Below are 115,343 nucleotides of genomic sequence, written 5' to 3' on the forward strand. Positions count from 1 at the left end.
TGGTTACTTGAAAAACGTAGTCATGGAAGACGTTTAGTCCAATTAAAAACACCGCAATCCATACAGACTGATTGCGGTGCAGGCAGGTTGTCGTCTTATTTCTTTTCTTTTCCCCTGGCTTCTTCCAGATAATTGTACAATGTGAATTTTGAGATATCCAGAAGCTCGCAGACAGTCTGGCCGGATTTCTGAATCATGAACACACCGCGTTCATCCAGAAACCGCAGGAGCTTGATCTTGGCTTCTTTGTTCATCTTGTCCGGCGGCATACCGATCTGGGCAAGGCCTTCGGCGATGAGGCTGTCCATCAGGCCGTGAATGGAAGTGACGGGCCTGTCGAATTCGTCGTCACTGGCAAGGCGGTTGGTTTCAAAATATTTGTTATCGGACATGCCTTTGATGGCGTTTTCCAGCGCGACCAGATCTGTGATATCCTGGTTGATGCACATGGAACTGTTGAGAATGCCGTCCTCATCGAAGAAATTGACCGTAGAGGAGCGCACCATGCGCCCGTCGGCGGTGTGGGTAATATAGCGGACCTTTTCCATGGCGTGGGTCTCCCGCTTCATGTAGCGCAGGAAGGACTGGGTCGGCCCGTCTCCAATACGACGCCCCGTTACGTGGCCGTTCACGATGTATACGATGGTGTGGTCGATATCGCCCGAAAAGTCGTGGACGACGACTTCTGTGTTGGGGCCAAATTGTGCGGCGATCAAATCGGCTACCTGCTTTAGCTGCTTTTCATTCTTTATCATGTATCGTCTCCTGATTTCCCCCTTAGACCGTAAGGGCACTTTCCAAAAATAACATCTCCATTATATCAAGTTTTGATTCGCATTGCAACTATATATCAAACAAAAAGTTATATTATCAAAATAAAAATTTGAGAGCAAAAACGGCTTAATTCTGTGCACACTTGCTGTTTCGCACATAACAGTGCAAAAGTATTCAAACAAAAAGTTTTTGATTCTAAAAAAGAATTTGACCAGGGACGGCAAAAGTGATATTCTTTAACTAGATAATAGTTGTAAAAATGGGAGGGCACGCAAATGGTATTTAGAAATTTTGAGGAGCTGGAGGGTTCGTTTCACGCATCCTCGAAAAAGACCGTCGTCGTAGCAGCCGCACAGGATAAATCCGCCCTGACTGCAGTCAACGCATGCCGCAAAGACGGTTTGATCGACGCAATCCTCGTAGGTGACGAAGCACTGATCAGAGAAGAAATCAAACACTTCCACGGAGAAATGGACGACGCACCTATTGTCCACGCTGAAACTTTGGAAGAGGCGGCAAAGAAAGCCTGCCTCTGCGTCCGTGACGGCCAGGCGGATTTTATTCTAAAAGGAAAGATAGACACAGGGATTCTGCTCAAGGCCGCTGTTGCGGAGGAGAACGGGCTTCGCACAGGAAAATTGATGAGCCACCTGGCGTTCTTGAAAATCCCCAATTACCACAAGATCATCGTGCTGACGGACAGCGGCATGGTGCTGTATCCGACATTGGAACAGAAAAGAGAAATCATCGAAAATGCGGTGGAGAACCTGCGGAACATGGGTTATGACGAGCCGAAGGTGGGCATTCTGGCCGCCGTGGAGAAGGTCAATCCCAAGCAGCCGGAGACGGTGGATGCTGCAGAACTGACAGAGATGTACAGGCGCGGCGAAATCAAGGACTGCATCGTGGAAGGACCTTTGTCTTACGATATTTTGATGAGCAGAGAATCGGCTCATAAGAAAGGCTTTGACAGCGAACTGGTGGGAAATGCGGATATCCTGGTCGTACCGAACATGCCTTGCGGCAACATCCTGGGCAAAGCGCTGCTGTTCTCTGCCGAGGCAGATATGGCGGGGCTGATCGTGGGGGCAAAAGCGCCTATCGCATTGACCTCCAGAGGCGCAACAGAAAAAGAAAAACGTCAGTCCCTGCTTTTGGCGGCGGCCTGTGCGAAAGGAGCGAAATAACATGGCAGAATATATCTTAGTAATCAATCCTGGTTCTACCTCCACGAAGGTTGCAATCTACGATGGAGAAAAAGCGCTTGATGTCACCTCCATCGACCATCCGGCAGAAGATCTGAAAGGGTTTAAGGAAATCAACGATCAGCTGGACTTTCGTAAGGCTGCAGTGCTGGATTATCTGAAAGAGCAGAATTTGACACTTACTGATCTGGCGGCCATTGCTGCAAGAGGCGGTATCGTGGGGCAGCTTGACAGCGGCGCTTATCTGATAGACGAAGTCTTTGCAGAAGCTTCCCGAACTTCTACGATTCCCCATCCGGCCAATCTCTCTCCGATCATCGCCTATGAGTTGGCAGAGCAGGCTGGAACAGGCATTCACGGATATGTCTACGATGCGGTCTGCGGGTGCGGTGTGCCCGATCCGATTTTTACCTATACAGGCGTGCCGGAGATTAAGAAGCCCTTCCTAACCCACGTGCTCAACAGCCGTGCGGTCAGCATCGAACAGGCGAGGAGAGACGGCGTCAATCTGGAAGATACGACTTACATCGTCTGCCACCTGGGCGGCGGCGTTACCTCTAATCTGATCAAAGGCGGCAAGGTTGTGGAATTTGTCGGTGACGACGAAGGCGGATTTTCCCCTGAACGTTCCGGCGGTGTGCCGTGCAGAGAACTGGTCAAATTCTGTTTTCGGAGTGGCTTGACAGAAAAAGAAGTGCAGAAGAAGCTGAAAGGGCAGGGTGGCCTCATCGCGTATCTGGGCGTCAATGATCTCAGAGAGGCTGAGAAATTAGCGGAATCGGATCCGCAGGCAAAAACTATCATCGACGCCATGATCATGCAGCTCTCGACGGATATCGGTTCGCTTGCCCCGATCGTCTGTGGCAAGGTGGACAAAATCATCCTGACCGGCGGCATGGCGCACTCTGATTATCTGACGAAAGAGATGAAAAAGCGAGTAGCTTTTATCGCTCCCGTCAAAGTGATCCCGGGCACTTTCGAAATGGAAGCCCTGGCGAAAGGCATTCACAGAGTCATCACAGGCCAGGAAAAAGCGCATATATTAGAGTGATAATTGTTTTTTCATTTATCGCAGTTGAACCAGAGCTGACGCTAAAGACGCGGCTCTGGTTTTTTGTCATGACGGGCATGTTTTTCTTGGGTATCCGCATGGCAAATGCATGAAGTCCTAAAATATCCCCTCCCCTTCGCTTTAAATCCGGCAAAAGTGCCTGAAACGAGCAATTTTAGGTGCATTTATGGCAGATTTCAGCTTTCAGCAGTCTCTTCCGGGAACAAAATAGCTCAAATTTGACTAAATAAAGCTTAAAAACATCTTTTTATACAGAAGATGCCTACTATATATGATTCCGGTCCATTCGCTTTTTTTACTTTTTATGGTTAATCAGCCAAAAACAGGCTTATATTTCTCAAAAAAGTGCCTGAATTGACCAAAAAACAAGCATTTATGGCGGATTACTCGGTTCAGGTACATTTATCTTATCTTTTATTCAAGCGCTTGCCGTATGGGTACCAGCCGTCGCCTTGACTGAGGCTGCGCCAGGTGCTATATTGAGAGGAGCACTAGGAGGTGACACCATGCAGTTACAGCAATTGGAATATTTCGTCAAAGTAGCAGAACTGGGCAGTCTGAACAAAGCGGCAGAGGTGTTTTATGTGACACAGCCGGCGCTGAGCAAGGCGATTCAGAACCTGGAGCAGGAAATTGGCGCTGAAGTGCTGCGCAGAACCAACAAAGGAGTGTCCATGACCGAAGACGGAAAAAAGCTCTACGAATATGCCAAGGTCATCCTGTCACATGTGGATTTAATTAGAGATATCAAGGGCAAAGATGCACTGCAGACTTTGGCAGTGGCATCCTATCCACTGATTTCCATGTCACGTATCATCGCCGACTTCTATAACCGTCAATCGGACCGGAACGTGACTATCAGACTGAAAGAGGACAGGCTGATGCAGGTCATTGATCACGTGTACGAGGGGAGGGATGAAATCGGTTTTTTGCTGATCAATAACTCCCAGCTGCGGGAAGTAAAGAACACGCTGAAATTTAAGGGATTGTCATTAGAAATCCTCGGACACGACACCTGGTATGCAAATGTGGGCGAACATAGTCCCTTGTACGACAAAGAACTGGTCACCATGGAGGAGCTGATTCAGTATCCTATCGTCAGGCTTCATGACGACCACTATTCCAATCTAACCAATTATCTGCGCATTGATGGGATTTTGCTCCGGGACAGCCGGAAACACATTTATGTCAGCGATAATGCCGGACTAGTAAACGTGATGCGTCATACAGACGCTTACCGCTTCGGACCGGGTCTGAGCAACCGGGACTTTGCGGATCTCGGCATCAGAAGTATTCCAATCCGAAACTGTGATGTAGATGTGGTGGTGGGCTGGATTAAAAAGAAGTCAGCCGCGTTGAGCTTTATTGGGGAAGAATTTGTACATCTTCTGGAGGAGTGGACAGAGACAGAACTTGAAAGAAAATAGAAAATGAGATGCTGCCGGGTGCAGATGGTGATCGATACCATTTGTACCCGGTTTTTGATTTATGATTCGACTTGCAGATGAGCGGGGGATTGGCTGGAGGCTGTGACAGATTCCGTTTGCTATAAAAATAAGTTATTACTCAGGTCGGAAAAAAGTGAATTATACAAGTTGATAGAAAATTGATAAAATTCAATTAAACAATGACGAGGCGCCCAAAGTCATGTAAAGGAAAGGATCGATACGATATGAAAGAAATTTTTATAAAGATCAATGAATACATCGAGCAGCACCGCCGGGAGATGATTGACTTATGGGAGGAACTTGTGAACATCGACAGCGGTACTGACAATGCTGCCGGTGTCATGGAAGTCTGTACCCTCTTGCGGAAACGGATGAGTGCCGCGGACATGCAGACGAAGGTCATCGAGAGCGGGCCGGCGGGGCCGGTTTTGGTCGGCGAATGGAATAAGGAAGCGGATACTGCACCCATCGTCCTCATCGGCCACATGGATACTGTTTTTTCTGACGGCACAGCAAGAGAAAATCCGTTCCGTATTGACGAGGAAGGCCATGCCCACGGACCAGGTGTACTGGACATGAAGGCAGGACTGGTCATTGCAATCTATGCAGTCAAAGCGCTGCAGGCTGTGGGCTACGACAAGCATCCTATAAAGTGCATATTTGCCGGAGATGAAGAAAAAATCCATTCGCTGTCCAACGCCAAAGTGATTCTGACAGAGGAGATAAAAGGCGCGGCAGCAGCTTTTAACTTTGAAACTGGCTATATGGATGACGGTCTGGTAGTAGGCAGAAAAGGCGGCGGAATGGCGGTTTTGACGGTACACGGCGTGGCAGCCCACTCTGGTATTGCACCTGAAAAAGGGAGAAGTGCGATCCTGGAGATGTCTCACAAGATCGTGGAGCTGGAAGGCAAAAATGATCTGGAGCGGGGAAAGCTCATCAACTGCGGCGAAATCACTGGAGGTACCAATTCTAACACTATCCCGGGAGAGTGCCAGGTGGTCATCGCCTTCCGCTTCCCATCAGTAGCAATACGTGATGAAATCGTTGCAGATATTCAGGCAGCAGCCGACTGGACCCATGTGGAAGGGACGGAGGCAAAGGCTGAGGTCAAAGCGATGATGGAGTGCATGGAAAGCACAGGCAGCGTATTGGAACTGTTTGAGCATGTAAAGCGAACGGCGCAGGAATGCGGATATGGAGACGTCCACGCCTTTACCGTAGGCGGTGTATCTGATTCAGGAATCGCTGTAACAGAAGGCGTACCGGCGGTCTGTGCCATGGGCGTCAAGGGAGAGGGAAATCATACGGCAAAGGAATTTGCTGTCGTAGATTCCCTGTTCAGCAGGACGCTTTTGGCAGCCAGCTCGATTTATACCCTATAAGGAGGAAAGAACAATGGAAGAGAAAAAAGATAAAATAAAGATTGGAATCGGCGCATGGATTGCTTTAATTTTCTTTATCATCATATTATCCGGTGTATTCAGAACCAGCGATACACCACTGAAAATACTGGATTTGACCAACTTAACAGGAACATTTGGACTGATCGGCGATACAGAGAGCAATTTTATGGGAAGCGGGGGAAGCGGCGCCAAAGATGGTTTCATGGCAGGCCTCAATCTGCTGCCAGGCATCATGCTCTTTTGCGGGCTGCTGGGCGTCTTTGAACAGATGAAAGCCTTTGACGCTTCAGAAGTCGTGTTCAGACCGATTCTAAAGCCCCTTCTCGGCATTCCCGGAAGATGCGGCGTCGCTTTTGTCAGCAGCTTTAACGGCTCAGACGTGGCGGCCATCATGACCCGGGACCTCTACGAGGCAGGAGATATCACCGATGACCAGAGAACGATATTTGTATCTTATCAATACGCGGCTTCCGCCTGCATCACCAATACCATCAACTGTGGTGCGCCGATTATCGCTTTTTGTCCCATCGCCCTTGGAGTCATCATCGTCATCGAGTTTGTCTGCAAGCTGATCGGAGCCAACCTGGTTCGTTTGATTCTAAGACTGTCTAACAAGAAGAAAGGAGCGTAAGTCATGAGCGAGAATAAACAATTAACAAAAAAACCGTCCATCATCAGCACGTTCTTAGGGGGCTGCTACAGGGGATTCGAAGTAGGCATCAAAAATATCGTTCCAGCCATGATTTTAGGATATACTTTGGTTTATATCTTACAAGCCACCGGCGTCATGGATTTGCTGGGAAGCGTGCTGTCGCCAGTCATGGGCGTCTTCGGGCTGCCGGGGGAAGCTGTCGCCGTGCTGATTTCAGCCTTCTTTGCCAAAGCGGCAGGCTGCGGCACAGCAGCGACTATGTATGCCAGCGGCATTCTCACCATGGGTCAGGCGACCATGCTGTTTCCAGCCTGTATCCTCATGGGAACCCTCATTGGTCACTATGCCAGAATCGTGCTGGTAGCCGATGCTGATAAGAAATGGCACGGGCTACTCCTCGCCGTACCTCTTTTTGACGCAGTGATTTCACTGTTTATGATGAAAATCATTTTGACCTTTATGGGTATCGAATAGGAGGGATGGACAATGTCAAAACAAATCGCCCTGATCATGCAGCGGGCAGGCATGATTCTCATCGTGACCGTGATGCTGCTGGATCAATTTGTCTTTCAGATTGAAGAGGCTTTTCTTCTGACCTGCGCCATCATTTCGGCGGTACTTCTGGCCGTCTCCATCACCAGGTTAAAATACATAGAAGTAAAGAAAGAATGCCGTCAAGCCGGAAAGTAGACGACAAAACAGAGTATAGGATGCCTCCATATGCTCTGTTTTTATATATAATTCTTGACATACCGCCTACCGTTATATAGAATTTGTTTTAAGCTAGATTAGGAGGTACAGTATTTGAAGAAGTATGCGCTGTTTTTAGTCCTTTTGGCAGGGGTTTCCTGGGGGGCGATAGGGGTCTTCGTCAAAGCGCTCAATAACTATGGAGTTGATTCCATGCAGATTGTAGAAGCGAAGACGATAACCTCTATTTGCGCCATGGGTTTGATTATATTGTTCAGGGACAAAAGGATGTTTCAGTTCAAACTGAAACATAGCTGGACCTTTATTGGTGCTGGTATGGCGGGAGTCATTCTTTCTAATCAACTCTATTATATCACGATAAAAACCACCTCCCTCTCTGTTGCCGCCGTGCTGTTATATACGTCGCTAATTTTTATCATGCTTTTTTCTGCTGTGCTGTTTCAGGAAAAGATCACGAAGATAAAAGTGTTGTCTTTCGTTATGGCGTTCACCGGATGCATGCTGGTCAGCGGGATCTTTGAAAACTCTGCAGTGCTCAATTTTCAAGGAATGGCAATCGGTCTCTGCTCAGGAGTAGGATACGCGCTTTATACTATCTTTTCCAGATATGCCATCAACTATGGTTATCCGTCTTTGACGATACAATTTTATACGTTTGTTATAGCGGCAGTTGTCGGCGTCTTTTTTACAGATTTTGGACAAATAAAAGAAGCGATGGAAGCAGACTGCATTCCAGTCGTCTTGGCTATTTTAGGCGCCGGCTTACTATCTACGACGATACCGAGTCTGGCGTACACAGCGGGCATGCGGTACATGGACAACGGAAAAGCCTCCATTATGGTGTCCATTGACCCAGTAGTCGCAATACTGATTGGCATTGTTTTTTTCAGCGAAAAACCGACCGTCATCTCCGCTCTGGGTATGATCATTTCCATCGGAGCAGTCGTGCAGATCAATAGAACCCAAATCGAGGCTGCCAAACAATCCTGAATTCTTCGTGCGCATGTTAAATTACTAAGATACATAAAGATATTCTGAGGCTTTCATCTGATACTATGTTAGAATGTTTACAATGAATCAAACGGCAGGGAGGAAATCTATGATGACGGGAAAAAACAGGTATGCGGGGGCAATCTTCATTGCGCTTTTCAGTGAGATTTTATTTGGATTGAGCTTTATCTTCATCAAAATGTGCGTCTCTTCAATTTCTATCTTTACCCTGCTGTCCTGGCGCGGCTTGACGGCTTTTGCGGCCATGACGGTTTGTGCGCTTCTGGGCATCATAAAGATTGACTTGAAAGGGAAAAACCTGCGTCCGCTGCTGCTGCTCAGCTTTTTTCAGCCTATCTCCTATTTTGTGATGGAAACCTTGGGCATCCGTCTGACCACAGCCTCAGAAAGCGGCACCATTTTAGCCTGCGTTCCCATCGTGACCATGATTTTCAGCACCATTTTCCTCAAGGACAAACCGACCAAAAGACAAGTCTTTTTTATGATGATGTCCGTAACGGGAGCAGTGATTATCGGCCTATTGGGAGGCTTTCAGGCATCCAGCAATGTGCTGGGGTATCTGTTTATTGTTGGCGCCATGTGCAGTGAGAGCGCTTACGCCATCACCTCGCAGAAGCTGAAAGGCTTTAACAGCGCAGAAAAAACTTATGCCATGGTTGCCAGTGGTGCCGTCGTCTTTACTGGCTGTGCCCTGGTGGAGCATACGATCAAAGGAACCCTGGCCTATTACTTAACGCTGCCTTTTACAGATACCAACTTTTTGATCTGTATTCTCTATCTGAGCTTGGGCTGCAGTGTCGTCGCTTTTTTCTGCGCTAATTATTCCATTTCTATCATCGGTGCGACACGCAGAGCGGCCTTCGCTGGACTAGCCACTGTGACCGCTATTATCGGCGGTGTCTTCTACTTGGGCGAATCCTTTTCAATCGTGCAGGTTATGGCCGCAGTTCTGATACTGGTTGGCGCTTACGGTGTAAATATGAAAAGGAAGTAAGCGTTTTAATTGAAATGTTTTTTGCACGACTAGAAACTGCCATCTCTGCAAATAATAGTAGAGATTTTAGAAGAAAAGGCGGTTTTAATTATGTGGCTTACCATTGCCGTTATCTCGACGCTGTTCATCGGTGTCTCAACTATATTATCCAAAATCGGCATCAAAGATGCGGATGCCTATGTAACTGGCGCAGTGACGAATTCCGTATTATTGTTGGCTTTCGTCGGCACTGCGCTGTTCACCGGTAAATTTGACCAGATTTCAGATATGGGTATGTGGACTTGGATTTCTATTGCCGCCTCTGGCGCAGTGCTATCAATTTCTTGGGTCTTCTACTTTCTCGGCCTCAAAGGCGGCAGCGTCAGCGTATTTCTGGCAATTCAAAGCTTGACTATCGTAGTTTCTATGGTTCTCTGCGCTGTTTTCATCAAAGAAAAAATTACTTTATTCATGATAATCGGAACAGTAATGATTATCACGGGAACGCTGTTAATGATGGACAGAGAAGAACTTTCGGCGTTAAAAAACAAAAAAATATGGCAAAGTGATCAGAGATGGATTCTCTTTGCGGCCATATCCGCTGTCCTAGCCTCTGTCTCTTACGTCATCGTCAAAGCGGACAAAGCGCCTATTGATACGAATGTCACGTCAACTTTTCGTTATATTATTGTGGTTGTGCTCCTCTGGATTATCTTCTTTTCAAAGAAAAAACAGAGCAGTTTCAAAGAAATTGCGCCAAAATGCTGGCTGTTTATCTTATTGGGCGCGGCAGCGTCAGGCGCCGGACATGTTTTAGTTTACAAAGCGCTGTTTCTCGGCAAAGCGGCAGTCATCATGACCATTTACCGCATGGGTATGGTCATATCCATTATTTTGTCGAGGATTTTCCTGCACGAAAAACTGCAGAAAAAAGGCTGGTTCGGCTTTGCACTTTTGGTGGCAGGCGTCGTGCTCTTTGCAGTGGGAAGATAAAAGTATGCAGCGATGAAGTGGATAGGATGAATGTTGTTGTTTTTGTACAGAAAAAGAGAAGTGCCGATTACTATCGTGCACTTCTTTTTTCTTTGTTATTGATAGACATCGCTGCTATTTTGGTAGCATAATCGTAAGGCTTTATACATTGCTGGCGTCGTTTAATTCGAATAAATTGCCTTCTGGATCTCGGAAATAGGTGCAGCGCATACCCCAGCTTTCAATATACTGTGGCTCACCGAGAAACAGTACGCCCGCCTCCTTCAGCCGCAGATAGTCGCCATCCAAGTCTTTTGTAGGAATGACTGCGGCGATTGTGTCGGGCTGCATCCTGGTATTTGGCTGCTCATACCCCTGAAACATCGGCATGGCGTTTCCTGCAAAAATAGCGAAGCAGGGCGACGCTTCACTGCTGACCGCGAAGGAAGTGTAAGGACCGTTCCGATCACCCCAAACTGCAGTCAATCCAATTTTCTCTGTGTAAAAATCAAAGCATTCTCCATAATCTTTCCGCACCAAAATACGAATCGTCGTTTCATCAAATTTCATCTCCATCAATTCCTTTCTGTGTTGCTTAAATTTCTGACTCTATTATAGATTTAAAATTTTGCAATTTCACTGTAAAAATCGGACATCTTATTTCGATATTCTTGTGGCGTAATACCACATACCATCCTAAAGTCCTTTACAAAGTGAGAAACATCATAATAACCTAGTTTCTCACAGATGCGGGCTAACGTATTGGTGCTTTCGTTCAGAAGCTGAATTGATTTGTTGATTCTCACCAACCGTGAGAAGGATTTCATACTCATGCCGAGATATAGATTAAAGAGTCTGTTCAGGTGGCGCGAACTATAGAACGCCTGATTTGACAGTTCTGTCGAAGTTATGATGCCTTCCGTTTGAATGATTGTCTTGACGGTTAGGGAAAGCTCTTCCGGATATTGAAACCGAATACTAGCAACCAGGAATTTCTCAAGAGCTGGCAATAATTCATCCACAGATGAGGTATTAGTGAAAATACGCCGTATTGTCTGATCGAGTAAATCATCTACGGATGAGAACGGCAGAATTTTATCTGTCAGTTCCTTCTGACTAATGTTAGAAAATGGATAGAATCCCGCTGGCTGGAATTCAATAATAAATATGGCGCTGCATGTATTGGCAATATCGCCTACTCTCTGCGGTTTTGTAGTTGGACCAAATAAGAAGCTATGGAGGCCGCTGGTATCTTTAAACAGCACAAGCGTGACACTGCCGTGGGGCATAATGGTATAATTGTCTGAAATACCAGCCTCCCTTGGGAAGGAGATGGTAAAATTAGATAGGAAATTTCTGAGCGGTTCACAAGGTAATAAATAGACGAAACCCTCTCCTTCAATGAGTTTTGTCCTGGATTCAGATATGTCTTTTAGACTTTTTCTGCTGATCATATTCTCTTTTCCTTCAGGATCATAAAAAAGTTGATAATTGTACTTGTCATTCCGCTACTATCTGTGGTAAAATGTATGAGCGAAATGATTTGTTAGCTCAGCTGGGAGAGCGTCTGGGTGACAACCAGAAGGTCGGCGGTTCGAGCCCGCCACAGATCACCACATAGAGTTGAAAACGCAAGACTTTGAGTAAATTCAGTCTTGCGTTTTCTGTTTTTGAAACAGAAACGATCGCTGCGCATCTCCTTCTATCGCCATCTTTGCAGCAGTCTGCCCGTGAATCATGGTCGTATCAAAGAGTGGAATGTCCGTATGCGCCTGCTGCATCAGCAGACCGATTTCTGTGCAGCCAAGAATGACGCCTTCCGCACCCTGTCTTGTCAGGTTATCTGCGATTTGGTAGAACCGCTTTGACGATTCTTCGCGCACGAAACCGAAGCCGGTTTCGTCATAGAGGACATGGTCGATGAATTTCCGCTCTTCAAGGGTCGGAATCATCACCGATAGGCCCTGTTCCGCCAGACGACCTCTGTAAAAATCCTCTTCCATGGTGATACGTGTTCCCATAAGACCGATTTTTTTAATGCCTTTTTCTAAAATCGCCTCTGCGGTGGCGTCTGCAATATGCAGCAGAGGTGTTTTGACTTTACTCTGTAAATAAGGGGCGTGTTTGTGCATGGTATTGGAGCAGATGATATAGAAGTCACAGCCTGCAGCTTCGAGCTGCTTTGCTCCTTCGAGCAGTACCTTTTCCTGCTCATCTTTTCTGGTCACGAAGACCTCCTGTAAATTTACGTTGGCTAAAACCATCTTGGCACAATTGTATTCGCCTAAAGCCTCTGCAATAAAGTTATTGATGTATTCGTACATCTGAAGAGAAGAATGCCAGGACAGACCGCCGATCATTCCGATTGTTTTCATATCACACCTCCGATTACCTATTTTGTTCAGTTTACCCTAGAGAAGAACGCTTGTCAAATGTCGAAGATTGCCAGTTTGAGTCGCTTTTCATTGTCATCTTTAGCAATAAATGGTATGATGAACAGGGAGGTGGGATGGATGAAATTACATAATTCACGTAGGTTATGGGCAGTGCTCGTTATTTTCTTTTTATTTGCCTGCCTTTCAGCTTTCGTAGTGGTACGGATTAACGACTCGCAGCGGGCCAGCAACCTCGAGCACGGACGATACCTGTTAGAAAGTGAAGCCAATAAATTACAATATTCCATAGATTCCAGGCTCCTCAAGCTAGAGATTTTGGAGATGATGGTAATTGAAAAGAAAGGCATGATTCATGACTTTGAAAATACTGCAAAGCGACTCTATGATAGCGATTCCTCTATTCGCAGCATACAGATGGCCCCAAAGGGAGTTGTGAAATATGTCTATCCAGTAAAAGGAAATGAAGAGGCCTTTGGCAACTTGTTCACTGATCCCGGCCGGAAGGAAGAGGCTGAATATGCCAAAGATACTGGAAATATGACGATAGCAGGACCCTTTGAGCTGTATCAGGGAGGTATGGGAGTGGTGGTAAGACGTCCTATTTTTCTGACGCAGAATAACCAGAAATCGTTTTGGGGATTCGCCATTGCCGTAATGGACGTACCGGAGATCTTTGATAAAGCAGGTCTGCAAGAACTGAAGAAAGAAGGATATCTGTATCAGATTTCACGCATAATGGAGGACGGCAGCAAGCAGCTTATTGCTGGCAGCAAAAAAATTACGGCTGAAGATGCAATTGAAATTGGAGTGGATGTGCCGGGCGGGAAATGGAAATTGGCAATCTGCCCAACTGAAGGGTGGATTTCTAATCATTCTCTGGCCATCAAAGCCGTAGTCGCCCTGCTTATCGATATTCTGGCTGCATTGCTGGCCTTTTACTTTGTCACATCAGAGAGACAAAAAAAGGGCTTGGATCTGCTTGCCAACACAGATCCTATGACGAGATTATATAATGAACGTTATCTGACTTCCAAACTGAAGACGCTGATTCATAGGGAAACGCCTTTTGGCCTGTATTATTTGGACTTAAACAAATTTAAAGTAGTTAACGATTCCTATGGTCATGATGTAGGCGATAAACTGCTGATTGCAGTAGCAGAGCGCATTCAAGACAGTATTCGGGATGAGGACTATGCCTGCCGTATCGGAGGTGACGAGTTTGCCGTAATTATCTCCGCAGATTATGAAGACGCAGAGTATGACAGACTGCGCAAAAGCATCAAGAAGGCCGTAGAAGCGCCGTTTGCCGTAGATGAAATCCATCTATATCCAACCGTCAGCTGTGGTTATGCCAGATATCCTCATGATGAGCAGAGTATGGATAGATTGATTAAAATTGCAGACCAGAGAATGTATCGTGAAAAAATGGCCAGCAATAAAGATTGGTGACCAGGCGGAGAGGTTATCAGAGAAAGTTTTCTGCAAAAAAACCAATCTGCTATATCAGACCGTTTGCTGACCGCAGCAGACGGTTTCTTCAAATCAGTGTGTATATTATTACAACAATAATGAAGATGTTGACCGGCTCTGCAGGAAGATTAACCGGCAGTCGGGGTGGGGCCTTCTGCATATCGCAGAAGGCCCCACCCCGACGCGGCTTTACATAAACTTCCTTAAGTATCAAATTTTCAGCATAGAACTGTATAGAGCAAATGGGCGCTGATGCCTGCAAAGAGACCGCCGATAGTATGACAGAGGATGGCGTGCCCGGTCAGATTTCTAAAATGAATGGAATCCATCATGGCTACATGGGTACTCAGATAGCCGCTCCAGCACATGCACATCGCAGTGAAGACAGCAATATCGTTGCCTGTGGCCAGGCCTCCTTCAACCAGCTTTGGCACCAGGCCGATGGCCGCTCCTGCTGCTCCCAGAGCCGTAATCGGAACTGAAATTCCTTCAGCAGAAGTGAAACCGAATAGAGGCGAGAGAATGAATTCCGCTTTTTCTGCCAGCCAGGGCAGAAATCCGATGCCCTCATAAGCTGCGCCAGTAAAAGTGCCGTCGTCAGAAGGACCGTTGGTCAGCATCATGACCACAGTACAGATGATGAGTACGCCGGGGATGATAGAGGCGCCCATGACGACGCCGTTCTTACCGCCTTCCAGCATGGACTCTATAAATCGGCCGCCTACGCTGCCGATTCTGATGACGCGCTCGTCGAGGGAGATACCGCCGCCGATATTTTTTGTCGTGGCGGGAGCTTCTGTCCCATAGAGTTTTTTCGTCTTCAGAAGCATCAGACGCGCACTGATGACGCTGCCGATAATGGCTCCCAGGTTGCCGATCAGGGCTGCCGTCACAAAACTGCCGCCAGAGGGTGTTTTGATGCCGATCATGAAGGTAGTGATAATCATTCCCATGCCGAAAGCTGTACCGATGTTGGTCAGGGCAGGCAGCTGGTACTTCTTGAAATACCGTTTAAAGTTGTCGTCTCCGGCTAAGGTTAGAATCGCCGGGTTATCCGACAGATAAGTAGTGACGACGCCGACCACACTTGCGCCTGGCAGACCGTAAAGCGGCTTCATCAGAGGGGAAAGAATTTTGTTGATGGCGGCTACGACGCCGAATTCCATGAGCAGGCCGCTGACCGCACCGGCCAAAACCGCAATCGCCATGATGTAAAATACGGTATTGATCAAAAGGTCGTAAGCTGTGTTCATCAGCGTATTGACCATGTTGACAGCACCCATCTTCCCTCCGATGGTGCCAAAGATCAGAGCAAAGATACCGAGGAAAATCAAAGCTTCCAGACTCAGTGCCTTTTTCGTAAGGGGACCGCTTTTTTCCTGCGTTGATCCAGATGCAGAATGAGCAGTAGTATTGATAGGGATACCTGTAGTTACCTTTTCCATAAAATCGACCTTTCCATGTTTTGATAGAATCATTGTAGCACCGTAAGTGGCATGAGAAAAGCGAAAGTTTCTCATAACATATATGAGAAAACCAGATTGATAGAGAATGAAACGCGGCGCCACTGCCCTGCAGACAGAAACTGCGTTCTCTTGCATGACAGTTCTCTTGGATGATTAGTCCAAAGAAACTGATCACCGTAAGGAACTGGACATTTTATTCCATTGCAGCTAAAATAAGAGTTAGAAGATACAATCTGGAGGTGAATGTATGAGACCATACGAAAGATTTCTGAATTATGTCATGTTTGACACCATGTCCCTTGAAGGCCAAACCACCGTGCCCAGCACACCGGGACAACGCACGCTGGCGGAGGCCCTAGTCAGTGAACTGAGGGGATTTGGCATTGAAGACGTGCGCCTTGACGACAAAGGGTACATCTACGGCAGCGTGCCGTCCAACATTGAGAAAGAAGTGCCGGTCATCGGCTTTATTGCTCATGTGGATACCTCCGATGCCCATCCGTCCCCGTCAAAAGCGCCCCGCATTATCGAAAACTATGACGGCAGCCAGATTGAGTTGGCGCCTGGCGTCCTGCTAGATTCTGCCAATGACAGCAATCTGCAGAACGCCATCGGCTGTGACATCATCGTCACGGACGGAACCACCTTGTTGGGCGGCGACGACAAGGCCGGCGTAGCCGAAATCATCACTGCACTGGAATATATGGCTGAGCACCAGGATTTTAAACACGGAAAAATCGCATTTTCCTTTACACCGGATGAGGAAATCGGCACCAGCCAGGACAATTTCGATGTCCCTGCATTTGGCGCGGACTTCGCCTATACGGTGGATGGCGCAGACTTTGGCGACATAGAATATGAGAATTTCTACGGCGCCTCTCTGACAGTGGACATCAAAGGTGTTTCAACACACCCAGGTGAAGCAAAAGACAAAATGAAAAATGCCTCTCTGATCGCTATGGAATTTGACGCTTTGCTGCCGCCTTGGGAACGGCCGGAGCACACCCAGGACTATGAAGGGTTTTATCACCTGATGCACATCAGCGGCGACTGCGGGCATTGTCAGATGAACTACATCATCAGAGAGCATGATTACGAGAAATACCAGCAGCGAAAAACAATGGCTCTGCAAGGGGCAGAGATACTTAATCAGAGATATGGAGAAGGCACTGTCAGTGCCGAAGTCAAAGACGGATATCGAAACATGGCAGAGATGGTGCGCCCGCACATGCATCTGATCGACTTTGCAAAGGAGGCCATCGCTCAATGCGGCGTAACCCCTCGCGTTCCAGCTATTCGCGGTGGGACAGACGGTTCGGAGCTTTCTTACAAAGGTGTGCCTTGTCCCAACCTGGGAACCGGGTCCTTTAACCATCATTCTCTGACAGAAGTGGCCAACATCGACCATATGGATCAGTGTACAGAGGTGATTCTAAAAATCATCAGCCGGTATGCGGAATTTGAAGCATAAAGAAGCGGCGTATGAAATCACGTCTTCAGTCGTAAACATAAGTTGTTAAAAGACGACAGCTTCACATGGAAACTGTCGTCTTTTTTGGTTAGGTCGTATTACCTTCCTTTAAAATAAATTCTAAAACCTCAGTAATTTTTTGCTGTTCTTCTTCGCTGAACCGATGAAATACTCTTAGCAGTTCTTCCTCGCGGAGTTTTGCTTCAACGCCGATATCTATGTCATCCCGACTGGCGTTTAGAATGGAGTCGACCGAGACGTGAAACAGCTTTGAATAGTAAAAGAGAACGCGGAGATTTAGTTTGGTACGGTTATTTTCGATATTGCTGATAAAAGCGACGGTGCAGCCCAGGTCTGCGGCTACCTGCTCCTGCGTAAAAGAATGCTCTCTGCGCAGTCTCTTCATCTCCTTTCCAATCTTATAAAAGTCCAGTTCCTCCATAATTTCACCTCCTGCTTTGGAATATACTTATAAATATATTTTAATATAACAAATAGTAGAAAACAATTGGCGCAGTTAGTGTATTACTATATACTTATAAGTATAATTTGTTGCGATCTGGTTTATACAAGCATTGTGCAGAGCGGTGACGAATGGAATACTTAGCAAAAAAAGAGGCGGTTAAAAGAATTGACATACGTTTTTTTCATCCGTATAATGAATTGAGCAGAAAGGCAAGTAGTAAGAGGGAAGGCTTATGAGCCGCGGATGAGCATTTTTCTGCAAACGAGTGGACTTTAGCGCCATGTGAAGCGAAAGGAAAATATGAATGAACAAGAAAAAGAAATTACAAGCAATATATCTGATGATACCGTTTGCAATCGCCGTCATCACCTGTCTCATTGTCAATTATGCAGTGGATCAGCAGTTTACCTGGTCTCTTCTTGTGACAGGCAGCTGTGTTTACGCCTATCTGGCTTTGTTTGCGCTGCTATTGGGCGGCAAACAACGTCTGCTGTGGACCTATGCGGTAATTTGTGTCTTCATTGTGCCCTATCTCTATCTGATAGAATGGACAGCGAATCTGTATTTGCCAGATCCAATCTTTTGGGTGCTTAAATTGGGAGTGCCTCTCAGTGTTATCTGGCTTGTTGCCTGTGGACTGATCGCTTTGATTCGCAGAATAACCCGTGCCAACTTCTGGCTGATCGCAGGCCTCAGCATAGTGGCCTTTTATATATCAGAAAGGCTGACCAATTCCATGGTGGATGGCTTTGTCGGCAGCAACGAATCCTGGCAATTATCCGAACATTTTCCACTCATCTATCTAGGGCCGGCAGCGATCCTGATTTTTGTCGGTTTGACTCTTGCGATGATACGACATACGAAAAAAGCCGCAAGGTGAGGTCGGATTGAACAGTGAAAGAACAGAAGGGTTCTTCTTGTCTTTGAGGCAATGAGAGGCGCGAAGAGATTCGCGCTTTTTTGACGCTCACTTAAGCGTCATTTTTCTGCCGCAAGCCATTGCCAAGAACTTGATGCTGACCGCTTCGTCTGCTGGCGCTTTCCGCAAAGACTGCGCCGCCGATAATCAGGATACCTCCTAATATCTGCATGAGAGAGAGGCTTTCTCCCAGCAGGATTACGGAAAAGATGACTGCGGACAGCGGTTCTAAGTAACCGCAGATTGAGACCGTACCTACGGACAGTTTCTGAATCGATGAAAAATATAAATAACAGCCGACACCCGTATTTACGATGCCGATCATCAAAATCGGCAGCAGATTTTCCGCAATGGAGCCGAAGTGGACTCCCTGTTTCGCCAGCGTGAATAGGAACACCGTCAAGAAACTGGCGCCCAGCTGGTACATTGCGTTTTCAAGCCCCGTGATGCTGCGGGCTTTTTTGCTGGAGATGACCAGAACGGCATAGAAAACGGCTGATAAAATGGCATAGAACAGACCTTTGGTGAGACCGCTTTCGGAAGCTGCGCTGCCGTTAATTAAGAGCATGCCTGCCAGCACGATAACCATGCCGATTATTTTAACTGCGGACAGTTTCTCGTGGAAGATGAAGGGGGACAGCGCCATGACGATGACGGGACCACAATAGTAGATCAGCGTCGAAATGCCAACACCCACCCGTACATAAGCCTCGAACAAGACCAGCCAGCAGGCGCCCATGGCTGCACCGGAGAGCAGGAGATAGAGGAAGTGTTTTCTGTTGGCGGGTATCTGAGGACGGCCTTTGGTAATTACAAAGAGCAGCAGCAGAAATGCGCTGCCGATCAGTGTTCGGAAAAAGACAATTTCATTGCTGGCTAAAAGGATGTGGCTGGCAACGAAACCGTTGGATCCGAAAAGCAGCAGGGCGACGAGATATTTTAAAAACGCGGAGTTCATTTTCATCAGATTAAGTCCTTTCTCTTGCTTCTGGCATTTTTTTAGTGTATCATTCTCTATAAGATTACAAAAGTGAATTTTTCTCATGAACATAATAACAAAAATGGATGGAAAATGGATACAAATTTACAGAAATATATGGCCTTTTTAAAAACCGTTGAATATGGAAGCTTTACTAAAGCAGCAGAAGTGCTGCACTACTCGCAGTCAGGCATCAGCCGCATGATCAGCGACCTGGAGAAAGAGTGGAACTTATCAGTTTTGGAGCGGGGGCGAAGCGGCGTCAGGCTTACCTCTGATGGGGTAAAAATGCTGCCTTTCGTGCAGAACGTGTGCAGAGAGTACCAAAATCTGCAGGACCAAGTTGATCAGCTGCAGGGGCTGGAATCAGGACTGATTCGCATCGGTACCATTTCCAGCATCGCCACGCACTGGCTGCCGTCAGTAATCAAGGCGTTCCAGAAAGATTATCCCAATATCGAGTATGAATTGCTGTCGGGAGACTACGGCGAGATTGAGGAGTGGCTCCTTGCGGGAAGGGTGGACTGCGGTTTTCTTTTGCTGCCGGCTTCTGCAGAACTGGAAATCACCCCCCTGAAGCGGGATGAGATGATGGTGATTATGCCGCAGAATCATCCCCTGGCAGATTGCGAATCCTTTCCAATCAAAGCGTTGGAAGAAGAACCTTTTATGCTTTTGGAACGGGGAGAAAAGTCTCAGGTGTCTGAACTTTTGCGGCAGAGAGGTCTGCACCCCAAGGTGCGTTTTATCACTTTGGACGATTACGCGATCATGTCCATGGTAGAGAGCGGTCTGGGCATCAGCATTCTCCCTAACTTGATCTTACAGCGGACGCCCTATCACATTGTAAAAAAATCCCTGGAGGAGCCCGCTTACAGGGATCTGGGGCTGGCCATGCGAGACAGCAAATCGGCCTCTGCTGCTGTGAAGCGATTTTTGACATACGTATTGAAGGAGACAAATCATGGAATCATTGAAAGAATTATATAGAATCGGAAGGGGGCCGTCCAGCTCCCACACCATAGCGCCGACCAAGGCGGCGGAACTCTTTGCGGAAGAGAATCCTGCAGCCGCCCGATTTAAGGTTACTCTCTACGGTTCCCTATCGAAAACTGGCAGAGGCCACATGACTGACACGGCGATTCTCGACGTCCTGGGACATGAGAAGTGCGAAATCGTCTTCAGTGACAAACCTGATGAAGAACTGCCTCATCCTAACACCATGGTCTTTGAGGCTTTTGCCGTTGACGGCGGTGCAATGGCGCTGATGGAGGTCTACAGCGTAGGTGGCGGCCGCATCGTCATCAAAGGCCGTCCCGCTGAGAAGGCGCGAGACGTTTACAAACTGTCTACTTTTGGAGAAATCAAAGCATATTGTGAGCAGAACCACATGCGAATCTGTGACTATGTTTACGAGACGGAAGGGGAGTCAATCAAAGAATATCTGACTGCAATCTGGCAGCGGATGAAGCAGACCATTGAGGCAGGCCTTGCAGCAGAGGGAATCCTCCAGGGAGGGCTGGAAGTGCAACGGAAAGCCCGCTATCTGTATCGCCAAAACCACATTGACGAGAGCCCGCAGACCCGGGAGAATCGTTTGGTCTGCGCATTTGCCTATGCTGTCAGTGAAGAAAATGCCGACGGCGGCATCATCGTCACGGCGCCCACTTGCGGCGCCAGCGGCGTTTTGCCAGCCACCTTGTACTACATGCAGCAGCATCGCAGACTGCCGGATGAAAAAATCATCGATGCTTTGGCTACAGCTGGCATCATCGGCAATCTGATCAAAACAAACGCATCGATCAGCGGCGCAGAGTGCGGCTGCCAGGCCGAGGTAGGCAGCGCCTGTTCTATGGCAGCGGCAGGACTGGCAGAGCTTTTTGCCATGGAGATCGATCAGATTGAATATGCGGCTGAAGTAGCAATGGAGCATCATCTGGGCTTGACCTGCGACCCCATCAGCGGCCTGGTGCAGATTCCCTGTATCGAAAGAAATGCGGTGGCAGCCATGCGGGCGATTAACGCTTTGAGTCTGGCTAACTTTTTGACCCATACCAGGAAGATTTCCTTTGATGTGGTAATAAAGACCATGTACGAGACAGGCCGGGACCTGTTCAGTAAATACAGAGAAACCAGCGAAGGCGGTTTGGCAAAGACTTATTTTGAGTGAAAATAAACGAGCCGCAGTTTGGGCGTCTGCGGCCCGTTCAATCACCGTAACTGATATCTTGCGATGAAATTGGATACTTAACCCGCCTCCTTTCCCCTTTTGCTGTGGTGATGTCTTCATTGTACCACCATCAACCAGATCTGTCCTAGACAGAACCTTACAGTTAACTTGCATTTTTGAAAGGAACGAGAATCATGTCACGTAAAGAACATATACTGAGCCATTATTCAAGAGAAATTGCTGAAATCAAGGCGGCCAGTCTCTATAAAGAAGAACTGCCCATCACCTCTATGCAGGGGCGGGCGGTGACTTTGGCGGACGGCAGAAAGCTGCTGAATATGTGCGCCAACAATTATCTCGGACTGTGCGACCATCCGCGGCTGATCAAGGCGGCAAAAGATACTTACGATGCCAAGGGTTACGGCATGTCCTCTGTGAGATTTATCTGCGGTACCCAGGATATTCACAAAGAACTGGAGCAGAAAATCAGTCAATTCTTTGGCATGGAGGATGCGATTCTCTACGCTTCTTGTTTTGATGCCAACGGCGGCCTCTTTGAGACGATTCTGACCGAAGACGACGCTGTCATCAGCGATGAACTGAACCACGCGTCTATCATCGACGGTGTGCGGCTTTGCAAGGCAAAACGCTACCGTTATAAGAACAACGACATGGCGGACCTGGAACAGCAGCTGATTGCGGCGGAGCAGGCAGGCGCCAGAATCAAGCTGATTGCCACCGACGGTGTCTTTTCCATGGACGGCATTATCGCCAACCTGGCGGGAATCTGCGATCTGGCAGACAAGCATGACGCCCTCGTCATGGTGGATGACAGCCACGCCGCTGGCTTTGTCGGCGAAACCGGCAGGGGGACACCCGAATACTGCGGCGTCAAGGGGCGCATCGATATTCTGACAGGTACGCTGGGCAAAGCCCTGGGCGGCGCCTCCGGCGGTTATACGGCCGCACGCAGAGAAATCGTAGAACTTCTCCGCCAGAGGAGTAGGCCGTACCTCTTTTCCAACACCTTGGCCCCGTCCATCGCGGGAGCCAGCCTGGAAGTATTCAAAATGCTGGAAGAAAGTACACAGCTTCGCGATCATCTGGAGAAAATCACTGCTTACTACCGCCAGGCATTGACGGCGGCGGGATTTGATCTTATTGAAGGAAGCCATCCAATCGTGCCGGTGATGCTCTACGATGAGGAATTAGCTGTAGAATATGCAAATCGTATGGTGGAGAAGGGCGTCTACGTGGTTGCTTTCTCCTATCCTGTCGTGCCGAAAGGGAAAGCGAGAATCCGTACTCAGGTATGTGCCAGTCATACGAAAGACGATATTGATTTTATCGTAAACGCCCTGATAGAGACCCGCGCGGAAATCGGCAGATGATGACGACAGGCATATTCCTTTTAAAATGGAATGGAGTGTCGCACAAGATAATCTGCAAAATCGTCGTATTTTTCTGCTGCATTGAGATAAGCCGCATAGGCGTGATACAGTGCAGCAGTTTTTCTGATGAAAGGCTCTTCGTCGATTGAAAGCTTGCGGCAGATTTCTGCGAATTCCGCCAGATCCTGGATCATGGCAGGCAGAGCGGATGGTTCCGCAAAATCCATACCGTTTAGGATGCCGTAAGGCACTTCGTGAATAGAGAACGCAAAATACCGTCTCAAGAGGAAGTATTTGTGCTGCAGAGCCGCTTGATTTTGCGGCTCGCGGTTTAAAATCATATCGGCCAGTTGGTACGGATTATAGCGATGTCCCGTCTCCGCACAAAAGATTTCAACAAAATCCTCCGCAGTTCCAATTTCAAAGGCAGGTTTCGCCTGACTGTTTTCAAATAAAAAGCGGAGGCCGTCGATGTTTCCTTTTTCCATATCGGCGAGGACAGCGGGTACTATCACTTTTGTGCAGAATGGCTTTCCCAGTGGTAAAGCGGCGTGGGCTTTCTGGAAGGCATATAATTCTGCAATACTGACAATATCGTCACAGGGCTGATGCAGCCAGTTCATCAGAGCCTGATGCCGTTCTTTGCGCTGTTTTTTGCCAAGCGGTTTATCTGGGAACTGAGTGCAGATTGCCAGATATTCCTGCAAGATGGGCTGTTGTGTCTGGTAACTCGTCATAATTGAAAGATTTTCTCCTCACAGTATCTACAATCATTATATGGTTTCTTTTCCTTACCGTCAACAGCGGAGGGATACGACAATTATGGTAGTCTAAATGCGTAAGAATGTGGTAAAATAGAGTTATGAAAGAAGGTGTTTATTTGAAGAATAAGAATACATCCAAGTTCATCAGCTCGCTGATCTATGCGGCTCTGGGTTTGGTTTTGATCGTATATCCTACTCTGATCGGAGAGACGATTTGTTGGATGCTGGCGGGGGCCGCAGCGGCCATGGGTGCGGTCAACCTGATCGGCTATGCCATGAGTAAGGGAGACGCACCATCAGACGAAAGCTCTGACGGGCTGGCGACAGGCATCGTCCTGCTTCTCTTGGCGGTGTTCATCGTCATCAAATCGGAATTCGTCATCTCCATCATTCCTTTTGTCCTCGGATTTATGATTACCGTCAAAGGCGTCGTCGGCGTGCAGAGTGCCATCAATCTGAAACGATTCGGTTATGGCAGCTTTAAGGGGAGCCTCATCGCTGCTGTTCTGGTCATGGCCTTCGGCATCGTCATGATGATGAATCCATTCTCCACGGTAAAAGTTCTCTTCACCATGATCGGCATCGGACTGCTGGTCAGCGGTGTCGTCGATATCGCAGCGAATATCATGATGACCAGGGAAATGAAGAAGTTCAAGGATGACTGAGAACGAGTGCAGATCAAGAGAGCCGTATCACCATCAAAAGTTGCTCTTGCTAGGAACTTAAAAATAGCATATACTGGTAACAAATGAATTGCTATCATTAGACAGGGGGACAACGTATGGAAGAAAAGCTATCTGATAAGATTTATGCTGAAATCCGCAATGGCATCATTGACGGGGAGTATTCTGCCAGAGACTTCCTCAGCGAAGCGCAGGTTGCGAAGAAGTATGGGGTCAGCAAGGCACCGGTCAAGGAAGCGCTGCACATTTTGGCGGATCAGGGTTATCTGATCAGCTATCCGAGGCGGGGTTATATGATTAACACCTATTCTGATGAAGAGCTGGACAAGATACAAGAAATCCGCAAGACCTTGGAAGCGCTCTGCGTCCGTCTTGCTATCGCCAAAGCAAGCGACGAGGAACTTGAAGAGCTGCGCTTTTATCGGGATGGAGAGACGCGCGCCCTGGACCCGAGAGAGACTGTCAATTTCAAGTTTCACATCGGACTCGCCAGGCTGTCGGGGAATGAATTTTTGGTGGATACTCTGATTCCACTGGTTATCAAGGCGTCGATGAACAAAATTAACTGTGAAGCAGATATCGACAATTTTGATAAGATTATTGATGCCATGCTGGCTCGCGATGAGGCGAAGGCGTTGCAGTATTTGGACGAGGATATCCGGTACCTCAAGCGGAAGTAATCATCATCCTATGCGCAGACATAAGAAAGAAAAAGAAGTGAAAATGGGACTGTACCAAAGCATAAGGCTGAGGTACAGTTTTTTAGTATTAGTTGTCAGAAAATTTGCGAAGAATAACGAAAAACGTTGACAACTGATATCATCAGTGCTAATATCAAACAAACGATTATAGTGTTATCAGTGATGATATCAGAGAATTAAGAAGGAGAATTTGAACTTATGGAAACAAAAGAAAAAAAGAAAATTGGTTTGATCGGAGCATTGCTGATGGGTATCGGCTGTATTGTCGGCTCCGGCATCTTTGGAACCCTGCCTACAGTCATAGCGGAATATGGTTCCGGCGTCATCTGGGCTCTGCTGGGAGCTGCTTTTGTCGTGGTACTGCGCTCCTTGTCCTTGATGTACACCAGCGCAGCCATCCCATCCAGTGCAGCACAGTTTATGTGGGCGGCCAAGCTGATGCATCCTTATGCCGGCGTATTCGTATCTCTATCATCAATTCTGATGCCGACCATGGTATCTCTGTTCGGCACGCTGTTCGCCATGTATTTTACGCCGCTCTTCCCGAGCCTTTCTATCAGCAATACGGCAGCGGCAGTGGGGTTGTTGGTGGTATTTGCCGTCATCGCATGGTTTGGAAACAAGACGGCAGTTTCGGTCAGCAATATCATGGTTGCCCTTTTGATGATTGCAATTTTCTTGTACATCGTGCTCGGCCTGCCAAATCTGGATGCGGATAATGTCACCTTTGGAGAAATCATCAAACCTGGAATCGGTATCAGCAGTCTGGCAGCAGCAATCGGCGTATTGACTTCCTCCCTCTCGGGTGCAAGTTCTGTATCACAGATTGCCGATGATGTGAAAAATCCAGGAAAAACTGTTCCTTTTGCCTTGGTTTTGTGCCCGGTAATCGTTGCTGTCGTCTATATCCTCATGGCGGTAGTCACCATCGGCGTGGTTCCATCGGCAGAAGTAGAGTCCCTGTCGCAGGTGGCGTCTCACTTTATGTCGCCGGCGCTGCTGACCTTCTTCATTATCGGGGGACCTATCTGCGGTATCATCACATCGCTGGTTCCTGTCGCTCTTGCCTGTGTGGCGCTGTTTGAATTCTCTGCACGTGAAAAGGTGTACCCGGCAATTCTGGCGAAAAGAAATAAACATGGCGTTGCATATTGGAGTCTGTTCATTGTCATGGCAATCGCCATCGGGATCTGCGCCACTGGCGCTACCTTCGGCGTAGTAATGACTGTGTTCTCCTTTTGCAACACCATATCCGAACTGCCGAACACGGTATCACCTTTATTTGCATATAAAAAGTATCCGAAGTGCTGTGAAAACTCCAGCGTGAAGATGGGCGTGCAGGTCGCCCGGTGTCTGGCGATTCTCACCTGCATCATCTGTCTCTATCTCAGCGTGCAGATGGCCCTGACTTTGGACTTCAAGACGGTAGCGCTGATTCTGGCAGTCTATGTAATTGGATACATATATTTCTTTATCCGCGCAAAGTACCTGAAGAACAAAGGTGAAGATTTGATGGAAGAACTGAGACAGCCTTATGCACCTTGGGAAGAAAAAGAAGCTTCCTATCAATAAGAAATAAATGAAGAGGAGTATCATGATTGATTTTAGTAAGACGATAACTGACTTCCGGTCCCATGTCCCTGGCATTAGGGATTGGGCATATTTCGAGACGGGCAGCACCGGGCTTGTCCCGGACTTTGTCTATGAAGGCGTTCGCAGGTATATGGACGACAGATATTACAAAGGCGGAGATTCTCTGTGGGCATATGAAGATGAGACGGTGAGCACCCTGTTCATGCATCAGCGTTCCAAGGAAGCCCTCGCAGAGATGGTCCACTGCAAGCCGTCAGAAATCGCGTTTGGATTGAGTTCTACGCAGCTGTTCACTTTGGTCACGGAAGGCATCGATTATGCAGAAGACGATAACATCGTTACTGTACGGAAAGGCTGGATCGGCAGCCGTTTTGCCTGGCAGAAACGAGAGGCGGAAGGTCTGGAAATTCGATATGTTGAACCGGAGGACGGCAGGATGACGGCAGAGCGGATTGCAGCTCGCTGTGATGAACATACCCGCGCTGTTTCTGTCAATTTGGTAGAAAGCAATACGGGATATCGGCTCGACATGGATGCTCTGGGGCGGTTCTGTGCTGAAAAGAATATTTTGCTCTACGTCGATGGTGTGCAGGCGCTGGGTGCCCTGGAGGTAAATGTGGAGAAGTGGAATGTCGACTTTCTCGTAGGCAACGATTACAAGTGGATGATGAATTTCTGCGGTACGGGCTATGCTTACATTAGTCCAAAGGTACAGAAGCGCATTCGTCACTGGGGGGCAGGCTGGATGTCGGATACAGACCGTTTCAATACCGCAAAGGATCGCCTGGATTTGAGAGCTGACGCAGGCCGTTTTGAAATCGGTCACCAGCATAACGATGGGATTTACGGACTGGGTCTTGTAGCCATGCAGAACAACCGCCTGGGGCTTTCCAACATCGAAAGCTATGTCTGCGGCCTGGCGGACTATTTCTGCAGCAGGGTGGAGGAGACGGAGGGGATTCGGCTCAGTTACGATTTCCCCAGGAAAAACCGCTGCCAGATCGTGGTTGTGAAACTGGAAAAGAGCCTGCAGGTGTCGGAAAAAGACTTTGAAGCGGCAAAGGTCTGCGCCCCGATTGGTTCCCCGGACGAAAACGGGGAGAGAGAAATGCGGATCAGCCTTCACTATTACAATAACCGAGAAGATATAGACCGCTTCTTTGCGGTTCTGAAGAAAGGAGTCTGAAGATGAATGAGATTGAAAAAAATCTTGAGAATTTAGGAATTACATTGGATGCAGGACCGGAGCCGATGGCGAACTATGTAAGCGTACAGAAGGCAGGGGATATCTGGTTTTTCTCTGGTGCAGGTCCTTTTGAAAACGGAAAACCAGCAGTGTTTGGCAGGCTGGGTGAAAATATGACAACTGAGGAAGGCTATGACGCTGCAAGGCTGGCTGGTATCAATCTTCTGGCCATCTTAAAGAGGGAGCTGGGCGGCGATTGGAATCGCCTGGAGCAGATTATAAAAATCCAGGGATTTGTCAATAGTGCATCGGACTACTTTGAACAGCCTGCCGTTATCAACGGTGTGTCCGACCTGCTTGTAGAGGTATTGGGCGACAGAGGACGTCATGCTCGTACAGCGGTGGGCGCCAACGTACTGCCATTCCGCATTCCGCTGGAAGTGGAAATGATTATCAAAGTGAAATATTAACGCGGTTTGTCAATAGCAGTATGCACCGCCTGTGCCATGTTTTGATTAGAAATCACTAGGAAATTGCGTGAATGGCATGATGGAAGGAGAGGACTCATAGTGCGACTAAATTTAGTTGTAATGTGAGTCCTCTTATGTTATGCTAAAACAAAGGAGGACGTATACGTGGGAAAAAAGGAAAGCTAATCGAGAGGCTTCGGAAACCAAAAGACTTTACCTTTGCTGAAGCAGAGACTTTACTAGGGCTTTTAACATATAGGCGTTCTAATATGGGGAAGACCAGCGGTTCAAGAGTACGTTTTATTAGTAACAACCATGCTGCGATTTTATTACATAAGCCTCATGGGCGGAAAGAACTGCTAGAGTATCAAGTCAAGCAGCTGTTAGAAATTTTGGAGCAGGAGGATTTGTTATGAAGAACACGATGGAATATAAAGGCTATATAGGAAGTGTGGAATTCTCGGAAAAAGATAATCTCTTTTTTGGGAAAGTTATGGGAATCCGTCCTTTGCTATCCTATGAAGGCACGACTGCACAAGAATTGGTTGCAGACTTTCATGAAGCTGTAGATGACTACCTTGCGTTATGCAGAGAAGAAGGCACGGAACCGGAGACTGCATACAAAGGCAGTTTCAATGTGAGGATTTCTCCGGAACTTCATAAACAGGCGGTTATTTATGCCCAAGGGAGTCAGAAATCCTTAAACAGTTTTGTTGAGGAGGCCATAGCCGCTTATGTGGCAAAGAGAGAAATTTAATACAGGATATATGGCAGGTACTGATGGCATTGCAACTTACGATAGCCGTCTGCCTTCAGAGCGTGCATTTTAGATCAGAGAAAGAGGTATGACATGAAAAAGAAAAAATTAGGTTTAGGATCCATATCCCTGTTGCTTGTCATTGTGGCTGTCCTATGGAGTTACAACATTTCTGGTTACTGTTTAGGAGATCAGGTTCTCCATGCTCTTAACCTGTCTGCCTGGTCCAATGAAGCGGCAACACCTGACCAGACACTTTCCATAGTGCCTTTTGGACATCAGGCACAAGGTGTGCATTACACCGTATTCTATGCACTGATTCTGCTTGTACCGGCGTTTCTGCTTGCCATAAAGAACAAAGACCATCTGTTCGCCAAAGTTGGAAAGTGGACCTCGCTGATTCTCACTTTGCTGCTGCTGATCAGCCCGCTGTTTATGATTCTTTAATCATAGATTGCAGAGAAAGGAACTCGATATGTACGAAAGAATGCTCGATAAGCAAAATGAACCGACCATAGCCGAAATGACGGCGTATTGCGGTGAGAACGGAGAACTGTTTGCTTTGTTGAATGAATGGCTGGCCCAGACATATGGCACTGTGCAGAAACCCACTTTTCCCTATGGCAATCATTATGGATGGGGAATCGCCCACAGAAAAAAACAAAAATTGATGTGCAACATCTTCGCTGAGAAAAACGCTTTTACGGTGATGATGAGATTGTCAGAAAAACAGTTTCAATCGGTCTATGAACAGGTGCAGGCATATACGAGAGAATATATCGACAATCAGTACGCCTGTGGCGACGGCGGCTGGATTCATTATCGGATCACGTGCAGGGAGCATTTCGATGATATTCAGAAGCTGTTAGCTGTCAAATGTTCATAATACCAAAGATGATATAGGAGGATATCTATGATAGAGATCAGGAACGAAGAGGAACGCGACTATAAGAAGGTGGAGGAAGTCACTAGGGCGGCTTTTTGGAATTTGTATGTTCCTGGATGCGATGAACACTATTTGACCCACATCATGCGGTCTCATGAAGATTTTATACGAGATCTTGATTTTGTCATAGAAGTCGATGGCGAAATCGTCGGAAACATCATGTATACCAAAGCAAAACTCATAGATGAGAGTGGGGAAGAGAAAGACATCCTCACCTTTGGACCGGTCTGTATTTTGCCGGAGTATCAGAGAGCGGGATACGGAAAAAAAATCATCGAACATTCCTTTGATAAGGCGGCTGCTCTCGGCTTTGATGTGATCGTGATCTTCGGAAATCCTGGCAACTATGTAAGCCGCGGCTTTAAGAGCTGCAAAAAGTACAACATTTGTGTGTCGGATGGAGGATATCCGGCGGCTATGCTGGTAAAAGAACTGAAACCCGGCGCTTTGGATGGACGCAAGTGGATTTACCATCAGAGTGCTGTATACGAGATAGATCAAGAGGAAGCACGGCGATTTGATGACAGCCTGGAAAAATGGGAGAAGAAACACCTGCCATGCCAGGAAGAATTTTATATCCTCAGCCATGCCATCCTCCAGTAAGGTAAAAAATAGAAAACGAAAAGGCGCGCCTTGCTTTCCGGGAATACCCCGCATGCCATGGGCAGCGCCTTTTCTATTGAATGCTACTTTGTAATCGGTGCGGTCTGCTCAGCCAGCCATTCTGCGATCTCTTTACTGACCAGCGGCGTCAGCGTCTCCTGAACCTTTTTATGGTAGTTGTTGAGATATTCCAGTTCCTCGTCAGTGAGGCGGTCCGGCAAAATCGCTTCCCGATCAAATGGACAGAGGGTGATGGTTTCAAAGGCGTACGACGCATCTGACAGCTCCACGCAGAGCAGTTCGTTTTCCAGCCTGATGCCATATTCCCCTTCGATGTAGACGCCCGGCTCGTCGGATGTGATCATGCCGGGATAGAGGGGACATCTGGTTCCCTTCGGGCTGATGATCTGCGGCCCCTCATGGCAGCTGAGGATGTGGCCGACGCCGTGTCCTGTGCCGTGATTGTAATCCAGTCCCATATCCTTCAGCGGTTTCCTGGCGATTTCGTCCAGTTGTGCGCCAGTGGTGCCTGCGCTGAACTTTGCCATAGCCAGGTCGATATTGCAGCGCAGGACGGCGGTGTAATGCGCTTTCATCACATCGGTAATTGGCCCCAGCGCTATAGTTCTGGTGATATCGGTGGTACCATCCTCATATTGGCCCCCGGAGTCTACCAAAAGGAATCCCTCCGGACGCAGTTCCTTATCGGTTTCTGGAGTAGGATCGTAGTGGATGATGGCACCGTTTCCTGCATAACCGGAAATGGTACCGAAGCTCAAGTCGAACCAGCCTTTCTGCGAACGTCTGCAGTTTTCCAGGTAATCGGCGGCGGAAATTTCGGACATCGGGACTCTGCCGATGGTTTTTTTCAGCCAGTAAAGGAAATTGACCATGGCCACGCCGTCTTTGATATGAGCGTTTTTTGTAGCCGCAATTTCTACCGGATTCTTCAAAGCCTTCATCAGCTCCGCAGGATCGCTGTCGCTGATGATCTCCACAGAGTCAGGGATGGCGGCGGTGATGGCGTAGCTTGCGATTTCTTCATCCAGCAGAATCCTGCCCTTCTGCAATTTCCTCAAATCTTCGAAGATTTGCAGGTATGGGAAAAATTCTATGCCGTCAATGGCGAGGTCTGCTGAATCGTCCAGCACGTAGAGACTGGCGCGCTCCTGCTCGATCAGAGCAAAGGAGAAGAAGACCGGCGTATTGGCCACGTCGTTTCCACGAAGATTGAAAAGCCAGGCGATTTCTTCCATCTTGGTAATCAGATGATAGTCAGCGCCTTTTTCGGCCATGTAGCGGCGGACTCTGGAGAGCTTTGAAGAGGCTGACTCACCGGTGACGGACTCCGGAATTGCATAAATCTCAGAGCCGTCCAGGGTGGGGCGGTCAGTCCAGATCTCGCCGACGAGATCGATGTCCCAGCGTACCTTGAACTTTTCTGCCAGTTGGCGGCCCATTTCGCAGTCTACCACTCTGCCGTCAAAGCCGAGGCAGTCCTCCCTTGTCAATGTAGCCTCCAGGTATTCTGAGATGGTCGGAACATCAGGCTGCCCCATCTTCATGAGGTCGATACCGGTGCCCTCGAGCTGCTTTGCAGCCTGCAGGAAATAGCGGCCGTCTGTCCACAGCCAGGCCTCACCCATGGTGATGATCAGGGTTCCGGCGGATCCTGAGAAGCCGGATATATATTTTCTGCATTTAAAATAATCGTTGACGTATTCTGAACCGTGGTAGTCCGTCGTCGGAATCAGATAGGCGTCGATTTGGTTCTGCTGCATTTTCTGACGCAGATTGATGAGCTGCTGTCTCATAAGTTTTCCTCACTTTCTATTTAAACAAACTCTTTGGTACTTTTTTGTCGATGACATAGGCGACGATGCCGATCATGATGCCGCTGGCGATTCCCGAAAACATCAATATCGGAAAATAGAGAAACATTTTCAGGTTAGAGACGACCAGGGCAGCTACGAGGAGCTGACCCATGTTGTGGGCCACACCGCCAGCCATGCTCACGCCTATCATGCTGAACAGATTGGTCTTCTTGAGCAGCCACATGACGCAAAGACTGAGAAATCCTCCCGCCAGAGAGTAGAGGGCTCCGAAAACCCCGCTGAAAAGCAGGCCGGAAATGAGAATGCGCAAGGCATTGATGGCAAAGGCATATCTGAAGTTCATCTCGTAGAGGGCGATGATGACCACCAGGTTGGCGATGCCCAGTTTGACGCCGGGAATTCCTGCGTTGAAAGGGATGATCGCTTCTACATAGGAGAATATCAGCGCCAGGCAGGCAAACATGGATGAAATTGCCAATCGTTTTGTCCTCTGTGAATTCTTGCTAATTTGAGATTGCATCGAAGTCCTCCTCTCCGCCGGTGATTTCCACCATCACTTTGTTTGGCAGACAGACGATGCTCTGATTGGTCCTGCTGATCTTCCCGTCTTTGACGCAGACCTGGTTGCGGCAGTCAGAATAAGACATTTGCACAGTTTCGTCTTTTATGGTAATCTTATTGAGGCGGCCCCTTTGCCGGATTTCTACGGTCTGATTCTCGACCAGGCTGTAGGTGCCGTAAAGCTTGCCGTCTACAGTGACGACGACTTTCTGGCCCTGCGTTCCCGATGCGAGAGACCACCAGGACAGGCCCAGGCCGATCAAAATCAAAAGAACAAACAAAGCGATATCCGCTTTTTTGATGATTTTAAACATGAAATACTCCTATTATGAGGTGCATATGAAAAAATTTCTTACACTATTATTGACCATTTCTATGGTAACAACGCTTATTATATCACAGACCGCCTGTGCGGGAAAGACTGAGAAGGTTGAAAAAGACAGCTACTATATGGACACCATGTGTCGAATCAGTATCTATGACATGAAAGACATGGACGAGGAAAAGGCAGAATCCGCCATTGATGCAGCCTTTGCTCTCTGCGCAGAGTACGAGTCTCTGATCAGCGTCACTCGAGAAGGCTCTGACATCTATAAGATCAACCACGCCAAAGGCGCGCCAGTGACCTGCGACCCCCGCACGATAGAGGTGATCAAAAAAGGAATTGAATACGGTGAACTGTCTGATGGCAAGTTCGACATCACCATCGGACAGGTGACAGACCTTTGGGACTTCCATGCGGAAGAGCCCGAGCTGCCATCTGCATCAAAAATCAAAGCAGCTTTGGCAGCGGTGGATTATCATCAGATCAAAATTGACGGCAATACGGTGACCATGGAAAACCCTGCCGGAGAGATCAACCTGGGCGGCGTAGGCAAAGGCTATGTGGGAGACAAAGTCGCAGAGTTGCTGCAGGAAAGAGGCGTTACCAGCGCAGTCATCAATTTGGGCGGCAACATCATCGCTATCGGTGACAAAGATGGAGAGGATTTCAAAATCGGCATCACCAAGCCGTTTTCAGAACGGGACGAATTGATCGGATCTATGACAGTCAAAAATGCCACTGTCGTCACTTCCGGCACTTACGAAAGGTCCTTTGAAATAGACGGGAAGACTTATCACCACATTTTGGATGTAAACAGCGGCTATCCCGTGGACACCGACGTGGTCAGCGTGTCGCTTGTTTCCGGACTCGGACGTTCTGGCGACTGCGATGCCATGTCGACCATCTGTCTGATATTGGGCGTCAAAGAAGGCGTCAAGTTCATCGAGAAAGTCGATGGCGTGGAGGCTGTATTCGTGGACCAAGACGGCAAGATCACGAAGACCCGCGGCATGGACACCTTTACGGAGGAATAGCGCATCAAAAATGTAGCAAATCCGGAAAACTTCGCATCAAAAATGTTAAAAATTCAAAACGCAGATGTTAACGGGATGATTCCTGCGCAGATGCGTTTTTTCTTTTTTTGAAAATCCTGTGTGATGTACTTTTGAAAATGTCTATAATCTCCTGCGATGCAATTGCTGGGCGGAGCGTATACGGTATAGGGGTATGCTCCGGGCATTCTGTACAATAAAGTTAGGCTTTTTGACGCTGTTCAGAAAGTTTGGCATAACACTGCAGCAATATCAGACACCATATCTCTATATATGCCCTGAGGCCGGCGAAGAATTGCTGCAGAATCCATGAATTTGCTGCGTCAGGTTACTTTTTTGGAGTTTGAAGGGCCTTTGCAGCGGAGAAATGGATAGGAAAAGTAACCGAAATCAGAGATACCCCCCTGTTGAGGTGTTTTGACAATGATTCGGTTACGCGGGAATGCGCGGATATGCCCAAAAAGCATAAGGTTATCGTAACAGGAGGTCATCCAGGGGCATTTTCGCTTCGCTTACTTAAGTTATTATCATTTTTGAAGCAGACTCTTTTTTATTTTTTTCACAAACCCCTTGACAACAGTTTTCTAATGGGTTATATTTAAGACGTAGTCTAGTTTGTTACTTGACTAACTAACTAGCGAAGAGGTGATAACATTGAACATCAATCCAAATACAGACAAACCGATCTTCATTCAGATTGCGGAACAGTTAGAGGATTCCATCTTTACCGGCGTATTTCCAGAAGAGACGAAGATCCCTTCCACCAACGAGATATCAGCGCTGTTGAACATCAATCCCCATACGGTGCTGAAGGGGATGAACATGCTGGTAGAGGAAGAAATCATTTATAAGAAAAGAGGGCTGGGAATGTATGTAAAGACCGGTGCAGTGGAGAAAATACAGAAGAAGAGACAGGGGCAGTTTTATAATCAATACGTTGCTGCGCTCATTGAAGAGGCGCGCAAGCTGCAGATGTCTAAAGAGGACATCATTACGTTGATAGAAAGGGGTTATGAAGATGAATGCAATTGAAATTAAAAATGTGAGTAAACGATATAAAGACGTCACGGCGCTTGACGACGTTTCCCTCTCCTTTGAATATGGCAAGATTTATGGATTCCTGGGCAGAAATGGAGCGGGAAAATCCACACTGATCAATATCATGGCAAACAGAATCTTTGCTGATCAGGGAGAAATTTCCATCGATGGCCTTCAGGGAAAGGAAAACATGGAGATACACGAGAAGCTGTACTGTATGAGTGAAACGGATCTTTATGATTCCGGACTCAGAGTCAGAGAACTCTTCAAATGGTCGGCACGGTTTTATGACAGCTTTGACTTGAAGAAAGCCTATGAAATCGCAGAAAAGTTCAATCTGAATACAAACAAGAAACTAAAGACCTTATCCAAGGGCTATCAGTCCATCTTCAAGCTGACCGTCGCCCTCTCCTTAGACGTTCCCTATGTGGTCTTTGACGAGCCAGTGCTGGGGCTGGATGCGAATCACCGGGAGCTGTTCTATGACTTGCTGCTGGAGGATTACGAGGCAAACCAACGAACTATCATCATTGCGACCCACCTCATCGAAGAAGTGGCAAACATCATCGAAGAGGTGGTGGTCATAGACCAGGGCAAGATTTTACTGCAGGAGACTACGGAAGCCCTGATGGATAAGGGATACTGTGTTTCCGGTATCGCCGAGGAAGTGGACGGATACTGTGAAGGGAAAAATGTCATCGGCTATGACGAACTGGGGAACTTGAAACTGGCATATGTCCTTGGAGAGAGGGAAGAACTGCCGTCGGGCAGCAATTTGCAGCTTTCCAACATGAATCTGCAGAAATTATTTGTTAAGTTGACAGAGAAAGGCGGGAATGAACAATGAAGAAATTAGGTACGGTGATACGATACGAATGTGTGACTTCGTTCAAGTATATCTGGGTGTTTTACATCTGCGTATTCGCAGCCATTTCGGTTATTTCCGCCATCATTTACATCAGTACAGGCGATATGGAAAAAATCGGAACAAACGGGCTGGAGCTCAATTCCATGATTTATGTGGGAATTCTAGGGGTTTTTGGCTTCAAAGAGGACTTCAAAATGCTGATTCAGAATGGCTTTACCCGAAAATACATTTTTCTGGCAACACTTTCGTTGTTTGTTTTTACTTCGGCCATTATGGCTGCAGTCGATACCATCGTAGGAAATGCGCTTCACGCTGTGGCCAGTGGGTATTTTTCACTCTTCGGCGGGCTGTATGGATATGAGCACTCCTTCTTTCTGAACTGGCTGTGGTTGTTCCTAGCCTATATGCTCGTCTGCTGCCTGCTGTATCTGTCAATTTTGATCATCAACAAAATTGGCAAAGTGGCATCCATCTATCTGGCAATCGGCCTGGGTCTGACAGTCGTTCTGATCATCCCGGCTCTGCTGAAATTTGTTCTGCCGGAAGACTTTGCCGAGGCTGCCATTACGTTTGCCGTTAAGGCAATCGGCTTTGTGGCTGAGGATGCAATCAACTTTCTTTATCCTATCATGAGTCTGCTTCTCATAGCCGGAATTTTGAGCATAGGCTCCTATCTGATTATACGCAGGACGGAATTAAAAGTGTGACATTCTGTTCTTGACTCTCCCCTTAGGGCAAGGTGTATTCTGAACAGGAGAAGGAAAGGAGACGGTGATGCTGTCTATCGGTGAGTTTTCAAAGATCTGTCAGGTGTCTGCCAAGACGCTTCGCTATTATGACGAAATCGGACTGCTGCGCCCGGAGGAAATCAATCCGGAAAACGGCTATCGGTATTACAGAGTCGAACAATTGGAGAGAATGCTGTTTATCAACCGCTTGAAGTCGTATCATTTTTCTTTGGAGGAAATCAAGCGGATACTGGGATCTGATGAGGCGGAGGCTGAGATGCTTTGTCAGATTCTCAGCAAAAAGAAAAGTGAGATGGAAAAACAAATGCGGCAATTTCAAAACACTTTGGACCAGTTGGGAGATGATATCGACAGATTACAAGAAGGCAAATCCATAATGAATTATATGGACGAAATCGACGTAGGGCTTGCCGATGTACCGCTGATGAATCTGCTGTCCATGCGCAGGCTGGTCAGAGACTATGAATTCGCAGACGCCTATGGAACATACTTTGGCAGGCTGTTTCGAAAAATCGCCGACCAGCAGTTGACGATGACGGCACCGCCAATGGTCTTGTTTCACAGCAGTGCGTTTATGCCAGAGGGCATGGATACGGAATTTGCAGTTCCCATAGAGGAATGTGTAAAAGGAACGAGAGATTTCCAGCCGGGACTATGTCTGAAGACCATCCTGCACGGATCCTATCGCCAATTGCCTTCTGTATACGCAAGACAGTGCCAGTGGGCAGAAAATCACGGATATGAAGGCAGTGACGCCCTCTACGAAGTCTACGTGACAGATCCTTCTCAGGTCTCAGAGGAAAGTGAACTGATTACGGAAATCTATTTTCCAATCAGAAAGAAAAGAGGAGGATCTTATGAATCAAGAGAAACAGAGAGAACTGGAAGCGATGATCGAGAGTGAATACAGTCATATTGCAGGTCTGACTGTGCAGAAGGGCGGCAGGCTGCTATATGAACATTACTTCAATGGCTGTACGGAGCAGAGCCGCCTACACGTCTATTCCGTGACCAAAAGCATCGTGTCCATACTGATTGGTATCGCTATAGACAAGGGGTATATCAAAAGCGTCCAGCAGAAGGTATTGGACTTTTTTCCGGATTACAGAGTGAAGAAAGGGGAGAAAACCATTGCGGACGTGACTTTGGAACATCTGCTGACGATGACCGCCCCTTATCAATATGAGGAGGCGCCATATATCGATTACTTCACCAGCAGCGACTTCGTGACATTTTCTTTGGATTTGCTGGGCGGTACCAATCAGATCGGAACCTTCAGATATGCCGGCCTCATCGGACCGGATATTCTGTCAGGGATTCTGGTCAAAGCCACCGGCCAGTCCGTCCTCGACTTTGCGAAGGAAAACCTGTTTTCGCCGCTGGGGATGACGGTGGAGCAGCCGGTCGCGTTCAGCAGCCAGGAGGAGCAGATGGCCTTTAATACGCGCTCAGATATCAGCGGCTGGGTCTGTGATGAGGCGGGGACCAATACCGCTGGCTGGGGGCTAACCCTTTCTGCCAGAGATATGGTAAAGATCGGCCAGTTGTACCTGGACGGCGGCGTCTGGGAAGGAAAGCAGATCGTATCCAAAGAGTGGATCGACCAGAGCACCAGAGAACACAGCCGCTGGCAGGAGATGAATCTGCCATACGGTTATCTGTGGTGGGTGAACGACGGCGGATTTTCGGCCATGGGCGACGGCGGCAATGCGATCTATGTTAACGCAGAGAAAGGGCTGGTTATCTCCATCGCCGCATTCTTGCAACCGGAGGCAAAAGACAGTATCGAGCTGATTCAAAGATATATTGAACCTTTATGCTGACCATAGGCGGATCATCTCTTCGATAGAACTTTCCAATTCGTCCAGAGGAATCTGATTATAATAAAAGATCAAAGCGGCGGTATCCTGGTCGGTCAGGCTGGCGGCGGGCAGGACGTTGAGTCCGATGATCTTCGCCATGGCGGAAAGCTGACCGGGGTCTTTGCGAGTCCGCACTTTGAGGATGATGTTGATGCCCGAGTTGGTATTGGTGGGCGTGGTAAATCCTTTTCCGTATTTTGAGAAAGCTGCCAGGGCCGTCTGCAGCTTCTGGGAATAGAGGTTGCGCAGTTTTTTGATGTTGGTATAGTACAGCCCGTCTTCCATGAAAAGCGCCAGCGTCAGCTGCTCTGTCTTTGAGCAGGTCTGCGTATAGTCGCTTTTGATAGCATCGAAGATTTCTACCATTTCCTTAGGCAAAACCATGTAGCTGATTTTGATAGCAGGAAAGAGGGTGGACGAGAAGGACCCCAGATAGACGACGCGGGCGTTCTTGTCCAGTCCCTGCAGGGCGGGGACTGGTTTGCCAAAATAGCGCAGTTCACTGTCGTAATCGTCCTCCAGAATAAAGCTGTCGTTTTCATCTGCCCATTCGAGGAGGCGGTATCTCTTGCCGATGGGCATGACGGAACCCGTGGGAAATTGATTAGAGGGACTGACGTAGACTGCCGCCGGAATGTTGGTCGGCAGTTTTTCAATCATGATGCCGTCAGAGACGACGGGAATCTTCGTAATGCTCATACCGTGGTCGCGAAAGATGTTCTGTACTGGCAGGTAACCGGGATCTTCTGTCGCCACATGACCGATATTCATCTTGCGCATGATACGGCAAAGATGAGAGGTCAGCTGCTGGGTACCGGCGCCGATGACGATTTGGTCGGGGGCGGCGATGACACCGCGGGACGTATAAACGTATTTGGAAACCTCAAAGCGAAGGGCCGCTTCGCCTTGGGGGTCACTCTCAAATAAAAGCAAATGGGAATATTCATTGAGCACTCGCGACATACATTTCTTCCACTTATTGAAATCAAAGCAGGATAAATCGTATTTGTAGGCCGAATCCTCAAAGGTGTAGGTCGTAAAGTCATAGCTGATATTTGTATGGGCCTTTTCATCAGAAAAGTGCCCTGCGATACTGGCGACATAATAGCCGGACTGCGGCTTGCTGGTCACATAGCCTTCTACCAGTAATTGATTGTAGGCTAGTTCTGTCGTGGTAATACTGATGGATAGATCCCTGGACAAACGCCGCAGAGACGGCAGCTTCTCTCCTGCGTTCATATTGCCGCAGTTGATTTCATCCTTCAGATACCGGTATAACTGTATGTAGAGTGGTGTAGAACTATTGTGATTAAACTGTAGTGTAATCGGCTTCATTTCAGCAAAAACCTCCAAACTGTTCATATGAAAATAATTAAATTTGCATATTTAATTATTTACACTTTAATGCTATTATAATACTGCGATAGAAAATGTCAACAGATAGAATATGAAACAGGTGAGAATAATGATCAGAAATGAAAACGATAATAAGATAACAGCCATCGTGATGACTGGACTGATGATGTGTTTGATTATGGTAGCGACCATGTTCATCAAACTGCCTATTCCATTTACCCAAGGGTACGTGCATTTGGGCGATTCCATGATTTTCCTCTCCATTCTGGTGCTGGGAAAGAAGAACGGCAGTATCGCGGCTGGCGTGGGTTCTGCCATGGGAGACATCATCGGCGGCTATGCCTTCTGGGCGCCGTGGACTTTAGTTATCAAATTCCTCATGGCCTTCCTCATGGGCGCCTTTGTTGAACATATGGAGAAAAAGGGCAGGAACAATACAGGCAGCTTTGGCATATCAGCCATGGAAATCGTCGGTATGGTCATTGCCGGCATCGAAATGGTAGTCGGTTATTACATTGCGTCTGCAGTGATGTACGGCAATTTGCTGGTACCTGTTCCAAGCATTCCGTGGAACGTCGGTCAGTTCGCCGTGGGTATGGTCATTGCAAGTATCATCGCATCAGCGCTGTGTAAGACGCCGGCAAAGAAATATTTTGCCATCAAATAAGAACAGAATTTCAAGCGAGAGAATGAGAATTCTCTCGTTTTTTTATGTGTTTCATGATATCATATATGAATAGAATTGCAGGAGAGTGGGTTAATATGAAGAGAAAGAGAGTTTTTGCTGTTTTCTTAGCCGTTGTTGTTTTATTAAGCCTCACCGTGACGGCCTTTGGTGGCAACAGTGACGAGGATCATAAAAGCGTGAAAGTCGCCTTTGTTGAGCAAGAAGGGCTGATGGAAAAAGACGAAGACGGCAATTTGAGCGGATATTCATATGATTACATCATGAAGATGGCGCAGTATGCCAACTGGGATGTGGAATTCGTATTCCCTACAACGGACAGTTTAGATGGGGCCATCGTGGAGATGATGGATAAGGTAGAAAAAGGCCAGGTGGATATGATCAGCGGATTGGTCTATAACGAGGCATTGGCGGACATGTACGCGTATCCGGAGAAAGGTTACGGGTACGCTTTTACGACTTTGCTTGCCAGTAAGACCAATACTGCTATCAACGGGGACAATTTGGCTTTGCGCAAAAACTTGAAAGTCGCTGTGATGGATATGGCGGATACCAGAAATGAAGAGTTAGACGCCTTCTGCAAATCCAACAACATCGAGTATACTGAGGTTAAATGTAAGTCAGCAGAAGCACAATTGGAAGCTATTAAAAATGGAAAAGCAGACGTCATGGTATCTTTGAGCCTCTTACCGCTGGCCGGAACCAAAGTCATAGCCAGCTTTGCCGACAGACCCTTTTATTTCGCCTGCTCAAAAGATTATTCGCAGCTTTGTCGTGAGATAGATAAGGCGATAGAGTCTATCGAGTACGTTGAGCCGGATTACCGGAAAGATCTGCATGACAAGTATTTTTCTGACAAAGAGGGAGAATGCGCATTCAGTACCGCCTCTCAGACGTACATTGAGAAAAAAAAGAAACTGAAGGTTTTGGTGCCCGATGAGGTTAAACCGCTGCAGTCACAAGAACCCAGCGGCACCTATAAAGGCATTTTTGTCTCCTTTATGAAGCGCCTGACGGAGGCGACCGGCCTAAAAGTTGAGCTGTGCAGCCTGCCCAAAGGAATGACGCTGAAGGAGGCCATGGCCTCGGGAAAATACGATATGACGTTGGCTGTACCAGAAGACTACAAGTGGGCAGATGAAAACGGATTGATTTTCTCCGTGCCGCTTCTAACCAGTGATAAGGTACTGTATTATAACAAGTCGGCCGATATCTCCGACCTGTCTAAGCTTACACAGTGTAAAACAGGAGATTTAGAAAAGGAGATGAAACGAGTGGAAAAAGGAGATGCAGATTACGGCTATGGTTCTTCCCTGGTTGTCAATTACAATATCTCTAACCACGCATATCAGGAAATAGCCACCCTGCCGGTTTCTGAAGAAAAAAGCAACTATGTCTGTTCCTTCAGCAAGGATGCCTCGCGCGAATTGATTGCCGTCGTAAACGAGGTGATTGAAAATGTGGATTCGGCCACGATGAATTCCTATCTGTTAGAATCGTCGCAAATCGGCAATCAGGCGCTGCTGTCCTCCTGGATTCGTAAGAATCCTGTTCGGGCCATGGGCATCGTCGCCGCCTTTGTCGTGCTTGTCATCAGTCTCATCGCAGTGGTGCTTCTCAATCGCCGTAAAAGAGCAGAAAACTTGAAGCTGCAGAAGGCCAACAATGCAAAGAGTGAGTTCTTATCAAAGATGAGTCATGAGATGAGAACACCGCTCAATGCAATTATGGGAGTGACAGCCCTGGCAGAAGATGAGGTGAACAACCCCCAGGAGATAAGAGAACATCTGAAGTCCATCGATGCCTCCAGCGGTTATCTTCTCAGGCTGATCAACGACGTACTGGATATGGCAAAGATTGAGAGCGGGGAATTTACACTTAAGCCATCCCCCTATAAGTATGAAGACTTTGAACGAACGATCAGGGTGATGATGGAGCCCCTCTGCAAGCAGAAGGAGATTGCCTTCATCTGCAACTATGAACTGGACGGAGCGGATATCTTAGTTGATAAGATCAGATTCGATCAGGTTTTTATCAATCTGCTGACTAATGCGGTCAAATTTACGCCTGCAGGTGGTCGGGTAGAGTTTTCTATACGGGCGGTAAACAACGGCTCAGGATTTTTAGATTCGACCTTTGTTGTCAAAGACTCAGGTATCGGTATGCGAGAGGAGTTTCTCAAAAGCGTCTTTGAACCATTTGCCCAAGAGCGCAATGACGGAGCGGGGGGAGGAACCGGCCTGGGTCTGGCGATTGCAAAGAGCATCGTTGATATGATGGACGGCGTTTTTACCATTGAAAGCAAACAAGACGTCGGCACGACAATTACCATCAGGCTGCTGCTGAAGATGGCGCCTGAAAAAGATATCGCGGAACAGCCGGCAGAAGAGAACAGAGAAAAATCTCTAGCAGGGAAAAAGGTTCTTTTGGTGGAGGATAACGATATGAACCGGGAGATTGCCAAAAAGCTTCTCTTGAAAAAAGACCTTCAAGTTTTCTGTGCCGTAAATGGGAAAGAAGCAGTTGACCAGTTTGCAGACAGCCAGGAGGGCTACTTCGACGGTATTTTAATGGATATTCGGATGCCGGTAATGGACGGTCTGACGGCAACCGGCAATATCCGCGCTATGACTAGAGCAGATGCGAAACATATTCCAATTATAGCCATGACTGCGGACGCCTTTGAGGAAGATATAGAGAAGGCAAAGGCTGCAGGGATTACCAGCTATCTCGCAAAGCCGGTCAACGTCAAGCTGCTCTACGAAACTTTAGAAAATTTGCTGTAACCCATTGCCGTATACTACATATAGTGATATAATGATTTGCGTGACAATATATAATGTGTAGGAGGAAAAAATGGCAATAGAAGAAATAAGCAAAAATGCCCTTACGGTACTAGAGAAAAGATACCTGGGCAAAGACGAAAACGGCAACGTTCTCGAGAGCGTTGAGGACATGTTCCGCAGAGTTTCAGATACAATCGCAGCAGTAGATGCGAATTACGATACCAGTACAAATACGAGAGCGCAAAGCGACGAATTTTACGAGCTGATGACAGACCTCAAATTCCTGCCCAATTCACCGACCTTGATGAATGCAGGCAGGGCTTTAGGACAGCTTTCAGCTTGTTTTGTACTGCCTGTAGAAGACAGTATGGAGGGCATTTTTGATTCTGTCAAAAATGCGGCGTTGATTCACAAATCAGGCGGCGGAACGGGCTTCTCTTTTTCCAGGCTTCGCCAAAGCGGTTCGGCAGTCAGATCCACCGGCGGCGTTGCCAGCGGCCCCGTCAGCTTCATGAAAGTGTTTAACGCCGCTACAGAGGCGGTCAAGCAGGGCGGCACCAGAAGGGGCGCCAACATGGGTGTGCTTCGCATCGATCATCCGGATATTTTAGACTTTATCAACTGCAAAGCCAACAACAGCGAAATCACCAACTTTAATATCAGCGTCGGCATTACCGAGGCTTTTATGGAAGCTGTGGAAAAGCAGAGCGATTACGATTTGATCGATCCGAAGACCAAACAGGCCGTAGGCCATCTCAGCGCGGAGAAAGTCTTTGATATGATTGTCGACCACGCCTGGAGAAATGGAGAGCCGGGCATCATCTTCTTAGACAGGCTCAATCGCGATAACGTAACACCAAGTCAAGGTGAGATTGAAAGTACCAATCCTTGCGGCGAGCAGCCACTGCTGCCATACGAGAGCTGCAATCTGGGCTCCATAAACCTGGTCAAAATGCTTCGCAAGACTCTGACTGGTTACGAACTGGATTTCCGCCTGCTGGGCGAAACCGTAGAAAAGGCCGTGCATTTTCTCGATAATGTCATAGATGCGAATAACTATCCTTTAGAGAAGATTTCTGAAACAACCAGGGCTTCCAGAAAAATCGGACTGGGCGTCATGGGTTGGGCGGATGCACTTCTCATGCAGGGGATTCCATATAATTCTGACGAAGCTGTAGAACTGGCGGAGCGCGTGATGCGCTACATCAACAATACCGGTCATGCTGCAAGTGCCAGATTAGCAGAGAAGAGAGGCACCTTCCCATTATTTTCAGTCAGCACACTCAAGGACGGACCAGCCATGAGAAATGCGACCGTTTCAACGATTGCACCGACAGGCACCCTTTCTATCATTGGCGGGTGCTCTTCTGGTGTGGAGCCGGTGTTCGCGTACGCTTTTATTCGCAATATTATGGACGGTACAGAGATGATCGAGGTCAACCCTGTACTGATGGCAAAGTTGAAAGAACTGGGACTTTATAATGACGACGTTTTGAAGAAGATCGCTTCAGAGGGAACGATTGCTCACTGCGAAGAGATTCCTGAAGAAGTACGCCGCGTCTTCGTGTGCTCTCATGATATTAAACCGATCGACCACATCAAGATGCAGGCTGCTTTCCAAAAATATACGGACAATGCCGTTTCAAAGACTGTCAACTTCCCGAAGGAAGCGACGAGAAACGAGGTCAGAGACGTCTACCTGCTAGCGTATAAAGAAGGCTGCAAAGGTGTGACCATTTACCGCGACGGCAGCCGTGAAGAGCAGGTGCTCAATATCGGTAAGGTGAACCGTGAAGGCGCGCCGATTCAAAGCGTACATCAAAGCCCTTCCAGTTGCCCAACCTGCGATGAAATCGATTTTGGACATATTGAACCGCGTCCTCGCCCCGACATCACACGTGGATTTACTGAGAAGATGAAAATCGGCTGCGGCAGTCTGTATGTAACGACTAACTATGATGAGAATGGAATCTGTGAAGTGTTCACCAGCACGGGTAAGGCAGGCGGCTGCCCAAGCCAGAGTGAAGCGACGGCAAGACTGGTGTCCGTGGCTCTGCGCAGCGGAATTTCCATCAACGAAGTCTATGACCAGCTGAAAGGAATCAGATGTCCGTCCACGATTAGACAGCAGGGTATGAGCTGCACATCCTGCCCGGACGCCATCGCCAAAGTGGTAATGAAAGTTTCTAAGCTGATTGAAGAGCAGCCGAAAGAAAGGGCAGGCTATGAGATGCCGACGGAGACGCCTGTTCCTCAGAGACATCCCATCGTACCAGCCACCGCAAATGAGATTCACGCCTGCCCGGAATGCGGAAGTGTCGTTGAACATGAAGGCGGCTGTGTCATCTGCCGCAACTGTGGATTTTCCAAGTGTGGCTAAACTTGAACGATAGAATAGGATTTGCACCGGCTCAGGCCGGTGCATTTTTTTCTGCGCCCTGCGAGCATTTGCCACGCAGTTACGCAGAATTGGGCGAATTGGGCAAAACGGTTACGCATGCGAACAGGGCAGAGCGGCATTTGCATAACGGAGGCCGGGCAGCAGAGGGGCAGTTACGCAGAATTGGGTGAATCCGGCAAAACGGTTACGCAAGCCAGCCGGGCAGAGCGACATCTGCATAACGGAGGCCGGGCTGCAGAGGGGCAGTTACGCAGAATTGGGCGAATCCGGCAAAACGGTTACGCATGCGAACAGGGCAGAGCGGCATTTGCATAACGGAGGCCGGGCAGCAGAGGGGCAGTTACGCAGAATTGGGCGAATCCGGCAAAACGGTTATGCAAGCCAGCCGGGCAGAGCGGCATCTGCATAACGGAGGCCGGGCAGCAGAGGGGCAGTTACGCAGAATTGGGTGAATCCGGCAAAACGGTTACGCATGCGAACAGAGCAGAGCGGCATTTGCATAACGGAGGCCGGGCAGCAGAGGGGCAGTTACGCAGAATTGGGTGAATCCGGCAAAACGGTTACGCATGCGAACAGAGCAGAGCGGCATTTGCATAACGGAGGCCAGGCTGCAGAGAGGACGGCGGGTAGAAAACAGGTTTGGAATGAAAAAAGTTGGCGAATTTGTTTGACCATCCGAAATTCGAAAGCTATAATAAGAGGCAAACAGATAGGAGACGCCATGCTGAGAAGATATGTGGAACAGATTTTAAATTTATATAATTATATCGATGGAATTCTGGTGGTAGATGCCAAGGGAATCATCGAGTATTTTGTCACCTACAGGCCAGACGTCAATAATTTGAAAGAGAAGGACCTGATTGGCAGGCATGTTCTGGAGATTTATCCGAATCTGACGGAGGAAAGCAGCAGCCTGCTCAGGGTACTGAAAACAGGCAAGCCTATTTCCAATGAATATCAGGCCCTGTCTACGTATAATGGGCAGAGTATTAATGCCATCAACACCACCATGCCTATCAAAGCCGGTGACAGAATCATCGGAGCTGTGGATGTCTCTCGGTATATGGACTCGGCCTATGAACGACAGGATATCACCCTTGAGCTGAAGGATAAATCCGAAGAGAAAGCGTTATATACAGTGGACGACATTATCACTTCGTCACAGCAGATGGAGCTGATTAAAGAGCGCATTTGTATGATTGCCGATACCGATTCCTCGGTATTGATCGTTGGTGCTACAGGTACAGGCAAAGAACTGGTGGCGCAATCCATTCACACCAGCAGTTGCCGCAGAAAAAAACGCTTCGTATCACAGAATTGTGCGGCCATCCCGGCTAATCTGCTGGAAAGCATCCTCTTCGGCACGGTCAAAGGCAGTTATACCGGAGCGGAGAACAGGCCGGGCATCTTTGAAATTGCCAACGGCGGTACCATTTTTCTCGATGAAATCAATTCCATGGAGATCAGTGTCCAGGCAAAGATCCTCAAGGCGATCGAGGAAAAGAAAATCACTAGGATCGGAGGCGTAGCCCCAATCCCCATCGACGTGAAAATCGTCTCTGCCATCAACGAGAACCCCATCGACTGTATGGAGGCCGGCAAGCTGAGAGAAGACTTGTTCTACCGTCTCAGTGTAGTGCAGCTGACCCTGCCTCTGCTGAAGGAACGACGCAACGACTTGTTTTTTTTGGTCAACCATTTTATCGGAGAATACAACGAGAAAATGCACCGCAGCATTATCGGCATCGACGAGACGGTGGAAGAGATTTTCCGCAGCTACGATTGGCCGGGCAATGTCAGAGAGCTGAAAAACGTCATCGAAGGCGCTTTCAACGTCACCTCCTCTGGTTTTATTCAGAAAAAAGATCTGCCGGAATATCTGCTCAATGCCATGGAACGGAGCCAGTGCGGCGCCATAAACGGACATTGTATCGACCTAGATCATCCTGCATTTTCTCTGAACAAAACTATGGAAGAGTTTGAAAAGGATTTGATTCGCCGTGCGCTGAGCGGAAGCAGGAACTTGTCGGCGGCCGCAAGGAAAATGAAAATTTCTAAACAGACTTTGAGCTACAAGATGAGTAAATATAATTTGGAGTAAAATGACAAGTTTTTATGACAAAGGAGTAAAAATTTTTTGACTCCTAAAATGCGCAATGTATGAAACCGCTGAAAAAGCGGTTTTTCTTTTTGGCACGACTTTTGCTCTTTATAATGGCAGAGTAAAAGTTTGGAGGCGATAGAAATGAATGAAGAAAAAAAGAAGCTGGACATCGACGCGATTCCGGGAGAACGGTGGTTTCCCAAGGAAACCACTTTTGAAGAGGATATGAATCAATATTGGGGAGACTGGGGCGTTTCGTCTGAGGTGGATACGCTGAAAGCAGTTCTGCTGAGACGGCCGGGCAAGGAGGTAGAACACTTTGACGCTGCGGAATACCGCTTTGCAGACGTACCTGTAGATGTGGAGCTGATGCGCAGGCAGCACGACGCTGTGGCACGGATCTACAAGGAGCACGGGGTAAAGGTATACTATGTGGAGGAACAGAGGGAGGACAGGCCCAACGCCGTATTCTGCCGGGATCTGATGTTCATGACACCGGAAGGCGCCATCATCACCAGACCGGGCATGGCAGCGAGAAGAGGCGAAGAACGGTATATCGCAAAGGCGCTGGCAGACCTGGGGGTGCCCATCGTAAGAACCATCAACGGCGACGGCATGTTTGAAGGCGCCAACGCCATGTGGGTAGACCGCAAAACGGTAGTCCTTTCCACAGGCAGCCGATGCAACCGCAGTGGTTATGAACAGGTGGAGACCGAGCTGCGCCGCATGGGTGTTACAGAAGTCATTCACATGCAGCAGCCCTACAGCAACATTCACATCGACGGCCTGATGAATGCGGCCAGCAATGACGTGGTCATGGTTCACGCATCCCAGGTGCCTTATGACGTGTTAGATGTGCTGAAGAGGAAAGGTTATAAGGTTCTGGAAGCGCCGTCTACGACGGAGGTGAGAGAAACCTTCGGCTGTAACTTCGTGGCACTTTCGCCGGGGTTGGTTTTGATGCCGGAGGGGAATCCCCGCTGTCAGGCTCTTCTCGAAGAAAACGGCATCAAAGTGCTGACGGTAGACGTTTCGGAAATCATGAAAGGCAGAGGCGCGCTGCACTGCATCACCGCATTTTTGAAGAGAGGTTAGAAGGATGGAAAAAAGAAGAGACATTGACGCGATTCCAGGCGAAAAATGGTTTCCTAAGGAATCATCCATCATCGACGATATGAAGGATCTCTGGGGAGACTGGGGCGTTTGCTCAGAAGTGGATACGCTGAAGGCGGTATTGATGCGCAGGCCGGGGAAAGAGATCGAACACTTTGACTGGCAGGCAGCAAGGTTTAAGGAAGCGATCGATCCTGTGCGCTTTCGGGCACAGCACGATGCCTTGGCGGACATCTACCGTGCTCACGGCGTCAGGGTCCACTACATAGAGGAACAGCGGGAGGACAAACCCAACGCCCTATTCTGCAGAGACTTAGCTTTGATGACGCCGGAGGGAGCCATTGTGACCAGACCGGCTATGGAGGCGCGCCGCGGAGAAGAACGTTATGCGGCAAAAGCGCTGGCTGACTTGGGGGTTCCCATCATCCGCACCATCTGCGGTGATGCCACCTTTGAAGGCGCCATGGTCATGTGGGTAGATCGCAGAACCGCAATTCTGGCCTCCGGGGTCAGAACCAACCGCAGCGGATATGAGATGGTCGAATACGAACTCCGCCGCATGGGTGTTACAGAAATCCTGCACATGCAGGTGCCTTACGGCCACGCCCACATCGACGGCAACCTCAACTTTGCCAGCCAAGATGTAGCTATGATACACGCATCGCAGGTACCTTATGACGTGTGTGATGCCCTGAAGAAAAAGGGAATCAAGCTCCTTGAATGCCCGTCGCAGACAGAGGCGAAACAGTCCTTTGCCATCAACTTCGTGGCACTGGCACCGGGTAGGATCGTCATGCCGGCAGGAAATCCGCGCAGCCAGGAACTGCTCGAACAGAATGGAATAGAGGTTATACCGGTAGAATTTGATGAAGTGATGAAAGGGTTCGGTGCCATTCACTGCTGCACCGCATTCCTGAAGAGAGGATAAGGTGGAAACTATGGATTTTGGTATATTATCAATACTGCCTCCATTACTTGCAATTGTACTTGCATTTATTACAAAGAACGTTTTGTTATCACTGATTGCGGCGGTATTTGTCGGAGCGACTATGATCGCCGGTAATCCCATTGTGGGATTTGTAGATATCTTCGGCAATTATATGATTCCCAAGATTGCTGACCCGTGGAATGCAGGTGTCATCGCCATGACCTTATTTGTGGGCTGCTTCTCCGTCATGCTGGAACGAGGCGGCGGCGCATGGGCGTTTGGTCAGGCAGTCAAAGATAAGATCACGACGAGAAAGCAGGGACAGATTGCAGGCTGGATTGGAGGATTGATGATTTTCTTCAGCGACTCCTCTAACTCCGTTATCGTAGGACCGATTTTGCGGGCCGTTACAGACAGGCTGAAAATCTCCAGGGAGAAGCTGGCTTACATCTGCGACTCGACGGCATCGTCGGTACCCCTGCTTCTGCCTATCACTGGCTGGGGCGCGCTGGTTATGGGAATTTACAAGGAAAGTCTGCCTGCTGGTACAAACCTGGTTGACGTGTTTGTCAAATCCGTTCCTTTTAATCTGTACACCATTACCATTATTTTGATGGTGCTGGTCGTTGCGGTGACAGGCTGGGATTTCGGACCGATGAGAAAGGCTGAAATCAGAGCGAGAAAGCTTGGCAAGCTGACTGCCGATGATGCCCATATTAAAAAATCGGAAACATTTCAATTGAAAGAAGGAGCACATCCTACAGCCTGGGGTTTGATTGTTCCTCTGATCGTCCTGATTGGCAGTCTCTTTGCCACTATGTACTATACTGGACCGAAGGGTGAGGGCTTTATGAACACCATCACCAACAGCGATACGATGCTCAGTCTGACGGTAGCTTTTTTCTCTGCAGCACTGGTAGGCGTATTGATTGCCATGAAGAATAAAGTCCTCACCTTTAAAGAGGGGTATCAGGTATTCATTGACGGATTTCAACAGATGATTGAAGCGATCTTGATTCTGATCTTTGCATGGTGCATCGGGGGCGTGACTTCTGACGTAGGAGCAGCGGACTACATTGTAGAGGCGACAAGAGGCTTTATGACACCGGGCATCATGTTCATATCCTTGTTTATAACAGCATGTATCACATCTTTTGCAACGGGTTCCAGTTGGGGTTCTTTCGCCATTTTCCTGCCAATTGCCATTCCGCTGGCACTGGCCAATGACGTTTCTATTTACCCGGCAATTGGAGCCAGCTTGGCAGGCAGCTTGTTCGGCGATCATTGTTCACCGATCAGTGATTCGACGATTTTGGCATCCCTGGGAGCATCCTGTGATCATCTCGCCCATGTGAGAACGCAGTTGCCGTATGCGGTGTTAGCGGCTTTAGCTTCGATTGCTGGATTTGTCACAGCGGCAATCACTATGAACGGCTTTATATCGCTGGCGGTAAGCATCGTCTGCATGGTGCTGTTCCTTTACATCATGAACCGTGTGGACAAAGGGAGACATCCGGAAAGCGAGACGACAGAATAGCGATTATTCTTGCAATGGACATCTGGAAATGGTATCATTTCTATATAACTTAAAAAGGGAGCTCATAGTAATGGGCTGAGAGGAGGCTGATACTGCCTCGACCTGCAACCTGATTTGGATAATGCCAACGTAGGGAAATATTTGCGGAACAGAAACTGTCAATGAACCTATGCGGCGATTGGCAGTTTTTTGCGTGTAAGCGTGTTTGGACGTGAGGATTCCCCGCGCAGATACTAAGACTTACAGCAGACTGCGGCATTTGACAAAGAACACTGAAAAGGAGAAATGAAAATGAGACAGTATGCAACACAGATGGAAGCGGCCCGCAGAGGCATTGTTACGCCGGAGCTTAGGATAGTGGCAGAAAAGGAGCGGATGAGTGCAGAGGAACTGCTGCCTCTGGTCGCCTCAGGTCAGGTAGCAATCTGCGCCAATCGGCTTCACGAATGCATCAATCCAGAGGGTGTCGGTTCTATGCTGCAGACTAAGATTAACGTCAATCTGGGCGTATCACGGGACTGCAAGGATATGGACGTGGAACTGTCAAAGGTCATGGCGGCAGTGGATATGGGTGCCCACGCCATCATGGATCTTTCCTCCCACGGAGATACCATTCCTTTCCGCCGCAAGCTAACTTCGCAGTGTCCTGCCATAATCGGCACCGTTCCGGTTTACGATTCGGTCATTCACTATCAGAGAGACCTTGATACTTTGACTGCAAAGGACTTTATTGATGTAATCAGGCTTCATGCAGAGGATGGCGTCGATTTCGTCACGCTGCACTGCGGCATTACCCGCAAGACGATTGAACAGATCAAGACGCACAAGCGGAAGATGAACATCGTTTCACGCGGAGGTTCGCTGGTCTTCGCCTGGATGACCATGACAGGAAAGGAGAATCCCTTTTACGAATACTTCGATGAAATTCTCGATATCTGCCGTGAATACGATGTAACCATATCTTTAGGGGATGCGTGCCGTCCCGGCTGCCTGGCCGACGGCAGCGATGTCTGCCAGATCGAGGAACTGGTGCGCCTGGGTGAATTGACGAAGCGAGCCTGGGAAAAGGATGTCCAGGTCATGGTCGAGGGGCCGGGACACATGCCTATGGACCAAATTGCTGCTAACATGAAATTGCAGCAGACGATCTGCAGCGGCGCGCCCTTTTATGTGCTGGGGCCGATTGTCACTGATATCGCTCCCGGTTATGACCACATTACGGCGGCTATCGGCGGAGCCATTGCTGCGGCAGCAGGCGCAGCCTTTCTCTGCTATGTGACGCCGGCAGAACACTTGGCGCTGCCAAATGTGGAGGACGTGAAGCAGGGCATTATGGCCGCAAAGATCGCCGCCCATGCAGGGGACATCGCCAAAGGGGTCCGCGGCGCACGAGAGATGGACGACCGCATGGCAGACGCCCGCAGAGAGCTGGACTGGGAAGCGCAGTGGGCGTGCGCCATGGACCCTGAGACGGCAAAGCGAATCCGTCAGGAGCGCAAGCCGGAACACGACGATACCTGCTCCATGTGCGGCAAGTTCTGCGCTGTGCGCAGCATGAACAAAGCTTTGGCAGGAGAGCATATCGACATACTGTAGACACTGCTGCTGACGATGAGGAACCTGACTGCTGGCCAGTTACTGGGTTCGTTCAAGCGGACCATTGACGGAGGGAAATTGATTCGCTGCGATTTCCGCTCCGTTTTTTGTGCCTTGATTTTACGTATGCGTAAAGTATGGCACTCCCCACCATGGCATCAGCCGCAGACGGCTGTATACGGAGAAACTACCATAAAATGTAAAAATGATTGACAAATAACTGTTAAAAATGTAAAATAAATACATACAGGAGAAGGCGGAATGAGACCGCAGGGGTAATCGCTGCTTTGGGAACAAAAGCTGGTTTTATTCCGAATCACGTTGTGCTTGCATCGAAAAAAGGGTAGAATAAAGAAACAGCATAGCGTAGCAAAGCATTGCATTGCCTTTTCGTACCAGCCTGCGCCGTGGCAGGACCTATGCTATAAAAATCAGGAGGAAAACGATGAAGAAGATGATGAGCTGTCAGGAGGCAGCCTGGCGTTGGGGGATTTCTGACCGACGGGTATCCAAACTCTGTGCAGAGGGACGTATTCCGGGTGCATACAAAGAAGACCGCAGATGGCTGCTGCCGGAGGACGCACAAAGACCTTCTGATTTACGTATCAAGGATTCTTTCTGCCTAAGAAAGCCGACTTTGGCTTACAGAGCCAAACGGCCGCTGCCCATCGGTGTATCAGATTATTGTAGAGCCACGATGAATTATTACTACATCGATAAGACCCTGATGATTAAGAATGTGCTCGATGAACTGCCTGCAATATCCTTGTTTACCCGGCCGCGCCGCTTTGGCAAAACCCTGAATATGGATATGCTTCGCGTGTTTTTTGAAAACACAGGGGAAGACACCTCCGTCTACTTCAGGGACAAGAAAATCTGGCGGTGTGGAGAGAAATACAGACGCCATCAGGGCAGATACCCAGTGATTTTTTTTACCTTTAAAGATATCAAGTTTGCCACCTGGAAGGAATGCCTCGAGATCATCGGATTGCTCTTTCAAAGAGAGTTCGGCAGACATATGGAACTTCTTGAGAGCGACCGCTGCAGTGACTTTGAAAAGGCGTATTTCCGAAAGATTCTTGCCCTAGAAGCAGGCAGCGCAGAACTGACCCAGGCGTTGTCCCGGCTCTCTAAGATGCTGGACGATCACTACGGCGTCGCACCGATTTTAATCATAGACGAATACGATACGCCTGTACAGCAGGGTCATGTGAGGGGGTATTACGATCAGGTAGTGACCTTTATGCGAAACTTCTTCTCAGATGGCCTCAAGGATAACACGCATCTCTCTTACGGCTTCCTGACTGGTATATTGCGCGTGGCAAAGGAGAGCATCTTCAGCGGCCTCAATAATCTCAACGTGAATTCCATCCTCGAGGAACGATACGGCGAATATTTCGGTTTTACGCCGGATGAAGTCAGAGAGATGTGCAGATATTATGGCGTGCTGGAGAAATATGCAGAAGTCTGTGAGTGGTACGACGGCTATCGCTTTGGGAACAGCGAGATCTTCAATCCATGGTCTGTGATCAATTACTTTAATCGAAAATGTGAGCCGCAGGCGTTCTGGCTTTCCACCAGCAGTAATGATATCATCGGAGAGGTATTGGAGGCTGCTACGCCGGAAATACGTGCTAAATTGGCGGAACTGATGCTGGACGGGACGGTTTTGACCACGGTAGACATCGGTGTCATCTATCCGCAGATGAAAAAGAATCCGGCTTCGGTCTACAGCTTTCTGCTGATGACAGGATATCTGAAAATCGTAAAAAAGGAGCAGCAGTACAACGGCGCATATATATACCGTGTTGCGCTTCCCAACAAAGAAATCAAGCTTGCATATAACACAGAGATTCTCGCTGTGATGGAGGAGATTGTCTCATACGGTGTAGTCTCTGCCATACAGGAGGCCCTGTATATGGGGAATGGCAGTCTGCTTCAAGAAGAACTATCGCAGCTTTTGATGCGGACTGTGAGCTTTTACGATACGGCATCAGAGAGCTTTTATCACGGTCTGCTCTTGGGATTGTGCGCAGTGCTTGCAGGATACTATTTTATCAGTTCCAACAGGGAATCCGGGATTGGCCGTTATGATATCCAGTTGATGCCGCGGAAAAAAGGTATGCCGGGCATTCTCATAGAACTGAAAATCGCTCCGCAGGGCAGCAGTGAAGAACAGCTTCAAAAATTGGCCGACAAAGCTCTCCGTCAAATAAAAAGCTGCAGCTATGAAACGGAGCTGCAGCGGCAGGGTGTCGATAAAATTATTAGATACGGCGCGGCTTTTTGCGGAAAACAGGTGCAAGTAAAGGTAGAAGAATCTTAGGGCGAAAGTTGCTCTGTTAGACCAGCCCGTTGTTTACCAAAAACTTGGCGGCGTTAACCTCATCTTTCAGAATGCGGCGAGCGTATTTTGAAAGAAAAATACTGTCGCTGCTTTTGGCGCGCAGACTGTCAGCAATGAACAAGGTTACCGTTCTGCGGTTGGCAATCTTGAGAATCTCTTTCATTTTGCCTAAAGAGGCAAGGGACTTCAGCGAGGATAGAGACATGTCGATATCCAGATCCATATCGTCATTGGCGGAGATAACCGCCTGTTCTAACGCCTCGAGAAAACCGTTCTTCCGATATAAGATCAACGGGTCCAGATTAAAAATCTTTGCCGCTACGTCTGCCTGTTTCAGAGTGCGCTTATCGAATTCATTTTTTGCGAAAGTATAATAGCCGCCATCATATATTTCAAATGTTTTCATGGCATCCAGATAACCGATGCGGAGAATTCTCTTCGTATTTGTGTGATCAAAGACGAGAAAATCTCCTAGATCCCATTTGCTTTTAATAAAGGTCAGATTTGGCACTTCCTCTAATTCTTCCGGCCTGAAACGTCCGATGGCATCCAGATAGACAGCGATAACCTCTGTAGCGCCTTTCTCCAGCGCCATGGAAACCGGAAGATTATCCTCATATCCTCCATCGATAAAGTCCTTCCCGTTGATTTGATGCGTGTGGACTGCCGGGAAAGCCGATGCGCTGGCAGTGATATAATCGTAAAGCTTACCTCTTGGGATATCTTCTTTCCATACATAGTAGGGTTTCATGGCAGGAAATTCGACGGTCAGCAATCCGTATTCGATGGGGGAATCACGGACCACGTCTTCATCGATATATTCTCGCATCATTTTCTGCATTCCCGTCGATCCAGCGCCTCGGTTGACGACAAATTCTTTTGCAAAGTCCTGAATTTGAGCGTCTGCATCTACGTCAAAAACCATGTCGGTCGCCATTTCCCTCCAAAGATTTGTTGTCTTCACCACGTCGCCTTGGACGACCATGGCGCCATTGATGGCACCAACCGAAACACCGACCACAATATCTATTTTAATACCTAATTCGGAAAGCGCCTGCCAAACTCCACATTGATAAGCGCCGCGGGATCCTCCCCCGCTTAAAACTAATGCAATTTTTCTTTCATTCATATACACAATCCCCCTTTATTTATGGTATACTATGATATTATACCACGACAGTTCCAATAAAAATAGAATTGAATGTCGTGATTCAATGGTTTCTACCCTGCGACAACATATTGCTCAGCAATATTCCTACGCTCGCACAGTTCACTCCGCTGTCCGTTCTGCCTAGCCAAGCAAGCTTGGGGCAGAAAGGCAACGTCGTAAGAACGAGAAACCATTATACCATGTGCATTCCTTTAAGAAAATAATCGAAGCACATGATTCAATGAACGCTTCTTTGCAGCGAAGCTATAAGATATTTGCGTTCATTATACCCTGAAAGGGAGGTAAATAACAAGATGGATGACAGATTAAAAAAAGTAATTGATGAAAGCGAAAACATCGTTTTTTTTGGCGGCGCCGGTGTATCTACAGAGAGTAATATACCTGATTTTCGTTCCGAAAGCGGGCTCTACCACGCACAGCAGAAGTATGGCAATTCACCAGAAACCATGCTGTCACACACATTTTATAAGAATAATACAGAGATGTTTTTCAAATATTATAAGGAGAACCTCATTTATCCAGAAGCCCAGCCCAACGATGCACATAAAGCGCTGGCTAAATTGGAGCAAACGGGCAAGCTGAAAGCGGTGATTACACAGAATATCGATGGTCTTCACCAAAAAGCTGGCAGTGTGAACGTGTACGAACTTCACGGCAGCGTGTTGCGGAATTTTTGTGAACGATGCGGCAAATCCTACGATGTAGATTATATTATGGACGAAGCCCATTGCAAACACGGCATTCCGCACTGTGAGTGCGGTGGTATCATCAAGCCGGACGTGGTTCTCTACGAAGAGATGCTAAACGAGAACTGTATCCAGGGTGCGGTAGATGCGATTTCAAAGGCAGATACCATGATTATTGGAGGCACTTCCTTAGTAGTTTATCCAGCAGCAGGCCTGATTAATTACTTTCAAGGTAAAAACTTAGTTCTCATCAATAAGACGCAGACGCCTTATGACGGCAAGGCCAGCCTGGTGATCTATGATTCCATCGGAAAGGTTATGAGATTAGAATGAATATTTTAGTAGTAAATGATGACGGGATAAATGCACCGGGAATTCAGGCATTGGTACGAGCTTTGTCGGAAGCTGCGGATGTTTACGTCTGTGCGCCTGACGGGCAGCGGAGCGCCAAGAGTCACTCTGTGACCTTAGGGCAGCCAGTGACCATACAACCCGTGAATTTTCCTTATGCAAAAGAGGCCTATCAAACCAGCGGATCCCCCGCAGACTGCACCAAAATCGGACTGCAGTTTTTTGAAGAGGCTGGTATCAAAATTGACATGGTCTATTCTGGTATTAATATGGGCAGCAACCTGGGACGGGATACTTTATATTCCGGAACCGTGGGGGCTGCAGCAGAAGCGGCTCTCAGTGGATATCATGCAGTGGCAGTTTCCGCGGATGATCACCAAGCGACACACTTTGACGTTGCTGGTCAACTGGCGGTAGACGTCATGGATAAGGTCTACGGAAAGATGGACCCCCATACTGTAATTAGTATCAACGTGCCAGATCTGCCAAAAGAAGAAATCAAAGGTGTTAAATTTGTTCCCTTGGGACAGAGATATTATGATGATAAATTTCATCTGATTGAAGACAATAAATACGAATTATCAGGACAGCCTGCTGATTTTAAAGACCAGGCAGAGGAGTTCGATGTTACGGCGGTGGCCAACCACTATGCTACGATTACGCCGCTGCAATTTGATTTTACGGATTACGAGAATTTAGAAACAGTTAAGAAATGGGGCTTTAATATATGAACATTTTCAAACATTGTTTTGAAGAATTGACAGAGAAAGATGCAGAAGTACTGAAAGAATATTTCCACGGATTCGATTATCGCGGGGCAGGTTATACCTTCCTGGCCAATTATATTTGGCGGAATACCCACTGCTTGTGCTGGGAGGTTATCGGCGATTATCTGTGTATGGCAGGCGCGGACTGTATGATTGGCGATCCCAACGCTATTATCTCCATGCCGCTTACGAAAAATGGCGTTTACGAACCAGAGAAACTGCGTGAAACCATTTTGGAAGCAAAACGCAGATTTGATGACAGAAAAATCAAATTTCTTATTGAATTAGTACCGGGACATATGGTACAATTCTTGGAAAGCGCTTTTCCCGGTGAGATGATATTTGAACATGACAGGGATTCTGACGAGTACGTTTATCGGAAGGATAAGATGATTACCCTTAGCGGAAGGGCGCTCCACAAAAAGAAAAATCATCTGAACTATTTTTTGAAAAACTATCAATACGAGACGAAACCGCTCACTACAGAGATGACTGAGGAAGTTATAGATTTTGTCGTGCAGATGCGTGAGGGCAGAGATTATGATGCGGACGAGATGGAAAGTCTTCGTATGGAAGAAGAAGCCATTCGTGAAATTATGAAATTTGTGGACAGAAGCGAGGTGTATTCCACAGCGATTTTGATTGACGGCAAGCTGCAGGCCTTTGGCATTGGAGAAAGATTGAGCGAGGATACTGCAGTTGAACATTTTGAAAAAGCCAATGACGATTTCAGAGGACTTTACCAGGCGATCTGCAGCGAATTCTGCAAAAACCTACCGGAAGAAATCGTTTATTTAAATAGAGAAGAGGACATGGGGCTTGAGAATTTGAGACATGCTAAGGAAGCGCTGAAGCCGGACCACATGGAAGAAAAATATTCGGGTTGCTTTTTGTAAGTGGATATAGTAGAATAGTATGTGAAGAATTTAACAAATATATAATTATTGTCAATCAGCCAAAATAATGGCTTGTTAAATAAAGGAGGTACATATAAATGAAAGAGGTAGTAATCGTAAGCGCAGCCAGAACACCAATCGGAAGCTTTGGGGGATCACTGAAAGGCGTTTCAGCAAGAACTTTGGGTGCAATCGCTATTAAAGCGGCAGTTGAAAGAGCTGGAATCAAACCAGAGATGGTTGATGAGGTAATCATGGGCTGCGTATTACAGGGCGGATTAGGCCAGAACGTTTCAAGACAGATGTCTCTTGATGCTGGTTTGCCAAACGAAGTTCCTACAATGACAATAAACAAGGTTTGCGGTTCTGGACTTAGAGCTGTTGAACTGGCTGCACAGATCATCAAAGCTGGCGATGCTGATATCGTAATCGCTGGTGGTGCTGAGAACATGTCTGCATCTTCTTACGCTATGCCTGCAGCAAGATGGGGCGCAAGAATGAACAACACACAGATGGTAGACATGATGGTAAACGATGGACTTTGGGATGCATTTAACAACTACCACATGGGTATGACTGCTGAGAACATTGTTGAACAGTGGGGTCTGACAAGAGAAGAATTAGATGAGTTTGCACTTGCTTCACAGCAGAAGGCTGAAGCTGCAATCAAAGCTGGCAAATTCAAAGATGAAATCGTTCCGGTTGAAATTCCACAGAGAAAAGGCGATCCAATCGTATTTGATACTGATGAACACCCTAAGTTCGGTTCCACAATTGAAAAGCTTGCGAAGCTGAAACCTGCTTTCAAGAGAGACGGCGGAATTGTTACTGCAGCTAACGCTTCTGGTATCAATGATGCTGGTGCGGCTCTAGTAGTAATGTCCAAAGAAAAGGCTGACGAGTTAGGACTGAAGCCTCTTTGCTCAATTAAAGCATATGCATCTGCAGGTGTTGACCCTAAGATCATGGGTATCGGACCTGTACCTTCTTCACAGAAAGCATTAGAAAAGGCTGGACTTAAGATCGAGGACATGGACTTAATCGAAGCAAATGAAGCTTTCGCAGCACAGTCTGTAGCAGTAGGTAAGGACCTTGGCATCGACCCAGAAAAGCTCAACGTAAACGGTGGCGCAATCGCGCTTGGACACCCGATCGGAGCTTCCGGAGCTAGAATCCTCATCACTCTGATTTACGAGATGCAGAAGAGAGCAGACGCAAAATATGGTCTGGCTGCATTATGTATCGGCGGCGGTATGGGAACTGCTATGGTTGTTGAAAAATAAGATAAAATGAATTAAAAGAAAGACCCGTTTCATTTGATGCGGGTCTTTTTATGGTACTGTAAATTATCGTGTGAGTACTGAACCGAAAAATAAGAGCACTCTGGCTAAGAATAATGATATGCTACCTGAAAGTGCTCTTTTTGATTGAGTCCATCCCTTGTATTATTTTGTCAGAGAATTAGAAAAACTGTTGTCGTACAACAAATATGACTTGACAACAAGCACAAATGGTGGCATAATGATAAAAAAATAACTATTGAATGGAACGCAAACAGAGAGCGGAGATCTCAGACAAGAGGTAAGCAGATGAAACATGCGATTACGGTAGATTTTGGCAGTACCTTTACTAAAATTGTTGTGATAGATTTAGAAGAGAGAGAAATATTGCTGAGTGACAGGGTCGCTTCCAGTGTGGGAACTGATGCGGCAATTGGTTTGAACCGTTGTTTCCAGCTGGCAGAGACAGTGATCGGTCATGAAGCATTTGAAAAAGCAGTAAAATTAGCCTCGTCCAGTGCAGCTGGCGGTCTGCGGATGTCTGTGATTGGTCTGACTAATTCGCTGAGTACCCTGGCCGGAAAATCAGCAGCTCTTGGCGCCGGTGGAAAAATCATTGCGAATTACAGCGGTCTTATGACGGGAGAAAAGGTGAAAGACCTGGAAGGAAGTAAAACGGAGATTGTTCTTCTATGTGGCGGCTACGAGCGAGGGAATACTTCGATGGTATGGAAAAATACGCAGATGCTGGCTCATTCGAGCGTACAAGTGCCCATCATTTATTCTGGCAATTCTGCTCTCGGCAAAGATGTCCGAAAGACCCTGACGGCACACGGAAAACAATGTTTCACTGTAGAAAACATCATCCCCGAGTTAGGGGCGCTCAACGTAGAACCGACCCAGAATGTCATCAGAAATTTGTTCTTAGAACGTATCACTGATATGAAGGGATTTCGGAACGTAAAACGAGCGTTTGACAATCAATTTGTTCCTACACCTGTGGCGGTTTTGACGGCCGGAGAATTGTTGAACAAAGGGACTGACAGCTGTCAGGGCTTGGGACCGTTGATGATTGTAGATGTGGGCGGCGCGACTACAGATGTTTACTCTTTCAACGAAAACAAAAGTTATGAAGGCGCGAAGCTGGTAGGTCTTGCAGAACCCTTTGGAAAACGGACAGTGGAGGGTGATTTGGGAATGAGGGAAACTTCCAGCGGTGTGATGAAAGAAAATGATGTAGATGCCGTAATCAGTGCGTTGGCAATTACAGAAGATCAACTTCGAGAAGCCGTTGACAATCGAACGCAGAATACAGATTTTCTGCCGGATAATGAATTAGAAAAGCACATAGATGATATGATTGCAAAAGCTGCGGTATATGCAGCAAGCAGGCGGCATACAGGAAAAGTGATGCCCTCCTACAACAAGTCGTGTCAGAATATTCAGGTAGGTAAAAATATATCTGAGGTATCAAAGGTCATCGGTACAGGCGGAATTCTGGTACATAATCCTAATCCTTCAGAAATTTTGAAGGCGGTAGAGAGGGACAGCGCAGACAAGGGCATCCTACTGCCTGAGGCCATTGAACCTTATTTGGACACAGAATATGTTCTATTTGCAGCAGGTCTGCTAAAGGAAATAGATGAAGATGCAGCAATTGAAATAATGATGAAAAGCATAAGACGATGTTAGTCAATGCGGGAGGTTAACATGGAATTGAAGTTTAAGTGGAAGTTTAATATTAAAGACTTGCCTGACATGGGGACGTTAAATCATGAGATCGACGGGATTGCAAAGAATGTGACCATCGGCAGGACTCTGTTCATGGAAAAGTTCGGAGTTTCTTCCGAACGGGAATACAAGGAACGGATGATGAAAGAGAAGAAGGTCATGAAGCACTCAGCCGTCGGCCTGAATTCCTGGCAGGCACAGGAAGAGGGGCTGGAAAAGATTTACGACGAGCTGACGAAATCCGGTTCTTATATCGACCGTTATGGCGCCTGTCTGGACTGGGTCATGGGCGTGCCGGAAGAACATCGCAGCAAGATACAGCCGGGATCAGGGCTGATTTTGAAAAACGAGGATGAATGGGCGCGTCTCGGTCAGGTGGTGCCTGTCCAGCCTCATCTGGGCGACCACATCATCGGTTCACTGAATTCACTGCAGAATACGATGCTGGGGCTGAAGGCCGGTGTTACGACTATTGGAAACATCTCACACTACTATACATACGAATACCCCGGTTTAGATATGGAGGAGTATCGGACCATAGACATGGTCAAGGCGATCGGTCTGATGGCAAGATTAAGTGATCAGGGTACCATCATCCACTCGAACCTCGACGATGGTTTCGGCGCACAGTTCCATGACCTGGCGAACTTAGTGGGATATGCAAAGCTGGAAAGATATATCTGTGAAGACCTCTTAGGCGCTAGGGTAGGTCATTGCTTCGGCAATCTGTTTAACGATCCTATGATCAGGATTATCTTTAACAGTGCAATGGGTAAGATTAATACTTACCATACTCCTGGTTCGATGATTTATGGGAATACCATTGATTTCTCTTATAATATGCCGAAGAACTACGGCGCGGTAACTTCATATGCCATGGCAGATGCAATCGGCCAGATGATCTGTCCAAGCGGTCACGCGATTACGCCGATTCCTGTGACAGAAGCCATCAGGGTTCCTGCCATAGACGAGATCATCGATGCCCACAATACTGTAGATATGGCCATTGAATCGGCTAAATATTATAAGGATTACGTTGACGTGCAGCGAGTGGAAGCGGAGGCCGATATACTGGTCGCTTGCGGCAATATCTTCTTTGAGCGAGTTCTCAACGGACTGGACGAACAAAACATCGATATCACCCACCCGGGCGAAGTGCTGGCAGCCCTCAAGGCCATCGGCGTTACACAGCTGGAGACCAACTTTGGCGTAGGCAGGAAAGATGCGGAGGCCATGAGAGGCAGAATTCCTGTCAGACCGACGTCTATTGTAAAGGAAATTGACCGGCAGCAGACCACTATCATTAACGGGATCGACGGATTGGATAAACAGCCGTTAAAGGGGGTCAATGTCATCGTCGCTTCGACAGACGTTCACGAATTCGGCAAAGAGATCAGCAAAACCGTGCTGCAGAAAGCTGGAGCAGAGGTGTTCGATCTCGGCACAAATGTAGCAATTGCAGAACTGGGCGATACAGTCATTGAAACAGAAAGCCGTGCAGTATTAATTAGTACCTATAATGGAATTGCTTTCAGCTTTGGCGAAGAAATGGTCAAGACGTTCAGGAACCTGGGTATCAACGTACCGATCGTCATGGGCGGCAGATTAAACGAGCCAATGGATGGCAGTGACTTACCTGTTGACGTTGCAGACCGATTGGCAGCTATGGGAATTAATGTCGATAATGACATTGATAAAATCGTTGATTATTTAGTTAAAGTTTTAGATCTTTAACTGATTAATTATAATAGGGGACGGGATTAGACGCATCAACTATATTTTTATGTCTCGATGGTAAGAGGCAGAGAGGAGTGAATTATGTCAGGAATTACAATCGCGCTGCTGCTGATTTATGCAGTATTATTTGGCGGGGGAAGTGTTCTTCTTATTTTACAATCTATGAGAAAGAAGAAAAGCCCTGCAGGCGGTGATCAAAAAACTGTAAAAAATCAAGATGGATTTGGATCCAGGCTTGGATTTATCCTATCTACAGTCGGTTTAGCTGTAGGTGTCGGTGCAATGTGGAGGTTCCCTATGATGTGTGCGCAATGGGGAGGCGGCGCATTTGTACTCGCATTCGTAGTTATTTGTATTGTAATCGTGATACCCGCCGGATGGGCAGAAATCTCTTTCGGCAGAAAGTTCAAAAAGGGACCTGTCGGTGCGCTCAACGCAGTCGCTGGCAAAACTGGTAAAGGTCTCGGTTACATCATGGGTGGTACTTCTTTAGGTTTATTTGCATATTATCCCGCAATAATGGCAATTATTCTATGCTATATTTTTAAGTCTTTTGGTGGAATTGATTATGCACAGAATGCACAGGCAGTCTACGATGCTACCAACGACAACAGGCCGGTAATCTATATCCTTGTTGTGGCAGTGATTCTTCTGGTGGCATTTGTCAGTTTACGAGGCATTCAGAAGGGTATTGAGAAAATCTGTAAGATTCTCCTTCCACTGCTGTTCCTCATTTTGATTGCGATTACGATTCGTATCTGTCTGATTCCGGGAATTGCAGAAGGTATTGAATTCTACATCAGACCTGACTGGGCACAATTGGCAAACCCACAGATGTGGGCGGCAGCCGCTGGAATGGCTCTCTTCGCAGTAGGGCTTGGACCTGCATGCCTGTTGGCATATGGCAGATATGTGGACGATGATATGGATATTGCTACAGATTTTATCACTGTAAATGTAGTCCAGCTGACCATCTGCCTGATTTCTGGTTTTGTCGTCATACCGGCAGTCGTCGCTTTTGGATTAGATCCATTTATCGGAAAAGGATTGCTGTTTGTTTCACTGCCGACTGTATTTGCAACAATTCCAGGCGGCAGCATCTTCTTGATCCTGTTCTTTATCGCTCTGATGTTTGCTGGAATTTCATCATCGCTGAATCAGGTTGAGATTCCTGTCCAGGCTTTGATGGACGAAGAAGGTTTTGGCATGAGCAGAAAGAAAGCCGTATTGACCTGTGTCGTCATCGCAGTGCTGATTGCAATTCCATGTGTTTGGAATGACGCTTTCTTCGCTGTATTCGATAATGTCATCGGCAACATCATGTACACCTTTGACGCGGCAGCGCTTGCCATCGTATTAGCTTGGAAGGTTGGGGCAAAGACTGTCAGGGAAGAATGGTATCTTCCGACATCGGCTGTCAAATGGGGCAGACCAATTGACTATATGTATAAATACGTTGCGGTTATCTGTCTGGTATACTTTACGATTACCGCGGTAATTTCATTATTCTAAAGCAAACGATTGATTGGGCTGGTATGCGGACGCACGCAAATCAGCCCGTTCTGTTAAAAGGAGGAAACTGTTATGAGATTTACAGGAAAAGTAGTCATTATCACGGGCTCTGGAGCAGGTATCGGCCAGGCTGCCGCTGTGGCTTTTGCTAGGGAAGGCGCCAAAGTCGTAGTAAATTCCGTCACGGAAAAAAGTGGTGCAGAAACCCTGGCTCTCGTTGAAAAACAGGGAGGAGAAGGCATTTATGTGCAGGGAGACGTTTCAAAGTCAGAAGATGTAAAGAAAATTGTCGCAGCCACCATCGGCCGCTTTGGCACAGTTGACGTTCTGGTAAACGTTGCGGGGATTGTCATTGCAGGACGTGCGGACAACACTAGAGAAGAGGACTGGGATAAAATGATGGACGTCAATGCGAAGGGCACTTTTATGATGATTCGCGAGGTTTTGCCATGTATGCTGGAAAAACATCACGGTTCCATTGTCAATATCGCATCAATTGCGGCACAAAAAGGATTGAAGGATCGTTTTGCCTACTCTGCATCGAAAGGCGCTGTTCTTTCCATGAGCCATTCCCTTGCGGCAGAGTATGTGGACCAGGGGATTCGCTGCAATGTGGTATGCCCGGGAACGATTTTGACGCCGTCCCTGCAGTATCGCATCGATCACGCAGAAAATCCTGAAGCTATGAAAGCTGACTTCTTTGCCCGCCAGCCGATTGGGCGATTAGGCAAGCCGGAAGAAGTGGCAGAGGCGATTCTCTTTGCTGCTGACGACGCAGCAGGTTTTATGACTTCCGCGGTGGTTTCCATCAACGGAGGTATGATTATTTAGAGGTGGGCAGACAAAGCGCACGGCAAACGCATGAAAACATTTGCGTGCGCCTTCATTTTCATTTTTTGAGCTGTTACTTGCACTTTTTTTGATTATAGTAAACCAATCCGCCCTCATTTTTGAATTTAGACGATCTACTTGCGTGCGAGAGAAAAATCTGACTGGTTTCAAAGGCATTTACCCTTTTATCCATCAGGTTCCAGTCAATATCATTCCATATAATTCCTTATATGGCAATTTCTATAGTATGAATCCCATGTTTGCAAAGGGGGTAGCGCAAGTAAACTTAAAAAAAACAAGAATGAAGGCGGAAATATGGACATGGGCAGTGTTTTGTGCCATCATGCCCTGCTTTTTTAGAAATGAAGGCGTGTCAATTTATTTCATGCGTTTGCCGTAAGACAAAGCGTGGTTCCGCTTTATTTATTATGCAGGAAATATCGATGAAATCGATATTGACGGAATATCAAAGAAAGTACCCTGCGAAGAGTCACCCCTTGCGGGCGACATGTGGAAATAGGAATCGCAGGTTCCGTCATTTCCACTTTTTTTATAACTTGCTGTATGGTATAATAAACGTACAATCCTCTCAACTTCGTTGCAAGGAAACATTCATTGAATCATGACGTTTGATTCTATATTCAAAGGAAACGTCATGGTATAATAGTTCCAGAATCAAACGGCGTTGCCGAGAGGTAGGAACTATTGAATCATGTGCCTCGATTCTATTTTTAGAGGAATGCACATGGTATAATGAACGTACGATCCTCTCAACTTCGTTGCAAGGAAACGTTCATTGAATCATGACGTTTGATTCTATATTCAAAGGAATCGTCATGGTATAATAGTTCCAGAATCAAACGGCGTTGCCTTTCTGCCCCAAGCTTGCTTGGCTAGGCAGAACGGACAGCGGAGTGAACTGTGCGAGCGTAGGAATATTGCGAAGCAATATGTTGCCGAGAGACAGGAACTATTGAACCATAGAATTTTATTGAAAAATGGAGAATTACATGGAGAACGACAAGCTATTAGATAAACTGGTAATCAATGAGATTAAAACACAATCTGACTATCTGGCTGACAAAATAAAGAATATGATTGTATCAAGGGAGTTTCATGACGGGTTTGTTTTTCCAAATGAGAACGAATTCTGTAAAAAACTGAATGTGAGCCGCAGCACCTTGCGGGAAGCATATAAGATTCTCGATACACAAGGGTTTATACACCGGACCAAGCACGGAACCTACGTAAAGTGCAGAGACGATATTGCCAAGCAGGGAGACTTTGCTGCCAGTTTGGAGTTGGCGGACAACCATGAAATGGTAGAGTTCGTCTGTGCTTTAGAACCCGAAGCGGTTTTTCTCGCCGCCCAAAAAGTGGATGAAGAAGGTCTGGTCAAACTGGAAGAACTCATGATTGCCTGCGAAGAGGCAATGGGTAACTCAAAGAATCTGGTGGATATGAATTATCAGTTTCACGCCTGCATCAGAGAATTGGCAAAGAATAACCTGATCACCAGTGCCCTGACCGCATACTATGATATTTTCAATCATCAGATCATTGAGGACATCTATGCCGTTGGCACGGATACAGAGGCATTTAAGAAAGAGTCCCTAGTACAGCACAGAGAACTGTTTGAAGCGCTGAAGAATCATGAAGCTGAAAAAGCAAAGAGCCTGGCATACAATCATCTGCTGGACTCCATGAATTTCCAATTGAAAACGAGCGGAAAATAGGAACTTATAACAAATGAAAACCCGCGCCTGGTGACTGGCTGAAGTCTCAGGGGCGGGTTTTCGCATCTTTAACTATATAAGGAATTATACGCTTCTCTGAACGGTTCTTTCGATGATATTGTCCTGTATTTCTGCGCTAAGATCGACGAAGTATGCGGAGTATCCCGCTACACGGACTAGGATATGCCTGTAGTTATCCGGATCTTTTTGCGCCGCGCGCAGGGTCTCGTCGTCTACCACGTTGATCTGGATGTGATATCCGTTCTGGGCGAAGTGGGCGCGGAATACGGTTTCGATGATGTCGATGCCTTTTTCCCCAGCAACGATGGCTGGATCGAAGCGCTGATTCAATAACAGGCCGCTTTGCGGCACCAGCTCGTCGCAAGCGCTTAAGGAGTTCACCACTGCAGTAGGCCCGTTGACATCACAGCCCAGGGAAGGCGACGCATTGTCTGCCAGAGCCTCACCTGCCAGTCTGCCGTCAGGGGTTGCGCCGATCAGCTTGCCCAGTTCGATGTTGTAAGCCTGGGTAGCGACCAATGTAGTATATGGGCCGCCGTGAGCATCGTGATACTGCTGGAAGGAATCGTCGATGAATCCGATGAGCCAGCCGGCATACTTGTCAACCTCTTCGATGTTGTTGCCGAACTTCGGCGCTTTGTTGATCAAAAGCTGGCGCAGATCTTCGCGACCCTCAAAGTTGGTATCCAGCAGGTCGATCAGCTCACCCATAGTCAGGTAATGCTTCTTGAAGACGCACTCATCGATGGCAGCCAGGGAATCCACGATATTGGCGATGCCGGAGATGGCGATGGCCGAATAATGGTGATTGGAGCCTTTCTGCTGTAACAGCTTTCCCTTCTCAATGCAGCCTACGGAGAAACAGGAGCCGATCAAAGTCGGCAGCGCATAAGCGTGGGCCGCCAGGGTTCGGTTGCACAGTGTGACAAATTCTCTCAGGAAGAAGTTATGCTGCTCTGCATAGGCATCCATGACATCTTCTATGCAAGTGAACTCTCTTGGATCGCCGGTTACCGGTCCCAGCTGCGTCTTTGTCACAGGGTCACAGCCGTTATGGAGGGCGATTTCGAAGATTTTGATCGGGTTGAAATACCCCGGATTGCTCTGAAAGTCTGTCTTGCCCAGAACGTGCGGCTCGATGCAGCCGCAGATGCCCCAGTTACGCGCTTCCTTCAAGGTGAAGCCTAAGCCCAGAAGGTAGGTGATTGCCGTGGTGTCGTTGTAGAAGGCCGGGTGGCTGCCGCCTTCTCTCGCTACGTCGATGGCCAGCCGGAAGGTCTCCTCGTCGATATTCGGATGCCAGCGGAAAGAAATGCAAGGCTCGTCGGTCTGCAGGTCTTTCATGCTGCGTAAGAATACGCGGGTCAGTTCATTACAGCCGTCCTTGCCGTTAGGCAGGACGCCGCCCAACATGATGTGCATCCACAGAGGGCAGCCCGGATCGGCGATGGACTCCTTCTCTGTCCTGATATTCCAAAGTTCGCAGATTTTGAGCTTGAATTCTAAGATGATATCCTTGAAATATTCTTCACTGGCGCCTTTGGCAGCCTCCTTTTCGTAGAACGGATACATGTACTGGTCGTAACGTCCCAGGGTGTGGTCGCCGCCTGCCACTTCTAACACCTGGGACAAGTGGTTGAACCATACTAGCTGATTGGCTTGCAGGAAGGTCTTCGGCGCAAATTCCGGAACCACTCTGCAGTTTTCTGCCATGGTCAAAAGCTCAGCTTTCCGCGTCTCGTCGAGGCACTGTGCTGCCATGTTTTCTGCCATATCCGCATAGCGGTGAGCAAAGCTGATGATCGCTTCCATGGTGATGATCATGGCCTGCCATGCAATTCTCTGCTCCATGTCGTAGACATCGTCTACATTGTGCGCGGCCAGCTTTTCCTTGCACTGGTCGATGTAGTAGCGGTAACCGTGCTTCACCAGGTCTTCGTAATTAGGCGAATGATTCATGGTGGATTGGTTGGAAATACCGTGGGTGCAGATACCCACGTCGATCATCTTTCTCGTCAAATCTTCTGTCTGTGCTCTGGCAAAATCTCCAAAGGCGTGGCCTTTCCAAATCTTAGCGATCTTCCGCAGTTCATCCTTTTCACCAGGAAGAAATTCCAGACGATCAGAAGGTCTGGTGTCCAGGGTTTCCAAATCGTCGTATAACCAGGCAGTTACATCGGGATGGAGAGGAACAGCTTGCCAGCGGGAACCCAGGTGGCCTGCCAGCTGCTCACCGTCTGGATCGATAAAGATCTTCTTGTTCTCCAGAAAATACTGAAAGGCCTGTGCCCTCCGAAGAATATAGTTTTCCATGGACGGCTGGCTGTAAAATTCGGTCATCAACCTGGCGCGGTCCAGGCAGATGGTCGGTTGGGTGTTGCGCACTTTGTCGCTCATTGCCGCGATTCTCTCTGACATCATAACAATATCTCCTTTTTATTTTTTTTAGTATAAAAACACTGCTTGCCAGATGGTTTTAATATCTGACCCGCCAGTTTCACCAACTGAATGATTTGCTCCTCTGCAGGCGGCTCGGTGCCGCCCAGGGCATAAGGTCTGCCCAGAGAGGCGTATTTTCCGCTGCCCAGGTTGTGATAAGGCAGCAGCTCGTACTCTTTGACCGCCGGAATGTCTTTGATCAATGTGGCGATGCCGATGATGTTCTCTTGTGAGTCATTGTATCCTGGTACCACAGGCGTTCGCACGGTGATGGGAATGTCGTGGTTTGAAATCAAGTTAAGATTCTTTATGATTTCCTCGTTGCCTGCGCCGGTCAGCTGTTGATGGGCCGCAGAATCAATGTGCTTGAGGTCGAAGAATATGTGGTCTATATAAGGAAGCGCCGTTTTGAACGCCTCGTAATCACCAAAACCGCAGGTCTCTATGGCCGTGTTGATTCTGAACCGTTTGCATTTCTCTGTGATTGCGGTCAGAAATTCCGGATGGGTCAAAGGTTCGCCACCTGAAAAGGTTACGCCGCCGCCATACAATTCGTAGTAAAGCCGATCCTTGTAAATCTCTTTGAAAACGGCATCCGCATCCATCTCCCTGCCCACCAGCTCTTTGGATTCGGCATAGCAGACATCCACACATCTGAGACAGTTTCTGCATTGACTGCGGTCGATGACAAAATCGCCGTCAACCAGAGAAATCGCTGCCTCTGGGCAGACCCTCTGACAGGTGCCGCAGTGAATGCATTTTCTGGGGATTTCCATAATCTCCTCTTGATAGGATTGCGACTCTGGATTGGCACACCAAAGGCAGTGTAGAGGACAGCCTTTGAGAAATACCAGTGTGCGCAGTCCGTTTCCATCGTGAATGGAACATTTTTGTATATTGAATATCAAAACAGTTCTCCCTTTCTTTTCATGTTGCTGCACACAAAATACTACAGCAAGAAACGTGCCACGGTTCGGATAATTGATTTTGATTCGTTTTACTGTGGTTTTTGTAAAATGTTGATCAGAATTGAGACAAAGGCAGAGTCAGTCGTCTCAAATATAAGACGCGATTAAAATGCAAGTAAGTGGTATCAAGAAATAAGCATGATGAGAGTGTTTAAAATGTGAGACAGAATTGCGAGTAAAATCTCAAAAATGATACATAAAATGACACAATTTTGAGATGAATCCAGGTGATATGTCGCATTTTTCAGTCAATTTTGCGGAAAATTGCTCCATGGCATGATACTTGCTCTAATGATAAACGACATCGGCATATCGCATCTATTACGATATGAGCAGATTAGAAACTAAAAGTGAGGAGGTTGATAAAGTAAAACAGAAGTTTTGATATATCAAATACTCTCTAAGTGCTCAATATTGGTAAATATTGGACCATGGTAGAAGATGGAATCAATGGTATTATTATGTTAAGTGATGAAAAGGAGGAACTATCAATGAAGAAATCGTTTTTGGCAATCATGCTGACCCTTTGTCTAGTCTTTGGAATGACCGCTTGCGGACAGGGAGGCGGTGAAGGAGGTTCAGATTCAGAACTGCCTAGTTACACAATCCGTATTGCAGACGTCTGTGCTCCGGGAAGTGCATATGATCACGGTACTGCCGAGTTTAAGAAAATTGTAGAAGAAGCTACGGACGGAAGAGTGAAAGTGAATTGCTACCACGGCGATATGACTACTGATGAAATTGAGGGAATCGAGATGGTGCAGACAGGAAATCTGGAGATGATGTGGACATCGCTGGGAAGTCTGAATGGATTCACACCGATTACAGACATCATGCAGCTGCCGTTTCTTTTCGATGATCCGGAACATTTAGAAAAATGTCTGGATAGTGAATTTGGCGAGAAAATTCTCTCTGAAATTTCGGCGGTAGATAATTTGGAAGCAATCGCTTTCCACGAAGATGGATGGAGATATGTCTTTACGACAGACAGAAAAGTAAGCAAGCTTGCCGATATGAAGGGGCTGAAAATGAGAAGCATGATGAGTGAAATGCTGGTCGATATGTATAAGGAGTTAGGCGCTGTGCCGTTATCTATCAGTTATAGTGAATTGTACACCAGCCTTCAGACAGGGATGGTAGAGGCGCAGGACAACGGTTTTGTTCCTACAGAATCAGATGGATTTACGGAAGTTCTGAAAAATGTCTGCGTTTCAAATCACTTCTATGCCGGAGGAGTTGTGGTCGTTGCAGACGACTGGCTGGAAGGTCTGCCAGAAGAGGATCAGAAATTGATCAAAGATGCAGCGAAAGAAGCAGGGAAAGCACAGAGAGCTTATCTGCTCGAAGAAAACCAGAAGTTGATTGACAAGTACAGCAAAGAAGATGGATGGACCGTTACTGAAATTGAAGACAAGGATGCATGGGTTGAGGCTGTGCAGCCTGTATACAAAAAATACCTGAAGGCAAATCCAGAATGGCAAGAACTCCTTGACATCGTGGATGACCTAAGAAAGTAATTGTCGAATAACCAAAGTCTGCCACTGCCTGACGCCTATATAGCGGGGCGGTGGCGGTTAATCATAAGCGAGGAGGATGACTATGAAGGCACTGATACAAAGACTCGTTTTTGTAGGAGCCTGGATCGATAAAGGCTGCCAAATATTTTTAGGGATTCAAGCAGCACTGCTGCTGATCTTGGTTACAGTACAGATTGCGTTGAGGCAACTGGATGTGTCAATCAGCTGGGCTACAGAACTGAGCTGCCTGCTATTTATTTGGATGAGCCTATTAGGCTCTGCCATCTCGAGCAGATATTTACTGCATATTGGCGTAGACGTATTAAAAGACCGCTTAAAAGGAAAAGTGAAAAGGGCAATCTTATTTGTTTCTCATTTTATTTTACTGATTGGATTAATTATTTTTATATTTTCAAGTTTTGAATATACCTTGGCACAGATTGACCATATGGCTACCACGATGCCGAAGATATCTTTGGCGTGGTTCTACTGCTCATTGCCTATTTGCGGAGTGATTATGCTTTACTATACGATCATTCAGCTGCTTGAACTTCATGTTTACGGAGATATGGTGAAGCTGGAACTGTCTCCTGAAGCGGAGGAACCCGGAGAGGAGGTTGTTTTATGACAACGTGGATTCTGTTTGTGATTTTTTTCCTGCTGCTGGCCTTTGGGATTCCCATTGCATTTGTACTGGTTATTTCTACTGTCGGCTACGCGTTCATTATCGGTGACATCTCATGGGCACTTATTTCGCAAAGGATGATCTATGGAATCAACATTTTCGTAATGATTTCTTTGCCATTCTTTATCCTTGCAGGAAATATCATGGCAAGCGGGGGAATTACCAAGCGGCTGGTCGCCTGCGCACAATCCTTCGTAGGCCATGTCAGGGGAGGTCTTGCCATGGTAGACGTGCTTGCCTGTATGCTATTTGGTACTGTATCAGGCTCAGCCATCGCCGGAACTTCGGCGGTAGGTTCCCTCTTAATTCCTGCCATGAAAAAAGAAGGATATCCATCGGGCTTCTGCGCTGGACTGACTTCGGTGGCATCTACCTGTTGCCCTGTCATACCGCCGTCATTGGCTTTCGTCATATATGCTTCCTGCGCGAAGGTATCGGTAAGTGATATGTTCGTAGCAGGTGTCATGCCGGGGATATTGATGGGAGGCCTTTTGATGATGGTCATCTACATTTATTCGCGCAAAGATCATTTTCCAAGGATGGAAAAGACTACATGGAAGCAGCGCGGTAAAGCTACATTGGAAGCGCTGCCCTGCCTGGGAATTCCGGTGATGATTATCGGCGGCATTGTGTCGGGTGTTGTCACGCCTACAGAGGCGGCTGCCCTTGCAGTCGTTTATGCTTTGGTACTGTCCATGTTTTATAAAACAATCACTTGGAGGAGTTTATGGAAATGTGTTGTGCAGAGTGCGGTAGACAGCGGAGCTATCATGTTGATTGTTGGCGGATGTTATTTGTTCGGCTGGGTTATTTCAAATGAACGAATTACTGTAATACTGACAGAGGCTCTTGTCAGTATGGACTGTTCGTTAATTTTGAAGCTTTTAATTATCAATGTAGCTCTGTTAATTGTCGGAATGTTTATGGACAGTTCTCCTGCAATTCTTCTGGTAGCGCCGATTCTGGCGCCTGCTATGCAGAGTTTGGGCATTGATCCTATTCAAACAGGCCTGATCATCTGTATCAACCTCGTTTTGGGACTATCTACTCCGCCTGTAGGCGTATGTCTCTATGCTGCTACGAACATTTCCAAGGTTAGCTTTGGAGAAACTGTGCGAGCGGCGATGCCGTTTTTGCTGGCAACGCTGTGTGCGCTGTTATTGATTACATATGTACCGGTTCTCTCTCAGCTGCCATTTATGATACTGGGAAAATAAAGGACTGCAGTTGGTAATTATTATTGAAGGGGATCTCAGATTATTACGATGAGATTCCCTTTCTTTGAACTCAAGTAAAAGAATACTGAAAATGGAGAGAAGGTAAGGCGCAGCATGAAAACAAAGCTGGATTTTGTAACAGATCTATTAAACGACAGTGCCGCCAAAGGGCAGGAGATGCGGCATAGAAAATCAGTAAAGGATGACGTGGCAGAAAGGATCTGTAACTTTCTGATGGAACGACATGGGAGCGAAGTGGCGTTGATTCTTCTGTGCACAGAGGAGGGAAGGATGATCTGGATGTACCCTGCGCAGCAGATGCAGGTATATGGAAGATGCCTGTCTGCAGATGATTTGCTGGCTCTGAAGGAAACGCTGCATTGTTCTGACCGTGTGAAGGGCTATCTGCTCTTTGCCGAATCGCCAGCCGATAGTAATGGCGGATTTCTGGATGGTTTCTGTGGTGATATGACTCGCCTGATGAGTATCTATGAATCAGAGAATGCCGAAAAGGACTTTCTTCTCAAAGCCCTCGACTTCATGGATAACCCACTGTGCATCTACGACAGAGAAGCGATTTTCCGCTATGGGAATTCTGCATACTGCAATGTGATGAACATCAGCGACCGGGAAGCTGCTGTCGGCGTCCACGTCAACGACCTCATGAAGAACAGCGGCACGGCGATTCATGCTATGAAAAGTACATCGAATAAGTACAAGATGTTCGACGTATTGGAGAATGGCAGGAAAGTCCTGGATTGGGAAGTGACAGTGGAGTCCAGATCAAATTCTGCAGACACCTTGTCCGTTTCTAACAATATATATCCGATCTTTACGGATGATGACGAGATAGACGGCGTATTGGAATTTCTGTACCTGAATAAACTGAACTTGAATAAGGTGAACAAGATTATCGGGCATGCGGCGGAATACACCTTTGATTCCATTATCGGCGAGAGCGAGGAAATCCGTCAGAGCATCGCCGTCGCAAGCGAATTTGCAACGGCGGGAAGAAACAGCGTTCTGATCGTGGGCGAGAGCGGCGTGGGCAAAGAGCTGTTCGCCCAGGCGATTCACAATTACAGTAACAGAAGCCAGGAGGCGTTTATCGCTCTCAACTGTGCTAACTTCCCGGAAAATCTTTTTGAAAGTGAATTGTTCGGTTATGTGGGCGGGGCATTTACAGGAGCGTCAAAGAACGGACAGCTGGGCAAGTTCGAGCTGGCAGACGGCGGGACGCTGTTCCTGGACGAGATCGGGGAGATGCCATTCTACTTCCAGTCAAAATTGCTCCGTGTTCTTGAAACCGGAAAAATTACCAGAATCGGTGATACGAGAGAAATCGCAGTTGACGTGCGCGTCATAACAGCGACCAATCGCGACCTTGAGAGAATGGTCGAAGAGGGGTTGTTTCGAAAAGATCTCTACTACAGATTACAGGTTCTCAACCTGGTCATCCCCCCATTGCGCGAACGTGAAGACGACATTATCCCTCTGGCGGAAGTCTTTTTAAAACAGGTGGCGCAGTCTAACGGTAGATTGGCAAAGATGCTTGATCATAGCGCGAAGAAGACTTTGATCGAATATAACTGGCCTGGAAACGTGCGTGAGCTTAGAAACGTGATACAGCGAGTCGCGCTGCTTTCCAAACGCAACGTGATTAACGATAAAGACATTGAAGCATCTATCTCGTCAAAGCCCTATAGCTTTAAGGCTGATACACAGGAAACGCCGGAAGGCAGATTGGAAAAATGCCGCAGAGAGATTGAGAAGGCTAATGCCAACTTACTGAAGGAGGCGCTGGAAATCACCAATGGAAACAAACAAGAGGCGGCAGTTCTACTTGGGATGTCGCGCGCCACGTTCTACAGAATGATGGAGAAATACCTGGTATTTCCTCCTGCCTGCGAATGAGCTTGTCGTAATTATTTACTTTACTTTTAGCTTGTAAAACATTATAATTTTTTTAGACAATTTAATTGTCTTAGAATCATTGCCATTGTTGCGGGATAATGGCGAATGAACCTAACGAAAATACCGGCGGAGCTTTACCGATCCTGTCGGTATTTTTTGTTTATAAATCAGCTTCTGACGATATAACAAAAAGCTATGCATATCATAATGATTATTCGCTTTATTTTTAGTGCTTAAAACGCTATAATTCTTTTAGACAATGTAAATTGTCATAGAATCATTGCCATTGTTGCGGGATAATGGCGAATGTACCTAATGCAAGTGCCGGCAGGGCCTTACCAACTCTGTCGGCATTTCTGCAAAGAAGCAAGGAGAGAAGGGGGAATACAAACGTATGAGAAAGTGTTTTTTTGATATTCAATGGGATGCGTGCAACGATTTAGCCAGGACTCTTTTTATGAAAACCTCTGGAATTGATCGGGAAGGCTCCAAATTTGAACGGATGAAAAAAGATGCCGCTCATATCCGTCAAATGCTAAAGAACAGAATTACCCCCCGCGGACAGTACATTTGTTTCGACAAAGATGAAATAACACTCAGTGGAAAAAAACTATGGGCAGGCAAACAGGAATTCGCCTGCAAGGCCTTTGAGCAGCTGCGGGAGAGCAGCATAAAAGGTCTTTATATTTATGCATGTTCAGCGGGTGATTATACTCTGCCTGATGAGGACGTGCTCAGCCAGGTTTATGCTGATATATGGGGGACAGCCTTTACCGATGCGATTCGAATGCTGATTAAAAAGGAATTCGAATCGAAGGCGAAGATCAGCGACAGTTTTGGACCAGGCTTCTTTGGAATGCCCACAAGAGAAGTGGAAAAAATAAAATCTCTTTTGGATTTTAAGCAGCTAGGCATAGAAGTTCGAGACAGCGCTATCATGGTGCCTTTAAAATCCTGTGCAGGCCTCTATTTCATCGTTAACGACGACTATAAACCGATCAACAGCCAATGCGCATTTTGTTATGGAACAGAGACCAGTTGTAAATTTTGTCATGCACTTACGAACGGTGATGACGATGATATTATAAAATAAGAGAAATAAGGAGGCAGAAGAAATGAATTCTATCGAAAGAGTTACCAAAGCTTTAAAGCACCAGGAGGCAGATCATGTGCCGGTGTATCCATTGATTAACAGTATATCAAGAAATTATTTGGGGATTAACTATGCAGAGTGGACAAAAGACCCTCACAAATGTGCGCAGGCGATTATTAAAGCTACAGAAGAATGTGATGTGGATGTAATATGTACACTGGTAGACTTATCTATTGAAGCCGCTGATTGGGGAATGGAAATGGATTACCCGGAGGATAAGGCAGCAAGCCCATCAATAGAGGCTTTTGTAAAAAATGCAGAGGAATATGATAAAATTGGTGTTATTGATCCTTATCAAGGGGAACGCATGTCCAAATATATTCAACTGACAGAGGAATTGGTTACGGCAAAAGGGAAGGAAAAACCAATTGTCGCATTTGTATTTGGCCCGTTGGGAATTTTAAGTATGCTCCGCAGCCTGCAGGGGATGCTGATGGATACCTTCTCAGCTAAAGCGCAAATTCATAAGGCATTAGAAAATATTACCGAAACTTTGATGCGATTTACAGATGCATTGATGGATACAGGCTGTCATGCGATTATGTTTGATACTTTATATGCCTCTAAGACAATCATGAGTCCAAAGATGTGGTGTGAGCTGGAAGGTCCATATATTAAGCGGCTGGCAGACCATGTTCATGAGCGCGGATGCATGGTGATGATACATAACTGTGGTCAGGGCATTTACTTTAAAGAACAGATTGAATATATGAAGCCGGAGGCTATCTCCACCCTGCATATCCCTGCAGACTGCAAGACTACAGAAGAGATGAAAGAAAAGTATGGCAATCAAACGACCATCATCGGAATGATCAACCCTGGAGATCTGATGACTTATACCGAAGAACAACTTCGTGAAGAATGCCGACGAGAAATTGATCTGCTTGCGAAAGACGGGGGATTCATTCTTGCGACAGGCTGCGAATTTCCCGCTAATATGACTGATGAATATGCAAAAATCATCGTGGATGAAGCAAAGTCGTATGGAAGATACAATCAGAGATAAGATATACAAGTATCATTGAAAAATTAATTGTTACCTAGAACGAAAAGTCTTTTATGTATCACATTGTTTGATCATAAGAGACTTTTTTATTAAGTATTCTGAATCATTGCGTGGGTACTGAAGCAAAAAATAAGAGCACTTTGGCTAAGAAAAATGGCCGGGAGTGCTCTTTTTGGTTAGGTCAGTCCTTTTTCTTGTTGTAATGGCCCCTCTTTTTCGTATCCATTTTTTCGCTATGAAGCTTCGGAGTTAATGCATAGAGGTACTCGGCGGCAACATCCTTGTAAGGTTCCCACATGTCGATTGTCACGTATTTTACCCTGGTTCTCTGCACCCCCCCGGGTATAAAAATATTTGTTGCGTGGTTCATCAATGCTCGGGGATTCAGACAGGGGCTGGACGGCTGATGGTGCGCATCTTATGTCCATGACCAATCATCGGTCTGCCATAGAAGGGGCGATCCTTAGGCTTTCTGACAGGTGAGAGTTTTGCAATGTACAGCATTCTCGTTTGTGCGGATATTGCACCTTGCAATATCCGCAGTAGAGATATTCAGCAATGTTGAGATAAAATCAATATTAGGAATAACAATTCATCTCTTCATGTAAGATTGATGTATTTGACAAGGTGATCATACTACATGGAGGGTATCTTGTTACATCCACATGATAATTTAGAGCGCCCTAATTTAGAACCCTTGTCTGTCCCCTCGTTCAAACGAGGGGTTTTCAGTACTTTTATAATGATAAGTATTCTTTCGCCTTGATTTTGGATACTTTGACGAGTTCTTTCAGAGTTGGTGACGAAGTCTTCAGGGAGTTTATCCCAATGCCCATAATTCGATAAACGTCTTTTTCAAAGTTTAGCTTGATGACATTATCGGGCAAGTTATCACATTGAAGCTCAGATATGATATACACACCCAGGTTTTTTGATACCATAGCAACAGCAGCTACATCGCTGTGTACATAGTACTTGACGACTGGGGTGAATTTTTCTTCTCCCTTTATGACGTTTATCAAATCATCGCCTATGGATGGAATCATGATAAAATCACATCCGTTTAGATCTTTGATAGATATGGTTTTGTAAGATGCCAGCGGATGGTTCTTATTGACGATGAGTCTGATAGGATCTTTGAACAAGGGGATGAATTCGAGGCCTTTTGCTTCAAATTTGCTTGTGAATCCGATATCGAGAAGATTATCTTTTAGCTGCTCTATGATACCCAAAAAGGAGGTCTCGTATAAATATATCTGTATAATAGGATAGTCTTCCGAAAATGCTCTAATTAATTCAGGTACAAATTCAACGATGATTGAATTGAGGGCGCCTATGCGGACGCTGCCAGTAATGAGACCGTTCATGGCTTTTGCAGTATCGAGAAGAGCATCTTCATATTTTATTATTTGTTTGCAGAATACGTACAGTTGCTTACCATTCTCTGTAAGTTCGAGAGATGAATGATTTCTGAGGAAGAGTGTGACGTGTAGTTCGTCTTCTAAAGATTCGATCATTTTACTGATACCTGGCTGCGAATAACCCATGAGTCTGGCCGCCTTTGTAAGGCTGCCGTGCTCGACAACATGGATAAACGCCCTGTATTTTACTAAACTCATAAAAAGTCCTCCTTATGTTCATTGTACCATATTTCTACAGCATAACAAGAGGTTATGCCAAAGATAACAAATTTTAGCTTTATTTCTGATTAATCTGATAATATAATTGATGTAAGACAACGAGAATGAGTTGACAACTGTTCTCGCTATAATAAGGTCTATAGGAAGAAAGGATGAAAAAATGGTAGATAACAAGTATAATGAACGGGCCATACAGGCTATCGTCAACGCAGATGCTGATGAAGTTGAAAGCATACTTGAAGAAGCGAAAGCGGAAGGCATCACAGCAGTGGAATTACTAAAAGATGGATTTGGCAAAGGCATGGAAGAACTGGGGGAGGCATTTAGTGAGGGAACTATTTTTCTTCCCGAACTGATTATGTCATCTGAAGTGATGAAAATTGTTACGGAACGTGTTGAAGAAGAGGTTGCTTCTGGCAGTGATCTTTCTGAAAGAAAAGGAACGATTGTAATCGGAACAGTTAAGGATGACGTACATGATATTGGTAAATCAATTTGTGTCTCTATGCTGAAAGCATCAGGTTTTGATGTTTTCGACTTAGGAAAACAAGTTCCACTCCAGGAATTTGTAGATAAGGCGATTGAGGTGAATGCAGATATCATAGGCAGCAGCGCGCTTTTGACGACGACTATGGAGCACCAGAAAACAATTGAGGATTTGCTGAAAGAGGCTGGGATGAAAGGCAAGGTAAAAACAATGGTCGGAGGTGCTCCGGTTACTCAGATGTGGGCGGATCAAATCGGGGCGGATGGTTATTCTATCGATGCCATGACAGCTTGTAAAAAGGCAGAGGAACTAATTGCTGAAAAAGAGTAAATGTGGGAGGTGTCAAAAAATGAATAGTAAGAAGAAAGTCATGTATAAGTTGAACCCTGTGATTTTTTGGCCAATACTAATTATCATGGTCGCAATTATCGCTCTTAGTTTTATCAATCAAAATGGGTTTGCTTCGGTGGTATCTGCGGCATTAAATGCAGAAGTAATCAACTTTAAGTGGATTGTGGGTCCGATTACACTATTTATGTTTATCACAATGGCTGCAATGATTTTTCTCCCCATGGGAAAAATCAAATTGGGTGGACCAGATGCAAAACCTAAGTTCAGAACATTTTCATACTGGGGGATGTGTATCTGTGCAACGATTGCAATTGGTATTGTGTTTTACGGAGTAGCACAGCCCATGACCTACTTTATGGAACCATGGGAATCGTGGGGTGTTGAGGCGGGATCCCCTGCTGCAGCAGTAAAGGCTCTTGCCCAAAACAATCTTGAATGGGCTTGGGGTCAGTATGCACAGTATGGCATCTTTGCGATGGCATTAGGTATTGCTATCTATAATTATAAGCAGCCGTCAAGGGCAAGTTCTTTTCTTTATCTGATCAATGGAAAGCCGGCGAATAAAAAAATTAATAATATAGTGGACATACTTTGTCTATTCGGCATTGTTTCTGGTGTTACCTGCTCCCTTGGGACGGGGACCATGCAGATTAGCGCAGGACTGAATTCCATATTCGGCATTGAGCCATCTAAGTTTGTGTGGCTGATCGTTGAAATCATTATCGTCGCGGGATTTCTTTTGATGAGTATCGGCGGTATTGCAAAAGGTATCAAGATTATCACGGACAGGAATTTGGAATTATATATTCTGGTATTAATCTTTGTCATCGGATTTGGCCCTACACTTTATGTTTTTGACATGTTTACAGAAAGTACCTCAACCACATTTGGTTCGTTTGTGCAGAGCATTTGCTATACGGGAGGCATCGATGGTAACGACGGACCTATTTTCTGGATGGTATGGCAGTATGTAAGTGTGGCAGCATTTGCTCCAATTGTAGGATTGTTTCTTGCAAAAATCTCGTTCGGTCGTTCTCTTAAGGAGATTGCAATTGGTACAATGCTCATACCGGCATTATTTACTTGTATCTGGTTTGTAACTTTTGGGTCTCTTGCCTTTGATATGCAGTTAAGTGGGACTTTCGATATCTGGGGTTCCATGAATGAATTGGGCATGGAAGCGACCATGTTTAAAGTATTCGAGCAATTGCCGGGCGGTATCATCTGGTGTGTAGTTTTCCTGGTCGTCATCTACTTATCTTTCGTAACTTTGGCGAGCAGTTCAACGACTACTGCGGCAATGGTAAGTACGATAACCTTAGATCCTATCGGCGATGAAGATGAGCCGCCGCTATGGATAAAATCTATCTGGGCAATCATCATGGCAGTATCCGCATACGTATTCATTTCGTTTGCAGGAATTACCGGAGCAAAATCCATGGCATTGATTGGCGGCATGCCGTCAATGATACTGGGTGCAATCTGTGCGGTCTGTGTGTGGAAGATTAAGAAGACAGTGGAGACGATTGCTCCGACATATTCGATTGTAGCCACAGATGATGAATAAATATGGATTAGAAGGAGAGAATTTTATGGAATTAGCAAAAAACTTTAAGGTACTATCTGATGAAGACATTTACAGAGTACATATGGAGGTCTTGGAAGTTCTTTGGCAGATTGGTATTATGGTAGAAGACAAGGAATCTTTAAAAATACTAGAGAAAAATGGCGCTAAGATTAATTATGAGCTTAAGCGGGCCTATCTGCCCAACGAGCTTGTAAAACATACGCTGGACATCATGAGCGGATCCTATGGATTCTATGATGTGGAAGGAAAAAAGTGCTTCCAATTTGGTGGATTTGACTCAACTTATGCCACTGCCGGCTACTTTACCAGTATTGTTGATAAGGACGGCATTGAACATCAGGGAACTTATGAGGGGGCGTTGAGACACGCAAAGCTGATGGAAGTGATTGATGAAGTCGGCGTTCAGGTTCCAGCAGTGCAGCCTTGCGATATTCCGGCGGAATTACAGGATGTATATATGTATAAGGCATCTTTAGTAGGGACAAAGAAGCCAATTCATTCCCTTGCAAACTCAGAAAAAGGAGCAGAATGTATTATCGAAATGAATGCAGAAATGGTCGGCGGAGCGGATATCTTAGAGGCAAAGCCCAGACTAATGTTTAACCTCTGCACATTTTCACCATTGGGAATCAGGCAGGATGGCTGTGAGGTAATTCGGGCAGCATCAAAATACAACGTTCCGTGTATTTTCAGTACGGGAACCATGGCAGGAGCAACGGCACCTGTCACTCTTGCCGGATCAATCGTACAGTCCTTTGCTGAGGTCATCGGTCATATTGTATTGGCGCAGTGCTACAGACCGGGAATGCGCATAGGACTACTCACTGCATCGAGAATTTTTGATATGAAATTTGCAGCCTGTACAGTTGCTACGCCTGAGTACCCGATTCTCAAGATGGCATCGTTGCAGATGGCTCATTATTATGGGATTCCGACAGTGGGTATCGGTATCTCGGCAGATGCAAATACTTTTGACGCCCAATATGGATGGGAAAAACTGATGAACGGTTTGTTTGCAAGACAATCTGGAATGAATGTCATTAATGGTTTGGGAACATTCTCACAGTTGAATCGCTATTCTTTTGAGGCAACTGTTATGGACCTCGAGATTGTAAGAGTGATTGAAAGAATCTGCCGAGGTATCGAAGTAAATGACTTTTCTCTGGCGTATGATATTCTTGAAGAAGAAGGCGTCAAGGCTGAATTCTTATTCAATCAGCATACTCTTAAAAACTTTAAAACTGAATTTATGATGCCGATTCTTACAGACCGCGCACCATATCCTACGTATGTGGCAAGAGCCAGAACGGACACTTTGATTGAACGAGCTGCAAAACAGTTAGACAAGCTGGAAAGTTCATACAAATATACATACGGTCTTGAAAAAGAAGAAGAACTTCAAAAAATTATCGACAGATATGCAAAATAAAGATAACATTCTGCCAAGCGAACAAAAGCGAGATGACAGGCAGAGTTCATGCTGAAACTCCCCGGCTGGAACTGGCTAGTAGTTTGGTGTATAAATGAAGTTACGTTTATTTCAAGGACCTGGTTTTGCTGCCAGGTCCTTGTGTTATATTGAAAGGGATCAGCAATGAAAGAAAATAAAATAAAAACGCCGGGAATCATAGGAATTGACGCAGGGGGAACTTATACGGATTTAGCGTTTATAAGCAGTGAGGACTGGTCTGTACAGGCAAGGGTGAAAACGCCGACGAACCATGATGATATGGTAAAAACGATAGAAGAAGGGCTGGATCTGATACTGGAGAATATTGATGCCGCTGCAATTTGCTCTTTTAACCTTGCGACGACCCTGGCAACCAATGCCATTGTAGAGAATAAACTGCGCAAAGCTGCTCTGATTCTGATTGGCTATAATGAAACCATTGTCAAGAATGCAGTGGCAGATGGTGCACTGCATGCTGACGGCCTTTTTTTAGTAGGGGGCGGCCACAATCAGCGAGGCGAGGAAAAAGAATCTTTAAATGAAGAACAGATGAGGAAAAAAATAGCAGAGATTCCTGACAATGTAGAAGCTGTTGCCATTTCCAGCTTCTTTTCTGTAAGAAACCCCTCTCACGAAAATCGGGCAGCCGAAATTCTGCAGGAGTTGAGACCGGATCTGTATATCAGCTGTGGACATGAATTATCAACAGATTTAGACGCAATCAAGCGTGCGACGACAACGATGATGAATGCAGGTCTGATTCCCATCGTCATGGAGCTGTTGGCATCAGTGGAGGATGTCTGCAACAGAAAAGGAATCCAGGTGCCGATTACCATCGTAAGAGGAGATGGAACTATCGTGGGAGCCCCTTGGGCAAAGATGCATCCAGTCGAAATGGTATTATCAGGTCCGGCAGCAAGCGCATGTGGTGCGCGTTTTTTGGCTTTAGCCGATGCAGACGAGAGAGGCACCTTTATTGTAGACATCGGGGGAACGACTACGGATATAATCCGTCTGGACGGAAAGGGGAAACCTGTTCTTCTGGAAGAAGGCGCAATTGTTGCCGGACATAAAACTTTGGTAAAGGCAATTGATATCTGTACCTTTGGACTGGGAGGTGATAGCAGAATTATATATGACGATGCACAGACACTTACAATGGGATATAGAAGAGTCAGATCATTGTGTTCTCTTGCACACGAACACCCTCATATCATAGAAGAACTGAAGATGCTGCTGCAAAAGGGGCATCACGGAGAACCCTTATTTTTAATCAGAGGATCTGGTGATACAGAAGACGCATTTGAAGCAAAAATCCTTGCTAATCTGGAAGATGGACCCCATGCCAGAGAAGTCCTGCTATTTGGCGAAAACACATTGTGGCTGAAGCAAAGACAGATTGAGAGGATGGAGGAAAAGGGACTGATTCAATACGCCTCTTTTACACCCACAGATGCGCTTCATGTCCTGGGGTTGTTGGAGAAATGGAATCAGAAAGCTTCGATTTTAGGCGCACGTCTAATAGCACCTTACGGCAGATCGGCAAATGACGTTGCTCTTTATGTCAGAAATCTGGTGGTGAATACTATCGGAAGAGAATTGCTGAAGCAAAGTTTAGCCATGAAGGGCTTCTCTTTACTGACAGGAGGAGAAGGGCAGCGATTGATTGATGCCGCATTATGTGATGAAGGGAACGTTTCAAGACAAATACAACTGATGTTAGACAAAGCGCTGGTTGGGGCGGGGGCTCCCTCGTGGGCATTTATACCACTTGTAGGAGAATCTCTACACGAAGCTGCAATCCTTCCTGATCATGCAGACGTTGCCGGAGCGGTGGGCGCTGCTGTCGGTTCTTTCTCTCTCGTTTATTCTGTACAGATTATGCCCTTGAAGGAATCGGATCGGTTCAGAGTGCATTATCCTTTAGGAATTGCTGACTTCTCTGCGCTGGAGGAAGCCGTCGATTATGCATGTGAGTTTATGAATCCCTGGCTTACGGACCGCGCGTTGAATGCAGGAGCTGTGAATCCGAGGATCAACACACAGCGTTATGACAAAACTGCATCCATTAACGGTATAGGCGGTGAAATCTATCTATATACCCGTCTTACTTTTGAAGTGACTGATTTTTCTTAATCATAAGAGTTCGTGTTTTTTCATCATCCGATAAAAGGTATTGCGGGACACCCCGATTAAATCAGCAGCCTCTTTCCGCTTTCCTCCAGTAATCTCCAGAGCCAGGTGTACCAAATCCGCATTGGCGCTTTGGATCGCCTCTTTTGCCCGCTGAATTCTGCGCTCATCCGTGTCGCCTGGGCCTGCCTCTGGTGCGTTTCTTACGAGGGGAGTTTTTCTAACGGGAAGTATGCTTTCGAGAAAGCCGGCATCTATGACAGGATCAGGTGAAAGAATCGCGATGCGGCTGATTACATTTTTCAGTTCTCGCACATTTCCGGGCCATAGATGGTCTGAGAGAAGTCTTTTTGCCTCATTGGTGAGAGTTTTAGCTTGATTTTTACCGTCAGATGCAAACTGCTCCAGAAAATATTCAGCCAGAGGAACGATGTCCTCCCTTCGATCTCGGAGTGGGGGGATTTCTACATTCAGTACCTGAAGCCTGTAATATAAATCACTTCTGAAGAGGCCCTCTTCTACCATCTTTTCCAAATTTCTGTTTGTTGCAGCGACAAGACGCACATCTACTGGAATTGGCTTGCTGTCACCGACCTTGGTGATGGTCCACGTTTCAAGCACTCGCAAGAGCTTGGGCTGGAAGTAGTAAGGCAGTTCGCCTATTTCATCTAGGAATAGGGTACCGCCGTCGGCAAGTTCTATTTTTCCTGTCTGTCCGCGTTTGGAGGCTCCAGTAAAAGCACCCTCTACATAACCAAAGAGTTCACTTTCGATCAGTTCTGATGGAAAGCTGGCACAGTTCAAAGCGACAAAAGGTCCCTTGCTTCTTGAACTGTGATTATGGATCGCCTGTGCAAAGAGTTCTTTTCCGACACCGCTTTCTCCTGTAACCAGAACGTTTGCGGAGCTTTTTGCAAATTGTTTGGCGATATTGATTTTATCCCTGATCGCCTGACTGTATCCGATGATGGAGTTAAAGTCGTATCCCGCAGAAAGCCCCATGATCTTACGGGCGCTCTTGATTTCCTGCTCGTGTGAACGATAAATTTCAATGACGCCGGTTACATTGTCTGCGGCGTCCTTGATCGGGTACATATCAGTCGATAAAATCTGTCTTTCATTTGGCGACCGCTCATATTCAAGGTATACGTTCCAATCGAGAACTTCGATGCCGCTCTGCAGCACTTCCGGTACCTTGAGCCCAGGACGTTTCGAACCCACCGGGATAGCCTTGATTTTCCCCTTTCTCATGATGTCGGCGAGGGTGGTGCCGATAGCTTTTTCTCGTGAAGGTATATGAAATAAATTGCAAAATGCAGTATTGGCAAATAACAGTTCTGTTTTCTCTCCCCAGATCACAATGGGGTTTTGTGCAAAGTCGAGGCATTTTAAGAAATAACGTTCATTAAGCATTGCAACATTATTATCAGTTGTGGACTTCATGGAATTCCCTCCTAAAAATAGATTCATAAAGCTTGACGTGGAGAAACTGCTTTGAACTGCATTGTACCATATATTCAGGAAAGATAATAGCTAATTGTAATTCTTTTGGCACAAAAAAAGGATAACATGTGCCATAAATGGTGCGTATCTGTTTTTTTGGAGAGATTTCCTCCGAGGAAACAACATATTAAAAGTGAATCGTGTATTAGAATTGGCACGCGTTGGTAGTGTCCTGCCCGTTTATCGTCCGATTTTTCGAAAAATCTCATTGGATTCCATCAAAAAAAGGGTATAAAATTGGCATATTTTTTGCGGTTGTTAATGTTGGCTTAAAATTTGAGAGAATATAAGAACTTCTCTTGATTTGAGCACACGTTCTTTAACTTTGTGATTGTAGTAGAAAGGAGAAAAAATGGAAACACTGAACAAAAAGAAGGACGGATATTCGTCCCGGTTTGGCCTGCTGATGGTCATGGTAGGAGGCAGTGTAGGGACGGGTAATCTCTGGCGGTTCCCTCGTCTTGTCTGCACTTACGGCGGAGCCTTTGTGATAGCGGCAGTTGTATCGCTGCTGATTATCGCGATTCCACTGGTTATGGTTGAGAACTTTGCAGGGCGTGCATCTCGTCACTCTGCACCTGGAGCCTTTCGTGACCTGCTTGGTTCAAAATGGACGATTATGGGAACCTTTGCGACACTGTGCTATTTTATGATGCATTGCAATTATACGGTAATCCTTGCATGGGTCGTTCGCTATCTGTTTATGTCAATCACAGGAAGCTATTTTGGCGTCGAAGACAAACTGGAGCTTTTTACCAATGTGGCTTCGGCAGATTGGGGAACGGCGGTATGCTGGCTGGTTCCCATGGCCTTGGTATTTTTCTGTACAAACAGACAAGGATTCCTGGAAAAGACAGCAAAGTTCATCGTTCCGATTATGCTTGTCATTTTGGTAGGGCTTGCTTGTTACTCCATGACGCAGCCAGGCGCCGTTGAAGGTCTGAAATATTCCTTTGGATTTGAATTTTCAGAATTGCTCAATGCAAATATCTGGATTCAGGCCATAACACAGGATTTCTGGTCACTTGGTTCCGGTACGATGCTTTGTGTGACGTTATCCAAGTATTCCGCCAAGAAAGAGGATATCGTTGTAAATACCAATGTACAAGGATTTGGCGATATTTCTTTCGCTATGCTGGGAACCCTGGTCGTTCTTCCATGTATCTTCACATTTGCAGGAAGTACAGAAGAAGCGTTGGAACTGGCGCAGTCAGGAAACAACGGAGTTACCTTTGTCGGACTGACAAATTTATTTGAAACCCTGCCGATGGGAAGAGTGATCGGAACCTTATTCTTCCTGTCGCTGGCCTTTGCAGCCTTTACATCGATTATCGCTGTAACGACGGTATTCGCAGGGCCTTTCATCGACATGGGATGGAGTCGTAAAAAATGCATTGCGGGAGCTATTTTCTTCCAGGTATTGCTTGGATTCCCTAGCTTTATGAATCAGGACATTCTCACCAATCAAGACACGACATGGGGCTTCGGTATCTTCATTGGCGGTATGTTCTCAGGTATTCTCGCTATGAAATTTGGGGCAAGAAAGATGCGCGAAAAGTTCATCAACCCAGTCAGCGACAGAAAAATCACAAGAGCCTTTGATATCAAAGCCGGCTATATTGCCCCGATCGTATCAGGCGTCGTATTGCTCGTCTGGCTGAAAGATGCCATTGGCTGGGATGAACAATGGTGGAACCCGTTCAGAACAGAGAGTGTGGGAACCCTTCTTTTCCAGTGGGCAGTCGGATTTGTAGTAGCATACTTCTTTGCGAAGAAGTTTAATAAAGACACCATTGGCGTTTACTATGACCCTGATAAGGAAGAATTCCCTGAGATCCCTGAAAGAATCATGGATGAAGTATAGAGGAGGTAAATTATGTGGATTGCCAGTTTAATCTTCTGTCTAGCGATTACCTTTGGATCTGCAATCTTTTATATGACTGTAGCAATGAAAGGATCAAAGAAAAAGGAAGATAAGTAATTACAAAAAAGAGCGAGGCGGTTTTGCTGCTTCGCTCTTTTTTTCGCAGCCTGGAGGCTGAACCCCTGGTTTAACCTAAAAGGAACCCTTCTGGAAATGGGTCTTTGGGATCCAGCACCCAGGTTGCAAAGCCCATCACGCAGGCATTGCCGGTGACCTTGGGAATAATGGCTTTGATGCCGCCAACGGTTGTCTCCTCTATAATCTCGCATCGAAACTGGGAGCCGATAATACTTTCGTGCTGAAAGGAGTCGCCTACTTTTAGCTTGCCCTCTTCAAAGAGAAGGGCAGCCTTTGCCGAAGTGCCTGTGCCGCATGGCGAACGGTCAACTACCTTGGGCAGTGCGACTACGCAGTTTTGGATGTCAGCGCCCTCTCCCTTTGGGGGACCTGCGAATTCTACATGGGTAACCCGGTCAACGAAGTCAAGCTCTGGATGCTGAATTGTAACCTGTGCGTTAATATCGTCAGCAATGGAGTTTGCTGCTTCGACCAATTTGCTCGCATTGCCGGGATCAATTTCGATTCCCACGGCAGAAGCGGGAAGAATTGCATACACATTTCCTCCCCAAGAGATATCAACAGTCAGTTGGCCGTAATCCTTCGTTTGAACCGTGACATTTCTGTTTAAGACGAGAGCCGGGGCGTTAATGAATGATACTTCCTCCACAACGCCGTCTTCGACTTTTGCCTCAACCTCAACGATTCCGGCAGGTGTATCAAGACTGATCTTTGTAATCGGCTCGGTTACTTCAACTAAGCCAGACTCGATCAGCGCAACCGTTACGCCCATGGTATCGTGGCCGCACATTGGGAGCCAGCAGCTTGCTTCGAAATACAGGACGCCTACATCCGTACCAGGGGTACAGGGCTCCGTGATGATGGTGCATGACATGATTTCGCTCCCGCGAGGTTCGTAAGCCAGGATTTTACGAAACCAATCTTCATTCTCCTTCATATACGTAAATTTCTCGGTCATGGTTTTGCCGGGTATGTGACGGAATCCGCTGACCACATTACGAGTAGGATGACCTAATGTATGGGTTTCAACCGTTCTAAACATTTTTCTTGCTTTCATTTCTTTCCTCCATCTGATAGTTTTTCCTAAGCTTAGATATATGCAAGAATTGAACCAAACAGAAAAAGCCTCATATAGGCTCTGTTTGTGCATCCTTCCACAGGAATGTATCAAAAAAGGTACGAATTTTAAACGAAGAATGTATCGTTTTTGATACGCAAAATCTCAAGTTCACAAAAGAAAATGCAAGATGCTTGTTTTTCGCTGTTTTGCCAGGGAAAGCCCGCAATTTAAAAAGCAGAACGTAACAAAAATGGTACGAAAGAGCAGTGATTTGCAGATTTTCAACAGATTTTGCCCAGCAAAATGGCTCAAATTCCAGGGAAAATGCTTAAAAATCCTCTAAAACGGCAGATAAAGTTGGCACGGCCTTTGCGATATGTAAATGTATAAATGAAGAGATAACCAAAGATAGTGTGGAGGAATCATAATGATCTTTAATATCCAAAAATGCTCTATACACGATGGTCATGGACTGAGAACCCTGGTGTTTTTTAAAGGATGCCCCCTTAGATGCAAGTGGTGCGCAAATCCCGAATCCCAGGACTATGGTCAGGAAATCATGGAGTCCCAGGGTAAATGCATCGGATGCGGGGCCTGCCTCAAAGTATGTCCTGCAGATGCGATTTTCTCTGCAGAAGACGGACTTAGAATAGACAGAGAAAAATGCATTAAGTGCTTTCAGTGTGCAGAACACTGCTTCGCAGGTGCGAAGTATCTGGTAGGCCAAGAATATGAAATAGAAGAGCTTTACAAGCAAATTGAAAAAGACAAGATTTTTTATTCCATCATGGGAGGGGGCGTCACCTTCTCTGGAGGGGAACCTTTGACCCATCCAAGGTACCTTGCAGAAATTGCCAAGACTTGCAGGCAAAAAGGCATCGACGTTGCAATTGAAAGCTGTGGCGCGGGAAATTACGACGAGTTCAAGGAAGCGCTTCCTTATGTAAACAGCATGTTCCTGGACATAAAGCATATGGATTCAGGCAGGCATCGGCAGCTTACCGGTGCGGGAAACGAAATGATACTGGAAAATATCAAGAAGATCGCCTCTTTCGGGGTGGACATTACCATACGAACGCCGGTCATTCCAGGACTTAATGATTCGAAGGATAATATCACTTCCACGGCGGAATTTATCAAAGAGATTCCCCAGATAAAATCCTATGAGCTTCTCTTGTATCACCAATTTGGTGTGAACAAGTATTCTGCACTTGGCAGAGAGTATGCGTTAAGTGATGTGAATCCACCGGAGGAATCTCAAATCAGAGAGTTAGTAAAGGCTGCAAACGATGTACTGGATGGAACAGATAAAACCTGTTTCTATATAAAGGACAATGAGAAAATGATAGTGAAATAATATGTGAGAAAACGAAAGGAGCGAATGAGATGAACACGGCAAAAAAAGGAGACTGGGTACAAGTCGAAGAAACGGTACTAAAAGCAGGTCACAGGGCACCGCAGGTCCCGGAAGACACGCAGAATTGCGATTTGAAACTATGGGTAAAAGGAATCGCGAGGCATGAGGCAGTGATAGGAGAGGCCATGGAGATTGTAACTGTAACGGGAAGAAGAACCAGCGGAACTTTAGTTGAGGTAAATCCTAGATACATACACGACTATGGTGACTTCCAGCCGGAGTTATTAAAAATAGAATTACAATTAAAAGAACTGATGGAGGAGGCAAACTAGTGAAAGCAGATAAGAGTTATGAAGCGATAAACGCCCGCAAAAATGAGATTATAAAAAATGCAATGCAGATTGATTACGAGCAGTTTGAGTTACCCGGAATAGGCTTTGACTACGAAAGAATGATGAAAGAAGCGGGCTATTCCATGGAGGAGATGCAGAAGATTCAATTAGATCACGGTGTAGGCAATACCCCTTTGATCGAGCTTAAAAATCTCACTGCACTTTCCAGAAAATATGCGCCAAAAGGAAAAGGCGCGAGAATCGTCGTAAAGGATGAGGCAGCCAATGCGTCCGGAAGCTTTAAAGCAAGAAGGGCCTCCATCGCAGTGCATCATGCGAAAAAGCTTGGATACAAAGGCGTTATCGCTGCCACTTCCGGAAACTATGGTGCAGCAGTTGCATCTCAGGCGGCCATGCAGGGATTGAAATGTATTGTCGTACAGGAATGCTATGACGATCAGAAAATCGGTCAGCCGGAGATCCTGGAAAAACAGAGAATCTGCGAAGCTTACGGAGCAGAAGTCGTTCAGCTGACAGTAGGGCCTGAACTGTTTTCAACTCATTTAAGCCTGCTGGAAGATACAGGATACTTTAACGCATCTTTATATACACCATTTGGCATTGCAGGCGTAGAAACTTTAGGTTATGAACTGGCTATGCAGTGCAGAGAAAAATTTGGAAAAGACCCGGAAGCAGTTGTCTGCACCAATGCAGGCGGCGGCAACCTAACTGGCACGGCAAGAGGACTGATCAAAGCGGGCGCAATCGAAACGAAAATCATCGGCGCTTGTATCGACTTAAAAGGTCTGCATATGGCATCGAATAAAGACTTCAATAGAAAGTCCTGTACGACAGGCCACACCGGCTTCAGCTTACCGTTTACTACCTGGCCGGATCGTTCAGACTGCCCGAGAAATGCAGCCAGAGTGCTGAGATATATGGATGAACTGGTAACTGTCAAACAGGGCGAACTCTTCTATATTACCCAGGCACTAGCCGTTCTGGAAGGTTATGAAAGAGGTCCTGCAGGCAACACTTCATTAACAGCGGCTTTCGCCCTCGCACAGCAAATGGATGAAGATCAGATCCTGGTTGTCCAGGAAACGGAATACACAAGTGCAGGCAAGCACCCTATGCCGCAGCTGACCTTTGCCAAGGCAAATGGAGTGGATGTTGTATTCGGTAACCCCGATGATGAAGTTCCGGGACAGAACCTGGTGTTCCCGGCAGATCCGTCAATGATAAAAGCAAGGCCATACGATATGGATAAGGCGCACAAATCTTACATTAAGAACTGTGTGAACAACCACAATATGACTTCAGCCACTGAAGAAGATATTCAGTTCATTATGGCAGAAATCAAATGTGACAGAGACTACGTCGTGGCAGAGCTTAAGGATAAGGGAGTAACAATTAACGCTTAATTGAAAGGAAAGGAGACCCGTTATGCTTTCACAAAGAATCGAAAAACTCAGCAAAAGAGTTCGTGACACCCAGCCGACCATTGATTTGGACAGAGCCAGATTAATCACGGAATTTTACGCCCAGCCTTCCATGGATAACTATATTCTAAGAAGAGCAAAGGCTTTTAAACACTATTTGGAGAATATGGAGATCTTCATCGATGATGATGAGCAGCTTGCCGGCCATCAGGGCAGCCGCGTGCAATCCGTCATCTTACATCCGGATACCACAAAATGGCTTTACGACGATTTTGATACATTGGACAAAAGACCATCTGACAACTTGGCCTTCCGCTCAGAAAAAGATAAAGAGGACTTATGGGAGATCGTAAAGAAGTGGAGAGGCAACACCTTTGGAGATTTTGCAAGCAGTCTGATCGATGATGATACAAAGAAAATGATCGAGGCAGGCGTGCTGACCCATGGCATATCCAATCAGTCTACTATGAATCACTCGCCAGACTATGATAACTTCATCAAAAGGGGTTATCGTTATTACATCGATGAATGCAGGGAAAAGCTTGCAGCCCATAAAATCAATGATGTATACGATATGGAGCAGGAAATCGCATGGCAGTCCATGATCATTGTCATGGAGTCCATCATCAATTTGGCACATCGCTACGCTGATCTGGCTGAGCAGAAGGCCATAGAATGCAAAGATGCAAGGAGAAAAGAAGAACTTCTCACCATGGCTGAAAACTGCCGCACGGTTCCGGAAAATCCTCCGCAGACCTTTCTGCAGGCAACACAGCTTGTATGGTTCCATCATCTTGCCATTACTTTAGAGGTATCAGGCGGAGACCATAACCTGGGCAGATATGACCAGTATATGCTCCCGTTCTTTGAAAAGGAAGCAGCTGAGGGAAAGACGGAAGAATTTTTTGCCGACATCATCCATGAGTTCAAGCTGAAAATTATGGAGATGTGGAATATCAGATGCTATGCGGAATCTGTGGCTGACCCGGGCTGTCCTCTTTGGATGCACATCATCCTGGGCGGCGTAAAAGAAAACGGGAAAGACGCCTGTAATGAACTGACAAGAGTATTCCTTCGCTGCTTATTGGATTTACAGACGGACGAACCATGTATCTCCTTCCGTTATCATCGAAATATTGATGAAGAGACCTTCAGACTGGCCATCAAAGCGGCAAGAGATACGGGCGGACACCCGGCCTTCTACAATGACGATACGGCGATCAACTACCTGCTTCAGCTTGGCTTTACACTGAAAGAAGCACGGAACTGGGGAATCTGCGGCTGCATAGAACCACATGTTTTAGGAAAATCAGATTTCCAGAGTAATCCGGGATATTTTAATCCGATTAAAATCTTTGACATCATGCTTCATGACGGATATGACCATGTGACAGATACATTGATGGGAATGAAAACGGGTGATCCTAGAAACTTCAAGGATATTGAGGATGTAAAAGAAGCATTTAAGAAACAGCTTCAATTCTTCTTAAGCAAGTTTGTAGACATGTACGCAAGAACCTTGGCCGGCCATGCTTACACCCTGCCTACCATAACTGGCTCAACCCTGGCTGTTGGCTGCATGGAAAAGGGAAAGCTTTTACAGCAAAAGGGTTCGGATCATCATTACACGGCCATAGCAATTACAGGAATGGCAAATGTCATTGACTCCTTAGAAGCCATAGATGAATGCGTATTTAAGAAGAAATACATTTCCATGGACGAATTAATCGACATGCTGGATCACAATTTTGAGGGACATGAAGAGAAACGGCAGATGCTTCTGAACAAGGCGCCGAAGTTCGGCAACGACATCGAAGAGGTGGATCAGTATTCCTACTGGCTTGTGGATGTACTGGATACAGAAGCAAAGAAGTATCGTGACGCGATGGGCGGTGTGTTCACACTGGTCATTGCAACACAGGCTTACAATGTGGAACTGGGCAAACTGATCGGCGCGACGCCAGACGGACGACTGGCCGCGACGCCTCTCGCAGACAATGCGTCTCCAATGGCGGGAATGGATACAAACGGCCCTACTGCAGTCGTAAACTCTCTGGCATGCTGTGATCCGCTCGTTCCGGCAAGCGGGATGCTGCTAAATCAGAGATTCGACCCTACCGTGTGTGCAGGTGAAAAGGGCCTGGATATTATAGAGACCGTGTTCAAAGCACACTTTTTAAAAGGCGGTTTCCACATTCAGATTAACGTATTAGACGACAAGGTGCTGCGGGCTGCGCAGGAGGAACCGGATAAGTATAGAAACATCCTCGTCAGAGTAGCCGGATACTCCGCGTACTTCGTAGACTTGAGCGAAGAAATTCAAAATAATATTATCGACAGAACCATACAAACAGGATGTTAAGGAGGCAGAGATGTTATCATCAAGAATTGAAAGAATACGTGACCGAATCAGAACCACGACCCCTACGATCTGTCTTGACAGAGCCAGAATCGCGACGGAGTTTTATAAAACGCCATCAGTGGAGCCATATGTTCGCAGGAGAGCCGAGCTGTTCATGAAAGTGATGAAGACAAGGGAAATCTATATTGAAGAGGATTCCCTGTTAGCAGGAAGCATTGCGTCCAGAACCCATGCTGTGCCGGTGTTTCCTGAGATGATGAATTGGCTGCCTGAGGCAGTAGAAACTTTTGATACTCGCCAGTTTGACCCCTTCCAGTACATGCCGGGAGAAAAGGATGAACTGAGGGAAATTGCAGAGACATGGAAAGGCCATACCTTTGGAGACTATACCGATGCGCTCATGACCGAAGAAGAACACGAGCTGGTAGATATCGGAATCTTCACCAGGGGAATACAGCAATGCTCGACCATGTGCCATGCACCTGACTATGAGAATCTGGTGAAACGGGGATATCGTTACTATATCAATCAGTGCAAGGCGCAGATTGCAAAATTAGATGATGATATGACCATTGAAAACACGGATCAGAGAATGAAGTGGGAAGCAATGATCACTTCCATGGAAGCGGTCATTGTCATGGCTCACAGATATGCTGATCTGGCGGAGGAACTGGCAAAGGCATGTAGTGATGCAGAGCAAAAGAAGATGTATGAAACCATTGCCGAAAACTGCAGAATGGTACCGGAAAATCCGCCAGAGACTTTCTTGCAGGCAGCCCAGTTTGTCCTGTTCACCCATGATGCGATCATGATTGAAAATATGGGATATATCCATGCCCTGGGTCGTTTTGACCAGTATATGTACGAATTCTATAAAAAGGATTTGGAACAAGGCGTCTCTGAGCAGGAAATCGGGGATATCATCCATGAATTCAAACTGCGAATCGAGGAAATGTGGTATCTTAGAGACGAGTTTGAATCCGGTGCATACCCTGGATGTGCGCTGTACATTCAGCTGACCTTGGGCGGTCAAAAGGCAGACGGCACAGATGCATGCAATGATCTGACCAGACTGATACTTCACGGAATGGAGGATCTGCAGACGAAGGAACCGCCAGTTTCCTTCAGATATCATGACAATGTGGATGAAGAAACCTTCAGACTTGCTATCAATGTTGCATTAACTGGAGGAAGCCATCCGGCGTTCTTCAATGATAACAACAGTATCCCGGCCCTTATAAATATCGGTTTCACTCTGGAGCAGGCGAGGAACTGGTGCCTGCTGGGCTGTACTGAGCCAATTGTACCAGGTCTTTCAGACTATCAGTCCATGCTTGGATTCTTTAACACCATAAAGGTATTTGAAATCGCCCTTTATGGAGGAAAAGATCCTGTTACTGGAAAACAGATCGGACCGGAAACGGGAAATGCGAGAGACTTTACATCCATAGAACAATTGAAAGAAGCGTATTTAACACAGCAGGCATATTTCATCAAGCGTTTTGTCGGCAAGTTTAACAGAATGGTATCTGCCCACGCATATACCATGCCGACGCTGCTTGCCTCAGCATTTACCCAGGGCTGCATTGAAAAAGGGAAGCTGCTGCAGGACAAAGGAGCCGACTATCGATGGGATGCTATGGCGACGACGGGCCTTGGGAATATCGCAGACTCCTTTACGGCAATTGAAGAGTGTGTATTCAACAAAAAATATCTGACCATGTCAGAGTTGATGGATGCACTGGAATGCGACTTCAAGGATAAGGAAGATATTCGCCAGGTATTGATACAGAGAGCGCCGAAGTATGGCAATGATATTGAACAGGCTGACAAGTACGCGCAGTTTGTAATTGAAAATGCCGATGCCGAGATAAAGAAGTATATGGACGGAAGAGGCGGCAAGTTCATCTCTGTGTGCGCAACCCAGTCCTACAATGTACAGCTTGGAAAAAATATTACAGCGACTCCAGATGGAAGACATGGGTTTACACCGCTTTCAGATAATGCTTCCCCGATGATCGGCTGTGATACCTGTGGACCAACCGCTGTCGTGAAATCCCTGGATTCTATCAATCAGGAGGCGTCACAGGCTGGAATGCTGCTGAACCAGCGCTTTGATCCACAGATTGTAAAAGGTGAAAAGGGTATTGACATCGTGGAAACGGTGTTAAAGGCACACTTCCAAATGAAGGGCAGCCACATGCAGATCAACGTCGTGGATAACGAGACTCTGAGAGATGCACAGGTACATCCGGAAAACTATCGCAACATGCTGGTTCGAGTTGCAGGCTATTCTGCTTTCTTCGTCGACTTGGAGAAAAACATTCAGGAAAACATCATCGAAAGAACGATACAGACAGGACTGTAAAATCAAAAATCATAAATAATAAACAGGAAGGAACTGTTCCATAGCAATGGGCAGTTCTTTTTCTTTGTAAAATAAAAGGCCGCCAAATGGCAGCCTTAAGGATGGTATTTGTTTATTCAAATGCATTTACTTTTTCAAATGAAGCAATGACTGATTTCATGATTGCTGTAGAAAATCCTTCTTCTTGCAGCACTCTCAATCCTTCGATGGTTGTTCCGCCAGGTGAAGTCATCTGATCCACCTTAACAGCCGGATGCTCACCGGTTATTTCCAGGACGCCTGCCACGCCTGCCATGTTTTTGATTGCAATATTGCGGGCATCGGTACGGCTGAAGCCTATGTAGACACCAGCGTCAATCAACGCCTCTGTCATCTTATATAACCACATCGGTCCTACATTGCTGAACGCAGTAAAGGTATTGAACATTTCTTCTCTAATGTGCATCACCTGTCCCAGGGCATTGAGGACCTCATCCACCAATGCTTGATCTTGCTCTGTACAATTTTCGTTGAATGAGGCAGCACTATAGCCATCGCCTGACTGATTGAGGGTGTTGGGCATGACGCGAACAACCTTTTTATCACTGCCTGCGATATTTTCCACAGATGAGATCGTTACACCGGCTGCAATGGACATGATGATCGTTTTTTTGCTGATTAACGGTTTTAGCATCTTCGCGACTGTCGGCACTTGGGGCGGGTTGACCGCAATGATTACCATATGGGCTTCTTTAATTGATGCCTCTGCATCCTTTGTCGCCGTTACGCCATAGGTCTTCGTCAAGTATTCACAGCGGTTTGGAACCAATTCATTAACAGTAATGTCTTCAGGATGATTTACTCCATTCTGAAGCAGTCCTCGCATTATTCCTTCTGCCATGTTGCCGCCACCGCAGAAAACAATTTTTTTGCTCATTTCATTTCCTCATTTCTTATTATTTACACGTTCTTCCAGTCAATTTTATCTACCCTTATTATATCTATTGTCATTCCTGTTGTCAACTTATATTTGTTGTCATACAATAGATATATTCTCAAAGATAAGAAAGGTAGAACTACCGTTGGGCACAAAAAGAACACCTGCCCTGTGGACTGGCTGAAGTCTCGGGGCTGGTTGATGATCCTCAGCTTATGTCCATGACCTATCATCGGGCCTCCACATACAGGACAGAACATCGGTTTTCTTACCGGAGTAATTTCATAACGGACAGCATCCTCTTCCATTCTGATATCGCATTTTGCAATATCAGAGGTAGTGACATTTAGCAACGTTTTGATAAAATCAATATTAGGAATAACGCAGTCCTCCCTTCATGTAACATTGAATTATTGACAAGATAATCATAATACATGGAGGGTATATTTTTCTACCCACACGATAATTTAGAGCGCCCAGATATTCGTCACTATCAAGTGGGTAAAAAATACCCACTATTTTTTTGTTTTCCTTATTTCTCAAGGGCAGGTGCCCTAGGACAACGCCTTCTGGGGTACGCATAACTATCCGATATTATATAATTGCAAGTTATGTGCCAAATTGCAAAATATCTAACATTAAATTGAAGAAAATCTATAAATAAACAGTATATTAATCAATTTTTGGTAAATATAACTATTAATTGAAATCTTATTACATTTATACTCTTTAATGAAAATTCAGTGTTTAATAATAATTCAAACTTGTGTGTAAAATATCCACTCGGTAAACCGTTGACAAATAGAAAACGAGATGATATAAAGTCTGTATTGAACGTTCAATGCGGCATCGGAAGTCAGTGATTATAACTCTGAATTTATCAGCATGTCAATGAAGATTTTGATGTCAACTAAAATTATTGCTGCTCTTACCGATATTTTGGTAGAGCGGTGAGCAGCCGTTATCATAAAGAAAGGAGACACAATATGCCTACTTGGTTGTTTTTTATCGGTATTACAGCTCTTACTATGGTAATCTGTATTGTTGTCACCATCCTGTGGCTCGGAAAGAATCCAAGTGATGAGGATGATCTTGACCGTAGACTTGCTGAACTTGCTGCACAGAATGTTAAGAAAAGAAAAGAAAGAGATGCAGCAAGCGCGGCGACTAAATAGTATTAAGTAATTGTTTAATTTTTAAGTGAGGTGAAAAATATGAATAGCCTACGTGTAATGGCGTGGATATTCCTTGTTGCATTCTTGGGATTCTTATTATATGTCGGTGTTTGGGCCGGCAGAAAAAACAAATCCGGTGGTACTGGTGCTGAAGTTGAGTATTTCCTCGGTGGAAAATCAACGCCTCTGATTGTACTTGCAATGTCATATGCGGCATCTGCGGTATCAGCAGGATCCTTCATCGGAGACCCTGGTATGATGTCTACAATCGGCTGGCCTTATTTCTGGCTTGTTGTCGGCGTTGTTCCGGGACTGGTTCTTCCTGGATATATTGTTATCAGAAAGATGCGTGTTCAGGCAGAAAAGTATGGTTCGTTGACCTTAACCGAATATCTTGGCGATCGTTATCGTTGCCCATTCCTCAAGTACTACTTGACGATTGTTATTACTATATGCTTCCTGTTCATGCTGGTATCCCAGTTCAAGGGTGCGGCAGCTCTTCTGGAAACATATACCGGTATTCCGTTTAAGGTTGGCCTAATCATAATGTTAGCTGTTGTAGTATTCTACGTGAATACTGGAGGACTTCGTTCAGTAGCATGGACAGACTTCTTCCAGGGATGCTTCATGACAGTTATGTGTGTTATGATGGTAGTTGTAGCGGTTTATAAGGTTGGCGGTATGCATTCGCTAGAGGCTACACTGGCTGACAAGTGGCCAGAAGCTCTTTACATTTCTGAAGCTGGACCAACTCAGGCAGACGGAACCGTCGTTGGCTGGATGGGAATTATCAGCCTTATAACATGGGGATGCACTATTATGTTCTGCGCACCCCATATCACTTCAAGGTATTTGGCACTTCCAGCTGTACATAAGAAAGATGTTGCAAAGTTTTCCATGATTTCCATGGTTACCGGATTCTTGTTCAATCTTATGTTCATCTGCGGACTTTGCGGAAGAGTTATTTTCCCAGATGCAGAAGCAGATTATTTGACCGTAACAATGTCGTCTCAGCTGTTGCCGCCGATTCTTGCTTGTGTATGTATGATAGGATTCTTCTCTGCAATCGTATCAACAGCCACTTCAATTCTTCTGGTTATAGGACAGTCTATCGGACGCGACCTCTACGGTGGTCTTTCAAAGAAAGCGACGCCTGAAAAACAGGTACGCGTAACCCGGTATGCGACTGTTATCTGTGCACTGATTGTATTATTATTCAACATGGTTAACCCACCTGCATTCCTTCAGATTTTCATTTACCTTGGTCTGTCAGGGATAGGAAGCGCTGTATTTATGCCTCTTTATGGTGGTGTTCTGACAAAGAAGGGAACTAAGTTGGCAGCAATTTTGTCGTCAATTGCAGGACCTGCAATGTATGTAATATGGACTGTACCTTTGGGACTCAGTTGGGTATCCGGAATGGGTGTTGGACCGCTTGCAGCTCTGGTAGTGTATTGTGTAGTTACATGGATTGAAAACGCAGTCAAAGGACTTGATCAGGTTATGATCGATTGGGCTGACGGCTTCAAGGATGTTGCTGAAAATGATACATATATGGCAAGGAAACATGCATAATAGCTAATAAAATACACAAAAAAACTAATAGAAATGTTGGACTAAGGCTGATGATTATGCATTTTGCATGGAGTCAGCCTTTTTTCTTAATAATGAACAGGAGGAGAAGACAGATGATAAAAGTAATCATTACGGCGCCGAAAGGCAAAATGGATTCCTTGATTCTGGAAGAAGCTGTGAAATGCGACACCATTGAAGTGGTCGGAGCTATCGGACCCAAAGGGAGAGATTATATCGGAACCGAGATCTGCGGGGTAATGGTATATGATGACTTGGAAGCTGTGATCGATCAATGCGATATGGTGGTGGACTTTTCCGGGGCGGAAATTGCGATGGAAGTACTGGAGGTATGCCTTGCACATAACAAGGCATTGCTGGAAGGAAGCACCGGATTCACGGAAAAACAGAACAGGAAAATTGAAGAAGCCAGCAAAATGATACCTGTTTTGAAAGCGGCCAACACATCTTTTATGGTAAACGTGCTGATGCGTATTTTGGAATTTGCGGCTGATAATCTTGCCGATTCCTGCGATATCGAAGTCATGGATATTCACGACAGAAATAAGCTTGACGCACCTAGCGGAACAGCTCTGGAAATGGGAGAAGCTATTGCAGGGGCAGCCGGCATGGAAGTTTCGCAGATTGAATTCCATTCCGGAAGGATGGGTGATTCTCCTAGTACACACACCATCTATTTTGGCGGAATTGATGAAAGAATAGAAATTACACACCAGGCATATACAGGAAGATGCTTTGCAATTGGTGCCTGCAGAGCGATTGAGTTTATGGAGGGCAAAGACACAGGAATGTATACAATGGCTGATGTGATAGGCTAGCAGTATCTTTTTATCCCCGGCGACTTTTCTTTTAGAGATGAATCTACTCCCTTCCCAGCGACAAGTTTTTTTTATTTCACTTGTTCGCCTGGAAGGGAGTAGTTTTGTTTGCCAGTGAAGTTGCTGAGCAGTTACTTCTATTTTTTCTCTACAGACTTTCTAAATAAATATCGTATATTTCATCGTGAGTCAAAGGACGGAACGAGGTGCTGGATATGAGGCAGGTATTTGCAATCATACGTAAGTCGGATTCGTCGGTAATGCCTATTGATTTAGTTAATCTGTGCTTATACAAGAAGGAAGCCTTTCGGGAACGGATCGTCAGGATCGAGAATCCATGTTGCAAAGCCCTGGATATGGGCGTTGCCGGTTACCTTTGGAACTACGGCCTTAAATCCTGCAAATTCAGTTTCTTCGACAATCTCACAGCGGAAACAGGATCCGATGATGCTTTCGTGCACAAAAGATTCACCAACTCTCAGCATGCCTTTTTGATAAAGAACAGCTGATTTTGCGGAAGTGCCAGTGCCGCAAGGGGAACGGTCCACTGTTTTAGGCAGAGCGACAACAGTATTCTGAATATCTGCTCTCGGATTTTTTGGCGGACCGTAAAACTCAACATGAGTGACCTCGTAGACAAAGGGAAGATCAGGATGATGGAAATCTACCTGTCTGTTGATATCGCATGCGATTGACTGTGCGGCATGTATAATTTCAGCAGTATTTTTTGGATCGATTGTGATTCCAATTGATTCGGCTGGCATTATGGCATATAAATTGCCGCCCCATGCTACATCCATGGTAAGCTTACCGTAATCTTTCGTTTCGACGGTGAGATTTTCCCGAAGAACAAAGGCAGGGGCATTGGCAAAGGAGACTTCCTTTACAGAACCGTTTTCAACTTTTGCTTCAATTTTGATGACACCTGCGGCGGTATCCAGATTAATAGTTGTAATTGGCTCGGTGACAGTTACCATGCCTGTTTCTATCAAAGCTACGGAAAGACCGATGGTATCGTGTCCGCACATTGGAAGCCAGCCGCTGGTCTCAAAATAGAGAACGCCGACATCGGTTCCCGGAGTGCAGGGCTCAGTAACAAGTGTACATGACATATAATCATTTCCCCTTGGTTCATATGACATAAGTGTGCGGAACCAATCCTCGTGCTCTTTCATGTAAATAAATTTTTCGGCCATGGTGCTACCGGGGACATGAGGAAAACCGCCGATAATGTTTCGGGTAGGTTGTCCCAATGTGTGTGTTTCTACAGTCCGGAATATTTTTTTTGCATTCATGTTTATACCTCCATCGTTCCAGAATAATAATAGTCTTAAATAAATTATAGCAATATTTATGCCAAAAGAATTTGATGTTCGAAAGGAACTAAGCCGTACAAGTGTATTGTTTTTACACGCGGTGTAAAATTAATACACACATAAACAGCGACCGTGAAAAACAGGGGAGACGTAATTACGATTTTTCAACGTATAAAAGAATAAGCCGTTGGCATATTTTTTGCTTATTATCTTACCAATACCATGGGGATAGATTTCTGAGAAAGTTGAAAGAGGTGTAAAAATGATTTCTGACAGAATAAAAAGTTTATCATTGTATGAACATAGATGCTTCCCGTCTCTAAGGCGGTGAAACTTATCAGGAGCATTGCTCAGGCTTAAAATAATGATTAGAAAAAGGAGGACAAAATGGCAAAGAAAGGTGAATGGGTTCGCATTCATAACGTAGTATTGAAGGCCAGCGACAGAACGGCCAGAATTCCTGATGACACCAGGAAATGTGATCTTGAAATGTGGACTAAGGGGCAGCTTCTTGATGAAACTGCAGAAATCGGTGATGTTGTAACGATTAAAACTGCAACAGGAAGAGAAGAAAAAGGAACAATGATTGAAGTCGGTTCGTACTATACCCACAGCTATGGAAAGTTTGTGTCCGAGATCATTGAAATTGATAACATGCTCAGAGAAGAAATGTTCGGAGGTGAGGAATAATGGCATTGGCAAAAGATTACGATTCTGTAATGGAAAGATCCGAGGAGATTATGAAAAAGAGCTTGGGTCTGGACTATAACGAATTTGAAAGCGGATTAATTGCATTTGATTATGAAGCTTTGATGAAAGCTGCGGCATATAGCCTGGAAGAAATTCAGGAGATGCAGACTGAGGTAGGCGTTGGAAACACTCCGATGCTGGAACTGAGAAATATCACTAAGCTGGCAAGAAAATATTCAAAACCTGGATATGGCGCAAGAATCTTTACAAAGGACGAGGCGGCTAACCCGTCCGGTTCATTTAAGGACAGAAGAGCTTCCATTGCAGTAGCTCATGCAAAAAAGCTGGGCTATGAAGGCGTTATTGCTGCTACTTCCGGCAATTATGGTGCTGCAGTAGCATCTCAGGCTGCAATGCGAGGAATAAAATCGATCATTGTTCAGGAATGCTATGACTCCCGCAGGGTAGGACAGCCTGAAATCGTTGAAAAGGCAAGAAAGTGCGAGGCAATGGGAGCAGAAGTCATTCAGCTTACTGTTGGACCGGAATTGTTTTATGAACATCTTTCTGTAATGGAAGATACAGGTTATTTCAATGCTTCGCTGTACTCACCATTTGGTATTGCCGGTGTTGAGACTTTAGGCTATGAAATAGGCACAGAAATTCGCAAAAAATATGGCAAGGATCCTGCAATGGTTGTATGTACATATGCAGGTGGCGGAATGATTACAGGCTGTGCAAGAGGAGTAAGAAGAGCAGGCTGCAAAAGCACTCAGATTATCGGAGCATCCATTGATTTGACAGGTCTTTCAATGGCTTCAGACAATCAGTTTAACCTTAAGTCATGTACGACAGGGCATACCGGATTTGGCGTTCCCCATGCAATGAATCCAGATACAGGTGACATTCCAAGAAGTGCTGCCCGTCCGCTCAGATATATGGACCGCTATGTTACCACATCCCAGGGAGAGGTTATGTTCATGACTGAGATGCTTGCGGTACTGGAGGGAATCGAAAGAGGCCCAGCGGGAAACACGGCTTTGGCTGCTGCTTTTGCCCTGGCTATGGAACTTCCTGAAGATGAGATCATTGTTGTTTCTGAGACCGAGTACACTGGTGCAGGAAAACACATTCAGCCACAGCTGTCCTTTGCGAGAGATAACGGAATTGAAATCAGATTCGGAAATCCTGCAAAAGAAGATATACCGGGAACTAATATCATCCTGCCCGCAAATGCAGGACTTTTCCACTATAAGGAAGAAGATCTCCATCGTTTGAGAAAGGGGCTGATTAAGAAGTCGGCTGTCCGCACAAAGGACAAGGCTCCTACTGCAGCAGATATCACTTTCCTGGCAGAAGATACTAATACTGATGAAGAATATGTTAAGAATGTGCTGGCTGAACTGGGACTCATCTAGAAGACAATTAACGAAGATAAAATATGAAAACATCTTTGAAATGGAAAGGAAGTAAATATGTTAACAGAAAGGATCGAACGTCTAAATGACAAGGTGAGAAATACGTTTCCAACAATCGACCTGGATCGGGCTAAGCTGATGACAGAATTCTATAGCAAACCATCCATGGATAATTTTGTTATTCAAAGAGCAAAAGCCTTTGCTTTTTTCCTTGAGAACAAAAAAATCTTTATTGATGGGGATTCTCAGATTGTAGGACATGCCGGAGATAAGTTTCAGGCTGTACCACTTCATCCTGAAGCCACCAAATGGTTATACGATGATTTCGATACCCTTGACTGCAGAATATCAGATCATCTGAAGTTTGACAGCGAAGAAGAAAAAACAGAATTAAAAGAAATAGTAACTAAGTGGCGGGGACAGACATTCGGCGATTACGCTTCTTCACTTGAAGCCCCGGACGTTAAAGAGATGCTGGATGCACTGGTATTCACCCACGGTGTTTCAAATCAATCTACGATGAATCACTCCCCTGATTATGATAACCTGATCAAATTGGGGTACCGCCATTACATTGATGAATGCAAGAAGAATATTGCTGAATTCCAGTGTAATGATGTGTATGATATGGAAAAGAGGGTGAACTGGGAAGCCATGATTATTGTCATGGAGGCCATCATCAATTTTTCACATCGCTATGCAGACCTTGCCGAAAAGCAGGCCGCAGAATGTGCGGATGAAAAGAGAAAACAGGAGCTTCTTACCATGGCAGAAAACTGCAGAACTGTTCCGGAACATCCGGCACAGACTTTCCAGCAGGCATGTCAGATGGTATGGCTTACTCATCTTTGCATCTGCCTTGAAGCAGTAGGCGGAGATCATTGTCTGGGCAGATTTGACCAGTACACTTATCCGTTTTGGCAGAAAGAATCTTCGGAAGGAAAAGATGAAGTTTATTTCCAGGAGCTTATTCATGAGTTTAAGCTGAAGGTTGCGGAACTTTGGAATATACGCCAGTATAAGGAATCTATTGCAGTTCCCGGCTGTCCGCTCTGGATGCATGTTATGCTTGGCGGCGTCACGGAAGACGGAAAAGATGCATGTAATGAAGTGACTGACATTTTCCTGCGCTGTTTGCTGAATCTACAGACAGATGAGCCTTGCATATCCTTCCGCTATCATCAGAATGTCAATGAGGAAACTTTTCGCCTTGCAATTAGAGCAGCCAGAGACACCGGCGGTCATCCTGCATTCTATAATGATGATTCGGCAATTATCTATCTGCTCAGCCTGGGATTCACACTTAAGGAAGCACGCAACTGGGGTATTTGCGGATGCATTGAACCGATTGTACTTGGAAAAACTGATTTTCAGAGCAACTCCGGAAACTTTAATACAAATAAGGTTCTTGAAATTGCGCTCCATGATGGTGTTGACCCATTGACCGGCAAGCAGCTTGGACCAAAGACGGGCAAGGCAGAAGACTTCAAGTGCATAGATGATGTTAAGCGGGCATTTGAAACCCAGCTTGATTTCTTCATGGAAAAACTGATTCGAATGCATAATGCCACAATTGGGGCACATGGAGTTATGTTCCCTACCATTACAGCCTCCTGTTTCTCACAGGGTTGTATTGAAAAGGGTAAAGTGCTTCAGCAAAAAGGTTCGGATCATCACTACACGACGGTTTCCATTGCAAGTATGGCAAATACCATTGACTCCTTCGCTGCAATAGAAGAGTGCGTATTTAACAAAAATTACCTGACCATGGGGGAACTGGTTGACCTCCTTGACAGCAATTTTGAAGGGAAGGAAAACATGCGCCAGATGTTAATTAACAAAGCACCGAAGTTTGGCAATAACATCGAACAGGTGGATAAATATGGATACTATGTAGTTAACACAATAGATGACTCGTTACATAGATTTAAGGATGCTCATGGTGGACAATGGACAAGTTTACATGCGACAGTTGTATATAATGTCGAGATGGGTAAAAAGGTTGGAGCCCTTCCCGATGGCAGACTTGCACATACACCTCTTGCAGACAACGCTTCTCCAATGATTGGTATGGATGTAAACGGTCCCACTGCTGTTGTAAATTCTCTGGCATGTTGTGACGAGATGCTGCCACAGAGCGGTATGCTTCTGAACCAAAGATTTGATCCGGCAATTGCATCGGGCGAAAAAGGATTGGACATTATTGAAACCGTATTTCGCGCCCACTTCGCACAGCACGGTTATCACATTCAGATTAATGTACTGGATGATGAAACCCTTCTTGCAGCACAAAAGGAACCGGACAAATACAAGAATATTGTTGTGCGTGTTGCAGGTTATTCCGCCTACTTTGTCGAATTGGGCAAGGAAATCCAGGATAATATTATTGCAAGAACCATTCAGAAGGGTCTTTAATCCTGATAATATGACCGGAATTCCTGGATGAAATAAAGAAAATGATTATATATAAAAGTAAATGCATTAAAGGGAATCAGATAAAAACATCTTCTTCTTGCGGAAATTGTAAATGCCACTTTCGTGGTCATGGCTGCTGCAATTTTTTCGCAATATCTTTGGTGCATTTACTTTTTTCAATTGAACAAATCAAGAAAAGTTTATATGTGAAGTCCTATTTAACGGGAGAATATAACATGCGATTAGTGTATTAAAGGAGGTACTATGACGAAGATAGCATTAAAATTCAAAGAAGCCGTTTTGCAAAGCACTCCAATATTAATATGCGGACAGAATCAATTGGCATATGATCTTTTCAAAGTTTTTGTAAAGCAGACTAAACATAGTCTTCCTCTGATGGTGCTTACCACAACAGGCGGAAGAGTATTGTCTTTTTTGCACAATGGGGTAGAAGATGAAACCCTTTCAGGTCGTTTTATTCTTCCGGAAGAACGTAAGAAAATATGTCCTGAACTGACAGAATTTAAGTGCAGCGAAGAGTTTTTATTACTGTCAGAACCTAATAATCCTGCAGCTGCAGAGATACAATCTCTTATGTCGGGAGCACTGGCCTCAATTGCTACAAATGGGCAGCAGAATGCAAAGATTTTGAAATCTCTCGATGTAGTAGGTAATGCAATTTCAGTTTACGATGAGGAAGCAAGACTTCTTTTCGCCAATAGAAGGTTTTATGATGATTTCCACATAAGGGTTAAAGAAAAACCAATTGGGATGAAGATCACCGACATTACAGAAGAATTCGGGCTAAACTTTAGAAGTTTTGAAAAAACGTCCTCTGGGCGATTTAAGATGTTTGATGTCCTCGCTGAAGGCAAGGAGGCTCTTGACTGGGAAATCCGGCTGGAGTTCACCAAGAGCGGGGAGCCGTCCAGATTAGTGTCAAATGATATGTATCCCATTAAAGATGAAAATGGGAGAGTAAAGGGTCTTGTGGAAATTACGCGTTCCAGACAGCAGGACGTAAAGACTGCTCGTAAAATTGTAGGCTTGTCTGCAGACTACACCTTTGATGATATCATTGGATCCAGTAGGAAGATGCAGCAACAGATTCACGTAGCAAAGGAATATGCAAAGTCTTCCTTTAGCGTGCTGATTACAGGTGAAAGCGGAGTTGGAAAAGAACTTTTTGCCCAGTCAATTCATAATTACAGTCCGAGGAGAAAAGGACCTTTCATTGCCATCAACTGTGCCAACTTTCCTGAGAATCTCATTGAAAGCGAATTGTTTGGATATGTTGCCGGGGCGTTTACCGGTGCATCAAAAAATGGAAATATTGGTAAGTTCGAACTTGCAAATCACGGCACGCTTTTTCTGGATGAAATTGGTGAGCTGCCTTATCATTTCCAGTCAAAACTGCTTCGTGTTCTTGAGACTATGACTGTTACCAGAATCGGCAGCAATCAGAGCCTGCCAGTAGATGTACGTATAGTAGCTGCAACAAACAGGGACTTAAGGCAGATGGTAAAGGATGGCTTCTTCCGTGATGATCTTTACTTCCGCCTTGGCGTATTAAATGTCGATATTCCTCCGCTTCGCAACAGAAAGGAGGACCTTTTACTGCTTGCTGAAGCGCTTTTGGCACAGGGAAAAGATCCCGCTTCTTCAGGTGCAAAAAAATTGAGCGAAGCTTCCAAAAAAGTTCTGGAAGCCCATGCCTGGCCTGGAAATGTGCGTGAGCTGCGTAATGTTCTAAATCGTGCCAGTATTCTAGCGGGAAGTGATACTATTTCAGAAGAAACTCTCAGGAGATGCATTGACCCAAGCCAGTTGGCATTGGAGCCAATAATGGAGGACGTGCCCGAAGGGGCAGAAAATACTGCAGAATTATTTTATAAGGTATATCAGGAGTATCTTAATTCAATTGTACAAGAGATTGGGGATGATGATGACACAAGGCTGTCAAAGAGAATTCACGAGACCCAGCAAACTCTTATGGAGATTCTAATACGAAAAACTCTGGAGCATACCGAAGGAAATAAGAAAAGGGCAGCGGAGCTATTGATGATATCCCGCAAAACCTTATACAATATTCTTAACAGAGAAAGCTGGGATGTGTAAAATTATCGCACATAACCTTGAAACTGTAAAAAAATTATACATATATCCTATTAAGTTGAGAAAATTCATGCGGCACAGATATGAATCCAAGCTGAAAATCCGACTTATGCGAAAATGACGAAGTTGGCATGAGTGTTGCGTATCATTTATTATGGAAAATAAATCATGAAAATTGTGAGGAGAAAGAAAATTGATATTCAACGTTCAAAAGTGTTCTATACATGACGGAGTTGGGCTGAGAACCATCGTATTCTTCAAGGGATGTCCCCTTAGATGCAAGTGGTGCGCCAATCCGGAATCACAGTTATACACTCCGGAAATAATGGAGCATCCGCGAAAATGTGTCGGAGACGGGAACTGCGTTAGGGTTTGTCCTTCAAGTGCTATTTACCCCGCAGAGGAAGGCCTGCTAATCGATCGTGAAAAATGCAGAAAGTGTTTTAAGTGTACTGAGGTTTGTTATGCGTTAGCAAAGGAAGTTTGCGGAGAAGATAAGACGGCAGAGGAATTGTTTAAGGAAGTCAACAAAGACCGGCATTTCTATCACCTCAAAGGTGGTGGAGCGACCTTTTCCGGAGGGGAACCTCTTACTCAGCCGGAGCTTCTGACAGAACTTGCCCAAAAGTGCAGGGCCAATCGAATCGGTACTACAATTGAGACATGTGGATATGGTGATTACGAAAAATTTAAGGGGGCAATTCCTTACATTGACCATATCTTCTTCGATCTTAAGATGATGGATGGGGAAAAACACAGGGAACTTACTGGTGTGACAAACGAAGTAATATTGGATAACCTGAAAAAGATTAATTCCTTCGGTGTTCCAATCACAATCCGTACTCCTGTAGTTCCGGGCAGCAATGACGCAGTGGAAAATATTCAGGCCATAGCAGAATTCATCAAGGATCTGAGCAGTGTAAAGGAATATGAACTTTTGCCCTATCACAATTTAGGTGAATCCAAGTATAAAGCCCTTGGAAGGAAGTACGAATTAGAAGAAGTTAACCCTCCCGAAGATGAGTTTATCAGAGAGCGGGTCAAAATTGCCAATAAAGTATTAAAACCGTGTGGAAAAGAATGTTTCTACACAAAGAAAAATGCAAGGGAAGTTGTCTTGTAATGGATATGAGATAACACCATATAAAGGAAGCGAAAGGAGTAAAAAATGTTATCGGAAAGAATTCAAAGATTAAGTAATAAGGTGAGAAACACGCAGCCCACCATTGATCTTAACAGAGCAAGACTGTTTACAGAGTATTACAGTCATCCATCTATGGACAATTACATTTTAAGAAGGGCTAAGGCATTCCGCCACTACCTGCAGGAGAGAGAAATCTTTATTGATGAAGATTCCTGGTTGGCAGGACATCAGGGAGGTCAGTGGGAATCGGTTGTTATGTTCCCAGAGTCAACAAAGTGGCTTCGCGACGACTTTGACACCTTAGATAAGAGACCTTCCGACCATTTCCAATTCAGAAGTGAAGAAGAGAAAAAAGAGCTCAGAGATATCGTTGAGATTTGGAAGGATCAGACAACCGGCGATTTTATGGACAGTCTTTTAGACGACAATATGAGACCTATGCTGGAACTGGGACTTATGACCCATGGTATTTCACAGCAGTCAACCATGAATCATTCTCCTGATTATGATCATCTAATCAAGAGGGGATATCGCTACTACATTGATCAGTGCAAAAAGAATCTTGAAGAGCTTAGCGTCAATGATGTGGCTGATTTTGAAAAGAGAATTGCCTGGGAATCCATGATAATCGTTATGGAAGCAGTTATCGCATTCTCACACAGGTATGCGGATTTAGCTGAAAAGCAGGCAGCAGCGTGCACGGATGAAAAGAGAAAGGCAGAACTGCTTATAATGGCAGACAACTGCAGATATGTTCCGGAAAATCCGCCTCGTACCTTCCTGGAAGCAGCACAGTTTGTATGGATTAACCACCTTGCTCAATCTCTGGAGGCAGCTGGCGGTGATCACTGCCTTGGCAGATTTGACCAATATATGTATGCATTCTGGCAGAAGGAAAAGGATGATCATTCTGAGCAGTATTTCCAGGACGTCATTCATGAACTGAAGCTGAAAGTAGCAGAAATGTGGAATGCACGTTGTTACAAGGAATCCGTAGCTGATCCCGGTAACCCGCTCTGGATGCACATCATCTTAGGTGGAGTAAAGGAAAACGGCAAGGATGCATGTAATGAAGTTACAAGGATTTTCTTAAGAGCAATGAGAGATCTGCAGACAGACGAGCCTTGCATTACTTTCCGTTATCATCCGAATATCGATGAAGAAACTTTCCGTCTTGCAATTGAAGTTGCAAGAGATAACGGTGGACATCCGGCATTCTACAATGATACCACTGCGATTACATATCTTCTGAGCTTAGGATTCACGTTGAAGGAAGCACGTAACTGGGGTATTTGTGGATGTATCGAGCCCCACGTACTTGGAAAGACAGACTTCCAAAGTAATCCGGGATATTTCAACCCAATCAAAATTTTAGATCTGACACTGCATAATGGTTTCAGCCCTGAGATCAACATGCAGATAGGTCCGAAGACCGGCGATCCGAGAGACTGGACCGACATAGAGGATGTAAAGGCAGCATTTACGGAACAACTGGAATTCTTTATGGAACGTTTCGTATCCATGTATAACAGAACACTTGCCGCACATGCATATACCTTCCCTACAGTTCTCGGATCCTGTTTCTCGGTGGGATGTTTGGAAAAGGGTAAACTTCTTCAAAATAAGGGATCGGATCATCACTACTCTGCGATAGCAATGGCTGGATTTGCAGATATGGTAGACTCTCTGGAAGCCATAGACAAGTGTGTATTCAGAGATAAAGCCATGTCCATGGATGAACTGATTCATCTCCTCGACACAAACTTTGAAGGTGCAGAAGAGAAGAGGCAGATGCTGCTCAACAAGGCTCCAAAGTTCGGTAACGATATTGAAGAAGTGGACGAATATTCATACTGGGTAATAGATACATTGGATACTTGTATGAAACAATATCACGACGCACAAGGCGGACCGTTCACAGTATTGGTTGCAACACAGGCGTACAATGTAGAAATGGGTAAATGGGTTGGAGCAACTCCAAATGGCAGACTAGCTTTCACGCCCCTTGCTGATAATGTATCGCCGTCTGTAGGTATGGATACACACGGTCCAACTGCAGTTGTGAACTCATTGGCTTGTTGTGACGAACTCGTTCCGCAGAGCGGACTTCTGTTAAATCAGAGATTTGACCCTGCAGTTGTTGCCGGTGAAAAGGGACTTGACATCATCGAAACTGTATTCCGTGCTCACTTCAATCAGAACGGATATCACATTCAGATTAACGTATTTGATGATGAAACATTGAGAGCCGC

At 46.1% G+C, this 115,343-nt stretch carries 98 protein-coding genes, 1 tRNA gene and 1 riboswitch (2 of these 100 running past the window's edge); of the genes, 78 read left to right on the plus strand and 21 right to left on the minus strand.

Going from position 1 to position 115,343, the window contains the following annotated elements; translation table 11 throughout:
- Positions 1–37: the 3' end of a GNAT family N-acetyltransferase gene (locus tag BN6539_RS05950; protein ID WP_067535120.1), read on the plus strand. Its footprint begins 488 nt before the window's first position; 37 of the gene's 525 nt are visible here — the last part of the coding sequence; its start codon lies off the left edge, out of view; the stop codon is at positions 35–37.
- A gap of 58 nt (positions 38–95) precedes the next feature.
- On the opposite strand, the gene BN6539_RS05955 is transcribed toward BN6539_RS05950, so the two are convergent.
- Positions 96–755 carry a helix-turn-helix transcriptional regulator gene (locus tag BN6539_RS05955; RefSeq protein ID WP_067535122.1) on the minus strand — a complete coding sequence of 220 codons (660 nt, stop codon included), beginning with the start codon at positions 753–755 and terminating at the stop codon, positions 96–98.
- Between the two features lie 294 nt (positions 756–1,049).
- On the opposite strand from BN6539_RS05955, the gene BN6539_RS05960 reads away from it, so the two are divergent.
- From BN6539_RS05960 to BN6539_RS06005, 10 genes are all read left to right on the plus strand, one after another.
- Complete coding sequence (locus BN6539_RS05960) at positions 1,050–1,961, plus strand: bifunctional enoyl-CoA hydratase/phosphate acetyltransferase (RefSeq protein WP_067535125.1); 912 nt, start codon at positions 1,050–1,052, stop codon at positions 1,959–1,961.
- A 1-nt stretch (position 1,962) separates the two neighbouring features.
- The gene (gene buk, locus BN6539_RS05965) at positions 1,963–3,030 is read left to right on the plus strand and encodes a butyrate kinase (protein WP_067535128.1); all 1,068 of its coding nucleotides are present in this window, start codon (positions 1,963–1,965) and stop codon (positions 3,028–3,030) included.
- Positions 3,031–3,557: 527 nt separating this feature from the next.
- The gene (locus BN6539_RS05970) at positions 3,558–4,478 is read left to right on the plus strand and encodes a LysR family transcriptional regulator (RefSeq protein WP_067535131.1); all 921 of its coding nucleotides are present in this window, start codon (positions 3,558–3,560) and stop codon (positions 4,476–4,478) included.
- 245 nt (positions 4,479–4,723) lie between these two features.
- Positions 4,724–5,884 (plus strand): M20/M25/M40 family metallo-hydrolase, encoded by a 1,161-nt coding sequence (locus BN6539_RS05975; protein ID WP_067535134.1) that lies wholly within the window; start codon positions 4,724–4,726, stop codon positions 5,882–5,884.
- 13 nt (positions 5,885–5,897) lie between these two features.
- Entirely contained in the window at positions 5,898–6,536 is a 639-nt protein-coding gene (locus BN6539_RS05980; protein ID WP_067535137.1) for a nucleoside recognition domain-containing protein, read from the plus strand.
- Positions 6,537–6,539: 3 nt separating this feature from the next.
- Entirely contained in the window at positions 6,540–7,031 is a 492-nt protein-coding gene (locus BN6539_RS05985) for a nucleoside recognition domain-containing protein (RefSeq protein ID WP_067535141.1), read from the plus strand.
- Between the two features lie 12 nt (positions 7,032–7,043).
- On the plus strand, positions 7,044–7,247 hold the full coding sequence (locus BN6539_RS05990) for a hypothetical protein (RefSeq protein WP_067535144.1): 204 nt from the start codon (positions 7,044–7,046) through the stop codon (positions 7,245–7,247).
- Between the two features lie 114 nt (positions 7,248–7,361).
- Positions 7,362–8,258, plus strand: a complete 897-nt coding sequence (locus BN6539_RS05995; protein ID WP_067535147.1) for a DMT family transporter — start codon at positions 7,362–7,364, stop codon at positions 8,256–8,258.
- A 109-nt stretch (positions 8,259–8,367) separates the two neighbouring features.
- Positions 8,368–9,273 (plus strand): DMT family transporter, encoded by a 906-nt coding sequence (locus BN6539_RS06000; RefSeq protein ID WP_182435652.1) that lies wholly within the window; start codon positions 8,368–8,370, stop codon positions 9,271–9,273.
- Between the two features lie 90 nt (positions 9,274–9,363).
- Positions 9,364–10,245, plus strand: a complete 882-nt coding sequence (locus BN6539_RS06005) for an EamA family transporter (protein WP_067535150.1) — start codon at positions 9,364–9,366, stop codon at positions 10,243–10,245.
- A gap of 141 nt (positions 10,246–10,386) precedes the next feature.
- On the opposite strand, the gene BN6539_RS06010 is transcribed toward BN6539_RS06005, so the two are convergent.
- Both BN6539_RS06010 and BN6539_RS06015 read right to left on the minus strand, forming a co-directional pair.
- On the minus strand, positions 10,387–10,794 hold the full coding sequence (locus BN6539_RS06010) for a VOC family protein (protein WP_067538117.1): 408 nt from the start codon (positions 10,792–10,794) through the stop codon (positions 10,387–10,389).
- Between the two features lie 50 nt (positions 10,795–10,844).
- Positions 10,845–11,678 carry a helix-turn-helix domain-containing protein gene (locus BN6539_RS06015; protein WP_067535153.1) on the minus strand — a complete coding sequence of 278 codons (834 nt, stop codon included), beginning with the start codon at positions 11,676–11,678 and terminating at the stop codon, positions 10,845–10,847.
- Between the two features lie 86 nt (positions 11,679–11,764).
- Between BN6539_RS06015 and BN6539_RS06020 the strand changes: the two genes are divergently transcribed.
- Positions 11,765–11,840 (plus strand) — tRNA-Val (locus BN6539_RS06020).
- Between the two features lie 33 nt (positions 11,841–11,873).
- Here the strand turns inward: BN6539_RS06020 and BN6539_RS06025 are convergent.
- Positions 11,874–12,599 (minus strand): aspartate/glutamate racemase family protein, encoded by a 726-nt coding sequence (locus BN6539_RS06025; protein WP_067535156.1) that lies wholly within the window; start codon positions 12,597–12,599, stop codon positions 11,874–11,876.
- Positions 12,600–12,737: 138 nt separating this feature from the next.
- Between BN6539_RS06025 and BN6539_RS06030 the strand changes: the two genes are divergently transcribed.
- On the plus strand, positions 12,738–14,069 hold the full coding sequence (locus BN6539_RS06030; protein ID WP_067535159.1) for a sensor domain-containing diguanylate cyclase: 1,332 nt from the start codon (positions 12,738–12,740) through the stop codon (positions 14,067–14,069).
- Positions 14,070–14,308: 239 nt separating this feature from the next.
- Here the strand turns inward: BN6539_RS06030 and BN6539_RS06035 are convergent, their stop codons facing one another.
- Positions 14,309–15,691, minus strand: coding sequence for a CD0519/CD1768 family membrane protein (locus BN6539_RS06035; protein WP_330385058.1), 1,383 nt, complete (start codon positions 15,689–15,691; stop codon positions 14,309–14,311).
- A gap of 112 nt (positions 15,692–15,803) precedes the next feature.
- Here BN6539_RS06035 and pepT point away from each other — a divergent pair, with 112 nt between their 5' ends.
- On the plus strand, positions 15,804–17,027 hold the full coding sequence (pepT, locus tag BN6539_RS06040; RefSeq protein WP_067535162.1) for a peptidase T: 1,224 nt from the start codon (positions 15,804–15,806) through the stop codon (positions 17,025–17,027).
- 88 nt (positions 17,028–17,115) lie between these two features.
- On the opposite strand, the gene BN6539_RS06045 is transcribed toward pepT, so the two are convergent.
- Positions 17,116–17,469, minus strand: coding sequence for a helix-turn-helix domain-containing protein (locus tag BN6539_RS06045; RefSeq protein WP_067535165.1), 354 nt, complete (start codon positions 17,467–17,469; stop codon positions 17,116–17,118).
- Between the two features lie 328 nt (positions 17,470–17,797).
- Here BN6539_RS06045 and BN6539_RS06050 point away from each other — a divergent pair, with 328 nt between their 5' ends.
- On the plus strand, positions 17,798–18,373 hold the full coding sequence (locus BN6539_RS06050) for a hypothetical protein (RefSeq protein WP_067535168.1): 576 nt from the start codon (positions 17,798–17,800) through the stop codon (positions 18,371–18,373).
- Between the two features lie 91 nt (positions 18,374–18,464).
- Here the strand turns inward: BN6539_RS06050 and BN6539_RS06055 are convergent, their stop codons facing one another.
- Positions 18,465–19,376, minus strand: coding sequence for a DMT family transporter (locus BN6539_RS06055; protein ID WP_319638983.1), 912 nt, complete (start codon positions 19,374–19,376; stop codon positions 18,465–18,467).
- 108 nt (positions 19,377–19,484) lie between these two features.
- On the opposite strand from BN6539_RS06055, the gene BN6539_RS06060 reads away from it, so the two are divergent.
- From BN6539_RS06060 to BN6539_RS06070, 3 genes are all read left to right on the plus strand, one after another.
- Positions 19,485–20,381: a LysR family transcriptional regulator gene (locus BN6539_RS06060; RefSeq protein WP_067535170.1), complete on the plus strand. Its 897-nt coding sequence runs from the start codon at positions 19,485–19,487 to the stop codon at positions 20,379–20,381.
- Positions 20,356–21,561, plus strand: a complete 1,206-nt coding sequence (locus BN6539_RS06065) for an L-serine ammonia-lyase (protein WP_067535173.1) — start codon at positions 20,356–20,358, stop codon at positions 21,559–21,561. The genes BN6539_RS06060 and BN6539_RS06065 overlap by 26 nt, the downstream gene beginning before the upstream one ends.
- A gap of 194 nt (positions 21,562–21,755) precedes the next feature.
- Positions 21,756–22,952 carry a glycine C-acetyltransferase gene (locus BN6539_RS06070; RefSeq protein ID WP_067535176.1) on the plus strand — a complete coding sequence of 399 codons (1,197 nt, stop codon included), beginning with the start codon at positions 21,756–21,758 and terminating at the stop codon, positions 22,950–22,952.
- Between the two features lie 20 nt (positions 22,953–22,972).
- On the opposite strand, the gene BN6539_RS06075 is transcribed toward BN6539_RS06070, so the two are convergent.
- Positions 22,973–23,689 carry a hypothetical protein gene (locus BN6539_RS06075; protein ID WP_067535180.1) on the minus strand — a complete coding sequence of 239 codons (717 nt, stop codon included), beginning with the start codon at positions 23,687–23,689 and terminating at the stop codon, positions 22,973–22,975.
- A 143-nt stretch (positions 23,690–23,832) separates the two neighbouring features.
- On the opposite strand from BN6539_RS06075, the gene BN6539_RS06080 reads away from it, so the two are divergent.
- The 10 genes from BN6539_RS06080 (at position 23,833) to BN6539_RS06125 (ending at position 30,655) form a co-directional block, all read left to right on the plus strand.
- Positions 23,833–24,381 (plus strand): HdeD family acid-resistance protein, encoded by a 549-nt coding sequence (locus tag BN6539_RS06080; protein ID WP_067535183.1) that lies wholly within the window; start codon positions 23,833–23,835, stop codon positions 24,379–24,381.
- Between the two features lie 116 nt (positions 24,382–24,497).
- Positions 24,498–25,079: a GntR family transcriptional regulator gene (locus tag BN6539_RS06085; protein WP_067535186.1), complete on the plus strand. Its 582-nt coding sequence runs from the start codon at positions 24,498–24,500 to the stop codon at positions 25,077–25,079.
- A gap of 219 nt (positions 25,080–25,298) precedes the next feature.
- Complete coding sequence (locus BN6539_RS06090) at positions 25,299–26,672, plus strand: APC family permease (protein WP_067535189.1); 1,374 nt, start codon at positions 25,299–25,301, stop codon at positions 26,670–26,672.
- Between the two features lie 22 nt (positions 26,673–26,694).
- Complete coding sequence (locus BN6539_RS06095) at positions 26,695–27,879, plus strand: aminotransferase class V-fold PLP-dependent enzyme (protein WP_067535192.1); 1,185 nt, start codon at positions 26,695–26,697, stop codon at positions 27,877–27,879.
- Between the two features lie 2 nt (positions 27,880–27,881).
- The gene (locus BN6539_RS06100; RefSeq protein WP_067535195.1) at positions 27,882–28,349 is read left to right on the plus strand and encodes a RidA family protein; all 468 of its coding nucleotides are present in this window, start codon (positions 27,882–27,884) and stop codon (positions 28,347–28,349) included.
- 269 nt (positions 28,350–28,618) lie between these two features.
- On the plus strand, positions 28,619–28,765 hold the full coding sequence (locus BN6539_RS23420) for a type II toxin-antitoxin system HicA family toxin (RefSeq protein WP_227142713.1): 147 nt from the start codon (positions 28,619–28,621) through the stop codon (positions 28,763–28,765).
- Complete coding sequence (locus BN6539_RS06110) at positions 28,762–29,106, plus strand: type II toxin-antitoxin system HicB family antitoxin (RefSeq protein ID WP_067535201.1); 345 nt, start codon at positions 28,762–28,764, stop codon at positions 29,104–29,106. The genes BN6539_RS23420 and BN6539_RS06110 overlap by 4 nt, the downstream gene beginning before the upstream one ends.
- 93 nt (positions 29,107–29,199) lie before the next feature.
- Positions 29,200–29,553, plus strand: a complete 354-nt coding sequence (locus BN6539_RS06115; protein WP_067535204.1) for a hypothetical protein — start codon at positions 29,200–29,202, stop codon at positions 29,551–29,553.
- A 28-nt stretch (positions 29,554–29,581) separates the two neighbouring features.
- The gene (locus BN6539_RS06120; RefSeq protein WP_067535207.1) at positions 29,582–29,992 is read left to right on the plus strand and encodes a DUF3788 domain-containing protein; all 411 of its coding nucleotides are present in this window, start codon (positions 29,582–29,584) and stop codon (positions 29,990–29,992) included.
- A 27-nt stretch (positions 29,993–30,019) separates the two neighbouring features.
- Positions 30,020–30,655 (plus strand): GNAT family N-acetyltransferase, encoded by a 636-nt coding sequence (locus tag BN6539_RS06125; protein ID WP_067535210.1) that lies wholly within the window; start codon positions 30,020–30,022, stop codon positions 30,653–30,655.
- 83 nt (positions 30,656–30,738) lie between these two features.
- Here the strand turns inward: BN6539_RS06125 and BN6539_RS06130 are convergent, their stop codons facing one another.
- Genes BN6539_RS06130 through BN6539_RS06140 form a run of 3 tightly spaced genes read right to left on the minus strand, consistent with a single transcriptional unit; the run spans position 30,739 to position 33,365 of the window.
- Positions 30,739–32,469, minus strand: a complete 1,731-nt coding sequence (locus BN6539_RS06130; RefSeq protein WP_067535212.1) for an aminopeptidase P family protein — start codon at positions 32,467–32,469, stop codon at positions 30,739–30,741.
- 16 nt (positions 32,470–32,485) lie between these two features.
- Positions 32,486–33,010: a Gx transporter family protein gene (locus BN6539_RS06135; protein WP_067535215.1), complete on the minus strand. Its 525-nt coding sequence runs from the start codon at positions 33,008–33,010 to the stop codon at positions 32,486–32,488.
- Positions 32,994–33,365, minus strand: a complete 372-nt coding sequence (locus BN6539_RS06140) for a NusG domain II-containing protein (RefSeq protein ID WP_082907375.1) — start codon at positions 33,363–33,365, stop codon at positions 32,994–32,996. Before BN6539_RS06140 ends, BN6539_RS06135 begins: the two co-directional genes overlap by 17 nt.
- Before the next feature lie 25 nt (positions 33,366–33,390).
- Here BN6539_RS06140 and BN6539_RS06145 point away from each other — a divergent pair, with 25 nt between their 5' ends.
- From BN6539_RS06145 to BN6539_RS06170, 6 genes are all read left to right on the plus strand, one after another.
- A complete protein-coding gene (locus BN6539_RS06145) occupies positions 33,391–34,410 on the plus strand; it encodes an FAD:protein FMN transferase (RefSeq protein ID WP_082907376.1) in 1,020 nt (339 codons plus the stop codon).
- Positions 34,411–35,073: 663 nt separating this feature from the next.
- A complete protein-coding gene (locus tag BN6539_RS06150) occupies positions 35,074–35,460 on the plus strand; it encodes a GntR family transcriptional regulator (RefSeq protein WP_330385059.1) in 387 nt (128 codons plus the stop codon).
- Positions 35,447–36,313, plus strand: coding sequence for an ABC transporter ATP-binding protein (locus tag BN6539_RS06155; protein ID WP_067538130.1), 867 nt, complete (start codon positions 35,447–35,449; stop codon positions 36,311–36,313). The genes BN6539_RS06150 and BN6539_RS06155 overlap by 14 nt, the downstream gene beginning before the upstream one ends.
- A complete protein-coding gene (locus BN6539_RS06160) occupies positions 36,310–37,041 on the plus strand; it encodes a hypothetical protein (protein ID WP_067535221.1) in 732 nt (243 codons plus the stop codon). Before BN6539_RS06155 ends, BN6539_RS06160 begins: the two co-directional genes overlap by 4 nt.
- Before the next feature lie 67 nt (positions 37,042–37,108).
- Entirely contained in the window at positions 37,109–37,987 is an 879-nt protein-coding gene (locus BN6539_RS06165) for a MerR family transcriptional regulator (protein ID WP_067535223.1), read from the plus strand.
- The gene (locus BN6539_RS06170) at positions 37,941–38,906 is read left to right on the plus strand and encodes a serine hydrolase domain-containing protein (RefSeq protein ID WP_067535226.1); all 966 of its coding nucleotides are present in this window, start codon (positions 37,941–37,943) and stop codon (positions 38,904–38,906) included. The genes BN6539_RS06165 and BN6539_RS06170 overlap by 47 nt, the downstream gene beginning before the upstream one ends.
- On the opposite strand, the gene pdxR is transcribed toward BN6539_RS06170, so the two are convergent.
- Positions 38,898–40,280, minus strand: a complete 1,383-nt coding sequence (gene pdxR, locus BN6539_RS06175) for a MocR-like pyridoxine biosynthesis transcription factor PdxR (RefSeq protein WP_067535229.1) — start codon at positions 40,278–40,280, stop codon at positions 38,898–38,900. The genes BN6539_RS06170 and pdxR overlap by 9 nt on opposite strands.
- A 130-nt stretch (positions 40,281–40,410) precedes the next feature.
- Between pdxR and BN6539_RS06180 the strand changes: the two genes are divergently transcribed.
- The 10 genes from BN6539_RS06180 (at position 40,411) to BN6539_RS06230 (ending at position 55,777) form a co-directional block, all read left to right on the plus strand.
- Entirely contained in the window at positions 40,411–40,968 is a 558-nt protein-coding gene (locus BN6539_RS06180; RefSeq protein WP_067535232.1) for an ECF transporter S component, read from the plus strand.
- A gap of 95 nt (positions 40,969–41,063) precedes the next feature.
- On the plus strand, positions 41,064–43,772 hold the full coding sequence (locus tag BN6539_RS06185) for an ATP-binding response regulator (RefSeq protein ID WP_067535234.1): 2,709 nt from the start codon (positions 41,064–41,066) through the stop codon (positions 43,770–43,772).
- Positions 43,773–43,842: 70 nt separating this feature from the next.
- Positions 43,843–46,152 carry a vitamin B12-dependent ribonucleotide reductase gene (locus tag BN6539_RS06190; protein ID WP_067535237.1) on the plus strand — a complete coding sequence of 770 codons (2,310 nt, stop codon included), beginning with the start codon at positions 43,843–43,845 and terminating at the stop codon, positions 46,150–46,152.
- 187 nt (positions 46,153–46,339) lie between these two features.
- Entirely contained in the window at positions 46,340–46,582 is a 243-nt protein-coding gene (locus BN6539_RS06200) for a hypothetical protein (protein WP_067535243.1), read from the plus strand.
- Positions 46,583–46,894: 312 nt separating this feature from the next.
- Positions 46,895–48,274, plus strand: coding sequence for a sigma-54 interaction domain-containing protein (locus BN6539_RS06205; protein WP_067538133.1), 1,380 nt, complete (start codon positions 46,895–46,897; stop codon positions 48,272–48,274).
- A gap of 144 nt (positions 48,275–48,418) precedes the next feature.
- Complete coding sequence (locus tag BN6539_RS06210; RefSeq protein ID WP_067535246.1) at positions 48,419–49,372, plus strand: dimethylarginine dimethylaminohydrolase family protein; 954 nt, start codon at positions 48,419–48,421, stop codon at positions 49,370–49,372.
- Positions 49,373–49,376: 4 nt separating this feature from the next.
- Positions 49,377–50,318: a dimethylarginine dimethylaminohydrolase family protein gene (locus BN6539_RS06215; RefSeq protein WP_067535249.1), complete on the plus strand. Its 942-nt coding sequence runs from the start codon at positions 49,377–49,379 to the stop codon at positions 50,316–50,318.
- 10 nt (positions 50,319–50,328) lie between these two features.
- The gene (locus BN6539_RS06220; protein ID WP_067535251.1) at positions 50,329–51,855 is read left to right on the plus strand and encodes a Na+/H+ antiporter NhaC family protein; all 1,527 of its coding nucleotides are present in this window, start codon (positions 50,329–50,331) and stop codon (positions 51,853–51,855) included.
- A 44-nt stretch (positions 51,856–51,899) separates the two neighbouring features.
- Positions 51,900–52,008: riboswitch (TPP riboswitch) on the plus strand.
- A gap of 138 nt (positions 52,009–52,146) precedes the next feature.
- On the plus strand, positions 52,147–53,451 hold the full coding sequence (thiC, locus tag BN6539_RS06225; RefSeq protein WP_067535254.1) for a phosphomethylpyrimidine synthase ThiC: 1,305 nt from the start codon (positions 52,147–52,149) through the stop codon (positions 53,449–53,451).
- Positions 53,452–53,896: 445 nt separating this feature from the next.
- Positions 53,897–55,777: an AAA family ATPase gene (locus BN6539_RS06230; protein WP_067535257.1), complete on the plus strand. Its 1,881-nt coding sequence runs from the start codon at positions 53,897–53,899 to the stop codon at positions 55,775–55,777.
- Positions 55,778–55,793: 16 nt separating this feature from the next.
- Here BN6539_RS06230 and BN6539_RS06235 read toward each other — a convergent pair whose 3' ends face one another.
- Positions 55,794–56,927, minus strand: coding sequence for a patatin-like phospholipase family protein (locus BN6539_RS06235; RefSeq protein WP_067535259.1), 1,134 nt, complete (start codon positions 56,925–56,927; stop codon positions 55,794–55,796).
- A gap of 335 nt (positions 56,928–57,262) precedes the next feature.
- On the opposite strand from BN6539_RS06235, the gene BN6539_RS06240 reads away from it, so the two are divergent.
- From BN6539_RS06240 to BN6539_RS06285, 9 genes are all read left to right on the plus strand, one after another.
- Positions 57,263–57,988, plus strand: a complete 726-nt coding sequence (locus BN6539_RS06240) for an NAD-dependent protein deacylase (protein WP_067535262.1) — start codon at positions 57,263–57,265, stop codon at positions 57,986–57,988.
- On the plus strand, positions 57,985–58,737 hold the full coding sequence (gene surE / locus BN6539_RS06245; protein WP_067535264.1) for a 5'/3'-nucleotidase SurE: 753 nt from the start codon (positions 57,985–57,987) through the stop codon (positions 58,735–58,737). Before BN6539_RS06240 ends, surE begins: the two co-directional genes overlap by 4 nt.
- Complete coding sequence (locus tag BN6539_RS06250; RefSeq protein WP_067535267.1) at positions 58,734–59,669, plus strand: DUF2156 domain-containing protein; 936 nt, start codon at positions 58,734–58,736, stop codon at positions 59,667–59,669. Before surE ends, BN6539_RS06250 begins: the two co-directional genes overlap by 4 nt.
- Positions 59,670–59,767: 98 nt before the next feature.
- Positions 59,768–60,952 carry an acetyl-CoA C-acetyltransferase gene (locus BN6539_RS06255; RefSeq protein ID WP_067535270.1) on the plus strand — a complete coding sequence of 395 codons (1,185 nt, stop codon included), beginning with the start codon at positions 59,768–59,770 and terminating at the stop codon, positions 60,950–60,952.
- Between the two features lie 306 nt (positions 60,953–61,258).
- Complete coding sequence (locus tag BN6539_RS06260) at positions 61,259–62,641, plus strand: glutamate mutase L (protein WP_067535274.1); 1,383 nt, start codon at positions 61,259–61,261, stop codon at positions 62,639–62,641.
- Between the two features lie 18 nt (positions 62,642–62,659).
- Positions 62,660–64,414 (plus strand): cobalamin B12-binding domain-containing protein, encoded by a 1,755-nt coding sequence (locus BN6539_RS06265; protein WP_067535277.1) that lies wholly within the window; start codon positions 62,660–62,662, stop codon positions 64,412–64,414.
- 84 nt (positions 64,415–64,498) lie between these two features.
- Positions 64,499–65,929, plus strand: a complete 1,431-nt coding sequence (locus BN6539_RS06270; RefSeq protein ID WP_067535280.1) for a sodium-dependent transporter — start codon at positions 64,499–64,501, stop codon at positions 65,927–65,929.
- Between the two features lie 72 nt (positions 65,930–66,001).
- On the plus strand, positions 66,002–66,760 hold the full coding sequence (locus BN6539_RS06275; protein ID WP_067535282.1) for an SDR family NAD(P)-dependent oxidoreductase: 759 nt from the start codon (positions 66,002–66,004) through the stop codon (positions 66,758–66,760).
- Positions 66,761–67,770: 1,010 nt separating this feature from the next.
- Positions 67,771–68,496 (plus strand): FadR/GntR family transcriptional regulator, encoded by a 726-nt coding sequence (locus tag BN6539_RS06285; RefSeq protein WP_067535285.1) that lies wholly within the window; start codon positions 67,771–67,773, stop codon positions 68,494–68,496.
- An 84-nt stretch (positions 68,497–68,580) separates the two neighbouring features.
- Here the strand turns inward: BN6539_RS06285 and BN6539_RS06290 are convergent, their stop codons facing one another.
- Together BN6539_RS06290 and BN6539_RS06295 are read right to left on the minus strand one after the other, a co-directional pair.
- Complete coding sequence (locus tag BN6539_RS06290; RefSeq protein WP_067535288.1) at positions 68,581–70,938, minus strand: glycyl radical protein; 2,358 nt, start codon at positions 70,936–70,938, stop codon at positions 68,581–68,583.
- Positions 70,935–71,864: a glycyl-radical enzyme activating protein gene (locus tag BN6539_RS06295; RefSeq protein WP_067535291.1), complete on the minus strand. Its 930-nt coding sequence runs from the start codon at positions 71,862–71,864 to the stop codon at positions 70,935–70,937. The genes BN6539_RS06290 and BN6539_RS06295 overlap by 4 nt, the downstream gene beginning before the upstream one ends.
- A gap of 551 nt (positions 71,865–72,415) precedes the next feature.
- Here BN6539_RS06295 and BN6539_RS06300 point away from each other — a divergent pair.
- From BN6539_RS06300 to BN6539_RS06325, 6 genes are all read left to right on the plus strand, one after another.
- Entirely contained in the window at positions 72,416–73,441 is a 1,026-nt protein-coding gene (locus tag BN6539_RS06300; protein WP_067535294.1) for a TRAP transporter substrate-binding protein, read from the plus strand.
- Between the two features lie 82 nt (positions 73,442–73,523).
- Positions 73,524–74,069, plus strand: a complete 546-nt coding sequence (locus tag BN6539_RS06305) for a TRAP transporter small permease (RefSeq protein ID WP_067535297.1) — start codon at positions 73,524–73,526, stop codon at positions 74,067–74,069.
- A complete protein-coding gene (locus tag BN6539_RS06310) occupies positions 74,066–75,343 on the plus strand; it encodes a TRAP transporter large permease (RefSeq protein WP_067535301.1) in 1,278 nt (425 codons plus the stop codon). Before BN6539_RS06305 ends, BN6539_RS06310 begins: the two co-directional genes overlap by 4 nt.
- Positions 75,344–75,457: 114 nt before the next feature.
- Entirely contained in the window at positions 75,458–77,257 is a 1,800-nt protein-coding gene (locus BN6539_RS06315) for a sigma-54 interaction domain-containing protein (protein WP_067535305.1), read from the plus strand.
- A gap of 394 nt (positions 77,258–77,651) precedes the next feature.
- Positions 77,652–78,350: a hypothetical protein gene (locus BN6539_RS06320; protein WP_067535308.1), complete on the plus strand. Its 699-nt coding sequence runs from the start codon at positions 77,652–77,654 to the stop codon at positions 78,348–78,350.
- A 22-nt stretch (positions 78,351–78,372) separates the two neighbouring features.
- Entirely contained in the window at positions 78,373–79,416 is a 1,044-nt protein-coding gene (locus tag BN6539_RS06325; RefSeq protein ID WP_067535312.1) for a uroporphyrinogen decarboxylase family protein, read from the plus strand.
- 737 nt (positions 79,417–80,153) lie between these two features.
- On the opposite strand, the gene BN6539_RS06335 is transcribed toward BN6539_RS06325, so the two are convergent.
- A complete protein-coding gene (locus BN6539_RS06335; RefSeq protein ID WP_067535318.1) occupies positions 80,154–81,035 on the minus strand; it encodes a LysR family transcriptional regulator in 882 nt (293 codons plus the stop codon).
- Positions 81,036–81,216: 181 nt separating this feature from the next.
- Here BN6539_RS06335 and BN6539_RS06340 point away from each other — a divergent pair, with 181 nt between their 5' ends.
- The 4 genes from BN6539_RS06340 to BN6539_RS06355 all read left to right on the plus strand — a co-directional run bounded on the left by BN6539_RS06340 (position 81,217) and on the right by BN6539_RS06355 (position 87,068).
- On the plus strand, positions 81,217–81,873 hold the full coding sequence (locus tag BN6539_RS06340) for a cobalamin B12-binding domain-containing protein (RefSeq protein ID WP_067535322.1): 657 nt from the start codon (positions 81,217–81,219) through the stop codon (positions 81,871–81,873).
- Between the two features lie 19 nt (positions 81,874–81,892).
- On the plus strand, positions 81,893–83,461 hold the full coding sequence (locus tag BN6539_RS06345) for a BCCT family transporter (RefSeq protein WP_067535325.1): 1,569 nt from the start codon (positions 81,893–81,895) through the stop codon (positions 83,459–83,461).
- A gap of 25 nt (positions 83,462–83,486) precedes the next feature.
- Positions 83,487–84,911: a trimethylamine methyltransferase family protein gene (locus BN6539_RS06350; protein ID WP_187375461.1), complete on the plus strand. Its 1,425-nt coding sequence runs from the start codon at positions 83,487–83,489 to the stop codon at positions 84,909–84,911.
- Positions 84,912–85,076: 165 nt separating this feature from the next.
- Positions 85,077–87,068 carry a hydantoinase/oxoprolinase N-terminal domain-containing protein gene (locus tag BN6539_RS06355; protein ID WP_067535331.1) on the plus strand — a complete coding sequence of 664 codons (1,992 nt, stop codon included), beginning with the start codon at positions 85,077–85,079 and terminating at the stop codon, positions 87,066–87,068.
- Here BN6539_RS06355 and BN6539_RS06360 read toward each other — a convergent pair whose 3' ends face one another.
- Positions 87,069–88,508, minus strand: coding sequence for a sigma-54 interaction domain-containing protein (locus BN6539_RS06360; protein WP_197492874.1), 1,440 nt, complete (start codon positions 88,506–88,508; stop codon positions 87,069–87,071).
- Between the two features lie 412 nt (positions 88,509–88,920).
- Between BN6539_RS06360 and BN6539_RS06365 the strand changes: the two genes are divergently transcribed.
- Positions 88,921–90,432 carry a sodium-dependent transporter gene (locus tag BN6539_RS06365; RefSeq protein ID WP_067535333.1) on the plus strand — a complete coding sequence of 504 codons (1,512 nt, stop codon included), beginning with the start codon at positions 88,921–88,923 and terminating at the stop codon, positions 90,430–90,432.
- A 187-nt stretch (positions 90,433–90,619) separates the two neighbouring features.
- Here the strand turns inward: BN6539_RS06365 and BN6539_RS06370 are convergent, their stop codons facing one another.
- Positions 90,620–91,627, minus strand: coding sequence for a proline racemase family protein (locus BN6539_RS06370; RefSeq protein WP_067535335.1), 1,008 nt, complete (start codon positions 91,625–91,627; stop codon positions 90,620–90,622).
- Between the two features lie 430 nt (positions 91,628–92,057).
- On the opposite strand from BN6539_RS06370, the gene BN6539_RS06375 reads away from it, so the two are divergent.
- The 5 genes from BN6539_RS06375 to BN6539_RS06395 are packed head-to-tail and all read left to right on the plus strand — an operon-like array spanning position 92,058 to position 99,491.
- Positions 92,058–92,987: a glycyl-radical enzyme activating protein gene (locus BN6539_RS06375; RefSeq protein WP_067535338.1), complete on the plus strand. Its 930-nt coding sequence runs from the start codon at positions 92,058–92,060 to the stop codon at positions 92,985–92,987.
- A gap of 29 nt (positions 92,988–93,016) precedes the next feature.
- Positions 93,017–93,319 (plus strand): 2-amino-4-oxopentanoate thiolase subunit OrtA, encoded by a 303-nt coding sequence (gene ortA / locus BN6539_RS06380; protein WP_067535343.1) that lies wholly within the window; start codon positions 93,017–93,019, stop codon positions 93,317–93,319.
- Complete coding sequence (gene ortB, locus BN6539_RS06385) at positions 93,319–94,743, plus strand: 2-amino-4-oxopentanoate thiolase subunit OrtB (RefSeq protein WP_067535347.1); 1,425 nt, start codon at positions 93,319–93,321, stop codon at positions 94,741–94,743. The genes ortA (BN6539_RS06380) and ortB (BN6539_RS06385) overlap by 1 nt, the downstream gene beginning before the upstream one ends.
- Before the next feature lie 22 nt (positions 94,744–94,765).
- On the plus strand, positions 94,766–97,123 hold the full coding sequence (locus BN6539_RS06390) for a glycyl radical protein (RefSeq protein WP_067535350.1): 2,358 nt from the start codon (positions 94,766–94,768) through the stop codon (positions 97,121–97,123).
- Positions 97,124–97,133: 10 nt separating this feature from the next.
- A complete protein-coding gene (locus BN6539_RS06395) occupies positions 97,134–99,491 on the plus strand; it encodes a glycyl radical protein (RefSeq protein ID WP_067535354.1) in 2,358 nt (785 codons plus the stop codon).
- Between the two features lie 112 nt (positions 99,492–99,603).
- On the opposite strand, the gene proC is transcribed toward BN6539_RS06395, so the two are convergent.
- Together proC and BN6539_RS22715 are read right to left on the minus strand one after the other, a co-directional pair.
- The gene (gene proC / locus BN6539_RS06400; RefSeq protein ID WP_067535357.1) at positions 99,604–100,407 is read right to left on the minus strand and encodes a pyrroline-5-carboxylate reductase; all 804 of its coding nucleotides are present in this window, start codon (positions 100,405–100,407) and stop codon (positions 99,604–99,606) included.
- 23 nt (positions 100,408–100,430) lie between these two features.
- Positions 100,431–100,715, minus strand: coding sequence for a hypothetical protein (locus BN6539_RS22715; protein ID WP_207645083.1), 285 nt, complete (start codon positions 100,713–100,715; stop codon positions 100,431–100,433).
- 678 nt (positions 100,716–101,393) lie between these two features.
- On the opposite strand from BN6539_RS22715, the gene BN6539_RS06410 reads away from it, so the two are divergent.
- The 3 genes from BN6539_RS06410 (at position 101,394) to dapB (ending at position 103,993) form a co-directional block, all read left to right on the plus strand.
- The gene (locus BN6539_RS06410; protein WP_067535366.1) at positions 101,394–101,582 is read left to right on the plus strand and encodes a hypothetical protein; all 189 of its coding nucleotides are present in this window, start codon (positions 101,394–101,396) and stop codon (positions 101,580–101,582) included.
- 39 nt (positions 101,583–101,621) lie between these two features.
- On the plus strand, positions 101,622–103,157 hold the full coding sequence (locus BN6539_RS06415; RefSeq protein ID WP_067535369.1) for a sodium:solute symporter family protein: 1,536 nt from the start codon (positions 101,622–101,624) through the stop codon (positions 103,155–103,157).
- 113 nt (positions 103,158–103,270) lie between these two features.
- Positions 103,271–103,993 carry a 4-hydroxy-tetrahydrodipicolinate reductase gene (dapB, locus tag BN6539_RS06420; protein WP_227142404.1) on the plus strand — a complete coding sequence of 241 codons (723 nt, stop codon included), beginning with the start codon at positions 103,271–103,273 and terminating at the stop codon, positions 103,991–103,993.
- A 287-nt stretch (positions 103,994–104,280) separates the two neighbouring features.
- Here dapB and BN6539_RS06425 read toward each other — a convergent pair whose 3' ends face one another.
- Positions 104,281–105,288, minus strand: a complete 1,008-nt coding sequence (locus BN6539_RS06425; RefSeq protein ID WP_067535372.1) for a proline racemase family protein — start codon at positions 105,286–105,288, stop codon at positions 104,281–104,283.
- Between the two features lie 408 nt (positions 105,289–105,696).
- Between BN6539_RS06425 and ortA (BN6539_RS06430) the strand changes: the two genes are divergently transcribed.
- From ortA (BN6539_RS06430) to BN6539_RS06455, 6 genes are all read left to right on the plus strand, one after another.
- Positions 105,697–105,999 (plus strand): 2-amino-4-oxopentanoate thiolase subunit OrtA, encoded by a 303-nt coding sequence (gene ortA / locus BN6539_RS06430; RefSeq protein WP_067535376.1) that lies wholly within the window; start codon positions 105,697–105,699, stop codon positions 105,997–105,999.
- Entirely contained in the window at positions 105,999–107,417 is a 1,419-nt protein-coding gene (gene ortB, locus BN6539_RS06435) for a 2-amino-4-oxopentanoate thiolase subunit OrtB (RefSeq protein ID WP_067535379.1), read from the plus strand. Before ortA (BN6539_RS06430) ends, ortB (BN6539_RS06435) begins: the two co-directional genes overlap by 1 nt.
- Before the next feature lie 57 nt (positions 107,418–107,474).
- A complete protein-coding gene (locus tag BN6539_RS06440; protein WP_067535383.1) occupies positions 107,475–109,832 on the plus strand; it encodes a glycyl radical protein in 2,358 nt (785 codons plus the stop codon).
- 264 nt (positions 109,833–110,096) lie between these two features.
- Positions 110,097–111,950, plus strand: coding sequence for a sigma-54 interaction domain-containing protein (locus tag BN6539_RS06445; RefSeq protein ID WP_067535386.1), 1,854 nt, complete (start codon positions 110,097–110,099; stop codon positions 111,948–111,950).
- A gap of 190 nt (positions 111,951–112,140) precedes the next feature.
- Positions 112,141–113,070, plus strand: a complete 930-nt coding sequence (locus tag BN6539_RS06450) for a glycyl-radical enzyme activating protein (protein ID WP_082907385.1) — start codon at positions 112,141–112,143, stop codon at positions 113,068–113,070.
- 45 nt (positions 113,071–113,115) lie between these two features.
- Positions 113,116–115,343, plus strand: the 5' portion of a protein-coding gene (locus tag BN6539_RS06455) for a glycyl radical protein (RefSeq protein ID WP_067535390.1). 127 nt of this gene lie beyond the right edge of the window; the window shows 2,228 of its 2,355 coding nt (coding positions 1–2,228); it begins with the start codon at positions 113,116–113,118; its stop codon lies beyond the right edge, outside the window.

The sequence above is a fragment of the Emergencia timonensis genome (assembly GCF_900086585.1).
GTDB classification, from domain to species: Bacteria; Bacillota; Clostridia; order Peptostreptococcales; family Anaerovoracaceae; genus Senimuribacter; species Senimuribacter timonensis.

What these genes read in the sequence shown, in the direction of transcription:
- pepT (WP_067535162.1), top strand. Translation starts at nt 15,804, where the DNA reads ATGAGACCATACGAAAGATTTCTGAATTATGTCATGTTTGACACCATG.
- BN6539_RS05980 (WP_067535137.1), top strand. Translation starts at nt 5,898, where the DNA reads ATGGAAGAGAAAAAAGATAAAATAAAGATTGGAATCGGCGCATGGATT.
- BN6539_RS06145 (WP_082907376.1), top strand. Translation starts at nt 33,391, where the DNA reads ATGAAAAAATTTCTTACACTATTATTGACCATTTCTATGGTAACAACG.
- BN6539_RS06345 (WP_067535325.1), top strand. Translation starts at nt 81,893, where the DNA reads ATGAATAGTAAGAAGAAAGTCATGTATAAGTTGAACCCTGTGATTTTT.
- BN6539_RS05985 (WP_067535141.1), top strand. Translation starts at nt 6,540, where the DNA reads ATGAGCGAGAATAAACAATTAACAAAAAAACCGTCCATCATCAGCACG.
- BN6539_RS06000 (WP_182435652.1), top strand. Translation starts at nt 8,368, where the DNA reads ATGATGACGGGAAAAAACAGGTATGCGGGGGCAATCTTCATTGCGCTT.
- BN6539_RS06230 (WP_067535257.1), top strand. Translation starts at nt 53,897, where the DNA reads ATGAAGAAGATGATGAGCTGTCAGGAGGCAGCCTGGCGTTGGGGGATT.
- BN6539_RS06035 (WP_330385058.1), bottom strand. Translation starts at nt 15,691, where the DNA reads ATGCAAGAGAACGCAGTTTCTGTCTGCAGGGCAGTGGCGCCGCGTTTC.
- proC (WP_067535357.1), bottom strand. Translation starts at nt 100,407, where the DNA reads ATGAGCAAAAAAATTGTTTTCTGCGGTGGCGGCAACATGGCAGAAGGA.
- BN6539_RS06425 (WP_067535372.1), bottom strand. Translation starts at nt 105,288, where the DNA reads ATGAATGCAAAAAAAATATTCCGGACTGTAGAAACACACACATTGGGA.
- BN6539_RS06315 (WP_067535305.1), top strand. Translation starts at nt 75,458, where the DNA reads ATGAAAACAAAGCTGGATTTTGTAACAGATCTATTAAACGACAGTGCC.
- BN6539_RS06110 (WP_067535201.1), top strand. Translation starts at nt 28,762, where the DNA reads ATGAAGAACACGATGGAATATAAAGGCTATATAGGAAGTGTGGAATTC.
- BN6539_RS06340 (WP_067535322.1), top strand. Translation starts at nt 81,217, where the DNA reads ATGGTAGATAACAAGTATAATGAACGGGCCATACAGGCTATCGTCAAC.
- BN6539_RS06100 (WP_067535195.1), top strand. Translation starts at nt 27,882, where the DNA reads ATGAATGAGATTGAAAAAAATCTTGAGAATTTAGGAATTACATTGGAT.
- BN6539_RS06390 (WP_067535350.1), top strand. Translation starts at nt 94,766, where the DNA reads ATGCTTTCACAAAGAATCGAAAAACTCAGCAAAAGAGTTCGTGACACC.
- BN6539_RS06050 (WP_067535168.1), top strand. Translation starts at nt 17,798, where the DNA reads ATGAACAAGAAAAAGAAATTACAAGCAATATATCTGATGATACCGTTT.
- BN6539_RS06320 (WP_067535308.1), top strand. Translation starts at nt 77,652, where the DNA reads ATGAGAAAGTGTTTTTTTGATATTCAATGGGATGCGTGCAACGATTTA.
- surE (WP_067535264.1), top strand. Translation starts at nt 57,985, where the DNA reads ATGAATATTTTAGTAGTAAATGATGACGGGATAAATGCACCGGGAATT.
- BN6539_RS06275 (WP_067535282.1), top strand. Translation starts at nt 66,002, where the DNA reads ATGAGATTTACAGGAAAAGTAGTCATTATCACGGGCTCTGGAGCAGGT.
- BN6539_RS06130 (WP_067535212.1), bottom strand. Translation starts at nt 32,469, where the DNA reads ATGAGACAGCAGCTCATCAATCTGCGTCAGAAAATGCAGCAGAACCAA.
- BN6539_RS06355 (WP_067535331.1), top strand. Translation starts at nt 85,077, where the DNA reads ATGAAAGAAAATAAAATAAAAACGCCGGGAATCATAGGAATTGACGCA.
- BN6539_RS06220 (WP_067535251.1), top strand. Translation starts at nt 50,329, where the DNA reads ATGGATTTTGGTATATTATCAATACTGCCTCCATTACTTGCAATTGTA.
- BN6539_RS06090 (WP_067535189.1), top strand. Translation starts at nt 25,299, where the DNA reads ATGGAAACAAAAGAAAAAAAGAAAATTGGTTTGATCGGAGCATTGCTG.
- BN6539_RS06210 (WP_067535246.1), top strand. Translation starts at nt 48,419, where the DNA reads ATGAATGAAGAAAAAAAGAAGCTGGACATCGACGCGATTCCGGGAGAA.
- BN6539_RS06440 (WP_067535383.1), top strand. Translation starts at nt 107,475, where the DNA reads ATGTTAACAGAAAGGATCGAACGTCTAAATGACAAGGTGAGAAATACG.
- BN6539_RS06135 (WP_067535215.1), bottom strand. Translation starts at nt 33,010, where the DNA reads ATGCAATCTCAAATTAGCAAGAATTCACAGAGGACAAAACGATTGGCA.
- BN6539_RS06305 (WP_067535297.1), top strand. Translation starts at nt 73,524, where the DNA reads ATGAAGGCACTGATACAAAGACTCGTTTTTGTAGGAGCCTGGATCGAT.
- BN6539_RS06115 (WP_067535204.1), top strand. Translation starts at nt 29,200, where the DNA reads ATGAAAAAGAAAAAATTAGGTTTAGGATCCATATCCCTGTTGCTTGTC.
- BN6539_RS06370 (WP_067535335.1), bottom strand. Translation starts at nt 91,627, where the DNA reads ATGAAAGCAAGAAAAATGTTTAGAACGGTTGAAACCCATACATTAGGT.
- BN6539_RS06180 (WP_067535232.1), top strand. Translation starts at nt 40,411, where the DNA reads ATGATCAGAAATGAAAACGATAATAAGATAACAGCCATCGTGATGACT.
- BN6539_RS06365 (WP_067535333.1), top strand. Translation starts at nt 88,921, where the DNA reads ATGGAAACACTGAACAAAAAGAAGGACGGATATTCGTCCCGGTTTGGC.
- thiC (WP_067535254.1), top strand. Translation starts at nt 52,147, where the DNA reads ATGAGACAGTATGCAACACAGATGGAAGCGGCCCGCAGAGGCATTGTT.
- BN6539_RS23420 (WP_227142713.1), top strand. Translation starts at nt 28,619, where the DNA reads ATGGGGAAGACCAGCGGTTCAAGAGTACGTTTTATTAGTAACAACCAT.
- BN6539_RS06310 (WP_067535301.1), top strand. Translation starts at nt 74,066, where the DNA reads ATGACAACGTGGATTCTGTTTGTGATTTTTTTCCTGCTGCTGGCCTTT.
- BN6539_RS06085 (WP_067535186.1), top strand. Translation starts at nt 24,498, where the DNA reads ATGGAAGAAAAGCTATCTGATAAGATTTATGCTGAAATCCGCAATGGC.
- BN6539_RS06060 (WP_067535170.1), top strand. Translation starts at nt 19,485, where the DNA reads ATGGATACAAATTTACAGAAATATATGGCCTTTTTAAAAACCGTTGAA.
- BN6539_RS06325 (WP_067535312.1), top strand. Translation starts at nt 78,373, where the DNA reads ATGAATTCTATCGAAAGAGTTACCAAAGCTTTAAAGCACCAGGAGGCA.
- BN6539_RS06065 (WP_067535173.1), top strand. Translation starts at nt 20,356, where the DNA reads ATGGAATCATTGAAAGAATTATATAGAATCGGAAGGGGGCCGTCCAGC.
- pdxR (WP_067535229.1), bottom strand. Translation starts at nt 40,280, where the DNA reads ATGAAGCCGATTACACTACAGTTTAATCACAATAGTTCTACACCACTC.
- BN6539_RS06445 (WP_067535386.1), top strand. Translation starts at nt 110,097, where the DNA reads ATGACGAAGATAGCATTAAAATTCAAAGAAGCCGTTTTGCAAAGCACT.
- BN6539_RS06375 (WP_067535338.1), top strand. Translation starts at nt 92,058, where the DNA reads ATGATCTTTAATATCCAAAAATGCTCTATACACGATGGTCATGGACTG.
- BN6539_RS06255 (WP_067535270.1), top strand. Translation starts at nt 59,768, where the DNA reads ATGAAAGAGGTAGTAATCGTAAGCGCAGCCAGAACACCAATCGGAAGC.
- BN6539_RS06140 (WP_082907375.1), bottom strand. Translation starts at nt 33,365, where the DNA reads ATGTTTAAAATCATCAAAAAAGCGGATATCGCTTTGTTTGTTCTTTTG.
- dapB (WP_227142404.1), top strand. Translation starts at nt 103,271, where the DNA reads ATGATAAAAGTAATCATTACGGCGCCGAAAGGCAAAATGGATTCCTTG.
- BN6539_RS06410 (WP_067535366.1), top strand. Translation starts at nt 101,394, where the DNA reads ATGCCTACTTGGTTGTTTTTTATCGGTATTACAGCTCTTACTATGGTA.
- BN6539_RS06160 (WP_067535221.1), top strand. Translation starts at nt 36,310, where the DNA reads ATGAAGAAATTAGGTACGGTGATACGATACGAATGTGTGACTTCGTTC.
- BN6539_RS06005 (WP_067535150.1), top strand. Translation starts at nt 9,364, where the DNA reads ATGTGGCTTACCATTGCCGTTATCTCGACGCTGTTCATCGGTGTCTCA.
- BN6539_RS06270 (WP_067535280.1), top strand. Translation starts at nt 64,499, where the DNA reads ATGTCAGGAATTACAATCGCGCTGCTGCTGATTTATGCAGTATTATTT.
- BN6539_RS06075 (WP_067535180.1), bottom strand. Translation starts at nt 23,689, where the DNA reads ATGACGAGTTACCAGACACAACAGCCCATCTTGCAGGAATATCTGGCA.
- BN6539_RS06045 (WP_067535165.1), bottom strand. Translation starts at nt 17,469, where the DNA reads ATGGAGGAACTGGACTTTTATAAGATTGGAAAGGAGATGAAGAGACTG.
- BN6539_RS06285 (WP_067535285.1), top strand. Translation starts at nt 67,771, where the DNA reads ATGGAGAACGACAAGCTATTAGATAAACTGGTAATCAATGAGATTAAA.
- BN6539_RS05975 (WP_067535134.1), top strand. Translation starts at nt 4,724, where the DNA reads ATGAAAGAAATTTTTATAAAGATCAATGAATACATCGAGCAGCACCGC.
- BN6539_RS06120 (WP_067535207.1), top strand. Translation starts at nt 29,582, where the DNA reads ATGTACGAAAGAATGCTCGATAAGCAAAATGAACCGACCATAGCCGAA.
- BN6539_RS05955 (WP_067535122.1), bottom strand. Translation starts at nt 755, where the DNA reads ATGATAAAGAATGAAAAGCAGCTAAAGCAGGTAGCCGATTTGATCGCC.
- BN6539_RS06055 (WP_319638983.1), bottom strand. Translation starts at nt 19,376, where the DNA reads ATGAAAATGAACTCCGCGTTTTTAAAATATCTCGTCGCCCTGCTGCTT.
- BN6539_RS06095 (WP_067535192.1), top strand. Translation starts at nt 26,695, where the DNA reads ATGATTGATTTTAGTAAGACGATAACTGACTTCCGGTCCCATGTCCCT.
- BN6539_RS06265 (WP_067535277.1), top strand. Translation starts at nt 62,660, where the DNA reads ATGGAATTGAAGTTTAAGTGGAAGTTTAATATTAAAGACTTGCCTGAC.
- BN6539_RS06415 (WP_067535369.1), top strand. Translation starts at nt 101,622, where the DNA reads ATGAATAGCCTACGTGTAATGGCGTGGATATTCCTTGTTGCATTCTTG.
- BN6539_RS06025 (WP_067535156.1), bottom strand. Translation starts at nt 12,599, where the DNA reads ATGAAAACAATCGGAATGATCGGCGGTCTGTCCTGGCATTCTTCTCTT.
- BN6539_RS06300 (WP_067535294.1), top strand. Translation starts at nt 72,416, where the DNA reads ATGAAGAAATCGTTTTTGGCAATCATGCTGACCCTTTGTCTAGTCTTT.
- BN6539_RS06260 (WP_067535274.1), top strand. Translation starts at nt 61,259, where the DNA reads ATGAAACATGCGATTACGGTAGATTTTGGCAGTACCTTTACTAAAATT.
- BN6539_RS06395 (WP_067535354.1), top strand. Translation starts at nt 97,134, where the DNA reads ATGTTATCATCAAGAATTGAAAGAATACGTGACCGAATCAGAACCACG.
- BN6539_RS06290 (WP_067535288.1), bottom strand. Translation starts at nt 70,938, where the DNA reads ATGATGTCAGAGAGAATCGCGGCAATGAGCGACAAAGTGCGCAACACC.
- BN6539_RS06190 (WP_067535237.1), top strand. Translation starts at nt 43,843, where the DNA reads ATGGCAATAGAAGAAATAAGCAAAAATGCCCTTACGGTACTAGAGAAA.
- BN6539_RS06155 (WP_067538130.1), top strand. Translation starts at nt 35,447, where the DNA reads ATGAATGCAATTGAAATTAAAAATGTGAGTAAACGATATAAAGACGTC.
- BN6539_RS06350 (WP_187375461.1), top strand. Translation starts at nt 83,487, where the DNA reads ATGGAATTAGCAAAAAACTTTAAGGTACTATCTGATGAAGACATTTAC.
- BN6539_RS06240 (WP_067535262.1), top strand. Translation starts at nt 57,263, where the DNA reads ATGGATGACAGATTAAAAAAAGTAATTGATGAAAGCGAAAACATCGTT.
- BN6539_RS06250 (WP_067535267.1), top strand. Translation starts at nt 58,734, where the DNA reads ATGAACATTTTCAAACATTGTTTTGAAGAATTGACAGAGAAAGATGCA.
- BN6539_RS06335 (WP_067535318.1), bottom strand. Translation starts at nt 81,035, where the DNA reads ATGAGTTTAGTAAAATACAGGGCGTTTATCCATGTTGTCGAGCACGGC.
- BN6539_RS05990 (WP_067535144.1), top strand. Translation starts at nt 7,044, where the DNA reads ATGTCAAAACAAATCGCCCTGATCATGCAGCGGGCAGGCATGATTCTC.
- BN6539_RS05960 (WP_067535125.1), top strand. Translation starts at nt 1,050, where the DNA reads ATGGTATTTAGAAATTTTGAGGAGCTGGAGGGTTCGTTTCACGCATCC.
- BN6539_RS06185 (WP_067535234.1), top strand. Translation starts at nt 41,064, where the DNA reads ATGAAGAGAAAGAGAGTTTTTGCTGTTTTCTTAGCCGTTGTTGTTTTA.
- BN6539_RS05970 (WP_067535131.1), top strand. Translation starts at nt 3,558, where the DNA reads ATGCAGTTACAGCAATTGGAATATTTCGTCAAAGTAGCAGAACTGGGC.
- BN6539_RS06360 (WP_197492874.1), bottom strand. Translation starts at nt 88,508, where the DNA reads ATGAAGTCCACAACTGATAATAATGTTGCAATGCTTAATGAACGTTAT.
- ortB (WP_067535379.1), top strand. Translation starts at nt 105,999, where the DNA reads ATGGCATTGGCAAAAGATTACGATTCTGTAATGGAAAGATCCGAGGAG.
- buk (WP_067535128.1), top strand. Translation starts at nt 1,963, where the DNA reads ATGGCAGAATATATCTTAGTAATCAATCCTGGTTCTACCTCCACGAAG.
- BN6539_RS06070 (WP_067535176.1), top strand. Translation starts at nt 21,756, where the DNA reads ATGTCACGTAAAGAACATATACTGAGCCATTATTCAAGAGAAATTGCT.
- ortA (WP_067535343.1), top strand. Translation starts at nt 93,017, where the DNA reads ATGAACACGGCAAAAAAAGGAGACTGGGTACAAGTCGAAGAAACGGTA.
- BN6539_RS22715 (WP_207645083.1), bottom strand. Translation starts at nt 100,715, where the DNA reads ATGGAAGAGGATGCTGTCCGTTATGAAATTACTCCGGTAAGAAAACCG.
- BN6539_RS06030 (WP_067535159.1), top strand. Translation starts at nt 12,738, where the DNA reads ATGAAATTACATAATTCACGTAGGTTATGGGCAGTGCTCGTTATTTTC.
- BN6539_RS06015 (WP_067535153.1), bottom strand. Translation starts at nt 11,678, where the DNA reads ATGATCAGCAGAAAAAGTCTAAAAGACATATCTGAATCCAGGACAAAA.
- BN6539_RS06170 (WP_067535226.1), top strand. Translation starts at nt 37,941, where the DNA reads ATGAATCAAGAGAAACAGAGAGAACTGGAAGCGATGATCGAGAGTGAA.
- BN6539_RS06215 (WP_067535249.1), top strand. Translation starts at nt 49,377, where the DNA reads ATGGAAAAAAGAAGAGACATTGACGCGATTCCAGGCGAAAAATGGTTT.
- BN6539_RS06165 (WP_067535223.1), top strand. Translation starts at nt 37,109, where the DNA reads ATGCTGTCTATCGGTGAGTTTTCAAAGATCTGTCAGGTGTCTGCCAAG.
- BN6539_RS06205 (WP_067538133.1), top strand. Translation starts at nt 46,895, where the DNA reads ATGCTGAGAAGATATGTGGAACAGATTTTAAATTTATATAATTATATC.
- BN6539_RS06125 (WP_067535210.1), top strand. Translation starts at nt 30,020, where the DNA reads ATGATAGAGATCAGGAACGAAGAGGAACGCGACTATAAGAAGGTGGAG.
- ortA (WP_067535376.1), top strand. Translation starts at nt 105,697, where the DNA reads ATGGCAAAGAAAGGTGAATGGGTTCGCATTCATAACGTAGTATTGAAG.
- BN6539_RS06010 (WP_067538117.1), bottom strand. Translation starts at nt 10,794, where the DNA reads ATGAAATTTGATGAAACGACGATTCGTATTTTGGTGCGGAAAGATTAT.
- BN6539_RS06235 (WP_067535259.1), bottom strand. Translation starts at nt 56,927, where the DNA reads ATGAATGAAAGAAAAATTGCATTAGTTTTAAGCGGGGGAGGATCCCGC.